Genomic DNA, 113224 nt, shown 5'->3' with positions numbered 1-113224 from the left:
GACACCTACGTGCTGCGTGACGGCGCTTCCGGCCTGTTCCTGGCTGCAAGTCAGTTTCCGAAGAATCGCGAAACCCGCGCGCCGCTGGTGCGTGAGCTGATCCCGCACAAGGACGAGATCGATCCCAAGTACCACTTCCTGCTCGATGCGCCGCAGAAAGATCCGGAAGGTCGCTTCGCGGTCATCCGTTTCAGCCGCAAGACCAAAGAGCAGTACGTGCAGACCGAAGTGGACGGCAAGCCGACCGGCTGGAAGGCGTTCTACGACGGCGGCAAGTGGAAGGTCGAAGACAAGCGCTGATTTCGTTCCGGCCGACCGCCCTGCGGATCGGTCGGTCAGCGTGCGTTCTTCAGATCGGCTGACGCTTCGTCAGCCGATCTGGTGCGGCAACCAGTGAAGGTCCATTCTCTGTTCATCTTCTTTCGGAGAGCACGCCATGGCTCACGAGCTCTACACGCGCACCAACCAGAAGATCTTCTTCGCCGGCCTGTCATTGGAAAGCTGGCGCAAGGCCGAAGAGTCGGCCTCGATGAATTCTCAGGGCTTGATTCAGGCCGAGCGCGAGGCTTGCCTGTTCCACCTTTACGGCGCCGTGCTTGGCCTGTGCCATGAGATCGCCGGTTACTATCGGTCGCCTGGTGCGGGTGCGCCGGTAGTCGAGGCATTTCTGACGCGCAGCGTGCTTGAGGCTGCGCCGAGCCCGGAACTCGCCGAATTGCTGGAATTGTCGGAGCAGCCAAGCACCTGGCTCGGACAGTTGCTTACTGCCTACAAGCAGCTCTTCCTGCCGCCACGCGCTCCTGCCAAGGCCAAGACCGATCCGCGGCAGCCGCTGATCGAGGCAGTCAGTGTCGAGGATGAAGTGCCGCCACTGTCGCGCGTCGAGCTGGAGGCCTGGCGACAGAGCCTCAAAGGCCTGGCGTTACGTTTTCGCGAGTCGCTTACCGAGTGGTGAAAGCGGAGGGCGCGGCATCAGCCACGGCTCCTGATGCTCAGGACCATGGCGATGCCGCCGAGAATCGCCGCGCCTGAGATGATCAGCGTTGCTGTCAGCGCCTCACCCAACAGTACGGCGCCGGCAATGGCGGTCAACAGCGGAACGCTGAGCTGCACGCTCGCCGCCTGTATTGCCGCGAGACCGGGCAGCGCCGCGTACCAGATGGCATAGCCGATTCCCGAGGCCAGCGCCCCGGAAAGCAACGCATAGACGACCCCGGGTGCATCCCATTGCTGCTGGCCAAGCATCACCAGACAAAGCACTGCGGCGAATGGCACGGCTTTGATGAAATTGCCTGCAGTTGCTGCCAGAGGATTGCTCGTGCCCCGTCCGCGCAGCGAATAGACGCCCCAGGCGACCCCGGACAGCAGCATGAGCAGCGCGCCATCCAGTGCTGGCGTGCTGCTTCCCGGCAGTAGCAGGATCAACAAACCACTCAACGCCAGTAGCAGGCCGGCAATCTGCCCGACGCTGAAGCGTTCGCCGCGGAACAATCCCCAGGCAAGCATGCTCAACTGCACTGCGCCGAATAGCAGCAGGGCGCCGGCTCCGGCATCCAGGTTGATATAGGCGTAGGAAAAACTGGCCGCGTAGACGAACAGTGCCAGGGCACTGAACCAATCTCCGCCCGGCGATTGTCTGGCGCCGCCGAAACGCAACAGCAACCAGAGCGTGAGCGCTCCAGCCACGATCCGCAGTCCCGTAAAGCTGGCCGGGTCGATAGCGGTGTCCCGCAAGGCGATGCGGCACAGTATCGAATTACCGGCGAAAGCCAGCATGGCCAGGGCGGTAAGCAGCAAGGTACGGGTGGTCATACGCAGTCCTTATCGCGCACGGGGCGGCGTGCACGTTTTTTTAGCGCATGCTACGTGTCGGACCCCATGAGTGCATCGTTTTTACTGTCAGGCGGCGAGATCGCACTGTGTTGCGATCTGAACGGGGAGAGAGCGCTCGAGGCCAGCAAAGGCTGCCCTGGGGCTGGACGGCTGTTACAATGGACGCCTTTCACGCGGAGCTGGTCCATGCCTACATCATCTTTTCTGGAAATCGTCGAGCTACCTGACGGGCGCATTGTGCTCCGTCGTGCCGAGGACGAAGAGGTGCTGGTCACGCTGGATTTCTCCGACGACGCCAAGCTGTTTCTGCAGGGTCAGCACGTCGAGATTGCCAAGGCGATGTTCAACGTCGGCGTTCAGATGGCCGGGCGCATGTCGGAAGGGGATTTCGAGCATGACCATGATGAGCCGCGAGTTCTGCACTGAGTGAGCTACTGACGAGTGCTGTAGCCTCAGGATCCCATCCGGATTTGGCAGCACGTCCCTGTGCTGTGTAGCTCAACATCCCAGACGAATGTTCAGACTCTGAGCTTCGCCAAGGCTGGCAGCAGCGCGCAGTTTGCTACGTGTTGCGCCCTCGAGCTGGCCGAACCAGCTGACCACGGTATGGCTACAACCTGAGGCCAGCGCTTTGCAGGCGAGCTCCAGCGCACCTTCGGCGTCGCGGGGTTGCAGCAGGATGATGCGCTCGCGATTCAGGCCGCATTTGCGCAGCCAGTTCTGCGAGAGGAAAGCAGGCGGGGCGATCAGCGTTAGCCATCGACTGTCTGCCGCATCGCCGAGCTCACGCAGGATAGGGGCGAGCAGCAAGTGACAGTGTTCGCTGCTGCCGCTCAGGCTCAACTCGCTCAGATATTCCTTGTCCTGCTCGGGTTTGTTATGTGGTTTCAGACTGCCGAACGGTGCCAGGCTGTGCGCTATAACGCCGTCGAACAACGAAAGTTGGGGCCGGGAAGTACTGGTCTGATACTGCATAAACCTTCTCCTTAGCGGCGGATGACGCCGACACTCAAGCCTTCTATCACCAGATCTTGCTGTTCGAGGTCCACCTCGATGGGCGCGAACTCGGGGTTTTCAGCCAGCAGCCAGACCTTCTTGCCGTCACGCTTGAAGCGTTTCACCGTGACTTCGTCACCGACACGAGCAACCACGATCTGGCCGTTGCGTGCTTCGCGGGTGGTGTGCACCGCCAGCAGGTCGCCATCGAAGATGCCGACATCCTTCATGCTCATGCCATGGACGCGCAGCAGATAATCAGCACGCGGATGGAAAAAAGCAGGACTGATCTGGCAGGATTCTTCGACATGTTGCTGCGCCAGAATCGGCGCGCCGGCAGCGACGCGGCCGATGATCGGCAGGCCGTTCTCGGAAGCGGCGGGTTCGAAGTCCGGAATACGTATCCCGCGGGATGCGCCGGGCGTCATCTCGATAGCGCCTTTACGGGCAAGCGCCTTGAGATGTTCCTCGGCCGCGTTGGGCGACTTGAAGCCGAGCTCTTGAGCGATCTCTGCGCGTGTGGGCGGATACCCGTTGTCTTCCAGGCACCGCTTGATGAAGGCGAGGATTTCCGTCTGGCGAGGCGTCAGCTTGATCATGTCGGTCTCTGTTCTTTTATACAGTGACTGGGATTATATACAGTGATCCGACCTTGGCAACGAATGATTGACGGCGGGTGGTGATGGTATGCGGCTCGCCGCATGCGCTGTCTGCGACAATGACGCTAGTGCCACAAGGCGTTTCGTGGTTGACTTGCCGGTCGGTGAAACGTAAGTTTCAAACAGTTGTTTGTCTTTCGGAGGGGGCATGGCGCAGTCGGAAACAGTTGAGCGCATTCTTGATGCAGCGGAACAGCTGTTCGCGGAAAAGGGCTTCGCCGAAACCTCGCTTCGTCTGATCACCAGCAAGGCTGGCGTCAATCTGGCGGCGGTGAACTATCACTTCGGTTCGAAGAAGGCGCTGATCCAGGCGGTTTTTTCGCGTTTTCTCGGGCCCTTCTGCGCTAGCCTGGAGCGTGAGCTGGACCGCCGCGAGGCACTGACCGACAAGAAGGATACGCTCGAAGAGCTGCTGGAGATCCTTGTTGAGCAGGCTTTGGCCGTCAAGCCACGCAGTGGCGATGATCTGTCCATCTTCATGCGCCTGCTGGGCCTTTCTTTCAGTCAGAGCCAGGGCCACCTGCGCCGTTATCTGGAAGACATGTACGGCAAGGTGTTTCGTCGGTACATGCTCAAGGTCCACGACGCGGCGCCAGCTATCCCGCCCATCGAGCTGTTCTGGCGCGTGCACTTCATGCTTGGTGCGGCGGCGTTCAGCATGTCGGGTATCAAAGCGCTACGCGCGATTTCCGAAAACGACTTTGGCGTACGGACCTCGATCGAGCAGGTCATGCGCATGATGGTGCCGTTCCTAGCGGCCGGCATGCGCGCCGACAGCGGCATCGACGACAATACGCTCGCTGCGGCGCAACCAATCGCGCGGCGCAACGCGGTGGCCATTCCGGCTAAGGCTTGAGCTACAAGCCTGCCGGGCGATCGGCTAAGCTAGCCGCCCATGGCACTTCTCGATTTCCTGCATATCTCCATCGCCGATCAGCAGCTCTACGGTTTTGCCGAAGGGCAGCTGCGTCTGCGCTTTCCCGTGTCCACCGCTCGTAATGGAGTCGGTGAGCAGAACGGTTCCGGCTGCACGCCGCGTGGTCTGCACCAGGTGCGTGCGCGTATCGGTGACGGCTTGCCTCAGGGCGCCGTATTGCGAGGGCGGCGTTGGACTGGGGAGATCTGGTCCCCTGATCTACACGAGAGTTTCCCCGGTCGTGACTGGATACTGACCCGGATTCTCTGGCTCAGCGGGTCCGAGCCGGGAGTCAATCGCCGGGGGCAGGTCGATACCTTCCGTCGTTACATCTACATTCACGGGACTCCGGATTGCGAGCCGATGGGTGTGCCGCTTTCTCACGGTTGCGTTCGTATGCGCAACGCCGATCTGCTCCAACTCTTCCCATGGGTGCCGCCCCACTGTGCGGTGCGCATCGACGAGGCGCCCTGTCCCGATTGGGCTGCCGTTGAACTCGAATAAGGATTCCTTCTGCATATGCACGGTTCACTGATGCTGGACATTGCCGGGACCTGGCTGACTGCCGAGGATCGCCAGCTGCTGCGCCAACCCGAGGTTGGCGGACTCATTCTGTTTGCGCGCAACATCGAGGACCCGCGCCAGGTCGACGAGCTGTGTCGTTCGATTCGTGCGCTCCGGCCGGATCTGCTATTGGCGGTGGATCAGGAAGGCGGTCGGGTTCAGCGACTGCGCCAGGGATTCGTGAAGCTTCCGGCGATGCGTGAACTGGCGCGCTGCGCTGATGCGCCGCGGCTGGCGGAAGCCTGTGGTTGGGTGATGGCAAGCGAGGTGCTCGCTGTGGGCCTGGACTTCAGCTTCGCGCCGGTTCTCGACCTTGATCATCAGCGCAGTGCGGTGGTTGGAACGCGTGCATTCGAAGGCGATCCGCAGGCTGCCGTCGTGCTGATCGATGCGTTCATTCGTGGAATGCACGCGGCGGGTATGGCTGCAACCGGCAAGCACTTTCCCGGTCATGGCTGGGCGGAGGCCGATTCCCATGTCGCTATCCCGGTAGATGAGCGAAGTCTTGAGGAACTGCGCAGCCGTGATCTAATTCCTTTCAAGGCGCTTAGCGGCACGCTCGATGCCATCATGCCGGCGCATGTGATCTATCCTCAGGTCGACGATCAGCCCGCAGGCTTTTCGCGGCGATGGCTGCAGGACATCCTGCGCGGCGAATTCGGCTTCCAGGGCGTGATCTTCAGTGACGATCTGTCGATGGCTGGTGCGCATGTCGTCGGCGATGCCGCCGACCGGATCCAGGCGGCAATGACCGCAGGCTGCGACATGGGCCTGGTGTGCAACGACCGAGCTGCAGCAGAGTTGGCATTGGCTGCGCTACAGCGCCTGCAGGTAACGCCTTCGCCTATGCTCGCAGGCATGCGCAGCCGCACTTGCAGCGTCGCCGATTACAAGCAGGACCCTCGTTGGCTAGACGCCATTGGCGCGCTGAAAGCAGCCGATCTGATCGACTGACGTTTCTTCTCTCAAGGAATACCCATGACTGTGCACGCGATCATTGGCGGTACCGGCCTGACCCAGCTGACTGGCTTCAAGCTGCGCCGCGCCCAGCTGGTCGATACGCCTTATGGGCGTCCTTCTGGCGAAATTCTGCGCGGCGAGTATGGCGATCAGGAAGTGCTGTTCCTCGCCAGGCATGGCCATCCGCATCGTATCGCACCGCATCAGGTGAACTATCGGGCCAACCTCTGGGCTTTGAAGCAAGCGGGTGCCGAAGCGATTCTCGCGGTCAACGCTGTGGGAGGCATCCATTCGGCGATGGGCTCCGGGCATTTCTGCGTGCCTCATCAGATCATCGACTACACCTACGGGCGCGAGCACACCTTCTTCGAAGGCGATATCGACCACGTGACCCACATCGACTTCAGCTATCCCTATGACGAATCGCTGCGCGAGCGCTTGATCGGTGCCTTGGCTGCCGAGGGTTATGGGTTTAGCAGCCATGGTGTGTATGGCTGCACGCAGGGACCGCGACTGGAAACTGCAGCGGAGATTGTCCGTATGGAGCGCGACGGCTGCGATATCGTCGGTATGACCGGTATGCCTGAGGCTGCGCTGGCGCGCGAGCTCGACCTGCCTTATGCCTGCCTGGCGCTGGTGGTGAATCCGGCGGCCGGCAAGGTGAGTGGGGTGATTACCATGGCCGAGATCGAGGCGGCACTGGCCGCCGGTATAGGCAAGGCGCGACAGGTGCTCGCAAAAGTGCTGGCGGCCTGATCGATCTGCAGCGCTGAGCTGCGGGTGCGCTTTGTCTGAAACGTCGTTGTCATATTGCGGCCTGAGACTGGTATTTTTGCTGCGGCCCCCCATTGCGGCAAGCAAGCTGCTTGCTACACTTGGCCGTCCTTTGGAGTACCGGAATGTTTTGCCAGGCACGCACAATAAGAATATTTAGAACGGTCGTGTTACTCAGCCTGCTTGGCGGCATGGCCGGATGCTCGACCTGGTTCTCGGGAAATTTCAAGGATCCCGAGGTCGAACTCACCAAGGTCGATATCATCAAGGCGAGGCTGCTGGAACAGCAGTTCATGCTGCGTTTTCGCATAGACAACCCAAATGATCACAGCCTGCCGGTGCGTGGGTTGATCTACACCGTCCATCTCAATGACGTAGAGCTTGCCAGCGGCGAATCCAGTGGCTGGCTGACCATTCCGGCCAATAGCTTCGAATACTACGAGGTGCCGGTTCACACCAATCTGTGGCGGCACATGAAGTACATCGTGCGGTTACTGGAGAAGCCGGACCGCCCAATCAGCTACCGCCTTGCTGGTGAGCTCAAGACCGGGCTTATGGGGGGGCGGCGCGTGCACATTTCCAACAATGGCGAGATAATCCCGGGCAACTTTATTCCGGAGTAGTACCCAGATGAGTCAAGAACCCCACGTGCATGGTCCCGACTGCAACCACGATCATGACCATGATCACCACCATGTTCACGGGCCGCATTGCAATCACAGCCATGAGCCTGTGCGCAATCCGCGGAAGGATGTCGGGCGCAACGACCCGTGCCCTTGCGGTAGCCAGAAAAAGTACAAGAAATGTCATGGCGCCTGAGCCTGTCATGACCTTGGCCATCGGTATGTTCGTTATCGCCGCGCTGCTGATTGCCGCGCTAGGCGGTTATGCGCTGTACCTCTGGCGTCGTGTCTGGCGCAACGAGCGCTTGCAGGTCGAGGCGCGAGCCAGGCAACAGACGGCGCTGGCCGAGGATCTGCGGATTCTCGCCAGCAGCCTGTTGGACGGGCAGTTGCCGCTTATCGAGGGGGCAATCCGCATCAAGGTGCTGCTCGATAACTATGATATTGCGCTGGGCCAGCACCCTCGTTGTCAGGTGTTCCAGCAGCTGTTCGACGCGACCGAGCAAGTGCCGACCCATGCAGCCTGGAAGGCGCTGGACAAGCAGGAGCGGCGCCGACATGAAGCGCAGTTCAGTGCCCTCGAGCTGCAGCACAAGGCCGAGGCTCGGCGTTCGGCCCGTTGGCTGCTCGACGAAGCTCTGCCAAAATCCCGCGACGCGGCCTGATCGACCGATCTTCTTCGCCGCGCGCCCTCTAATCTTTCATGCCGTCCCTTGCCAAGCTCGCACAGGAGTCTTCGATGTCTCTGCGTCTGCCGTTCGCCCTGGTTCGCCTGACGCTGGGGGCCGCGCTCGGCCTGGCCGGCCTCGGCGGTTGTCAGGCCTATCTCGATAACCGCTACAGTGCCAGCCTGCCGCCAGCGCAGGGGATCCAGCCGCTGACCGGGCTGGCGGGCAGCGCGAGCATCCGGCGCAATTCGCTGGGCATGCCGCTGATCGAAACCTCCTCGTTCCACGATGCGCTGTTCTCGATGGGTTACGTGCACGCGACCGATCGGCTGAGCCAGATGGTCAGCTTGCGGCTGATGGCCCAGGGTAGATTGGCAGAGATGGTCGGCCCGGGTGTGCTGGAGACTGACCGCTTCATGCGCGCGGTGAATCTTCGCCAGAGCGCTGAGCTGCTCTACCGCGAATCCTCGCCGCGGATGAAGAAGTTCTTCGAGGTCTATGCCCGCGGCGTGAACGCCTACCTGTATCGCCACCGCGACAAGCTGCCGATGGACCTCGCCGAGTCCGGCTACAAGCCCGAATACTGGAAGCCCGAGGACTCGGTGCTGGTGTTCTGCCTGCTCAACTTCGGCCTGTCACAGAATCTGCAGGAAGAGGTCGCGGCGTTGTTGATGGCGCAGAAGGTGGGGAGCGACAAGCTGGCCTGGCTGTTGCCGATCTATCCGGATGAGGCGTTGCCGTTCGACGAGGTGGGCAAGCTCGAGGGCTTGAAGCTGGGTGGCAGCGTGCCTGGGCTGGCAGCACTCGAACGTGCCATGCAGCCTCTGGTGGCATTGACCCCGACTGGCATGGCAGCTTCGAACAACTGGGCCATTGCCGGCAGCAATACACGCAGCGGCAAGCCAATCCTGGCCAATGACACACACTTGCCGCTGTCGATGCCGTCGTATTGGAATTTCATGCAGATACGCGCACCGAAGTTCCAGGCGGCCGGCGTCACCATCGCCGGCGTGCCTGCGGTGGTGGCCGGTTTCAACGGCAAGCTCGGCTGGGGCATGACCATGGTCATGGGTGACAACCAGGACCTCTATCTAGAGCAGATACGCCGGGAAGGCTCGCGCCTCATGTATCTGGCCGATGGTAAATGGCTGCCAGCCCGCGAGCGCCACGAGACCTACTTCGTCAAAGGTGAGCGGCCGATTCGCGAGACCATCTTTGAGACCCGCAACGGGCCGCTGCTGAATACGGTGCTGGGTGAGCGCAAGCATCCGTTGCAGCCGCTCCAGCTCAGCAGCGGCTATGGCCTTGCGCTGAAGACCACGCAATTGGAACCCGATCGCACACTGGATGCATTCTTCGATCTGTCCCGCGCGCAGTCGGTCGATCAGGCCTTCGAGGCGACCCGCGAGATTCGCGCGGCCGCGCTGAACCTCGTCTTTGCCGACCAGCAGGGAATTGGCTGGCAGGTCACCGGACGTTTTCCCAATCGTCGCGAGGGGCTGGGGCTGGTGCCGTCGCCAGGTTGGGACGGTCGCTATGACTGGGATGGCTACGCCGACCCGATGTTGCATCCCTACGACCAGGACCCGATTCAGGGTTGGCTCGGCACCGCCAATCATCGCAGCGTGCCGCGTGGCTACGGGATGCAGCTATCCAGCTCCTGGTACGGCCCTGAGCGCTACGAGCGACTGGCGGAATTGGCCGGCCGCGGCAAGCACGACACCGGCAGCACCATCGCCATGCAGTACGACCAAGTCACCCCGTTCGCCGCCAAGCTCAGGGCAATGTTCGAGGCGCCGGGTATGGCCGCACCGTTGCGCCAGGCGATCGATGCGCTGCCGGCCGCCGAGCGGAGCAAGGCGCGTGAAGCGCTGGATCGGTTGCTGGCCTTCGATGGCAAGCTGGCTGCGGATTCGGCCAACGCCGCGCTGTATGGTGCCTTCTTGCACGAAAGCGCGCGGCAGATATTCCTCGACGAACTGGGACCAGAGGATTCGCCGGCCTGGCGTGCGCTGGTGCAGGCGGCCAACACGTCCTATTCGGCACAGGCCGATCATCTGCTCGGCCGCGAAGACAGCCCGTTCTGGAACGACCAGCAGACTGCGCAAACCGAAGACAAGCCGGCGATTCTGGCACGCAGTCTTGCCGGTGCAGTGAGTCTGCTCGAAAGCCGCCTGGGCAACGATCGCAGTGCGTGGCAGTGGGGCAAGCTGCACACCGCCAGCTGGACCTCTGGCGCAACGCAGCTGGCGCCGCACATGCCGGCGAGCCAGCGCAGCAAGATCAACGCTATCGGCGGTTACCTGGACCGTGGCCCTTATGCCATGGGTGGCGATCACAGCACGCTGAACGTTTCGGCCTACAGTATGGGGGCGAACTTCGATACCTGGCTGATCCCGGCGATGCGCATCATCGTCGACTTCGGTCGCGACGAGCCGATGATCGGCCTCAATAGTTCCGGTCAGTCCGGCAACCCGGCCAGCCCGCACTATGCTGACGGTATCGATGCGTGGATGAAGGCACAGTACATGAGCTTCCCGTTCAAGACGGAGAATCTCGACAAGGTCTACGGCACGCAGCGCCTGCTGCTGACGCCTGCTGGCAAGTAACGGAGCGCCGCGGCGGCACTAGGCCGGTTGCGGCGCTGCTGGCGCTACTTCGAGAACGCGGATCATGTCCGGAGTCGGGTAGTGCCAGCGCACGTCCACATCCCAGAACTGCGCGCCGTAACGTCGCTCCGGTTCGGGCTTCTGATAGGCCGGGCGTGGGTCCTGCGCCAGGCACTGTTCGATGAGTTCGACCAAGGGTTCGCCCAGGCGCAGTGCTTCGCGGCGGGCTTGCAGCAATCCCGATTCCGACCATTGCACCTCGATCAACCCTGGCGCGTCGGCGGCCATGTCGTTGCGTGCGTCAGGCAGCGCATCGGCGTAGGGCACGTAGGGTTTGATGTCCAGCACCGGCGTGCCGTTCAGCAGATCGATGCCGGAGATGAACAGCCGATCCGCTTCGACGCGATCCAGCCTGACCACCGATTGACCGATACCGTTGGGGCGGTGCGTGGCACGGGTGGCGAACACGCCGACCATGCGATTGCCGCCCAGGCGTGGCGGGCGAACCTTGAGGCGGGGTTTGCTTTCCAGCGCCTGGTGGAAGAGAAACAGCAGCCACACATGGCTGACCTGTTCGAGCCCGGCTACTGCATCACCGCTGTCGAACGGCGGCAGCAACTCCAGCACACCACGTGCGGCCGGCGCCAGGCTGGGCTGGCGCGGAATGGCGAATTTCTCCTTGAAACAGGAGCGGACGTAGCCGATAGGCGAGACGCTGTGATCCATGAAAGCGGGCCTGGAAGCAGTCGGGCGGCTGCGCATCTTACCCGCTATGGCCGCCCGTTGCGCTTCCAGCAGGCCGACACGCACGTGCATCGCCGGCCCGCCGCTGATGTGCTACAGGCCGAGCAGGTTGGCGACGTAATCAGCATCCTTGTCGCCGCGGCCAGATAGATTGACGAGGATATGGCTGTCCTTGCTCAGCGTCGGCGCGGTGCGAATCGCCCATGCCACGGCGTGGGCGCTTTCCAGGGCGGGGATGATGCCTTCCACGCGCGACAGGGTCATAAAGGCGTCGAGGCATTCCTGGTCGGTCGCGGTCTGGTAGTTCACCCGGCCGATGTCCTTCAGGTAGCTGTGCTGCGGGCCGACCCCCGGGTAGTCCAGGCCGGAGGCGATGGAGTGCACCGCAGACGGATTGCCGTCGGCATCCTCCAGCACATAGCAGGCCATGCCATGCAGTTCGCCTGGCTTGCCCTTGGACAGCGTGGCCGAATGGCGGCCGGGCTTGTCCAGGCTTTCGCCGGCCGGCTCGATCCCCACTAGCTCCACCGCAGCATCTTCGAGGAAGGCAGTGAACATGCCCATGGCATTGGAGCCGCCACCGACGCAGGCAACCACGTGGTCGGGCAGGCGACCATGCCGGGCGAGAAACTGCTCACGGGCTTCGGTGCCGATGATCGACTGGAAATCGCGGACCATCTTCGGGAACGGGTGCGGGCCGACCACCGAGCCGATGGCATAGATGTAGTCGTGCGGGTCCTTCAGGTACTCCTCGAAGGCGCTGTCCACCGCTTCCTTGAGGGTGGCGGCGCCGCGGGTGACGGCCACCAGCTTGCAGCCAAGGATCTTCATCTTGGTGACGTTGGGGTGTTCCTTCTCGATGTCCACCTGGCCCATGTGGATCTCGCAGGGAATACCCACCAGCGCGCAGGCGGTGGCCAAGGCGACACCGTGCTGGCCAGCGCCGGTTTCGGCGATCACCTTCTTCTTGCCCATGAATTTGGCCAGCAGGGCCTCGCCGAGGCAGTGGTTGATCTTGTGCGCGCCGGTGTGGTTCAGGTCTTCGCGCTTCAGGTGAATCTGCGCACCGCCGAGCTGCTCGGACAGGCGACGCGCATGGAAGATCGGACTCGGGCGACCGACGTAGTCGGCGAACAGTGCAGCCAGCTCTTGCTGAAAATCTTCGCGTTGGCGGATTTCTTCGTAGGCCAGGTTGATGTCGTCCATGGCCTGCTTAAGGTGCGGCGGCACCAGCTGGCCGCCATAGGGACCGAAGTATCCGTTGGCATCGGGCATGGCAGTGAAGCGGGGATCGGACGACATGAGTTCATCTCTGCGGGTGAAATGGTAGGGCGCCTGCTGCGCGGCGGTGATCATAAGTCAGGACAGGGCTGCTGAAAATGCCGCGGCTGGCACCGGGGCAGACCCTCTTGCGAGCTGCCCAGAAAGGCGGCTGCCGGGTCAAGTCGCAGTCGCTGGAACAGCGGCGATCCTGTGCTGATTCGCGAATTTGACGCTTATCGTGTAGGATGCGCGCCGACTTCAACATTATGGGAGCAGAATTCAACCTTTGTTTTTTTGTCGGCATTGCTTTGCCGACGGGCATGGCTGTCATCAGTACGGCTGCTTTGCTTGCCCATCCCACCATCGGGTCGACGCATTCACCAATGAATTGCGTGTCGCCTGCCGCAATACGTCGCACAGCGATGTCGTAAAAGCCAGAACAAGTTCAGGAGATAGAACTGATGAACGAGGCTGAGCTCTCGCCCAACGATTCCGAAGCGCCCGCCGACCGAATCAATCCCGTAGTCTTCTACGGTTCCGCAATCGCCATCGTGCTGTTTGCCGTATGGACGATGTTCTTCACCGACCGCTCGCTGGCGGTCATCAACACGGTACTCGGCTGGATATCCAACACATTCGGCTGGTTCTACTTCCTAGCCGTACTGCTCTACCTGTTGTTTGTGGTCGTAGTGGCGACCAGTCGCTACGGCAAGATCCGCCTCGGCCCGGATCATTCCAAGCCTGAGTTCAATGTGGTCACCTGGGCGGCGATGCTTTTCTCTGCCGGTATAGGCATCGATCTGCTGTTCTTCTGTATCGCCGAACCCATCACCCAGTTTCTCGAGCCGCCAGTAGGTGAGGGTGGCACCACCCAGGCTGCGCGCCACGCGATGGAGCTGACCTTCCTGCACTGGGGCCTCTCCGGCTGGGGCGTCTACACGCTGGTCGGCATGTCGCTGGCCTACTTCAGCTTCCGTCAGGGCTTGCCGCTGTCGATCCGCTCATCGCTGTACCCTATCTTCGGCAAGCGCATCTACGGCCCCATCGGCCACACCGTCGATACCGCCGCAGTACTCGGCACCATCTTCGGTATCGCCACCAGCCTGGGCATCGGCATCATCCAGCTGAACTTCGGCCTCAACTATATCTTCGGCATACCCGAGGGCACGTTTACCCAGGCGGTGCTGGTGGTGCTGATCGTGGTGTTTTCGGCGATCTCCGCGGCAACCGGGGTGGAGCGGGGGATTCGCCGGCTTTCCGAGTTCAACATGCTGCTGGCGGTATTGCTGCTGCTGTTCGTGCTGGTGGTCGGCGATACGGTGTTCCTGCTCAACGCGTTGGTGATGAACGTCGGTGACTACTTTTCCAACTTCATCAGCCTGTCGCTGGACACTTATGCCTATCGCCGTCCGACCGACTGGCTGAACGCCTGGACAGTGTTCTTCTGGGCATGGTGGATTGCCTGGGGGCCGTTCGTGGGTCTGTTCCTGGCGCGGATTTCCCGCGGCCGCACCATCCGCGAGTTCGTCATCGGCACGCTGCTGCTGCCGCTGGCCTTTATGATGGCCTGGATGTCGATCATGGGTAACAGCGCGATCGAGATGGTCATGGGCGGTGCCCTCGAATTCGGTCAACAGGCAGTGAGCAACCCTGGCTCGTCGATCTATCTGTTCCTGCAGAGCCTGCCATGGGCCGGTCTCACCACCATCGTGGTGACCGTCCTCGCCATCGTGTTCTTTGTCACCTCCGGCGACTCCGGCTCGCTGGTGCTGTCGAACTTCACCTCGATCCTCAAGGATGTGAACAGCGACGCGCCGGTGTGGATGCGCATTCTCTGGGCGGCGATCATCGGCATTCTCACCCTGGCGCTGCTTATCGCCGGCGGGCTGACCGCGCTGCAGGGCACCGTGGTGATCATGGGGCTGCCGTTCTCCATCGTCCTGCTGTTCATGATGTACGGGCTGTTCAAGGCATTGCACGTCGAAGGCGTCATGGCCGACAGCTATCAGAAGAGCCTGTCCGGCTACCTGTCCGGGCGTGCCACGCTGGAGCACACGCAGATGAACTGGAGTCAGCGCCTGTCGCGGGCGATGAGCTTCCCCAGCCGTTCGCAGATCCGTCGCTACCTGAAGGAAGTCTGCAAGCCGGCGATGGAAGAGATCCAGAAAGCTTTGGGCGAGAAGGGCGTGCCGGTGGAGATCGTCGAAGGCGAGCCGGGCAACGAGCACCTGGCGCTGCACGTCAATCTAGGCAGCGAGCAGGACTTCACCTACCAGATCTGGCCGGTGCGCGGCACCATGCCGTCCTTTGCCCTGCGCACGCAGAGCAGCAACGCGGACTATTACCGGCTCGAGGTGCATCTGCGCCAGGGCAGCCTGGGTTACGACCTGATGGGCTACTCCCGGCGCCAGCTGATCGAGGACATCCTCGACCACTACGAGCACCACATGCACTTCCTGCATCTGCAGCGCGAGAACGGCGGTGGTGAAAGCGGCATGCCCAACCCAGGCGCGGCGCCGACACCCTGACCCTGCACGCCTCTGGCAATCCCCGAGGCGTTCCATTCATGTTGCGGCAGCGTCGATCCGCTGCCGCCAAGCATACAAGCGAGGTAGAACATGGCCCGTTTCCCACGGCAGCAACTCTATATCCATGGCGGCTACGTCGATGCCAGCAGCAACCAGACCTTCGAGAGCATCAACCCGGCCAACGGCGAAATCCTGGCCGAAGTGGCGGAGGCCGGCGCGGCGGATCTGGAACGCGCCGTCGAAAGTGCCGAGCAGGGCCAGCGCATCTGGGCGGCGCTGACCGGCATCGAACGGGCGCGAATCATGCGTCGCGCGGTCGATCTGCTGCGCGAGCGCAACGACGAGCTGGCGCTGCTGGAAACCCTGGACACCGGCAAGCCGCTGAGCGAAACCCGCAGTGTCGACATCGTCACCGGCGCCGACGTGCTGGAGTACTACGCCGGTTTGGCACCGGCCATCGAAGGTGAGCAGATTCCGCTGCGCGACAGCAGCTTTGTCTATACCCGCCGCGAACCGCTGGGCGTGGTGGCCGGCATCGGTGCGTGGAACTACCCGATCCAGATCGCCTTGTGGAAAGCCGCGCCGGCGCTGGCCGCGGGCAACGCGATGATCTTCAAACCCAGCGAAGTCACCTCGCTGAGCGCGCTCAAACTGGCGGAAATCTTCAGCGAAGCCGGCCTGCCAGACGGGGTGTTCAACGTGTTGACCGGCACTGGTGCTGGCGTTGGGGCGCTGATCACCGAGCACCCGCGCATCGCCAAGGTGTCGTTCACCGGCGGCGTGGCCACCGGCAAGAAGGTCATGGCCAGTGCGGCGGCATCGTCGCTCAAGGACGTGACCATGGAGCTGGGCGGCAAGTCGCCGCTGATCATCTGCGAGGATGCCGATCTGGACCGCGCGGCCGACATCGCGGTGATGGCCAATTTCTTCAGCTCCGGCCAGGTGTGCACCAACGGCACGCGGGTGTTCGTGCCGGTCGGTCTCAAATCTGCGTTCGAGGCCAAGCTCTTGGAGCGGGTGCAGCGCATTCGTCTGGGCGATCCGCAGCAGGAGGAAACCAACTTCGGTCCGCTGGTCAGCATCGCGCACATGAACAACGTGCTCGACTACATCGCCAAGGGCAAAGCCGCCGGGGCGCGGGTGCTCTGTGGTGGCGGGCGGGTGACTGAAGGCGAATACGCCAAGGGCGCCTTTGTCGCACCGACCATCTTCACCGACTGCAGCGACGACATGACCATCGTGCGCGAAGAGATCTTCGGCCCGGTGCTGAGCCTGCTCGAATATCAGGACGAAGAGGAGGTCATCCGCCGCGCCAATGACACCGAGTACGGCCTGGCCGCGGGCGTGGTCACCGCCGATCTGGCGCGGGCGCACCGCATCATCCATCGCCTGGAAGCCGGCATCTGCTGGATCAATACCTGGGGCGAATCGCCGGCACAGATGCCGGTCGGGGGCTACAAGCAGTCCGGCATCGGTCGCGAGAACGGCATCGCCTCGCTGGCGCACTACACGCGGGTCAAATCGGTACAGGTGGAGCTGGGCGAGTTCGCCTCGGTGTTTTGAGGGAGGTAGAACCATGGAATACGACTACATCATCATCGGCGCCGGTTCGGCCGGTAACGTGCTGGCCGCGCGCCTGACCGAGGACACCGATGTCAGCGTGCTGCTGCTGGAAGCCGGCGGGCCGGACTATCGGCTGGACTTCCGCACCCAGATGCCCGCCGCGCTGGCTTATCCGCTGCAGGGCACTCGCTATAACTGGGCCTATAAGACCGATCCCGAGCCGCACATGAACAACCGCCGTATGGACTGCGGCCGTGGCAAGGGCCTGGGCGGCTCTTCGCTGATCAACGGCATGTGCTACATCCGCGGCAATGCACTGGACTACGACAACTGGGCCAAGACGCCGGGCCTGGAGGACTGGACCTACCTCGACTGCCTGCCGTACTTCCGCAAGGCCGAGTCGCGCGACATTGGTCCCAACGACTACCACGGCGGCGACGGCCCGGTCAGCGTGACCACACCGAAGGCCGACAACAACGAGCTGTTCCACGCCATGGTCGAGGCCGGCGTGCAGGCCGGTTATCCCCGTACCGACGATCTCAATGGCTTCCAGCAGGAAGGCTTCGGCCCGATGGATCGCACGGTGACGCCCCAGGGCCGGCGCGCGAGCACGGCGCGTGGTTATCTGGACCAGGCCAAGGAGCGGCCGAACCTGACCATCCACACCCATGCCGTCACCGACCGCGTGCTGTTCGAGGGCAAGCGTGCCGTCGGCGTTCGTTACCTGCGCGGCCGCGAGCAGCCGCAGGTGGCGCGTGCGCGGCGGGAAGTGCTGCTGTGTGGCGGCGCCATTGCCTCTCCGCAAATCCTGCAGCGCTCCGGGGTTGGCCCTGGCGCGCTGCTGAAGAAGCTCGGCGTCACGTTGGTGCAGGAGCTGCCCGGCGTCGGCCAGAACCTGCAGGACCATCTGGAGATGTACTTGCAGTTCGAGTGCCTGAAGCCGGTGTCGCTGTACCCGGCGCTCAAGTGGTGGAACCAGCCGGCGATCGGCGCCGAATGGCTGTTCCTGGGCTCGGGTATCGGTGCCAGCAACCAGTTCGAGGCCGGTGGTTTCATCCGCAGCAGCGACGAGTTCGAATGGCCGAATATCCAGTTCCACTTCCTGCCGGTGGCGGTCAGCTACAACGGCAGCAACGCCCATGACGGCCACAGCTTCCAGGCCCACGTCGGCTCGATGCGTTCACCCAGTCGCGGGCGCATCGAGATTCGCTCCACCGATCCGCGGGTCGACCCGAGCATCCTGTTCAACTACATGGCCCACGAGCAGGACTGGCGCGAGTTCCGCGATGCCATCCGCCTCACCCGCGAGATCATCGCCCAGCCCGCGCTCGATCCGTACCGTGGTCGCGAACTGAACCCCGGCGTGGAGGCGCAGAGCGATGCCGAGCTGGACGCCTTTGTCCGCGAGCACGCGGAGACGGCCTATCACCCGTCCTGCTCCTGCAAGATGGGCACCGATGACATGGCCGTGGTCGATGGCCAGGGCCGGGTGCATGGGGTGGAAGGGCTGCGCGTGGTGGATGCCTCGATCATGCCGCAGATAATCACCGGCAACCTCAACGCCACCACCATCATGCTGGCCGAGAAGATCGCCGACCGGATTCGCGGTCGCGAGCCGCTGCCGCGCAGCACGGCGAACTACTACGTGGCCAACGGCGCGCCGGTGCGGCAACCACCGCAGCGTTGACGCACCCGCAGCACGGCGGTGGAAAAGGCTTTGCCATTTTCCACCCTGTGGGCTGCCGAAGACTCGTTGCGCAGAAATGAAAACGCCCCGCTAGTGCGGGGCGTTTTCGTGTAGCAGACCAGCTCAGATCACTTCGGCCCAGAGGTCGTACTCGTCGGCGTTGGTGACGCGTACGCGGACCTTGTCGCCGGGCTGCAGCGGTTGTGCGCTGTCGACGTAGACCATGCCGTCGATCTCCGGAGCATCGGCCCACGAGCGGCCAATGGCGCCGTCCTCGTCCACCTCGTCGATCAGCACGTCCAGCTCCTGGCCGACCTTGCGCTGTAGGCGCTCGGCGCTGATGGCCTGCTGGTGCGCCATGAAACGGTCCCAGCGCTCCTGCTTGATCTCGTCCGGCACCGGCTCAAGGTCCATAGCCTCGGCCGGCGCGCCGTCGACCGGCGAATACTGGAAGCAGCCGACGCGGTCGAGCTGGGCTTCGGTCAGCCAGTCGAGCAAATACTGGAAATCTTCTTCGGTCTCGCCGGGGAAGCCGACGATGAAGGTCGAGCGGATGGTCAGCTCCGGGCAGATCTCGCGCCACTTCTTGATGCGCGCCAGGGTCTTGTCTTCGAAGGCCGGGCGCTTCATGGCCTTGAGCACCTTCGGGCTGGCGTGCTGGAAGGGGATGTCCAGGTACGGCAGGATCTTGCCGGCGGCCATCAGTGGGATCACGTCGTCGACGTTGGGGTAGGGGTAGACGTAGTGCAGGCGCACCCAGACGCCCATCTTGCCCAGCTCCTCGCACAGCTCGAGCATGCGCGTCTTGACCGGCTGGCCGTTCCAGAAATCCAGCTTGTACTTGAGGTCGACGCCATAGGCGCTGGTGTCCTGGCTGATCACCAGGACTTCCTTGACGCCTGCCTTGACCAGGCGCTCGGCTTCGCTGAGCACATCGCCCACCGGCCGGCTGACCAGCTTGCCGCGCATCGACGGGATGATGCAGAAGCTGCACGTATGGTTGCAGCCTTCGGAAATCTTCAGATAGGCGTAGTGGCGCGGGGTGAGCTTGATGCCCTGCGGCGGTACCAGATCGACGAAGGGGTCGTGCTCGATGTTCGGCGGCACCACTTCATGTACCGCGTTGACCACCTGCTCGTACTGCTGCGGGCCGGTGACCGCCAGCACGCTGGGGTGCACGCCGCGGATGTTGTTCTCGTCCACGCCCATGCAGCCGGTGACGATCACCTTGCCGTTCTCGGCGATCGCCTCGCCAATGGCGTCCAGCGATTCGGCCTTGGCGCTGTCGATGAAACCGCAGGTGTTGACCACCACCACATCGGCATCCTCGTAGGACGGCACGATCTGGTAACCCTCCATGCGCAGCTGCGTGAGGATGCGTTCAGAGTCGACCGTTGCCTTGGGGCATCCGAGACTAATGAAGCCGACTTTAGGTGTAGCGCCAGACATGATAATCCTCAGAGGCCCCGCCATTTCGGCGGCTGATCAAAAAGTGCGCAATTCTAGCGGCGCCTGAAGGGCATTTCCAGTGGTGTAGATGACTCAGTGTGCCGGCGTGACAGTAAACTTTGCTTGGCCAAGTCGGGGCACCGAACAGATGCAGCTATCGACAGCCATCCTCTGACGGCCGTTTTCGGCCAAAAGCTGCCTGTCGTAATCGGCTCAAATCGCCCCAAAGCAGAAGTTCGATTTGGAAAGTCCGATGGCTGCTACGCAGCGGGAGCGATCAATCGTTAGGGTACTATGAACGCTAGCCACCGACCGGAAGCAGCCCTCCGGGACAGCCAGCTCAAGCCAGCACGGCCACTCTCGCTTGACATCGCCACTGAATCTGCATGGCTTAGATTGAGTAACCGTTCTTCGCCGTCTTCAAGAGAGACTCCCCGTAGCTGCTCGGTTGCTTGATCTGCCTGCTTGCGAACACGCTGATGTCAAGGTCCGGCTTCCCACGGGCAGTGGTGACCTGTTCGATGCCTAATGACGTCAGGACGAGGTAGCAACCCTCTCCCCACAGGGACTCCGCATCGATATCAACCGGGCCAGCATCACGCCACCAGCAGAGCCTTGCGACCACAGCGCCGCTCGGGTCGAGGAAGACGCTGGGCTCCTCGTCATGCGCGCTCCAGCGAAGCCGCTTCACCCAGTTCGGGCACAAAGCGAACGAATAGGCCGCTGCGTCAAAGCCCATGTCCACCGAGCAAACAACTTTCCTTACCAGCGTTGGCGCCAGATCATTGTCAAATGCGAAGTACTGGCCAAGCCAAACAGCGATGGGCAGCCTGGCATAGCAGTCGTCGAAGTCTTCACTGTCAATCTCTGCCGAGGGTGCTCTAAAGCGGTAGAGACGGTGCTCCGACAGCCGTGGCTTGAGAATCTTGAAGCGGGATACTTCGGCCACGACTTGGCCGTGGCTGTCTGCTGGGAAGGGGGCAACATCACCGTCGACTTCGTCAATCCATTTCCGTTCTCGCTCGGACCAACCCGCACTTCGGTTCAACAGCGGCATTCGGATCCACTCGGGGCGCCCTCGTGGGAGCTTCAGCGGTCGAGGCGGAAGCGGGCAGCCCAAACGTTCCAAAAGCGTGAGCATGTCGCTGCCTTTCAATTTGCCGGCCAGCCGCAGTTCTCCTGCGACGTGGCGAAGTGCGGCAAGGGCAATGTAGGCGTGGGGCTTCAGGTAAGTGATCTGCATGTCGAGCACGCGAAGCTGAGTCTCAAGCCTTTTGGTGCCAGAGGGCCCGAATGCCTCAAGTCCACCCCAATCCTGGATGAACATCGCCGCGCGTCGGCGGACTGTCATCTCCTCAATGCCTGCCGCCTTCGCGATGTGACGTGCCGTCGAGCGCAACATCTCGGTCCAGCCAAGCGGCGACTCGACGCGCATTGCACCAGTTCTTTCGTCCGTGAATGCCTGGTCACCCTCTGGCGGGTGCTCGAGTTCAAGGCGATAGAAAAGCGGCAGTGGTATCGCGTCCAAGGGGACAGCCTGCCTCCACCGATGCGACAAGAGCGCGGCTGACTCTGCCACCGCAATGTCACGGTGACTGACCAACGCAGCCACGGCGCTGCCCAACTCGGGGGCAAGGTCCGCGCTGTCAGCAGCCAGCAGAGTTCCGAGCGCATGCAAGGGGGCATCTAATTCGCCGGCTATAAGTCGCCGCATAAGGGACTTGAACAAAGCTTGGCCAAGTCCGGCTTGCCTTGCCAGGCTCAACGTGCAATTGCGTGCGTGTCGCTGAACTTCTGCAACGGGCAGCCGATAGGCAAAGTGCAGCAGATCCTCCAAAAGTTCCGTGTCGCTGAGCGGTAGCTCGCTCGGCTGGAAGGGTCGCCCCAGCTGGAACTCGCGAGTGCAGGCCATCTGCTCCTCAAGTAACGACCAGATGGCCGGCCAATCCGGCGTCGCGCTGATTACCGGCAGTATCGAATCCAGCTCTGTCAGCAGTGACTGGGTGTTCTCCTGGCCCGCCGTTACTGAATCGACAATGTTCTCGAAGGCGGCTGGGCATGTGGATGGTCCCTGCAAGAGCTTCTTCGCCTCAAAGTAGAAGAACTTACCGCCACCCATCCACTGGCTCCAGGAACTCCAGGGGTCCTTGCCTGACTCGTAGCCTTGCATCAGCTTCTTGGCGTACTCGACCTCCCCCGCCGCAGCCAACCTTTTAACCATCAGGAAGCGGCAGCGCGCGTCGTCCTGCAAGACCTGCCAGCGCTCAAATATCCTCCGCGCCATATGAAGCGGGGCCGTCTCGGCCAGATCTCTGAAACGGTACGGGGCGTTGTAGTTCAGTTCGTCGCCATCCGATTCAAACGCGCGCTCAAGCTGCTCGAGAGTGGTCTCCGAGTCGTACTTGCTTGGCGTATACGAGTGTCGAGGTTCCGGCGCTTCTGACGTCCACCGGGCTACGGCGGCGTCGAGCTCGGCAGATGAAAACCCATGTCTTCCGGCAGCGGTGCGAAGGCGCTGGAGCAGTCCGACCCTCTCGTGTGCCCTGCTGGCTACCTCGATCACCGCCAAAAACATCCGCGCGAGCGGTTCAATCTGTATAGGTCCCGCGGCGTCGGCGGCGATGTCGATGAAGTCACCGACGTGGTGCGGGTCCCGGTAGTACGGTTCCATGTAGAACGGCAGACACAGACCGCACCAGACCGTCGCGCAAGCCAAGACGAGTTCAGGGCTTCGCCGCACCATCCCCGTCATGAGCAGGTCAACACGGTTCGGCCAGCCAATCAGATTCCAATCCGCCAGTGTCTTTGACACCTCGAAGCCGAAGCGAGGTCCGACCTGCGTCGCTTCCTCGATTAGCGACATCGTCAAACGATGCGCGGCCGACGACCCTTCCGTTTCGGTCATGCCGCCGACCTGGCGCATTAAGGTCGATACTCGCTTGACACGGTTCTCCGGGTCAGCGGCGTTCGCAAGGACCAGGATGTCTCGCCAGATTGCGTACTGCGGGTCTTTCTTGGGGGCCAACGCGTAGCCAAGGCATTGCTCGGGAACCGTCGCCAGCAACTGTTTGGCCCGCTCTAAGTCCCCGACCGCAGCCAACGCGATGGCCAGATCGGCCAACCCGTTGATCTGCTCGCTCGGCGTGCTCTCCTGAAGCTCCGCCACGAGTGCGTTGAGTCGATCGACGGCCGCCACCCGGTCACCGTCAACCCTATACGCATCGACGGCCAATCTGCGTCGCAGGTACGCAGTGCCCCCCAGCGTCGATGAGGCGATGGCTGCGTCAATTTCCCGAAGTACCGCACGGTACTCAGTCTCGCCGCGCTTGGCGCCGAGCCTCAGCAGCGCTGGCACGAGCATGGGGATCGCTTTGAAGGCCTGCTGGATGCGATATGACTCGCTGCCGCCTTCTGATGTCAGACGTAGGACGTACCCAAGGGCAATGCGGGCTTCGTCCTGGATGCTGCCGGCCGGCACGGACGCGTTGTCGACGGCGGCGCGACCTAGAAGCACGCCTATCGTCGAGGCGTGCTGCTGAAACGGATGAAGGAAGGTGTGCTTCGACGGTATCGCGCTTGGCAGCGGCTTATTGAGCAGCGTGCAAAGCCTCGCGTGATGCATCACCGCACCGACCAGATTACCCAGCCCAGCCAGGTCCGTCTCGTCGTCGCACATAGAGATCATCGGTGCGACCAGCTTGTCGAACAGGGCCTCGGCTAGGTAACGACGGTCAGCTTCGAATGCAATTAGTGCCATCCGGCGTCGGTAGCCGTTGGGTACCTCTACGAAGCCAGGAAGGGCGGCGGCAGCATCAAACAGGGCAAGCGCTTGCGCAACGTCGCCACGCCGACTGGCCACAAGACCTGCGTGAACCATCACCGAAGGTTTGTCTTCGTTGGCTACCCCGAGCTTGCTGCAGAGGTCTTGTGGATCGGCGCCAACCTTCTGAAGGAGCATCGCCTCTGCGGCTTCCCTCCTCAGATGCAGTTGCAGCGCGGCGACAGTTTGCGGATCCACCTTTTCGGGCTGGCGTAGCCCCTCTGCGGCGAGGTGGTCAATCGCTATCTGGATCTGCTCGGTGTCTCGGAAGTGGACGGCGCGCCTTGCCCACCTCTCGAATTCCGTTATGTTGTGGTCGTGCCCGTGGTTCTGGAACTTGGACGTATGGAGCTGCGACAGTGGCTCGAGGCTTTCAAACAGTTCCTTCGCCCGCTCGAAGTCCCCTCGCGCTAACAGGGCGTCGACGATCTCGTAGCCCTGGCTGGGGAAGTACTGCACGAAGGCCAGGGCTGCATCAATGTCCCCAACCGCTAGCATCGCCAGCGGAAGCTGGTTGGCGTACTCAAGGGCAGTTTCCCGCCGCCCCACTTCGTCACGACACAGCAGCAGCCGTGAGAAGGCGGTCGCATCGTGCGTTCCACGCACTGCCAGCAGAGCCAGGCGGATATCGGCGTGGATCTCGGCGATAGAACGCCCGTCAGCCAGTTGCTGCCTGAAGCGAGCGGGCATCGCCAGCGCAAGTACATCGGCACCGTCGCCGGCACGGGCGCGGTAGCGCAACTCAAGCCAGTACTGCGCCGATTCGGGCGGCGCGTTCTTCGCCAACTGGGCGAGGTCGCGGTACACGCGCTGCGAGTATTCGGCATCGACGCTTCCGAGGCGGGTTCGAGGTTGAGCGATGACGAACAGCCGAAAGCTGTTGTGGAAGACGCTCCACCCCTGGGATGAACTACGGAGCAGGTGCCGTGCAACGATCAGAGCGCGTTCAATCGCGGACTCCTTGACCATTGTAGCCAGCAGCCGCAGGTCCACAGGTGCCTCAGCACGAGCGATGTAGCCCAGCACGTCCATGGCATCGACATCGCTTGCGATCTCGCGCCAAGCAGCGGTGTACACGGTCTCAATATCGCCGTCGAACGGCATCCCACCGCTGAGAAGGTGCTTACGGCCGGCTTCGTCCGCGTGCAACAGCGCATGAATTAAGTAGCGCGTTGCCAGCGGGTGGCCATGCGATAGATTGCTTAGATCCAATCTTGGAATCTCGGCAGGCAGGCCAAGCGCCTCTGCCATCCGGGCGACCTCCTCGCGGCCGAGAGGTCCCATGAGAACCTGTCGCTCGCTTTTCTCCGCTTGCTCTCTTACTGCGGGCTTCAGATTCGCGAGATCCAGCCGCTGCGTGCCGAGGATGAACACAACCCCGTTGGGGATGGCAGCGGGAAGAGGCAGCTCGCCCAGAAGCGAATTGGTCGGCCGCTCTTCGCGAGGCACATGGTCGAGCCCGTCGACGACGATGATTGTTCGGATCCCGTCGCGGTCGAAGCGTTCACCAGCCTGCTGTACCAGGACGCCGAACTGCTCTCGGCGCTCATGCAGCGAGTCGTCGCGAAGACGAAGTCCAACCAAACCGCTGTTGCGTAACTGCGTGCCGACGTCAGTCAGGAAGTTGTCGGCCTCCCCGCGACCCACGCCTTGAGCAGCACCTGGCACGTACGCCAAGTAGCGAACGAGCCGGATATTAGCCTCAGTGGCCAGCGCAACCTGCAGGAGAGTGGACTTCCCGGAGCCAGGCGGTCCTATGAGTGAGACGTAGCCCTGGTCGGCGGCATGCAGCGCGGCTAGCAGCTTGGCCTCAGTATCACGGTTGCGCTGAACATAGGCGCCGACTGGGAACCGGTGGATGAGCAGCGTCTTGGAGGGATCGCGCCAGCCAAGCTCACGAAGCAGCTCGTCACGCGTCCACCTGTCTTTGTCGCGGGCATCGGCGACTAGCTTGGGCAGTACGCTTGCAATCTCGGATGCCTGCCGCGCCTGCTCGGCGTTCAATTTGTGCGACTGGATGAAGTCCGCCGCAGCTCCGCACACCACACGGAGGCTGTGCAAAAAAAATTCGAAGTCGTCATCGTCCAGGCCGGCTTCACGGCGCAGGTGGTTGATCAGTCGACTCCATTCCTGCGTGTACCAATCCGCTAGCGGCCGATTTGGATGCTGTTGGAGTTGCTCAAGAAATGCCGCGCTGTGGGGCGGCGTGCCATCGCCTGGCTTGTCAGTAATCGACGGAAAGTCATTAACAACCAGGCGAATCTCGACCCGGCTTCTCGGGTTGTCCTTGCGCAGGCACTGCCAAGCATGAACCAGGGGCCTCAACAGGCCGTTGGCACCAGTAAACAGCGTCTCAACAGTGAAAGTGCCTGGGAACTTGGACGTCTTGAACTGGTGACCGACCACCACCCCATCGAAACCGAGCACCAAGTCGTCGGCAATACCCGCGTTGCGGTCTGCGACGCCGATCCAGAGCAGCTCGTCGCGCTCGAGCGCAGCATAAATGGCAGCGCCCGCCCGCTCGTACTGGCCAATGTATCCACGGAGTGCTCGACGTTCACCTTCCGCCGGCGCAGTTGCAGGAGCTACAGAGGTTGATGGATTCGGTTTCTTGGACATTTTTGGAGCCATGTGAATGGATTAGGTAGTTGACGCCAACTGATACCAAGAAAACTGCTTCAGCATAACCCGAGGCGTCCAGCAACAGACGGTAGATGCGGCTAAGTCATTGAGCGTTGCTCTGAAACGAAGCCTGGCCAGCTCCAATCGAAGCGGTCATTCACGAGATGGGGCGTGAATGACTAACATCGCCTATTCCTGCCGTTCAGTCAGGAAATTCGAGCGACAGGTCGTGGCCGGGGGCGGCCAGTCGCCATAGGCTGGAGTCGGCCGATTCTGTTGAAAAAGTCGGTGTTGGCCAGAGTCGCCAATCCATACGTCCAAAAGCGGCTGATTTGCGCGTTGCTGGGTGAAATCTAGGGCAGCTCTGACCCGAAAATTGATCAGATTTCTGCGTAGGTAATGCACTTTTGTGGGCAGAAATATCAAAGGGACTTTTTCAACAGAATCGGCCAGAAGCGGACATTCACAGTGACTGAGGAATGAGGGGCGGGTCACTTTTGCTCGGATAACCTAACGTTGGAATTCAGCGGATGCCGTAGGCAGTCCGCTGGAATGACTTGTTAGGCAACAACTCCACTGCCTATGGGTTTATAGCGGATTTACTTAGGTTGGTACTCCAATGATGAATGGTGAAGGTTAATGCGCAAATTTCCCGCATCGTCTTTAACGTAACCCCACGTTTTGTCAACGGTAGTCACTTTCCCATTTTTATCTGTGAAGTGAACTTTCCCCATAGTAATTGCGCTATTGCCATCAAGAAAAATAGCAGAAGTGACAGGCTCACATTTTCTCCAGCCTTTTAGAGCAAAACCTGTGTCGGCAGGGAAGGATGGGTCACCGCCAACGAAATAAGATAGCGCACCGGCACGTGTGGGGCGAAATGTTTGAGGGTTCACCGTGAGCGTAGGCTTAAAGAGTACTGCGCCCATTTGGTAGGCGTAAGCGGAATCTATGACTTTCTCGGCCAATGCTCTCGCTGCTACTTTTCCATCCTTTTCGTATGCGGCGTTGATATCAAGAAGAGCAGCACACCATGCTTGCTGAGCTGTTAATGCTTCCTTCTCTGTTACTGCCTGATTTACAACGATGGGCTCGTTTGCGTTCGCAATATTTGAGGTAAGTGCGACTAATGCTGTTAATGCTACAAGTTTGACTTTCATAGTTGGGAGACCCCTGGGTTGAAAGAATTGGATTGTTGCGTGTTTGACTGTGCCTAACGCCGCAATCACCCGCTTGTCGGGTGCATTGCTTTGTTATGCGCTTTCTCTGCAAGTGCGTTGATCGCACATTCATCTAACCGGGCACGCCGTACCTCTTCGAATATCCGAGCGCCCGAGCGCTCGTAGAAGCTCCTTCCTCGATCATTGTCGGTAGCCACGATCCAGTCAATACGCCCGCAGCCAGTATTCTGAGCGAGGATACACAGCTCTGAGAGTAGAGCTTCGCCCACACCGCTTCCCCGGAACTGCGGATAGACAAACAGATCGTCTAGCCAGATGCCAGGCTTGGCAATGAACGTGGAATAGATACTGTAGTACGTCGCGATACCCACGGCCTCGCCTGACTTCATGGCCAAGAGCGCAAACGCCTTGGGTTGTTCGGAGAAGAAAGCTTCCTCAATGTCAGCTTCCGTAGATTGAAGCGAATTCAAACACCCATCGAATTCCGCTTTTCCTCGAACAAGGTCGAGTATCGCAGGAACGTCCGCTTTTTCTGCCTTCCTGATTTCAATAATAAGAGTACCCTCTCTATGGATGCGCATAACGCCGCCAACACGCGCAGCTTTGTAGTGAAGGCGAAGCCGCAACCGAAATGGTGTCGCTATGCTTGGATTGGTTAGTGGCAGACGCCCGTGACGTTGGCTCTTGCCCAAAGCAGGCTCCCATGAAGCGTTGGCCGCCTACATTCTCTGCGGAGTGGTTGCCTCTCTAGTTCAGGCAACCAGCAGGTGACGTCTAACCGCGTGCTGTGCATCAGTCTTTCATATTCTTCCACGCGAATACCGAGGCCAAAATAATGATACCGATGGCAGCACCAAAGTATAACGTAGCGATCGTAGCGCCAATCTCTACCGCCTGCTCAAGGAACAGAACCACCAGTAGCACAACAGCCACTTGGCTTACTGTTATCTTCAAATCATGGAAGCTCTTAATGTCCAGAGGGTTTTGGGATTCTCTGTCATCATCAGACACCGGACGGATGAACAGACGATACAGGTTAACCGCCATGATCTGAAAAGTAATAGCGATCAGCAGGAGATCCAACAGCTTCAGGAGGCGAACCGCGAGGCTCTTGCCGTCGTCAGCAGAGACAGGTATATCACGTACTACATCCAGTGCGGTATTCCAGATTATGTTAACCGAGGCACCATACAAGAGCAAAGATGACACCGCACAGATAACGACTGCCACCCACACCATAAACCGACTACTTCTGAAAACTCTCTCGATCATAATTTCTCCGGGCCGCGTCACAACGTCAGTTACAGACTCACAATTTTCTCTTAGTCGGTTTCACCGGACCATCTACTATCTCGTTAATCAACCTCTAGATTGTGCTTTCTACGGCGTTAGCCGAACACTGGAGCTGTCGGATTACTGCTGGATTACTTCAAACGTTCGTGACCCTGACATGACCTGGAGAAAAGCCACTAACAGTGATTAGACCGAACGCTCGACTAATACGCAGCCTAACATTTCGCTAACAATGTTGACTTTTCTCTTGCGGATCAGTGTTTTATGCATCTTTCACTCCCTTCTGCTGCGACGTTATATCGAACGCGGTATAAGCCAGGGCGGCCGAATGCGGCATAAGCCCGCGCTTCACAGCATGTCGCCAAAGCTAGCAGGAATGAATGCTTGTGTGAGATAAGCAAGGCATCCATGCCGCCGAAGATGGGACTGCGCGTGAGCAGTTGTTTCCATAATGCTTTTTCTGCTGTTGATTGCCAAGAAATTAGTGGCCGCTTCTGGCCGGTTAGCGACCATTGCTCCGGCCAACCATCCTTGTCCTCCCACACCAGGAGGACTTGCCATGAACACCATTGCTACCTACAGCCATCAGCCCTGGAACAAAGGAAAATTAGTCGGACAGAAGGCCCCGCTCCGCCTGAGAGATATCTGGGCAATCCGGGTGAGGCTGCAAATCGCCGAGAGAAGTCGAGATCTAGCGCTCTTCGATTTAGCCATCGACAGCAAGCTGCGAGCCTGCGATTTAACCAAGCTCCGTGTGCGCGACGTTGCCCATGGCGAAAACCTGTCATCACGAGCCATGGTGATGCAGCAGAAAACGCAGCGGCCAGTGCAGTTCGAGATCACTGAGCAAACACGGTCTGCTCTCGCGGCCTGGATACATCAAGCCCAGCTCCGCAGCGAGGACTGCCTTTTTCCGAGCCGGCTGCATACCTCTGACCATCTCTCCACTCGTCAATACGCCCGTATCGTCAAAGGCTGGGTGAAAGCCATTGGCCTTGATCCAGCCATGTATGGCACTCACACAATGAGACGTACGAAGGCATCACTGATCTATCGCAGGACGAAGAACCTGCGTGCGGTTCAATTGCTGCTCGGCCATACGAAGCTTGAGAGCACTGTCCGATACCTCGGGATTGAGGTCGATGACGCCTTGGAAATGGCGGAGCAGACCGAGGTTTGACCATGTATAGCGACGGTCGAAGTCAGACCGTCGCTAACCGGCCAAAAGCGGCCAACTATAATTAGCCGTATCGTAGTCTGCTCCAAATGGTTACAAACCACGCACTCTGCCAGCCAACTAGGTTTCAACTGCCGTTTTGTCGATAGGCTCTCCTGACTCATTAGTTTCAGGCAGACCTTCCTGCAACTCGCCCTCCTGCGTTTCCTTGGACGGCGGCTTGCCTAGCCACTCATTGGTTGACTGCTGTACTTCATTCAGTTGCTTATTGAGTTGTTGCAGGGTCCCATCGACCGTTTCGCGGGCTACGTCTTGCATTGCCTGCTCAGCCTTCTCGGCCAGTTTCTGCGCCGATTGCTCGGCTGCGTCGCAGCCGGCCAAGCCCACCAGTAACAGCCCCATAGCTGTCAATTGCAGCGTTTTTTTCATTACCGCCTCCAGTGTTGAAAGTTGCCAATTCGACAGTAGGCAGCCGACTAGCTACCTCCACCTGTTTTGATTTACACCTGAGGGCCAGCCGGGGCCGGCTGGCCACGGGTTTTCCAAAGGGACAGCAGCACGCCGCCCAGCAGCAGCAGCAGACTCAGGGAGATTACCGATGGAATCTTGCCAATGAACTTTCACGAATGCCAATTTCGCGATGCTCGCGGTGAAGCACCCCTAGGTCGAAGACCAACAGGCCAATCACTATGCTGATAAAAACGAGCCACAACCAAGTGGCAGTGCCGAGAAATTCGGCCAGGAAGAACGGTTCTAGGGCAGTCATGAGCCCCTCCTCTAAGTGTCGAAGTTGTGCAAACTGCAACTCCGACATGGCAGCGGTTAGCTGTCAGAGGGGCCCGGCGTTGCGGAGGCAACTCTAGAGGTGCATTTGTGGCTTCTCAATCGAGGAAAGGTCGCAAGGTGTTTCAAGCGGATTGACTGATACTGTGAGTAGACCTTCTTTTCGTAGACGGCTTCGGGCGGCTGCTTTTGGCCGAAAGCAGCGGCTAGCTCACGTCCATCATTGGTTGGGCCCAGATCGCCTTCAGTAGTGCTGGCAGATTCCTTTACTCAACTGACTGCTATAACAAAAAAGCCCGGCACCCCTCTGAGAGTTAGGGGCTGGGCTTTGTATTGCGCGAGGGAATTCTGTTTAGAGAATGTAGCTTAAGGGCAACCCAAGCTCACGAACCCGACTGTTGGCGTTTTGCTCATCGACTTTGAACCTCGAAAACCGCGCTTGAAAAAGCGCGCGAGTATATAGAGCTGAGCATTTTTTAGCCAGGCTATGAACGGCGCTTGCGCGTCGATCAGACGGCACGCTCCTGAGTGCCGCGGCGGAGGCCAGGCGGCAGCTTGCGAACTCAATCAAGAGTTGCGGCGACGACTGTGGTCGCGACGCGTGGGCGCTGCGGCAGGTAGCGTTTGAGCTTGAGTGCCGGCGACTCGATCAGGTGCCAGGAGAGTACTGCGGCGGCGAGGCTGGCGGCGAAGCTCAGCAGCATGAACGGTAGCAGCGGCAGGCTGCCGTCGCTCCAGTGCATGAGCAGTTGCTGCAGCGGGAAGGCGAAGATGTACAGCCCGTAGGAGAAGTCGCCGGCCTTGCCGAACCCGGCCAGCAGCGGGATGCGCAGCTGGGCGAGGTAGAGCGTGAGATAGGGCAGCGTGAGCACGTGCACCAGCTCCCAGTAGTCGCTGCGCGCACTGAGCAGGTTTGCGGCAACCATTAGCGCGGCGAGCTTCCAGTTCCAGATCAGTTTCTGGCGATACAGATAGAGCACCACACCGGCATAGAAGAACATCCCCAGCCGCGTGGCTTTGCGCAGCAGGTCACTCTGCACCTCGTATACCGGGATCAGGTAGAAGTGCACGCCGACCATCAGAACCAGCCCGAGCAGCGCCATGCTGCGGCCGAACACCTTGAGCAAGCCGAGCGTCAGCACAGTGGCATACATCAGGACTTCGTAGGGCAGCGTCCACAGCGAGCCGTTGACCGTATCCGGGAAGGGGTTGCTGGCGAACACGCCGGGCAGGCGGAACTCCGTGATGAACACCGCGTTACCCAGGTAGGCAAATGTTTCGGGTGCGGCGAAGTACTCGCTCAGTGGCAATCGGGTAGCCAGCGGCCCCACAATCAACACGACAAACAGCACTGAGACGATCAGCGCCGGAAGGATGCGCAACGCCCGTTTGGCGGCAAAATCCAGCACGCTGTGGCTATTCAGCCAGGAACCGGCGATGAGAAAGCCGCTCATGACGAAGAACACGTGCACGGCGATGTCCGCCGAGTCATAGCTGCCGCTGAACAGGCGCAGCGGTTCCTGATGCGCCTGGCCCGAGAGGCCGTAGGCGTGACCGAATATCACCATCGCGGCGGCGAAAAAGCGCAGGAAATCGAAGTTGTTGTCTCTATCCGCCAGAGTGGGCGTGTGCATCGGAACCTCCTGGTCTGAGTAATCAACGCAGCGGAAAAGCCTGGCTCATGCCCAGCGTGTGGCTTTCACCGTCACGGATCGCCTGCTCGATAAGTTGCAGGCGCTCGGGGGCATGCTGGCGTCTGGCGACATATCGCAACAGGCTGAGGAAGATGCGGCGGTTCAGCCGGTACAGCCAGGGCGAGGCAGCCCAGACATAGGTGTCGAACCAGGCCTGGTTGCGGGCGGTGTAGTAGGCGCGGAAATCCGAGTCGCCCAAGAGGAAGGCTTCGTAGATGTTGCGGGTGTGGGACTTGATGTTCCAGGACAGCTCCAGCTCGTCGATGAATGCGTCGGTGACCAGCCGCAGGCGGCCACCCATCGCGGTAATGCGGCGGGTGTATTCGGTGTCATCGGCGTAGAGCACCAGCTCCCGCAGCGGCAGGCCGATCGCCTCATACAGGCTGCGGTGCGCGAGCATGCCGCCGTAGGGCGCGAACGGCAGGTCAATGGCACGTGGCGGCGTCCCTTTTGGTCGGCCCCAGGGCAGACGCCGCCAGAGCTTGTAGGGCAGCTGCGCGATATGGAAGCCGAAATAGCTGGAGCGCGGCTGGATGGCGAAGCGCTGTGGCACGCCGCGGGCGATGTCCTCCTGTTGGGTTGGGCGAAAGCCCAGTACGGCGGCACGCTGCAGCCCGACACCGTCACCCAGCAGGGCCAACTCTTCGTGCAGCAGGCGCACCGCCGCTGCGGTCGGCGCATTGTCGTCGTCCATCATCCATATGTACTGGGCGCCTTCTGCGAGCGCAGCTTCCAGCCCCACTGCATAGCCGTTGGCCGAGCCGGTGTTCTGCGCCAGCGGGATAAGCCGGACCTGACCGGGCCAGCGGCTGGTCAGCTGCTCAAGCGGCGCGCTGGAAGCGTTGCTGACCACTATTACTCGGGTGATCTGCTCAAAGGCGAAAGCCTGCTCGATCAGGCGGCGCAGGTAGATCAGGCGGTCACCATAGGTCACCGTGACGATGGTGGTCTGTCTTCGCGCCTCTGTTTCGCTGGAACTGACGGCAAGGGCCTGGACAGCCCGATCGCAGGTGTCAACACGCGCTGTGTTCGGCACGGCAATTCTCCTTAGTGCTGTTCGGGGATCGCGATCGGCGTGCCGCTGGGTACATCCACCGCCGGTTCTTCGTCAGCGGGGCCGAAGAAAGCGTGGAAGATGCGGATGAACCCACCGGTGGCCGTATCGCCAGGCGCATCCGGTGCAGGAATGAGTTCGGTGTAGGAGTAACCGTCGGCCAGAATCAGTGAGGTTCTGGATGGTCCGTCTGTGCTCATGCTGGAGCTCCTGAATAGTCGTAGCGCTGTGCCGATCAGAATGAGTAACGGCGGCTGTCCGTCGCCGGAAACCACTGCGCACCGGCAGCGGGCTCGGCCGTGCGGTGGCCGCGAATGATTGCGGGTTGATCGGCACGCTGATCGCTGCTGGGCATCGCACAACGCTGCGCCGGATCGATGGTTGACTGGCTGTAGGCAATCACGCTGGGGCTGTTGGCGGCCTCGCAGGCGCTAACGTGACTGTCGTGAAGACTTGAGGTCGGGTCTGCGCTCAGCGACTCGACGATCAACGCGGCGCAGGCCGGATCGGTCGCCAGGACGAGGGCGAAACCGAGAGCGCGGGTGGCTCTCATCCACTGTTTTACTGTGTTCATCCTTGAAACCTCGTAAGTGAATGGGTGGTTAGGCGTGCTTGATCGGCACCACGGCAGCCGGGTAGAGCTGCGTGCTGGAGGAGGCCAGCGAAGGAGCGAGGCCCTGGCCCTCGTAGGCCCTGGCTTCGCGCAGTCGTGCCTCGACGAAGGCGCGTATTTCCTGCTGAAAGCGCTCACCGGAGAAGCGCTCCGCATTTCGACGACAGTTCTCTGGGGTGATCCGTGAGCGCTGGGCCTCGAAGTCGCCAATGGCGGCGATGATCGAGTCGGTGGTCTGCTCCGGATAGAACACGCCGGTGGGCTCGGCATGTTCGAGCCCGCGCACGGTTTCCAGCACACCACCACGACCGTAGGCAACCACCGGTGTACCGCAGGCCTGGGCCTCGATCGGTGCGATGCCAAAGTCTTCCTCCGCGGCGAAGACGAACGCTTTGGCGCGCTGCATGTGTTGCAGCAGTACCTTGAAGCTTTGGTAGCCGAGCAGCGTGACATTGGGCCCGGCCGCTTCGCGGGCCTTTTCCATTTCCGGGCCGCTTCCGATCACGATCAGGCGTTTGTCGGGCATCGACGCGAAGGCCTCGATGATCAGTGGGATCTTCTTGTACGGCACCATGCGCGAAGCGGTCAGATAGAAATCTTCCTTGGCCTTGTGCAGGGTGAACTGGCGGGTATCGACCGGCGGGTAGATCACCGTCGACTGGCGCCGGTAGCTTTTGTTGATGCGCCGGCCGATGAAGTGCGAATTGGCAATGAACTCGTCTACGCCGCTGGCGGTGCGCTGATCCCACATGCGCATGTAGTGCAGCAGCATGCGAGCGAGCTTGGCCTTGATGCCGTGTTCCAGGCTGGCTTCATGCAGGTACTGGTGCTGCAGATCCCAGGCGTAGCGGATCGGCGAGTGCACATAGCTGATGTGCAGCTGATTGGGACCGGTCAGCACACCCTTGGCCACCGCGTGGCTGCTGGAAATGACCAAGTCGTAGGAAGACATGTCCAGCTGCTCGATGGCCAGCGGCATCAGCGGCAGGTACTTCTGGTAATGGCTGCGCGCCTTCGGCAGTTGCTGAATAAAGGTGGTGGTGGCGCGCTTGCCGCCGAGGTGGGCACGGTCTTCATCGGAGAGAAAATCGATGACGGCGAACAAGTCGGCTTCCGGCCAGACGGCGCACAGGCCGGCAAGCACGCGCTCGGCGCCGGCGTACGTCACTAGCCAATCGTGAACGATGGCAACTTTCATGGCATGACATCCTTGATCTGAAAATGATGCGCGGCGACGCCGCGGCAGGCAGAGCGGTGGCGATTAGCGACCGTGCAGACGTATCAGTGGCAGCAGGTCGTGCTGACCAGTGAGGCGTCGGCCGGCGTGGGCCAGGGGCAGCTCCAGCAGGTGGCGGCAGAGCAGGGCGCTGCCGAGCGCAAGTAGCAGCCCGAAAACGGCACCGGCGACAGTCGCGGCCGGGCTGGTCAGGTCGAGTGCCTCGGTCAACCGAGCGCTCAGGCCTTGCATTGCCGGGAGCAACAGGTAAAGCGAGTAGCTGAGGCTGCCGAGCCACACCAGCAGCGGTGCGCGCAATGGCAGGCGGCTGCTAAAAAGCAGAAAGCTCGCGATGGCCAGGGCATAGCTGATCAGCTCGCGCGGCCAGGCCGTTTCGGTAGCAGACCAGCCTGCGATGAATACGACGGGTATTACCAGCAGGTAGACCCGCAAGGTGTAGCGTGCGTACTCACGGGCGCGGCGGCGGGCATAGCTGCTGCTTTCGTGCTGAGCCTCATGCCAGATGGAGGCGAAGAACATCAGCGACAGCACCAGCGGCAGCGTGACCGGCACTGCCACGTCGAGCAGCTGATGCAGCAACGCCAGCAACAGCGCGGCGGCCAACAGCAGGAGCGCGCAACCGGCTCGCAGGCTCACGCTATGCAGCAGGCCGAGCGCGTGCAGTGCCAGACAAAGCCCGTAGAACAACAGAAGCGGTGGCAGGGCGCCGTAACCGCCGATGACTTCGAATGCCACGCCTGTGCTGTGCATCGTCACGCCGGGCAACCAGGCCGGTGCCGCTGGCAGCACGATGGCTGTCAGTAGCACTGCGAGCAGGTAGACCGGCAGCAGACGTAGCAGGCGTCGGACGACGAAGCCTCGCCCGTCGTCGGTTCTGGCGTGCAAGCTGGCCGGCACGATGAAGCCGCAACCGAGCAGGAACCAGAGGCATGCCAGCAGCCCAACATCTACCGCGTGTTGCATCAGCCAGCTTTCCTCCGGCGAGGGCACCAGCACGCTCTGGACCATCAGAAGTACTGCCGCGCCGCCACGAAGCGCGTCGATATGCGCCAACCGTTCCATGGTCTGCCTCGTTTGGGTGATGGGTGAATTGTCGGAACAGCGTCAGGACCGGCCTCAATGGCGATCCGGTGACCAGGCGATGAAGGACGGCGGGCTGGACTTGCCCATCAGAGCCTGGTCGATCAACTGCGATACCTTCTGTGCCGAGCGTTTCCAGGAATAGCGCTCGACATTTGCCAGACCGAGAGTGCGCAGGTCGTCACGCAGCCCGGCGTCCTGCAGTACGTGGCGCATGCAGCGAGCGATGTCCTCGATGTTCAGCGGCTCGAAATAGAGCACGCTGTCGCCGAGCACTTCTGGGATGGATGCAGCCCGGGCGGCGATTACCGGACAGCCGCAGGCCTGTGCCTCCAGCGGCGGAATGCCGAAGCCCTCGTAGAGCGAAGGAAAGATAAAGGCCGTCGCGCCCTGGTATTGGCTTACCAGCTGCTCATCGTCGAGCCGTCCGAGCATGCGTACGCGCGTGTTGCCCGCGACGCTGTAATCGGTGCCGGCGAACACCGAATGTGAGTCGCCGACGATACGCAGCTCCACATCGTCGAAGCCTTCGAGGCTGAGGAAGGCGGCGACCATCCGCGCGAAGTTCTTGTGTGCATTCGGTGAGGACACTGCCAGCAGATACGGGCGCTTGCCGTCGCGGCTGTGCTCAGCTGCCAGCGGGCGGAACGTCGCAGCTACGGCGTTGGGCACCACGCAGATCTTCTCGCTCGGGTAGCCGTAATAGCGGGCGATTTCCTTGCGCGAGAAGTCGCTGACCGTGATCAGTGCCTTGATGCGCTTGAGCAGCAGCGGCGTGAGTCCCTTGTAGAGACCGCGAAAGGTGCGCGAATAGCTTTCCGGATGGCGGACGTAGGTGATGTCGTGATGAGTGGCGATCTGGTTGCGGTAGATCAGCGGCGCGGTGTTGCACAGCGATACCAGCGGCGGATAGCCATGTTTCGCCAGCCACAGCGGCAGGTCCAGCTGCTCCCATAGATGCCCGCGGTTACGACCAATCCGTCGAACCTGAAGGCGCTCGGCACTGGCGTGCATGCGAATGTCATGGGGCGCGACGAAGTTCAGATCCTTGCGCATGGCTCCAAGCTCCAGGCAGACCTGCTCGGCAAAACGTTGCACGCCGCGGGTTTCCTGGGTGAGGAAACGAGCGTTGATGGCAATCATGAGTGGCTCTCCTTGGAAGGTTTTTCGTTTTCGCGAGGCGATAACGTTGACTGTCGTCTGCTGACGGACAGTGGTAATTCAAACGAGGGCCCGTTCGAGGCCGGTCAGAGAGCGGTTCGCTTTGAGAAGGAACCGCTGAAGCCTTCATGGCTTGGTGTGCATCGCCAGCATGGCCGGTTCGATTAGGCGTCGGCACCTGCGATTGCGTCAGCCTTCTTCCTGCACCGCGCGCAGGCTGATGATCTTCGGGAACCCGTCGAGCTTCACCGTGGTGCGGCAGCCGCCGATGGCCGGGCATTTCCACTCGGAGGTGGTGGTTACCCGACCATGCTGCGGCTGCGCGGTATCGATCATGGCGACGCGGCCCTCGTTTCCTGCTCCGCTGCGCAGCTCAACCGTGCGTGGCTTGTCGGCGCTCCAGGCAACCATCAACTGCTCCTCATCGCGGGCGAAGCGGAGCATCACCACGTCGCCTGCGGCGCTTTCGTCGCGCCCGACAAAGCTGTACTCCCTGACGATCTCGCTGATCGCCGCGAGCACCGGGTAGGCCGGTTTAAGCGTGAAGTCCTGCCGAACCAGGCCGAAATTGTGCTCGCGCTCGGTTTTGTCGGTGCCATCGTTGCGGAAGTCGTACCACCACATGCCTTTGATGTTGGGCAGCGTCTTGGCAAGAAAGAACGCGCGCGCCAGATACGCGGCCTGCAGGGTCTCGTCGATGCCACAGACACCCTGATGGGACGGCCAGGCCATCTCGGTCAGATAGAGCGGCACCGGGCGCCCGGCGGCGCGGGTCAGTTGCTTGTCGACCTCGGTCATCCAGTCGATCCAGGCCTCTGGCGTGTTGCGTCGCCAGCCGCGGCAATGCACATATGGATGCAGCGAAAGGCCATCAACCGATTGCATCAGGCCATTCTCCAGCAGACGCAAGGCGAAGCCCGTCTCGATTCCCTGCGTGGTCACGGCGCCGGCAAGTACCTTCGCCTCGGGCGCACGCTGCCGAATGATCCCTGAAGCGTCGGCGATCAGGCGCGCGTAGTCCTGGGTGAACTTCGGATCGCGCGGGTCCTCGACATCCCATTCATTCCAGATTTCGTAGTAGGCCACCTGGCCCTTGAGTTCGTCGGTGATGAATTCGACGTAGCGATTGAACGCGGCCCTGACCGGCTCGCTGCGGGGTTTTTCACCGCCGCCATAGTGGGAGTTGCCGTAGCCGAGGATGAACTGCGTGTTGAGTCCGTGGCGGGCGGTTTCCTTCAGATAGCGGTGCCAGGACGGTTCGATCTTCAGTTGGCCAGGCTGCCGTTCGACATAGGCCCAGTGCGCGTCAGTGCGCACGGAGGTGATCCCAGCATCGCGCATCATCGCGTACGCGCGGCCGCTGGGGTCGCCCTTGTGCAGTTCATGGGCACAGACCCCGACGACAAAGGGCTCTTCGTCGGTCTGCGCCAGACCATGCAATGAGTGGCCCAGCAGGCCCGCGATGAGCAGGGTATGGAGTAGGGTGGAGCGCATCGTCATGTGGATCATCCGTGAAGTTGGGGCTCAGGTGAGATGCTGCAGCTCAGGCAGTCGCTGTGCCGCGAGGCTGTTGGCCCCGGCGCGCGCCGGGGTCAGCACGTGGGATATCGCCAGGCCCAGGAACAGCGTGGCGATGGATACCTCCAGCACATCCGTGGCCCACGCCACCAGGCAGATGCAGAAGACGATCGGCAGCAGCGCGCTGCGCAGTCGCGAGCCCCGCTCATGCAGGCGCAGCATGAGTGGAAAGATCAGCAGGTAGAGCAACACACCGAATACGCCGAGCATTCCCCACAGGTACAGCGCGGTGTTGTCGGCAATGCTCAGCAGCTCCAGGCCCGGGACCGGATAGACCTGCCCAGCGCTGCCCACGGCGCCGAACCCCGCACCCCACCAGCCCCAGCCCTCGCGGGTGATGACTTCGATGAAGTTCGGCCAGCTGTTGATCAGCCGGTCGGCGAACGAAGCCAGGAGTGTGCCGTTGTTGGCCGCATTGGGGTCCAGGCTCAGCACCAGACTGGCCATCGGTAGCATCAGGCCGACCAGCACCGCGACGAGGAAGGCCGTGGCACTGGCGAAGCGGTAGGCCGTGACGATCAGCATCAGCAGCGTCAGCACATAGGCCGCAGCGGTGGACTTGTTGGTGGTCAGCACGATGCCCACCAGCGCCGCCGCATAGAGCGCCAACCGTAGTATTCGGGAATGGATGAAGGCGGCGATGAACAGGCTGTACACCGCGATCATCACCGACAGCGCCGTAGACATGCGGGCGAAGCCACCGATGCGGTCGATGTCGTCGAATGCCCAGGAGCGATTGGCGCTCAGTTCCACCTCGCCGACCATGTAGCTGTAGCCCTTCCACGGCACGCTGGTGAGCATGTCCAAGGCGATACCAACGAAGCAGGCAATCAGGCAGAAGCCGATTATTTGCCGCAACAGCCCGAGGCGCAGTTCCAGATGCCGGCCACAGATCAGCCCGAACAGCAGCGGAATGTAGATGAACAGGCTAAAACCGATATTGGCCAGCTCCGCCCCATGCATCAGCGCGAGTTGGCTGGATGTCACCAGGCCCAGCATGACCAGCCAGAAGGCTGGCCAGCCGCGGTAGCGCAACAGCTCCAGCCCCAGGGCTATGAGACAGGCAATCTTTGGCAGGTACAGCAGCCACGAGATTCCGGCCATGTCGAAGTAATAGCGCAGGGCACCGGAAAAGGTTTCAGTCAGCAGCAGCGAGGCGACGACCAGCGTCAACAATGTCGGCTTGTCTAAGGCCAACGGATTCGAGTCGCGTCGCCGCGGGGTAATCAGCAGGCTCTGGTTCATGTTGAATTCTCGTTCCCTGAAGTGTTTCGCGCAGGATGGTCTGGTACTGATCCAGCATGCGTTCCATGTCCAGCAGAGGCAGCACGCTGGCCCGGGCCTGGCTGGCCAGCCTCTGGCGCAGTGCGCCGTCGATGTAGAGCCAAAGCATGGCGATGCCGAGTGAATCCGGATCATCGGGCGAGCAGAGCAGGCCGTTGCATTCGTCGCGGATGATCTCCGGCAGGCCGCCCATGTTGCTCGCGATTACCGGCAGGTGATTGGCGCAGCCTTCGACGGCGACCAGGCCGAATGGCTCGGCCCATAGCGACGGCACTACCAGTACATCGATGCTGCGCATGAACTCGTCACTATCGCAGTAGCCGAGAAAGCTGACCTTCTTCGGATCGGCCATGGCTTTCAGCTTGGCTTCATAGTCCAGCTTGCCGCGCCCGGCGATATCCAGCCGGGCATCGATGTCCAGTCTCTGGAATTGCTGGATCAGCCAGCCGACGCCCTTGTTCTCCGACAGCGTGCCGATGTAACCGAAGCGCAGCGGGTAGTTGCTGCGTTGTTTGGGCTTGCTGCCCTGGCCGGGGTTGGCCGGCGTACAGTTGTGCACCACATGCTGACGAGCGCGGCTGAAGTAGCCCTGTGCGGTAATGCGTTCGAGCACGAAGCGGCTGACGCCAACCACGGTGGCGACCTGCGCCGAGGCGCTGGCATGACCGAGGCGGAACACCGAGCACAGGCCGCATTGGCGCTGGCAGCTCTTGCCGCGATTGAACATGGTGTCCTTCGGGCAGAGCAGATACAGGTCGTGCAGGACCTGAACGATGGGCACGCCCGCTGCGGTAATCTCGTCCCATGCGGAAATCGACCACCCGGTGAGGTTGTTGCTGACCACGATGTCCGGTTGCTCGCGCTCGATCACCTCACGCACGTAGCGGCGCATGTCGTGGTTGTAGCGATCGCGGTAATGCCAGCCGAGCCGGGCGACACGGCTTGGGCGCTGCTGGGTGTAATGCCAGTAGATGTTCGCCAGGCGGGCGCGATACACGCGTACGCCTTCCTGGATCTGCATGTTCAGGCCGGCATCCGGGCCGGTCGCCAGCACTGCCACCTCGCAACCACGACGTTGCAGCCCCTCGGCCAAGTGCCGGAGGATGACTTCCGCGCCGCCGCCGATATGCGGGGCGTAGAACGCATTGAGGAATAGGATTTTCATCGGTCGGCTCGCTGATTGACTCTGTCAGGCTGCTTGAATGTCCGCAGGGACTCGCCTGGTTCAGGAGTAGCACTGGAGATAACGGGTGGGCACCCGGACCTTCTGCTCACGCTGCAGCAGGTTGAGCAGAATGACCGAGCGCTCCTCGCCGTCGCTGCTGACGAAGATCGCTTCGATGTCGCTGAAGCTGCCGCCGCTGACCTGCACGCGCTCGCCGGGAGTGAAGGTTGCTGCTGGTGCGGCTTCGCTCTGCGCCAGGCGTCGGCGCAACTGCTCGATCAGTTCGTCGCGCACCGGCGTCGGCTGGCCGCCGAAGCTCACCACGCGGCTGACGCCCCGAGTGGAGCGAATCGGGTACCAATTGTCGTGAATGCAATCCAGGCGGATGAACAGGTAGCCGGGGAACAGCGCCTCGCCGGCCTTGGCGCCTTGTGGCCCGCGCGATGGTGGCGGCACCTTGATCGGGCGATAGCATTCGAAGTGTTGGCGTAGCAGGTTTTCCTCGGCGCGGGCCTCCTGGCGTGGCTTGGTCTGGATCAGATACCAGCGTGCGGTGTTGCTCGGTGTCATGAGGATGTCCTTCCCTGAATGGCCTGCCCGAATCCACTGGCAGGCTGAATGTCGTCAAGCCAGCGACAGCGTTGCCCTTTTTTCGTGGCCTTCGACCACGCTGAAGCGCAGTAGCAATTCCTTCATCGCCTCACGACTGTTGAACATCAGCACATCGATGATCGAGAGCGACGGCACGAACGGATGCTTGAACTGCGCATAGGTGAGGTCATCCATGCGCAGGAAACGCAGCAGCAGCCCGTCGGCGCGGAAGCGGGCAGGGCAGTACAACTCCATGCCACCGATAGGGTTCAGGTATAGCTCACCGTCCATGCGATGCACGATCTGGATGACCCGATCCTGCATGTCCATCTTCGCCGGCAGACCGAGGCTGGAGCCGCGGTAGATCGGCGTGTGGATGTTCATGTAGGCGCAGAGCTTGCGCAGGGCGTTCTCGGTGAACAGCGCGAGGTTGCGCTCCGGGTACTCGAGGATGCTACGGATCAACGGCAGCACGGCGTCGCGCTGCGGAGCCTTGGCGTAGCAACGCTCGAGTATCTTCATCAGCGCTTCGGCTTCTCGGTCGAAGTCGTCGCAGAGCCAGCGCTCCCTGATCTGCTCCGTCTGATGGCCTTTACGCAACGGGAAGGTGATCAACTTGGGCTGACCGTTGACCAGGATGCGGTTGCGGTTCATCCAAGAGCCCTTCACGTACTGCAGGTCATCGCCCAGGACAAACACGTCGCTGAGTGCGATCAGTTGGAAATAGCCCAGGTATGGGAAGAGATAGGGCTGCATCATCGAGACGGTTCTGAGCACGGCGCACCTCCTTGTCTGGCGTTCAAGCTTGCTGGGTATAGGTGTAGTAACCGTAGGCCCCGCTGTCGTAGGGCGAAGTGGATGCCTTGCGCTTCACGGCATTGAGGATCACCCCCTTGAGCAGCACGCCATTCTGCGCAAGCCGCCGCTTGGAAGCGTCGATCTGCGAACTGGTGCTGAGCCCGAAGCGAGCCACCAGCAGATTGGTGCCGGCCTGCTGGGCGACCAGCACGGCGTCGGTGACCGCCAGTACGGGCGGCGTATCAATGATGATGAAGTCGTAGAGCTTCTCCGCCTCGCGCAGCAGACGGGTGAAGTTGTCGTGCATCAGCAGCTCGGACGGATTCGGAGCAGAGAATCCGGCGGAGATGAAGTGCAGGTTCTTCAGTTCGGTGCGGTTGGTGATTTCCGCCAGGCTCAGCCCGCTCGCCAGCGCATCCGACAAGCCATGACGCGGCGCCATGCCGAACAGGGTGTGCAGATAGCCGCGGCGCATGTCACCGTCGATCAGCAGCACCCGCTGTCCGGTCTGGGCGATCACCGCAGCCAGGTTGCTGGATACGAACGACTTGCCGACCGAAGGGGTCGGGCTGGTGATCATCAACACCTTGTTGCGTGCCTCGAGCATGGCGAACTTGAGGCTGGTACGCAGGCTGCGCAGCGATTCGACCGCAAGATCGGTCGGCTCGGTGAGGCTCAGCAGGCGGGTCTTGCCGTCGCGGCTCTTGCGGCTGCGGTTCAGCTGATCCTGTGAGGCGCTGTAGGGCAGCCCGGCATAGACCGGTACACCGAGCTTCTCGATCACGTCCGGGCTTTCCACGCCGCGGTAGAAGGCCTGGCGCAGCAGGATCACTGCCGCCGAGACCAGCAGCCCGATGAAGATGGCTAGCGCCACCACCAGCGGCTTAACCGGTTTCGAGGGCTTCTCGGTCATCGAGTAGGCGTTGTCGATGACGCGAACGTTGCCGATGGTGCCGGCACGCAATACATCCTGCTCCTGGGCCTGATTCATCAGCAGGGTATAGGTCTGGGTGGTGACTTCCATGTCACGCTTGAGGCGCAGCAGTTCCTGCTGCGTCATGGGCAGGGCGTCGACCTTCTTCAGCAGCTGCGCCTTTTGCGCCAGCAGTTCGTTCATCTGCGTCATCAGGGTGCGGTAGGTCGGATGCTCGCGGGTGTAGAGGCGGTCATACTCCACGCGCTTGAGCGACAGTTCGGAAATCTGCGTTTCCAGCTGGACGATCTGATCCAGCACCCCCTTGGTCTCGATGCTGATGTCCACCGACTTGGAGCTGGTCTGGTAGTCGTGCAGTGCGGCTTCGGCCTTTTCCAGCTCCTTGCGCACCTGCGGCAGTTGCGAACGGAGGAAATCCAGGCGCTGGGCCGCCTCGGCCGAGCTGCGCTGAATGTTCTGGCTGACGTACAGGCGGCTGATCTCGTCCAGCACGCGGCTGGCCAGCTGCGGATCCGCATCCTCCAGGGACATGTAGATGATCCCCGAGTCCTTGCCGGCCTCGCCGACCTTCAGGCGGTCCTGATAGTTGAGCGCTGTGGTCTGCGGGCGGCTCCTGATCAGCTTGAACTCGGTGCCCGGGCGTGCCTCGAGTTCGGCGATCTGCACCTTGAAGCCCTGGCTTTCCACGGCCTGGTTGACCTGGCCACGGAGGATCAGCTGCTGCTCGTCGTCGTACAGGCTGTAGTTGCCGGCCGTGCCGGCGACCAGAGTGAGGTCCATGCCCAGGTAGGCGTCGGGCACGTCGAGCTGGAACACTTCGAGTTTCTCACCACCCCAGGCGTAGCCGGTCAAGCCGAACAGCGGAGTGGCCAGGGCGCCATCGGTCGCAGGGTCGTGATTGCGCGCCATGAAGGCACCGAATACGGGGAAATAACGAGGCTTGGCGACGATGTAGAGCTTGAGCTCCTCGACGGCCTTGCCCAGCACGGCGCGGGATTTCAGCAGCGAGATTTCCGTGACTGCCTGGGAGACCGAGTCGGGGCGGGGAGATATTTCCGGCACGCCGGTAATCGCGGCTTTTTTCGGTTCGATCTGGATCATCGCGGTCGCTTGGTAGATCGGTGTGGCGATCACGGCGTAGAGCACGCCCAGAGCTGCGAAAAAGCCGGTGATGGCAATGATCAGCGCCTTGTGGTCGTAGGCGGTGCGCATTATTCCGGCGAGGTCGATGCGGTTGTCCGCGTCATATTCCAGCGAAGAGCGGGTCAAGGCAGTCATTGGGAGTCCTTCCTCATGGTGCGTTTTTGCAAAGAAGCGGGAGTCGGGCTGATCAGCTCTTGGCCAGCCGTGGGCTCAACCGGCGCAGCAGGTTGAGGCTGATGTTCTGAGCGATGGTCGAGAGCGCCTGAAGCTTGCTGAACGGCGAGATCAGCGACAGGCACGCGCCGAACACCTGGATCAGGAAGTACTCATAGAGTGCGTTATTGCCGATGCGGTGGTAGTAGCGCGCCAGGGCGTAATGGGCGTGCATGGCCATCTGTATCCGTTGCTTGCTCGGCCGCATTGAGAAGATGCCACCCTCATGGACGCGGTAGGCGGCGGGGCTGATCCCCTCCATGAACTTGCCCTTGCCATAGGCGCCGAGTAGTGACCACCAGCAGATGTCCAGCACTTCCACGCCGAGCAGCTCCGGCGGCAGTTCCTGAATCAGGTTGCGAAAGCACACGGTGAGCGTTGACAGCGGGCGGCCCTGCATCAGTTCCAGGGCGGTGGCGTCCTTGCGCAGCTTTCCGGTCAGCTGCGGGCTCTGGATGATGCCCTGGCTGTTGAACATGAACGCATCGTGATAAGTGATCACGTAGTCACGATGCTGCTCGAGAAAGTCCACCTGCTGCTGCAGTTTGGTCGGGTCGGTCCAGTAGTCGTCGCCTTCGCAATAGGCGATGTACTTTCCCCCAGCTCGGGCGAACAGCCGCGTGCTGAAGGGCACGCCGAGGCTGAACTGATTCTGCGTCTGGTAGATCGGTTTGATGATGCTGGGGTAGCGCGCCGCGTAGTCGGCGATGATCGCGGCGGTGGTATCGGTCGAGGCGTCGTCATGGACGATCACCTCGAAAGGGAAATCCGTTTCCTGCTGGAGGAAGCTCTCCAGCGTCTTCCTAATAAATGAGGCATGGTTGTACGCCAGGCAAACGACGCTCAGCAGCGGTTCAGTCTTGCCGCCCCAGCGTTCAATCAAGGCTTGCTCGCTCTTCAATTCCATTTTTGGGTGCTCGCTTGATGAGTAGGTAAAGCTTGAGGACCAGTGGCTTCGAACTGGCGGCGACCAGCAGCAGGCAGATAGCCCCGCTTACCGCCAGCGCCAGCAGAATGTCGAAACGGTTGTCGCTGGCGATCAGGGCGAACAGCGGCTCGCCGAGGGCCAGGCCTAGTGCGGTCATGGCGCTAATTCGCAACATGTCCCGCGCCCAGATGGCTTGAAGGCCCGGCGCGAAGCGTCGGTGTACCATCGGCGGCCAGACCACGAACGTCGTCAGACGCAGGAAGAACCAGGCCAGTGCGGCACCGTAGGCACCATGCACAAGGGCCGCGTACGCCACGATCGGCACGCTGATCGCGGTGGAAATAACGCTGTACCAGATGTGCAGACGCAGCTGCCCGTAGGCGTACTGCAGGTAGAACTGGAATGCGCCGACGGCCATCAATGCGCTGCCCGGCACATACCAGAACAGTAAGCGCTCGCTCCATTCGGCCGCGGCCAGGTCGCCGGTCCAGGCGAAGATCAGCGACTGTCCGTGCCAGGCGATGACCGCCGCCATGGGAAACAGCACGCTGCAGACAAAGCGGCTGGCATTGAGATACAGCCGCTCCATTTCGCCGATCCGTCCCTCAGCCACGAGCATGGTCATGCGTGGCAGCAGCGTCTGCACCAATGGATTGGTCAGCGTCATGATTCCGGTGGTGATCAGCGCGACCAGGGAAAAGTAGCCGTACTCCTTAAGCAGCAGCACCTTGGAAAGCAGCACCTTGTCCAGCTGGGTCAGTACGATCCACAACAGCGAGGTGAAGAACATGCCGCCGGCGAACGGGAGCACCGGTCTGATCACTCGCCAGTCGATGCCGGTAAATAGGCGTGGACTGGACAGCTGAACATAGGCCTTGCTGGCGAACGCGAGCATTTCGGCAAGGGCCACCGCCGCTTGGAACAGGAAAAAGTCCAGCGGGTCCTGCGAGATGTAGGCGACCAGAAAAAGGCCACCGAAATAGCGCAGGGTAGCGATCAGCATGTTCGCCGCGTTCAGCCAGCCATGCAGCTCCACACCTTGCAGCCCGCTCTTGTACAGCGTTGCGTAGAGCCGCATACCGACCATCAGCCCCATCAGGCTGATGCACTCCGTAATCGTCGTAGTGCTGAGCTCGCGCGCTTGTAGCCAGGTATGGGCGATCCAGCCGCTGCCGAAAAAGATCGAGACGCACGTGATCAGCGCGATCGGCAGCAGTAACAGTTCGAACGAGCGCAGCAAGCGTCCGGCTGGACCATGACCTTCTGCCAGGTCGCCTTGTCCTCGATAGTGCGCCACCTGTCTGACCAGCGCTGGCGACATTCCGGCATCGAGCAGCTGCAGCCAGGCCTGGAGCACGGCGAAGAAGCCGATCAGACCATAGGCCTCCGCCCCCAGGTGTCCCAGATAGAACGGCAGAATCAGAATGCCGATCAGCAGGGCATAAGCCTGGCCGAGGTAGTTCAGGCTGGTATTGCGGATCACCGACAACCGCTTGGGATCGGACATGATCTGTATTCGGCCTCGATGGGTCAGGAAATGCGCTTGCACTCGGAAGCGGGCGACTGATCCCCGCTGAGCAGTCCAAAAGCCTCAACGAGCGGCCGGAACAGAATCCGGTTCGATTGCGTGCTGTGGATCGACTCCTGGATCAGCGTCTGCATGACCTGTTCCTGCACCTTGCGTGGCAGTCCGGGGTAGATCGGCAGGCACAGTACCTTCCGGCTCAGCGCCCGCGAGCGGGGTTGCGGTGCCTGCGGCTGGAGGTAGTCCAGGGTGTCCAGCGATGGATAGAAATAGCGGCGTGGGTTGATGCCTATTTCGTTGAGCTGTGCCCGTGAGCGCAGCAACTGCTGCTCGTCGGCAAGCGCTACCGGGAAATAGCTGAAATTGCCTTGTGATTCGGGTTGCGGCTTCTGCAGGTCGAAGTGCTCGCCAAGTCGGCGCGCGTATCGCTGGCCGATTTCTGCCCGGCACTCGAGGATAAGTTCGATATCGTCGAGCACGCACATCCCCATTGCCGCAGAAAACTCATTGAGTTTGGCGTTAATGCCGATGCCTTCGATCTGGTCGGTATCGACGATGCCGAAGTTGCAGAGCAGGCGAACCCGCTCGGCCAGGTCGTCGTCGTTGGTGACAATGGCACCGCCCTCAATGGTGTGAAACAGCTTGGTAGCGTGAAAGCTCAACGTACTGATGTCGCCCCAGTTGTAGACCGACCGCCCCTGGTAACAAGTGGCGAAGGCATGGGCGCCGTCATAGATGACCTTGAGATTGTGCTGGCGCGCCAGCTGCTCGATTCGCTCGACATCGCAGGGATTGCCGAACACATGTGTGGCCACGATGGCGCTGGTGTCAGGTTCGATATGCCGCTCGATCTGGTTCGGATCAAGATTCCAGGTCTCTGGATCAATGTCAGCGAAGATTGGCCTGATCCCTTCCCACTGCAGCGAGCTGGTCGTCGCGACAAAGCTGAACGGCGTGGTGATTGCGCTGCCGGTAACTCCAAGCGCTCGGTAGGCAATCTGCAGCGCAATCGTTCCGTTGTTGGTGAGAATGATGTTGCGCACCCCGAGATAATCCTTGAGGCGCTGCTCCAGCGCAGTCACAAGTGGCCCGTGGTTGGTAAGCCAGCCGGTGTTGTAGATCCTGTCTACATACGCCTTGAACTTGTTCTTGTTGCCCAGGTAGGCCTTGGTCACGTTGATCATGGGGATTTCCTTATCGACTGGCGCAGCCGTCCAGCTGACGGTCTTCAAGCGCAATAGCGAAACTGGCGACGTGTTCGCTCAGACCGGCTGATGCGTACCGATTGCGCTGGCGCGTCGGGCCCTGCGCTGGTTGTGTCGGAGAATCAGCCGTGTAAGGAGGCTGCCGGCGTGTGGGTCACCGTAATGAAAGATGGCGGTGGCGCGCAGTTTCTTCGGATCGCAAGGCTCGTTGGCATGCAGCGTGCGATAACCCCAGAAAAGGTAGAGGTTGCCTGGCTCCAGTTGCAGGCGCTGAGGCTTGAGTACCCCGACACCTATGGCGAGAACGATCAGCTTTCGGCTCAGTGCATTCTGCAGCAGCGCTTTCTCAAGCACGTTGAGCAACGCGGTGCCCCGTATTTTGCGGAGGTTGGGAAACAGCAACAGGTCGCCTCGTTCGTCGCCGTCCTGAGGAATCTCCACGGGGAGCAGGGCGGTTACCAGTGATGCATCGAAGTGAAAACGGTTGGATTCCTTGCGTCCCGTGTGGCCCTGGACACACCGCATCACCATGTAGATTCGGTTGCTATGGGCGGCCGTGCCTGCGCCGATACGATAGATTTCGGCCAACAAAGCCTTGAATTCCGGTGCGGCACCCACCACCGCAAGTAGCGAGCTGGCTACTTGCTCGCCATCGTGGTGGGCGAAGTACTCCCCGCGATGCCTTAGAGCCTGTTCATTAACTTGCTCGCGCAGCTGATCAAGTTGGTGGCTGTCTAAGTAGCTGGGTACGCAAGCGAAGCCTTTTCGATTCATTTCCCAGGCGAGCAGCGCTTTGTCCTGAGCTTCCAATCGATGAAAGATAGACACGATAGTTCTCCCTGCACATAGGTCAGGTGACGCGATTTTGGGGGCGGCTGCGGCCCAGGGGGCGGGCGTTCACCGCAGACTCAACGGGTGGTGAAGGCAGCAATTAATTAGTTCGCAGGAAATCGCGCGCAGGGCTTCTGGCTCTGACCGAAGACTAACTTCTGTGTTTATAGGTTTTATAATTATTATCGGCAAAGCTACCGCCACCGGCATATATAAGCCGTTCCAGGTAATTTCGCTCATTAATGCTCGCTTTCCAGCACGTCAGCCCTCGACGGCTGGCCAGCCCCTTACGCCTCAGGAATGTTTAGGCAAAGCTACCGCTCCCGGAAAACTTTCCGGTGGCTTTATACAAAACTGATGACGAACAAGCCCGCATCGCTACTATATGGGAGCGCTTTAATCAGGCAGGGGGTTTAACTCTTGCGTCACAAAACTTGACCTGTCCAGTTGGTCTAAACTGCCTTGCAACGTGTTACTCCCTGTTGCGAATAGATATCCGTCATAACGTGAACCAAGTCAAGAAGGCGAGCCAAAAAAATGTTGTGATCGCTGGTTTGTACGTCGGTAGCGAAATTAACGTACTGAAAAATAAAGATTTTTATTTTCAAGAGGTGAGGGGGCAAGCTTATCCTTCTCTGTTATAGCTGGCGCAATAAGCTAGCTTCAAAGTGAATAACTGTTCAGGTTTAAGCTGTCTATTAGTGGCGGGTGAATAAAGCGAGGGCTCGTTATTCCGACTGTATTAGATAACTACTCTGATAAAGAGTTAATTCTAATTGCTGTCTTGCCTGATGTTCGACGGTAGGCGACTGGATGCCGCGAGGCCGACCAGATAGAAAAGAATGCGCAGAAAACGAAAAAGGCCACTCATCTGAGTGGCCTTTTTCGTGATTTGGTTGCGGGAGCCGGATTTGAACCGACGACCTTCGGGTTATGAGCCCGACGAGCTACCAGACTGCTCCATCCCGCGTCTGTGGGGCGCATTCTACAGCCCAGCGATTCGGTGTCAATCTAAAGGGCTAAAAAAAGCGTAATTCATTCAAAAGGTTAGCTGCCGTGTCGATCTCTGGCGTAGCCGCAGCATGCGAGCACAAAATCAGCTCGAAAAAAAAGGCCACTCATTGAGTGGCCTTTGAAATTTGGTTGCGGGAGCCGGATTTGAACCGACGACCTTCGGGTTATGAGCCCGACGAGCTACCAGACTGCTCCATCCCGCGATGCGCATTCTACAGCTTCAAATGCTGCTGTCACGGGTTAATTTCAAAAAAGACGGAAATAGCAGTCAGGCGTGCCAGGAAGGCAAAGCGTTTGGTTCGGCCGAAGCTGCCAACGGGCGCGGTTTGGCTGGTCTCGCCTGTGGCGGATGATGACGCCTCGCGATTCTCATCATGCCCCATAGCATGGCAAGCGCGACTGACAGCCAGCCTAGAATGATCATTGCGAGTATCAGCGCAGGTTCCATCCGGTGCTTCCCTCTGTAGTCCTAATTTCTTCCTTAATGGTTGTGACCCCCGTGACCGGAAGCGGTTCCGATGTGCCATCGGTCGCCAGCCACCGCACTCTGTGGAGCTGGCGCTGCCCAACTTATTGGGTGGACGATGCGGATGTGTCGGATATGCGTATTCAGCTCGGTTTAGTCATCGTAGTGCTGGCCTCGACGGCAAGTGCGCAGAGTCTGGAGTTGCCCTTTGCGGGTGTCCCGCTGGCTCAGAGCACCGGTGAAGCAGATCGTGGCGCTGCCGGCAATGGTTCGATGGGCATCGGTGGTGGCATCGACTACTTGGACGACGATCAGCGCGGCACATCGGCAGATCCGTCACCCGAGGCATCTTCAACAGAGCAGGCCGAGAAGTCTGCGGAGGCCGGCCACGGCGGCAACGAGACCGACATGGAACATCGTCGCCGTCCGAAGCTGGAAAAGCACAGCGACTAGCGCTGCGTTTGATTACCTGGGAGGTAGCCATGCATCGGTTAATCACATCATCACTTGCCGCGTTGCTAATAGCAGGTTCGGCAGGCGCTTTTGCCGAATCCTCGGAGCAGGCACGCGACCGCCACACCGGTGGAGCAGCGGGAGGATCGACGATCGAATCGCAGGCCCCGCAATCTGATCAATCCGATGGAGGATCGGCTGACCGCCAGAAGCGAACGTCAGACGAGCATCCGGAGAGCGACGTGGGCACGATGGGTACCGGCAATACCGGTACCACTGGCGGCATGGGCGCGACTACGGGGACCGATACGATAGGCGGCACGATCGAGGAATAACCGTGCGACGCATGTCAGACCAAGCGTGATTCAGGGATCGGGCATCCGTACAATGCCCGCCTTTCATAATCTACTGGCCTGATATGCAGATTGCTTTGGCACCCATGGAGGGGCTTGTCGACGAAGTTCTCCGCGACATACTCACCCGTATGGGCGGCGTCGATTGGTGCGTAACCGAGTTCATCCGCGTTTCCGACCGTCTGCTGCCGCAAAGCAGTTTTCGCAAGCTTGCACCCGAATTAGCGACTGGCGCAGCGACCCGCGCCGGCACGTCGGTGCGCGTCCAGTTGCTTGGCTCTGATCCGGCTTGCCTTGCCGATAACGCCGCCTACGCCTGCTCATTGGGCGCACCGGCTATCGACCTCAACTTCGGTTGCCCTGCAAAGACGGTGAACAAGTCGCGCGGCGGCGCCGTGCTATTGAAGGAGCCGGAGCTGCTGCATGCCATCCTGTGCGAGGTGCGACGGGCCGTGCCGGCGCATATTCCGGTGACCGCCAAGATGCGCCTGGGGTTCGACACCCCGGACAGCGCCATCGATTGTGCGCGGGCGCTGGTGGACGGCGGGGCAGAGCAGTTGGTGGTACATGCGCGGACGAAAGTCGAAGGCTACAAGCCGCCGGCGCATTGGGAGTGGATTGCGCGGGTGCAGGAAGAAGTGCCGGTGCCTGTCTACGCCAATGGCGATATCTGGTCGCTGGCCGATTGGCGACGTTGCCGGGAGGTCAGCGGCGCTGAGAACATCATGCTGGGTCGCGGGCTGGTTTCGCGCCCAGACCTGGCGCGGCAGATTGCTGCCGCCAGGCAGGGGTTGAGTATTCCGGAGATGAGTTGGGCAGAGCTTCTGCCCACGTTGGTCGACTTCTGGCAGCAGGCGCGGGGCAAGATTGCGCCACGCTACGCACCCGGCAGGCTCAAGCAGTGGCTTGCCTTGCTGACGCGCAATTATCCTGAAGCCGTGGTCCTGTTTGCAGCCTTGCGTCGGGAAAACGATTGCGCCCGGATCGATGCGATGTTGGGTGTCGATACCGCGGGCCTGCGTGTAGCGGCGCTGGCGTGAGCGTGCTCAACGGCCTCCGCTGACGTCCAGCAGCGCGCCGGTGGTGTAACTGGCCTGCTCGCTGGCAAGCCAGAGTATGGCTTCGGCGATCTCCTCCGCCTGGCCGCCACGTCCCATGGGTACGCTGGCCTTGACCCGTTCGATTCGACCCGGCTCGCCACCGCTGGCGTGGATGTCGGTATGGATGACCCCAGGACGTACCGCATTGACCCGTATGCCTTCGCCAGCCACTTCCTTGGCCAGGCCGACAGTCATACTGTCGATGGCGCCCTTGGCCGCCGCATAGTCGATGTACTCGCCCGGTGCGCCCAACCTCGCTGCAATGGAAGAGAGATTGATGATTGAACCACCCTGGCCGCCATGCTGGGTGGACATCCGTCTGATCGCCTCGCGGGCGCAGAGAAAGCTGCCGATCACGTTGGCGCCCAGCACTCTTGTCCAGCGCGCGGCATCCATCTGCTCCAGCCGCATCTGCTGTTCGAGCATGCCGGCGTTGTTGACCAGCACGTCCAGACGGCCGAATTCACGGTCGACGATCTCGAACATGTGCAGTACCTGACCTTCGTCGGCGACGTCAGCCTTGATCGTTATCGCTGAAACGCCTGCAGCGCGGACCTGTTGGAGCACCTGGCTCGCCGCATCCTCGTTCTGGTGATAGTTCAGGCAGAGGGCATAGCCCTGGCGGGCCGCCAGCCGCGCAGTTGCGGCTCCAATACCCCGGCTGGCACCGGTGATCAGCATGACTCTGGACATGGCGTTACCTCTCGTCGGCAGGTTCATTTTCTGCGCCTTGAAATCTGCAGAGCGGTTCCTATCTAGGGCTCAGCGGGATGCCGAAGTCGGGTCCCGCCTGTTTCAACTCGCTGATTTCAGGAGGTTTATCATGAGTTCGTTCCCCATGGCCCCTTTGTTCCGGCAATCCGTGGGTTTCGACCGTTTCAACGATCTGTTCGAGTCCGCTCTGCGCAACGACACCGGCAGCTCGTATCCACCCTATAACATCGAGAAACACGGTGACGACCAGTATCGAATCGTGGTCGCAGCCGCCGGCTTCGAGGAATCCGACCTCGATCTGCAGGTCGAGCGCAGCGTGCTGACCATCAGTGGCGGGCGACGCGAAAGCGAGGCCGAGAACGTCACCTATCTGCATCAGGGTATCGCCCAGCGGGCGTTCAAGCTGTCGTTCCGGCTGGCCGACCACATCGAGGTGAAAGGCGCTGCGCTGAACAGCGGCCTGCTCAACATCGACCTGGTGCGCGTTGTGCCGGAAGAGGCCAAACCCAAGCGCATCCCGATCAACGCCGATCAGCGACCCGCACTGGAGGGTTGATCGAAATTAAACAAGGGCGTCAAACGGCGCCCTTGTTTGTTTCAGGACGCTTAGCTGTCGCGCGCCGCATCCAGCAACGCCATGAAGGCCCTGGCGGCGTTGGATAGGGTGCGTTCCTTGTGCAGGATGTAGCCGAGTTGTCGCGTCAGCTGAATTCCTGGCAAGGGCAGGCTGACTACCTGTTCGTCGAGCATGCTACGCGGCAACACGCTCCAGGCGATGCCGATGGAGACCATCATCTTGATGGTCTCCATATAGTTGGTGCTCATGGTGATATTGGGCGTCAGCCCTTCGCGTTCGAACAATCGCTGGGCAATGTGGTGGGTGAAGGTATTGCCGCCGGGAAAGACGGCCGGATGCCCAGCGATATCGGCGAGCTGGATGTCAGTCTTGCTCGCCAGTGGGTGCTCGGGGGCTACGACGAAATCCAGCGGGTCGTCCCACACCTTCACCGCTCTGACCGGTTCGGCTGTCTGCGGCGCAAGGGTGATCACCGCGAGTTCAGCGCGGCCGTGCAGCACTTCGTCATACGCCACTTCCGAGTCGAGAAAACGGATATCCAGGCTGACCTGCGGATGGGCGCGGGTAAAGGCGCGCAACAGCGGCGGCAGACGATGCAGGCCGATGTGATGACTGGTCGCCAGGCTCAGCCGGCCGCCGATGTCGCCGTTGAGGTTGGTCAGGGCGCGGCGGGTGTCGTCGAGCACGTTGAGAATCTGATAGGCACGCGGCAAAAGGGCTCGGCCGGCCTCGGTGAGCCCGATCTCACGGCCGAGCCGGTCGAAAAGGCGTACATCGAGTTGCGACTCCAGTGCCGCGATGCGCTTGCTGACGGCTGGTTGAGTCAGGTGCAGGCGCTCTGCGGCCAGCGAAAAGCCACCTGTTTCGGCGACAGCAATGAAAGCGTTGACGTTAGCCAGGTCCAAAGCGTTCTTCCGATTCCAAGTGGGAATGTATCGGATGAAAAATATGAATTTGAGTAATTGAATGCAAGCCCCTAGCATCGTCCCCATAAAGCGCAGGGGCTATTCGCCCCGCATAGAAAGCAGATGAGGAAAGTCCGATGGCCGGCAAAACGCTCTACGACAAGCTCTGGGAAATGCACGAGGTGAAACGTCGCGACGATGGTTCGTCGCTGATCTACATCGACCGTCACATCCTTCACGAGGTGACCTCGCCGCAAGCATTCGAAGGCCTGCGTCTGGCCAACCGCAAGCCATGGCGCATCGACGCCAATATCGCCACCCCGGACCACAATGTGCCGACCACCAAGGGCGAGCGCCAGGGCGGTCTGGAAGCCATTGCCGACGAGGTGTCGCGCATCCAGGTGCAGACACTGGACGAGAACTGCGATGACTTCGGCATCCTCGAATTCAAAATGAACGACGTCCGCCAGGGCATCGTTCATGTCATCGGCCCGGAGCAGGGCGCGACGCTGCCGGGCATGACCGTGGTCTGCGGTGACTCGCACACCTCCACCCATGGCGCCTTCGGTGCGCTGGCCCACGGCATCGGCACCTCGGAGGTCGAGCATGTGCTCGCCACGCAGTGTCTGGTCGCCAAGAAAATGAAGAACATGCAGGTGCGTGTCGAAGGCAAGCTGCCATTCGGCGTTACCGCCAAGGACATCGTGCTGGCCGTGATCGGCAAGATCGGCACCGCCGGTGGTAACGGTCATGCCCTGGAGTTCGCCGGCAGCGCGATTCGCGATCTGTCCATGGAAGGGCGCATGACCATCTGCAACATGTCCATCGAGGCTGGTGCACGCGTGGGCATGGTGGCGGTCGACGAAAAGACCATCGCTTATGTAGAGGGCCGCCCGTACGCTCCGAAAGGCGCCGATTGGGACAAGGCCGTCGAGTTGTGGAAGGGCCTGGTCTCCGATGATGACGCAGTGTTCGATACTGTCGTCGAGCTCAAGGCCGAGGACATCAAGCCGCAGGTCAGCTGGGGTACCTCACCGGAAATGGTGCTGGCTGTCGATCAGAACGTACCGGATCCTGCCGTCGAAGCCGACCCGGTCAAGCGCGATTCCATCGTTCGCGCATTGAAGTACATGGGCCTGAATGCCAACCAGCCGATCACCGAGATCAAGCTGGACCGCGTGTTCATTGGTTCTTGCACCAACTCGCGGATCGAGGATCTGCGCGCGGCGGCGGAAGTCGCCAAGGGCCGCAAGGTTGCGGCCAACGTCAAGCAGGCGCTGGTGGTGCCGGGCTCCGGGCTGGTCAAGCAGCAGGCCGAGGCTGAAGGGCTGGACAAAATTTTCGTCGAGGCCGGCTTCGAATGGCGCGAACCGGGCTGCTCCATGTGCCTGGCGATGAACCCGGACAAGCTCGGTAGTGGCGAGCATTGCGCCTCGACCTCCAACCGCAACTTCGAAGGCCGTCAGGGCGCCGGTGGCCGTACGCATCTGGTCAGTCCGGCCATGGCTGCTGCTGCGGCGGTAACCGGTCACTTCATCGATGTACGCGAACTGGTCCAGGCCTGAGGAGAGAACGGATGAAAGCCTTTACCCAACACACCGGCCTGGTCTGCCCGCTCGATCGCGCCAATGTCGACACCGATCAGATCATTCCCAAGCAGTTTCTCAAGTCGATCAAACGCACTGGCTTCGGTCCCAACCTGTTCGACGAGTGGCGCTATCTGGACGTCGGTCAGCCGAACCAGGATTGCTCGCAGCGTCCGGTGAACAAGGACTTCGTGCTGAACTTTCCGCGCTACCAGGGCGCTAGCGTGCTGCTGGCCCGGGAGAACTTTGGTTGCGGCTCGTCCCGCGAGCATGCGCCCTGGGCATTGGAGGAGTACGGCTTCCGTACCATCATTGCGCCGAGCTTTGCTGACATCTTCTTCAACAACAGTTTCAAGAACGGCCTGCTGCCGATCGTGCTGAAGGAACAAGAGGTGGACGAACTGTTCCAGCAGGCCGAGGCGACCGAGGGCTATCAGCTAACAGTCGACCTGGCCGCGCAAACCGTGACGCGTCCGGACGGCAAGCAGTATCGCTTCGAAGTCGACGCCTTCCGCAAGCATTGCCTGCTTAACGGCCTCGACGATATCGGTCTGACCCTGCAGGACGCCGAGGCTATCAAGGCATTCGAAGTCGGCCACCAGCAGAGCCAACCCTGGCTGTTCGGCGCGATCAAATGAGATGAAGGTAGGGTGGGTGACGCTTCATCCATCCTCTGCAGAATTTCGGTGGCTGAATGCTGAATGAAAGCACCAGCCGCCCAACAAGAAATCGAGGAATGCAATGAGCAAACAGATTCTGGTTCTTCCCGGTGATGGTATTGGCCCGGAGATCATGGCCGAGGCGGTCAAGGTGCTGCAGCTTGCCAATGACAAGTTCGAGCTGGGCTTCGAGCTGAGCTACGACGAGCTGGGTGGCGCGGCTGTCGACAAGTACGGCGTACCGCTGGCGGACGAAACCCTTGAGCGTGCACGTGCCGCCGACGCCATTCTGCTAGGCGCCGTGGGCGGTCCGAAGTGGGACAAGATCGATCCGGCCATTCGTCCCGAACGCGGCCTGCTGAAGATCCGCTCCGAGCTGGGGCTGTTTGGCAACCTGCGTCCCGCATTGCTCTATCCGCAGCTGGCTGATGCGTCCTCGCTCAAGCCTGAGATCGTGGCGGGGCTCGATATCCTGATCGTTCGCGAGCTGACCGGCGGCATCTATTTCGGCAAGCCACGCGAAAGCAAGGTGCTGGAGAACGGCGAGCGCATGGCATACGACACGCTGCCGTACAGCGAGAGCGAGATTCGTCGCATCGCCAAGGTCGGTTTCGATATGGCCATGGTGCGCAACAAGAAGCTCTGCTCGGTGGACAAGGCCAATGTGCTGGCCTCCAGCCAGCTATGGCGCGCGGTGGTCGAGGAAGTGGCCAAGGACTATCCCGAGGTCGAGCTCAGCCACATGTACGTCGACAATGCGGCCATGCAGCTGGTGCGCGCGCCGAAGCAGTTCGACGTGATCGTGACCGACAATATGTTCGGCGACATCCTTTCCGATGAGGCATCGATGCTGACCGGCTCCATCGGCATGCTGCCGTCCGCCTCGCTGGACGCGGGCAACAAGGGCATGTACGAGCCGTGCCACGGTTCGGCGCCGGATATCGCTGGCCAGGGCATCGCCAACCCGGTGGCGACCATTCTTTCCGTTTCGATGATGCTGCGTTACAGCTTCAACCAGGTGGCCGCGGCCGATGCCATCGAGCGCGCGGTCAGCGATGTGCTCGATCAGGGGCTGCGTACCGGAGACATCTGGTCCGAAGGTTGTAACAAAGTCGGTACTCAGGCGATGGGCGATGCAGTAGTCGCGGCCCTCGCGAAGTTGTAATCTTCTGGCCCGCCTTAATCTGCGCGGGCCACTTTTTCTATAGGTGTAGTTGCGATGAAACGTGTAGGTCTGATCGGTTGGCGCGGTATGGTCGGTTCCGTGCTCATGCAGCGGATGCTGGAAGAGCGGGATTTCGACCTGATCGAGCCTGTGTTCTTCACCACTTCCAACGTCGGCGGCCAAGGCCCCGATATTGGCAAGGAAACCGCTGCGCTGAAGGACGCCTACAACATCGACGAGTTGAAAGGCCTCGATGTGATCCTGACCTGTCAGGGTGGCGACTACACCAATGAAGTCTTCCCCAAGCTGCGCGAGGCCGGCTGGCAGGGCTACTGGATCGACGCGGCGTCCTCCCTGCGTATGCAGGACGATGCGGTAATCGTGCTCGACCCGGTGAACCGCCGCGTGATCGACCAGCAGCTGGATGCCGGCACCAAGAACTATATCGGTGGCAACTGCACCGTCAGCCTGGCGCTGATGGGGCTCGGCGGCCTGTTCGAGGCCGGCCTGGTCGAGTGGATGAGCGCCATGACCTATCAGGCGGCGTCCGGTGCCGGCGCGCAGAACATGCGCGAGCTGATCAAGCAGATGGGAGCGATCAACGCGGCCGTGGCCGATGACTTGGCCAATCCTGCCAGCGCCATTCTCGACATCGACCGCAAGGTCGCCGAAACCCAGCGCAGCGAGGCCTTCCCGGTCGACAATTTCGGTGTGCCGCTGGCGGGCAGCCTGATCCCGTACATCGACAAGGAGCTGCCCAACGGGCAGAGCCGCGAAGAGTGGAAGGCGCAGGCCGAAACCAACAAAATCCTTGGTCGGTTCAAGAGTCCGATTCCGGTCGATGGCATTTGCGTGCGGGTTGGAGCTATGCGCTGTCACAGCCAGGCGCTGACCATCAAGCTGAACAAAGATGTGCCGATCTCGGATATCGAAGGGCTGATCAGTCAGCACAACCCCTGGGTCAAGCTGGTGCCGAATCACCGCGATGCCAGCATGCAGGAGCTTAGCCCCGCAGCAGTCACCGGCACCCTGGCAGTGCCGGTCGGGCGTCTACGCAAGCTCAACATGGGGTCGCACTATCTGGGCGCGTTCACCGTAGGCGATCAGTTGCTGTGGGGGGCCGCAGAACCGCTGCGTCGCATGCTGCGAATCCTGCTGGAGCGTTGATGCGCATTGCATGAAGTACCCAACGCCGCGACTTGTTCGCGGCGTTTTCGTTTGCGCGGCCTGCCGCTCGGCGGCGCTGCTTGCAGCGAGCTGTCATTTCGTTACAGTGCCGGTCCTTAATGCATGGAGGTGGCGATGCCCACAGATGTTGGTGTTGCGGTTGTAGGAGCGGTCAGCCTGGTAGGCGAAGCATTGGTCGAGGTGCTTGAGGAGCGAGCGTTTCCGCTAAGCGAGCTGCACCTGCTGGACGACGATGAGGGCGTTGGGCATACGGTTGTTTTCAATGGTCGCAATCTGCGCGTCGGCGGCGCGGATCGCTTCGATTTCACTCGCGTGCAATTGGTGTTTCTCGTCGGTGCCTCGACATTGGTGAGTGAGTGCCACGTCAGGGCGATCACTGCAGGCTGCCGGGTCATTGATCTTTCAGGCTCGATTCCCGTAGAGCAGCAACCGTGTCTGGTGCCTGAGGTGAATGGCGCGCTGCTTGATTCCGAAACGGGCCGCCGCGCCGTTGCCAGTCCTCTGCCGGAATCGGTCGCACTGGCTATCGCACTGGCGCCCATCCGGCATCAGCTTGGTTTGCATGGCATTACGGTGACGGCGTGTTTGCCAGTTTCCAGTCGCGGCGCGGCAGGAGTGAAAGAGCTTGCACGGCAAACGACCGAGCTACTGAACGCTCGCCCATTGGAGCCCCGCCTATTTGGCCGGCAAGTGGCGTTCAACATGCTTGCGCAGACGGAGGGGGTCGATGCGCAAGGTCATGCGGCACAGGAACGACGCTTGGTCGATGAGCTTCGCCAGCTTCTAGACAGTCCTCAGCTTGAGGTTTCCGTGACGTTCATCCAGGCGCCGGTATTTTTTGGTGAAAGTCTTGTAGTCTCGTTGCGCGGTAGTCGTGACGCCGATGCGCAGTTGTTATCCGCGACCCTCGAAGCGGCTCCGGGGATCGAAGTCGTGGCGTCGGATGACTACCCTACGGCTGTCAGTGATGCGATCGGACAGGATGTCATCTACATCGGTAGAGTCCGCTGCGGTATCTGCGATCCGCGCCAAGTCAATTTGTGGATTGTGTCTGATAACGTGCGAAAAGGCGCGGCACTGAATGCTGTGCAGTCCGGTGAGTTGTTGATAAAAGACTATCTGTAAAAGATACTTACTGGTAATTCGAAGAATATTTCTAGCCGATGCGCTGAACGGCTTATCGCTGATGGGGAGCCACCTCTAGGTGGCGCGGGCAGTGAAATAAGACCCTCTCGTAGTTCGAGAAAAAGATAAACAAGGGATTAAATAATGGTTCGGGTTCGCAATCTGGTGCTGGCAATCGCGGCTGCTACCGCGCTGACTACAGAAATGGCCCACGCGCTTGGGTTGGGAGAGGTCACGCTTCAGTCGTCATTGAATCAACCTCTGATAGCGGAAATCGAGCTGCTGGATGCCAAAAGCCTGGCTCCGGGAGAGGTTATCCCAGTCCTCGCATCGCTTGAGGAATTCAACCGCGCCGGTATTGATCGTCAATATTTTCTGACCGATCTGAAGTTCACTCCTGTACTTCGGCCTAACGGAAAAAGCGTCATTCAGGTCTCCTCAAGCAAGCCGGTACGCGAACCGTATCTCAATTTCCTCGTAGAGGTTCTTTGGCCCAACGGTCGCTTGCTGCGCGAATACACCTTGCTGCTGGACCCGCCGCTATATTCGCCTGAAACCGCCGCCGCGGCTGCACCCCAGCTGCCTATTTCTGCTCCGGCACGCGCCGTCGAACCGGCGCGCTCTGCACCTGTCCGTCCGTCCGTCGCGCCCGCAGCCAGCGTGGCAACGGCCGCACAGCAGGATGGCAGCGAATACAAGACGTCTGCCCGCGATACGCTCTGGGATATAGCTGAGCGCAATCGCCATAGCGGCACGGTACATCAGACAATGCTGGCGATTCAGGACCTCAATCCGGACGCCTTCATTGGCGGCAATATCAATCGCATGAAGAGCGGCCAGGTGCTTCGCCTGCCAGACGCTCAGCAGATCTCCAAGCGTTCCCAGGGTGAAGCAATAGCTCAGGTTGCAGAGCAAAATGCGGCCTGGCGCCAGGGCCGGACCGGTGCAGTCGCAGGCGCTCGTCAGATCGATGCGACTCGTCGCACGGAGGCGGGCGCTGCCCCATCACGTAGCGATAGTGGGGACAGCCTGCGACTGGTGGCTGCCGATGCTGGCAAGTCCACTGCGGGTTCCGACACCGGCTCTGCCGATGGTGGCAAGGCCTTGCGTGACAAACTTGCCGTGACGCAGGAAAGCCTCGATTCCAGTCGCCGTGAAAACGATGAGCTGAAAGACCGTTTGAATGATCTGCAAGGGCAGCTGGAAAAACTGCAGCGCCTGATGCAGCTCAAGGATGATCAGCTTGCCAAGCTTCAGGTACAGCTAAGTGCCGACGGCCAGGTGCCTTCTGCGAGTGACTCGGCCGGTCAGCCAGCTGCTACCGTGGGCGAGTCTCAGTCAGCGCAAGACGTAGCGAACAGTGCGGGTACAGATGGCGCCGACTCCCAGGCCGACTTGGCGGCAGGCAGTCAGCAAGAGCCGGCAGCGGCCGCCGCTCCTGCACCGGTCGAGCGTCCCGCTGCTGCAAAGCCTGCAGCGAAACCCGCTCCGGTGAAGCCTGCAGCGCCGGTAGTCGAGCCAGAGCCCAAGGGCCTGATAGACGATCTGATGTCCAATACCTTGCTGCTCGGTGCAGTGGGTGGCGGCGCGCTGCTGTTGCTGCTGGTTGGATTGATGGCGCTATCGCGGCGCAATGCAATGAAAGAGGCCGAGCTACAGGAAAGCCTGATGGCGGCCGACGCAGTCGACGATTTGCGAGTCGGCGCGCCTGAATTTGTTGATATCGGTCAGGAGCAGCCTGAACCTGCTCCATTTCAAGCCACCAGTGCGTCGGCATCTGACGATCTGACCACCGCGACTGGGGATGCCTTGGCTGAGGCGGACATCTATATTGCCTATGGCCGCTTCAACCAGGCTGCAGAATTGCTGCAGAACGCACTCAATGACGAGCCGCAGCGCAGCGACCTACGTTTGAAGCTCATGGAGGTCTACGCCGAGCTGGGCAACCGTGAGGGGTTCGCTCGTCAGGAAACCGAGCTGCGCGAAATTGGCGGTGCAGCGTTCGAAGTGGAGCAGCTGAAGCATAAATATCCCGCGATGATCACAGCCTCTGCTGCGTCTGCAGTTGCCGCCACGGCCACTGCCACTCAGCTGGACGTGGATAGCTTCGATCTTGACGACCTTCAGTTGGATGATCCCGCTTCTCCGGCCGCAGGTCAGGATCTGGATGATGCGTTCGATCTCAGTTTGGACGATCTCGACATCGACCTGAACGACAAGCGTCCTGTCGCTGCATCGGACGACGAAGCATTTAACTTCGATGATCTGGGGCTGGATGAGCCCGAAGCTGGGCGCGATGTGCAGTCCACAGTGAGCGATTTCTCTTTCGATGAAGAGGAGAAGAGTCTTCCGGAAGCGAAGCAGGACGATTTGTCTGACTTCTCTTTCGATCTGGATAGTGAGAAGGGTCCCGAGTCTGCTAGCAATGAGTTTTCGCTGAGCCTCGATGAAGACTCAACCGCCGCTGTTGAAAGTGATGAGCTCGATTTCGAGCTGGCTGAGCCTGCCGCCACTTCAGATGACGAACTCCTCGATGGCTTCGATATTTCGCTTGATGAGCCACAGCTCGAGGCGCAGCCGAACGATTTTGCCGAGCAGCTGAACGAAGTGGAAGCCGATCTGGAGAATCTGTCTAAAGACTTGCAAGAGCCCCACGACGTTTCCGCTAGCAATATGGCTGCCGTCGGTACGGATGGCGGAGTGGATGACGATTTCGACTTCTTCTCCGATACCGACGAAACCACCACCAAGTTGGATCTCGCCCGAGCCTATATCGATATGGGCGACGCCGAAGGTGCACGCGATATCCTCGATGAAGTGATTTCCGAGGGGAGCGATGTCCAACAGCAAGAGGCGCGGGATATGCTCGCCAAACTAGCCTGATCATGACCCAAGCAGTACCCGAAACGGCAGCCGAAATGGCTGCCGTCGGCGTTTCCAGGATCGTTCTGGGCGTCGAATACAAGGGATCCCGCTACCGCGGATTCCAGCGCCAGCGCGCAGGTGTGCCGTCGATTCAAGAGTCACTCGAAACCGCACTGAGCAAAGTCGCGGGTGGTCAGCCTGTGACCCTGAGCTGTGCCGGACGCACCGATGCGCTGGTGCACGCCAGCGGTCAGGTGGTTCATTTTGATACGCCTGTCTCGCGCAGCATGCATGCATGGGTCATGGGCGCGAACATGAACTTACCGTCTGATATCAGCGTTACCTGGGCGAAAGAGATGCCGCGCCATTTCGATGCCCGCTTCAGTGCCATGGCTCGCCGATACCGTTATGTGATCTACAACGATCAGATCCGTCCGGCGCATATGGCTGAAGAGGTAACCTGGAACCATCGCCCGCTCGATATCGAGCGTATGCGCGCTGCCGCCGCGGCATTTGTCGGCACTCACGATTTCAGTGCTTTCCGAGCCAGGCAATGTCAGGCCAAGTCGCCGATCAAAACCATCCATCATCTGGAACTTCTCGAGCATGGCCGGCTGATCGTCATTGATGTGCGAGCCAATGCCTTTCTGCACCATATGGTGCGCAACTTCGCCGGAGTGCTCATGACGATTGGTGCTGGCGAGCGACCGGTAGAGTGGGCGGCAGAAGTGCTGCAGTCGCGGGTACGCCGAACGGGCGGAGTGACGGCGCACCCGTACGGGCTTTATCTCATCGAGGTCGATTATCCCGAAGAGTTCGACCTGCCTAAGCGCTATCTCGGTCCGCACTTCCTCTCGGGTTTGCCGGACGTTCGCCGCTGATGGGGCTAGCGCAAGCGGCGTGGCCTATTCGCTTGCAGGTCGCAGGTCTTTTGTTACCATCCGGTTTCCCTTTTGATAGGTAAGCAACCATTGTCCGTCGTTCGCAGCAAGATATGCGGGATCACTCGCGTCGAAGACGCTTTGGTTGCCGCTCATGCAGGGGCTGATGCCATCGGTTTGGTTTTCTACCCCAAGAGTCCTCGCGCTGTGACCGTGCAACAGGCCCGCGAAATTGTTGCGGCCCTGCCTCCTTTCGTTACTACCGTCGGCCTGTTCGTTAACGCCAGTCGGGGCGAAGTCAATGAGATTCTCGACGCTGTTCCGCTGGATGTTCTGCAATTCCATGGCGATGAGACACCAGTGGATTGCGAAGGCTTCCGTCGCCCCTGGTTCAAGGCGCTACGAGTTGGCGGCGATGAGGACATTGCAGCCCAAATTGCTCGCTACGCCAATGCCAGCGGTATTCTCCTGGATACATTTGTCGCTGGCGTGCCGGGCGGGACGGGCGAACGATTCGATTGGTCGCTGATTCCGCCTACGCTGGCCAAGCCGTTGATTCTTGCGGGAGGTCTGACAATAGATAATGTCCAGCAGGCCATTGCCCAGGTTAGGCCGTACGCCGTAGATGTCAGCGGTGGCGTGGAAGCGAGCAAGGGTATCAAGGATGCGAGCAAGGTCCAGGCTTTCGTTCGGAGCGTTCGCTCGGCCATGTGACGCCCGGCCTGCCGTGGCCGTCCAGTAACGAGTCGCTGGTGAGACCAGCACAGTGTTTGTGGATTTCCCCATGTGGTGGAAATCGGAGTTTTGCGGCTGCGCCTGGTATAGGCGCATCGCTCACGCGACCTAAAGTGCCCGCGTACATCGGTCGCAACGATGAATCTGCCCGCAGCGCGAGTGCGCTCGGGACTGAAGCTTTGGAGAACAAGAGCATGAGCAACTGGCTGGTAGACAAACTGATCCCTTCGATCATGCGCTCGGAGACGCAGAAGAGTTCGGTCCCGGAAGGCCTCTGGCACAAGTGCCCGTCCTGTGAGGCGGTTCTGTATCGTCCCGAGCTGGAAAAGACCCTCGATGTCTGTCCGAAATGCCAGCACCACATGCGTATCGATGCCCGTACCCGGCTCGATATCTTCCTGGATGCCGAAGGCCGCGAGGAAATCGCCGCGGAACTGGAGCCGGTTGACCGCCTCAAGTTCCGTGACAGCAAGAAGTACAAAGATCGTTTGTCTGCGGCGCAGAAGCAGACCGGCGAAAAGGATGCTCTCGTCGCGATGAGCGGTAAGGTAGTCAACGTTCCCGTTGTGGCCTGCGCTTTTGAGTTTTCCTTCATGGGCGGCTCTATGGGGGCGATCGTCGGTGAGCGCTTCGTTCGTGCTGCCAACGTGGCTCTGGAAAAGCGTTGCCCGCTGATCTGTTTCTCCGCTTCCGGCGGCGCGCGGATGCAAGAGGCCTTGATTTCGCTGATGCAGATGGCCAAGACCTCCGCTGTGCTGGCACGGATGCGTGAAGAGGGGCTGCCGTTCATCTCCGTGCTTACCGACCCGGTCTACGGCGGCGTCTCCGCCAGTCTGGCCATGCTGGGTGATGTGATCGTCGCAGAGCCGAAGGCCCTGATCGGCTTCGCTGGTCCTCGCGTGATCGAGCAGACGGTACGGGAAAAACTGCCGGAAGGTTTCCAGCGTAGCGAGTTCCTGTTGGATCACGGCGCTATCGACTTGATCATCCCTCGCTCGGAGCTGCGCGCACGCCTGTCGCGTCTTTTGGCGCAGATGCAGAAATTGCCAAGCCCTGTCGAACCCGCTCAGGTAACGGCCACTGCATGACCGACCGGAGCCTCGCCGACTGGCTTGCCTACCTGGAGCAACTGCATCCGTCTGCCATTGATATGGGGCTGGATCGGGTTCGGGCGGTGTCGGCTCGGCTTGGCCTGACGCGGCCGGCGCCGTTGGTTGTCACTGTTACCGGAACCAATGGCAAGGGTTCCACCTGCGCCTTCATCGTCTCGCTGTTGAGAAGTCAGGGGCTGAAGGTCGGCAGCTACAGTTCCCCGCACTTACTGCGCTACAACGAGCGGGTTCAGCTCAGCGGCTGTCAGGCGAGTGATCGGGAGCTGTGCGAGGCATTTGCCGCAGTCGAGGCGGCTCGTGGTGACATTTCTCTGACCTATTTCGAGATGGGTACGCTCGCGGCCTTTTGGTTGTTCGAGCGTGCCCAACTCGACGCTGCGGTGCTAGAAGTTGGCCTTGGTGGTCGTCTCGATGCGGTCAACATTGTCGATGCCGACCTGGCCGTGATTACCAATATCGGCCTTGATCATGCCGACTGGCTGGGAGATACCCGCGAAAGCGTTGCGTACGAAAAAGCCGGAATCCTGCGTGCAGGTAAGTCGGCACTCTGTGGTGATCTGGATGCTCCTGCACCGTTGCTCGAACAGGCGAAATCGCTGAGGGTGCCGCTGTTGCTGCGCGGGCGCGATTTTGATCTTGCGGTCGATCCCCTCGCTTGGCATTGGCGGGGAATCGGCCCAGCGGGCGAGCCTTTGGAGTTGCACGGGCTGCCGTTGTTGTCCCTGCCGGTAGAGAACGCTGCATTGGCCCTGCAGGCTTATGCTTCGCTGGGTTTGCCGTGGGACTCGGTGATTTTGTCAACTGCGCTCCAGCAGACCCGCGTGACGGGCCGTCTCGATAGTCGGCAGATCAGCTGGCGTGGCCGCAAGGTGTCGCTGCTGCTGGACGTCGGCCACAACCCGCATGCGGCCAGTTATCTCGCTCGACGCATCGAGCAGCGACCGATCGGCGGTCGGCGACTGGCCGTATTCGGATTGCTGGCAGACAAGGATCTCGATGGCGTGCTTGACGCGTTGCGGACCTCTATCGCTGACTGGGCGGTTGCCCCGCTGCCTACACCCCGTACGCAATCAGCTACACAGTTGTCCGCCGCGCTGCTTGAGCGAGGAGCGCCGGTCAGCGAGTATGCGAGCATCGAGCAGGCGCTCGACGCTCAGTGCGCCAAGGCTGAACCCGATGACGAAGTATTGGTGTTCGGATCGTTCTATTGCGTGGCTGCAGCGCTTGAATGGCTGGAACAACAGGCGGAGGAAAGTGGCGATGGCGATGCTCGATAAGGGACTGCTGCAACGCATGGTTGGCGCATTGGTGCTGATCGCGCTGGCGGTGATTTTTGTTCCGATGCTGTTCAATCGGGAAGACGACCTGCGCCACGTCACCGTCGATGCGCCCACCATTCCCGCAGCACCGGTGGTTGCCGAAATCGAGATGCAGTCGGTCGATGTGCCCGAACCGGAGCAGGAGCCAGGCTCCGTGCCGGAAGGGTTTGAGATCATTGAAGAGGGCGCTGAGCCAGCTACGGCTCCTGCGGTCGCCGAGCGAGATCCCGCACCGAGCGAGCCTGTAGCTCCGATCGAGCCAGCTCCTGCCCCTACAGCGCCTGCTGCGCAACCGCAGTCACCGACAGCTGAGACACGCTTGGATAACAACAATTTGCCAGTCAGTTGGGCCGTCCAGCTGGCCAGCCTGTCCAATCGTGCCAGCGCCGAGAGTCTCCAGCAGACGCTGCGCTCCCAGGGTTACAACGCCTACATCCGCACCGCAGACGGCATGAATCGGGTTTTCGTTGGACCGCTGGTGGAGCGCAGTGAAGCAAACAGGCTTCGCGACGTGTTGCAGCGCCAGCAGAAGCTCGATGGCTTCGTCGTGCGCTTCAAGCCGGAAGGCAGCTGATTCGCTGAGCGGCTGGTCAGGTAGCGGACCACCAGCCGCGGTTGTCCTCCCATCGCCGGGTAACCGGCGCGTACCCCTGGCGCTCGCGCTCTGCTAAAATGCGCCGCCTTTTCCCCTTTGCAGAAGACATCGTGGCATTCACCTGGGTCGATTGGGCCATCATCGCCGTTATTGCAGTATCGAGCCTGATCAGCTTGAAGCGCGGCTTCGTCAAGGAAGCGCTTTCGCTGGTTACCTGGATCATCGCCGGCGTGGTCGCATGGATGTTTGGTGGTGCGCTGTCCCACCATCTCGCGGAATACATCAGCACGCCGTCGGCGCAAGTCATCGCCGCCTGCGCATTGCTGTTCGTGGCCACCTTGCTAGTTGGGGCCCTGGTGAATTTTCTGATCGGTGAACTGATCAGAGTGACGGGTTTGTCCGGTACCGACCGGTTCCTCGGTATGGTCTTCGGTGCGGCGCGTGGCGGGCTGTTGGTAGTGGTTTTGGCAGGCTTGCTGAGCCTGGCGCCGGTCGAGCAGGACCTCTGGTGGCGCGAGTCTGAACTATTGCCGCACTTTCTATTGATCGCTGACTGGTCGAAGAATCTCATTCTCGGGTTCAGTGGCCAGTGGTTTGCCGGTTAGCTCAACCCGCCCGGTTGACTCTTTTTTCACGGATGCCCGGCCTGCCGTCGTATCCGGTCTGCCTGTAATAACTGAGAGGTTCCTTGCATGTGTGGCATTGTCGGCATCGTCGGTAAGTCGAACGTCAATCAGGCGCTGTATGACGCGCTTACCGTACTGCAGCACCGCGGCCAGGATGCAGCCGGTATCGTGACCAGTCACGACGGGCGCCTGTTTTTGCGCAAGGACAACGGGCTGGTTCGTGATGTCTTCCAGCAGCGCCACATGCAGCGCCTGGTTGGCAATATGGGCATCGGCCATATCCGTTATCCCACTGCCGGCAGTTCCAGCTCTGCCGAGGCTCAGCCGTTCTACGTTAACTCGCCTTATGGCATCACGTTGGCGCACAACGGCAATCTGACTAACGTCGATCAGCTGACCAAGGAAATCTACGAGTCGGATCTGCGTCACGTGAACACCAATTCCGACTCGGAAGTGCTGCTCAACGTGTTCGCCCATGAGTTGGCGGTACGTGGCAAGTTGCAGCCGACCGAAGAAGACGTCTTCGCTGCGGTGAGCAAGGTTCACGAGCGCTGCCGCGGCGGTTATGCGGTGGTGGCTATGGTCACTGGCTACGGCATCGTCGGATTCCGTGATCCCAACGCAATCCGCCCCATCGTCTTCGGTCAGCGTCACACCGACGAGGGTGTCGAGTACATGATCGCTTCCGAAAGCGTCTCGCTCGATGTGCTCGGGTTTACCCTGATTCGCGACCTGGCGCCGGGCGAAGCAGTGTACATAACCACCGACGGCAAGCTGTTCACCCGTCAGTGCGCAGACGCGCCAAAGCTCGCCCCGTGCATCTTCGAGTATGTCTACCTGGCACGCTCTGATTCCCTGATGGACGGCGTTTCGGTGTACAAGGCACGCCTGCGCATGGGTGAGAAGCTGGCCGACAAGATTCTGCGCGAGCGACCCGAGCACGATATCGACGTGGTTATTCCGATCCCCGACACCAGCCGTACCGCTGCGCTTGAGCTGGCCAACCGCCTTGGTGTGAAGTTTCGCGAAGGCTTCGTGAAGAATCGCTACATCGGCCGGACTTTCATCATGCCGGGGCAGGCGGCGCGGAAGAAGTCGGTACGGCAAAAGCTCAATGCCATCGATCTCGAGTTTCGCGGCAAGAACGTGATGCTGGTGGACGACTCCATCGTGCGCGGCACCACCTGCAAGCAGATCATTCAGATGGCACGTGAAGCCGGGGCGAAGAATGTCTACTTCTGCTCGGCCGCGCCGGCGGTGCGTTACCCGAACGTTTACGGGATTGATATGCCCAGCGCGCACGAGCTGATCGCACACAACCGCAGCACCGAAGAGGTTGCCGAGCTGATCGGCGCCGACTGGCTGGTCTACCAGGATCTGGAGGACCTCATCGACGCGGTAGGCGGCGGTAAGGTCAAGATCGACAACTTCGATTGCGCCGTTTTTGATGGCAATTACATAACTGGCGACATCGACGAAGCCTATCTGCACAAGATTGAGCAGGCGCGCAATGACCTAAGCAAGGTCAAAACCAACGCGGTCAGCGCCATCATCGACCTCTACAACAACTGATTCATGCCAGTGGCGGCCTCGGCTGCCCGGGCTGAGGTATAGCTATGACGACTGAATGGCAAGCTGGCCGTCTGGACAGCGATCTACAGGGTGTCGGGCTCGACACTCTGGCGGTGCGCGCCGGGCAACGACGCACGCCGGAGGGCGAGCACGGTGAGCCGCTGTTCTTCACCTCCAGTTATGTGTTCCGCAGTGCTGCCGATGCTGCGGCCCGCTTTGCGGGTGATGTACCGGGTAATGTCTATTCGCGTTACACCAACCCGACCGTGCGGGCTTTCGAAGAGCGTATGGCGGCGCTGGAAGGCGCTGAACAGGCGGTTGCTACGGCGTCCGGCATGGCGGCCATTCTCGCTACCGTCATGAGTCTCTGTTCGGCCGGTGATCATGTGCTGGTGTCGCGCAGTGTATTCGGCGCCACCGTTTCGCTGTTCGAGAAGTACTTCAAGCGCTTCGGGGTGCAGGTTGACTACGTCCCGCTGACCGATCTTTCCGCCTGGGAATCGGTGTTCAAGGAGAACACCAAGCTGGTGTTCGTCGAGTCGCCATCCAACCCGCTGGCCGAGTTGGTGGATATCGCCGCGCTGGCGCAACTCTGTCATGCCAAGGGGGCGATGCTGGCGGTCGATAACTGCTTCTGCACGCCGGTGTTGCAGCAACCGCTGGCACTGGGTGCCGATATCGTCATTCATTCCGCGACGAAGTACATCGACGGTCAGGGCCGCTGTTTGGGTGGTGTCGTTGCCGGTCGTAGCGAACAAATGAAGGAGGTGGTCGGGTTCCTGCGTACTGCCGGGCCGACGCTCAGTCCGTTCAACGCCTGGGTATTCCTCAAGGGGCTGGAAACGCTGCGGCTGCGCATGCAAGCGCACTGCACCAGCGCTCAGGAACTTGCTGCATGGCTTGAGCAGCAGCCCGGTATCGAGCGCGTCTACTATGCGGGTTTGTCCAGCCATCCACAGCACGAGCTGGCGAAGCGTCAGCAGAAGGGGTTTGGTGCGGTGGTGAGCTTCGAGGTTGCCGGAGGCAAGGAGGCCGCATGGCGCTTCATCGATGCGACTCGACTGATCTCGATCACGGCCAATTTGGGCGACAGTAAGACCACCATCACCCATCCTGGCTCGACCACACATGGTCGGTTGTCGGCCGAGGATCGTGCGACCGCAGGCATCTCGGACAGCCTGATTCGGGTAGCGGTCGGTCTGGAAGACGTCGTTGACCTCAAGGCCGATCTAGCTCGCGGTCTCGCCGCGCTCTAAGTTGCGTATACAGCATTCCGTGGCCCAGCCTGCGTAAGCAGGTCTGGGCGCGAAGCGGTTTGGTCCTGATCTTTACTGACGCAGATCGATCGCCGGTGCGGGTTCGCCCCGTCCGTCGAACAGTTGCGCAGGATTCGCCGGCAGGATGCTGGGGCTGGCTGAGTCCGTTTCGATAACCCGTATATCGCTATATTTCTTCCCGGAAAGAGCCGCCAGACCGGCCCGGTCGCGAATGACCGTGGGTCGCAGAAATACCATCAGGTTGCGTTTGATGTGGGTCTCCTGCGTCGAGCGGAACAGTGCGCCCAGGAATGGAATGTCTCCGAGCAGCGGCACCTTGGCGTTGGTGCGGGTGACGTCGTCCTGAATCAGGCCGCCGAGCACGATGACCTGGCCATCCTCGGCAAGGATGGTGCTCTTGATGGCGCGCTTGTTGGTCACCAGATCCACTGCCTGCGCCGTCAGGCTGGCGCTGGGTGCAATTGAGGAGATTTCCTGCTCGATCTGCAGGCGCAGTGTCGCGCCCTCGTTGATATGCGGGGTTACCTTGAGCGTGACGCCGATGTCCTGGCGCTCGATGGTGGTGAACGGGTTGTTCGCTCCGGCTGCATCGGTGGTGTAGGAGCCGGTCTGGAACGGCACGTTCTGCCCGACGAGAATTTCCGCTTCCTGATTGTCCAGCGTCAGCAAGCTTGGCGTGGACAACAGATTGCTCTTGCTGTTGGAGGACAGTGCGGTAATCAGCGCGCCAAAGCTGCGGGTGCCGACGCCGATGATCGCGCCATCGGGCAGGTTATCGGGGATTTCGTTCTCGTTGATCGCGTTGAGCACGCTGCCTACCGAAATACCGGTGTTGCCGAAGCTGATGCCGCCGGCGCCGCCAGTGCTGCCGCGTGCGTCCACCGCCCACTGCACGCCGAGAGCGTCAGTGATGTCGCCTGATACCTCGACGATTGCGGCCTCGACCATCACCTGGGCCCGAGGTACATCCAGCTGCCGGACGATGCTTTCCATGGTGCCGATCAGCTCCGGGTCGGCGAGCAGTACCAGGGCATTCAGGCTTTCGTCGGCACGGATCAGGATGTTTTGTGGTCGGGTTGTCGCGGTTTCGCCGCTTTCGGGATTCTTCAGCCCTTCGGAAATGTCGCCGAGGGTTTCGGCTAGCGATTTCGCATCGTTGTGTCGTAGGCGGATGACGCGTGTGTTGGCCGAGCGCGTGGTCGGCGTGTCGAGGGTCTGCGCCAGCGAGGCCAGCTTGCCACGGGCTTCGCTGGGACCGATGAAGATCAGTCGGTTGGTGCGCGAGTCGGCGATGATCTGTACGCCGGCAGTGGTTTTCGCTTCACCGCGCATCAGTGAGTTGCGTAGCACCTCGGCGATATCCACAGCCCAGCCATGTTGCAGGTTGAGCACAGCGTAATCGTTGCTTTCGGCTCGATCGAGTTGGCGCACCAGATCCTGAATGCGGGCGATGTTGGCGCTGCGGTCGCTGATGATCAGTGCGTTGGCAGACGAGACGGCGGCGAGATGACCGAACTGCGGCACCAGCGGACGGATCAGCGGTATCAGTTCCGCGGCGGACGTGTGCTGTACCTGAATCACTCGAGTTTCCAGCTGGTCACCGCCGGACGGGCCGCCGCCTGCCTCGGCTTTGGCTTCGGCGTTCGGCACAACGCGAGCCACGTCGCCCTGGGTTAGTACGCTGAAGCCATGCGTGGCCATGACCGAAAGAAACAGCTGATACACCTCGCTCAGCGACAGCGTGGCGTTAGAAACCACGCTGACTTGACCCTTCACACGCGGGTCGACGATAAAAGTCTGGCCGCTAAGTTGGCTAACCTGATCGATGAAGGCGCGGATATCCGCATCCTTCAGGTTGATGGTCCAGCCATCCTGTCGGGTATTGCTTGGCTCGATACCAGGCTCGGCGGCAAGCAATGGGAGGGGGGCGGCCAGCAGGCTGGTGGCGAGTAGGGCAAGCAACGGGCGCGAAAAAGGCTTCGGCATCGGTCAATCGTCTTCCATGGGCTGGTCGTTGGCGGGAGTGGCATCGGGCTGGTTGACGGCGTCTTCCAGCTGCTGGCGCAAGGTGTCCATCTGTTGCTGCATCAGCTGCGTTTCGTCGTTCGGTGGCTCGGCATAGGGTGCTTCGTCCTGATAGGACGTGTCGCTCAGTTCGTCGGGAATGTAGCTTGGTGAGCGGGTCTGCGGGAAATGCAGGACCTCAACGGTGCCGTTACGCGACAGTTCGACTCGATCAGGGTAGACCTTGTGCAGGCTGACACCACTGGCCAGCTCCTCACCCTGCCAGTAAAGCCTAGGTGGCTGTCCGTCGACCTGGACGATGGCGCTGGAGCGCTGCGGTTCTGCATGCACGAAGCTGCCACGCAGGGTGAACCCGCTGGCGGCTGCGGAGGGGGCGACCGTATCGGATGGGGCGGGCGAGCCGAAAAGTATCTCCAACCGCTGCATGTCCGGTCCGCCCGGGGTCCCGCCGCCTTGCTCATAAATATCCGCCGGAGCAGGGGGGCGGGACAGCGTCATCCATTGCTCGATCTGCGTCGCGAGATAGAACGCGAACAGGCAGAGAAGCACGGTGCTGATTATCAGTGGGGTGTAGCGGCGGTAATTGCGCAGTTTTCCCGGCAGTGGCAAGCGAAATACTCCGTGGCGCTTTTGTTGTTCGGTTCCCTGTTCGCGGGCAGCCTCTGTCAGGCGATACAGCACTTTTAGAACACTTTCGAAGATGCCGCAGCTAATTTGCAGCCAGCCTTGGCAGACCGAGAGTGCGCCGGCAAGGTTACAAAGCGACGTGGCAGCACCAGTTGACCACAGTTTCTTAAAAAAAATTCAATGCTGTTGTTGACTTAGCATAGGGGGGTGAGTAAATTGCGCGCCTCGCAAGGCGATCGGCTGATTAGCTCAGCTGGGAGAGCACCTGCATCACACGCAGGGGGTCGGCGGTTCGATCCCGTCATCAGCCACCAACCTTTGTGAGATTTCGGACGAAAGTCCGGCCGACGCGCAGCGGTAGTTCAGTCGGTTAGAATACCGGCCTGTCACGCCGGGGGTCGCGGGTTCGAGTCCCGTCCGCTGCGCCATATAACTCCGCTCACTTCCTTTGGAAGTGATGAGACAAGAGAAGCTGCCCAAGGGCAGCTTTTTTTGTGCCTGTCGAAAAACGCTGCCCACCGCTCAGCCTCTAACGGCCGGGCAATTGGCACATCGACAAACGCCGCAACTCAGTAATCAAACGCAGCCCGACCATGGCAACCCTGATTGCCCGGTGCTAACGATCGGCATGAAAAACAAGGTGGTGCCGCGCTGCACGCCCACGAGGCTGGCGTGGTCGTTGCCGACTTCCGCCTCGATCGGCTCGGCCTGACCGGCCACCTTGAGCGTGACCCGGGTCAGCGCACCAAGCGGGCGGATATCGCGTACCTCGCCGGCCAGGTGCTCGGCCACCGCTTCGCGACTCAGGGCAACCTCGTGCGGGCGGAACAGCACACTGCGCTGATCGTCCAGCTGCAGACGATTGGCGTCGCCGAGAAAGTGATAGACGAACTCGCTGGCGGGGTTGGCGTAGACCTCCGCCGGCGTGCCGATCTGCTCGATCACGCCCTTGTTCATCACCACGATGCGGTCGGCGACTTCCATCGCTTCTTCCTGATCATGGGTGACGAACACGCTGGTCAGATGCACGTCCTCGTGCAGGCGGGCCAGCCAGCGGCGCAGTTCCTTGCGCACCTTGGCGTCCAGCGCACCGAAGGGTTCGTCGAGCAGCAGCACCTTGGGCTCGACCGCCAGCGCACGGGCCAGGGCGATGCGCTGGCGCTGGCCGCCGGAGAGCTGCTCGGGGTAGCGGTCGGCGAGCCAGTCGAGTTGCACCAGGCCGAGCAGTTCATGCACCTTCTCGGCGATCACCGCATCGCTCGGCCGCTGCTTTTTCGGCTTCATGCGCAGGCCGAAAGCGACGTTTTCGAATACCGTCATGTGGCGGAACAGTGCGTAGTGCTGGAAGACGAAGCCGACATTGCGGTCGCGCACATCGCGGCTGGAGACATCTTCGCCATGGAAGACGATGCTGCCGCTGTCCGGCGTTTCCAGCCCGGCGATGATGCGCAGCAGGCTGGTCTTGCCGCAGCCGGACGGGCCGAGCAGGGCGACAAGTTCGCCGCTCTGGATATGCAGGTTGATCGCCTTCAATGCCTGGAACTGGCCGAAGCGCTTGTTGATGTGGCTGATCTCGATCGACATGGTCATTCCTCGGCGTTGGCGTGCAGGCGGGCGATACGCGACTCGCTCCACTGCTTGAGCAGCAGGATCACCAGCGCCAGGCCCAGCAGCAGGCTGGCCACGCTGAACGCGGCGACATGGTTGTATTCGTTGTAGAGAATCTCGACGTGCAGCGGCAGGGTGTTGGTCAGCCCGCGGATATGTCCGGAGACCACCGACACCGCGCCGAACTCGCCCATGGCCCGCGCCGTGCAGAGCACCACGCCGTAGATCAGCCCCCATTTGATGTTCGGCAGGGTGATATGCCAGAACATCTGCCAGCCGCTGGCGCCGAGAAGCCGCGCGGCTTCCTCCTCGGTGCTGCCCTGTTCCTGCATCAGCGGGATCAGCTCGCGGGCGACGAAGGGCACGGTGACGAACAGCGTCGCCAGGACGATGCCCGGCACGGCGAAGACGATCTGGATATCGCGATCACTCAGCCACTCGCCGAAATAGCCCTGGGCGCCGAACAGCAGCACGTAGATCAGCCCGGCGATCACCGGGGAGACCGAGAACGGCAGGTCGATCAGGGTGACCAGCAGGCTCTTGCCGCGGAACTCGTACTTGCTCACGCACCAGGCGGCGGCGACGCCGAACACCAGGTTCAGCGGCACCGAGATGCCCACGGCGAGCAGGGTCAGCTTCAGCGCGGCGAGGGCGTCGGGCTCGAAGATCGCGCTGAAAAAAGTGCCGAAGCCCTGCTTCAGTGCCTCGCTGACGACGATCAGCAGCGGCAGCAGCAAGAACAGCGCGAAGACCAGCCAGGCAGCGGCGATCAATAGCCGACGGCCGAGGGCGTTGCCGCGTCGTGTGGCATTGGCGGTGCTGTTTGCGGTCCCCGATAGGGAAGCGGTAGTCATGTCGGTGGCCTCTTCAGGAATGCGCGATGCGGCGCTGCAGCAGGTTGATGAGCAGCAGCAGGACGAACGACACCACCAGCATCAGCACGCCGATGGCCGTGGCACCGGCGTAGTCGTACTGATCCAGCTTGACCATGATCAGCAGCGGCAGGATCTCGGTCTTCATTGGCATGTTGCCGGCGATGAAGATCACCGAGCCGTACTCGCCGACCCCGCGAGCAAAGGCCAGCGCGAAGCCGGTGAGCCAGGCGGGAAGCAACGCCGGTAGCAGCACGTGACGAACCACCTGTAGCGGACGCGCGCCGAGGCAGGCTGCGGCTTCCTCGACTTCACGCGGGATGTCGGCCAGCACTGGCTGAATGGTGCGCACCACGAAGGGCAGGGTGACAAAGGTCAGCGCGAGGGTGATGCCCAGCGGGCTGTAGGCAATCTTGAAGCCCAGGTCGGTAGCGAACTGACCGATCGGCCCGTTCGGTGCGTACAGCGCGGTCAGCGCAATGCCGGCCACCGCTGTCGGCAGGGCGAAGGGCAGGTCGATCATCGCCTCGATGATCTTGCGGCCGGGAAAGCGATAGCGCACCAGCACCCAGGCCAGCAGCGTGCCGATGATGCCGTTGAGTACAGCGGCGACGAAGGCGGTGCCGAAGCTGAGTTTCAGTGCCGCCAGTACACGCGGCGCACTGACGATGGCGATGAACTGCGCCCACGAGAGCTCGGTGGTCTTGAGAAACAGCGCACCCAGGGGAATCAGCACCAACAGGCTGAGGTACACCAGGGTGTAGCCCAGCGTCAGCCCGAAGCCGGGTATGACGGAGGTAGATCGGGACATGGACGTTGCCTTTATTCGAGCGACTGGCGTGACGAGCGCAGCCTGCAGGGTGCAAGTCGCCTTTCACTTCCACCATCGCCCTCCGGGTGGGAGCGATGGTGGATCGGTGAAGCGCGATCCACCCTACGAACTGCCGAGCAAGGTGTCAGCTGAAGCGAAGCGTGTAGGGTGGAAGTCGCTTTTTACTTCCACCGGCGGCCCTCTCCGGGGGCGATGGTGGATCGATGAAGCGCGATCCACCCTACGAAGCCACGGCCTACTGCGTCTGGTAGATCTGGTCGAAGATGCCGCCATCATTGAAGAACTTCGGCTGCGCGGTCTTCCAGCCGCCGAAGTCCCCGTCGATGGTGACCAGCTTCAGCGCCGGGAACTGGTCCCTGAACTCGGCGGCCACGCTCGCGTTGCGCGGCCGGTAGAAATTCTTCGCCGCGATGCGCTGGCCTTCCTCGCTGTACAGGTAGTTCAGATAGGCCTCGGCCAGCGCCCGCGTGCCCTTGCGCTCGACGTTCTTGTCCACTACTGCCACCGGTGGCTCGGCAAGGATCGACAGCGAAGGCGCGATGATCTCGAAATCATCACCGCCCTGTTCCTTCAGGGCCAGGAAGGCCTCGTTCTCCCAGGCCAGCAGCACGTCGCCGATGCCGTTGTTGACGAAGGTGACAGTCGAGCCGCGGGCGCCGGTATCGAGCACCGGCACATTCTTGTAGAGCTTCTCGACAAAGGCCTGGGCCTGCTGCTCGTCGCCGAATTTCTGCTGGGCGTAGGCCCAGGCGGCGAGGAAATTCCAGCGCGCACCGCCAGAGGTCTTCGGGTTCGGCGTGATCACCTCGACGCCCGGCTTGACCAAGTCGTCCCAGTCCTTGATGCCCTTCGGATTGCCCTTGCGAACGAGGAACACGATGGTCGAGGTATAGGGCGTGCTGGCGTCCGGCAGGCGGGTCTGCCAATCCTCGGGGATCAGTTTGCCGAGGCGGTGCAGTTCATCGATGTCGCCGGCCAGCGCCAGCGTCACCACGTCGGCACGCAGCCCATCGATTACCGCACGGGCCTGCTTGCCCGAGCCGCCGTGGGACTGTTGAACCTTGATCGGCTCATGGCCCTGGGCCTGCCAGTGCTTGTTGAAGGCATCGTTGAATTCCAAGTAAAGCTCGCGGGTCGGGTCGTAGGACACGTTGAGCAGGGTGTCGGCGGCCAGCGCGTGGCTGCCGATCAGCGCGCTCGCCAGGGCGGCGAGGGCGAAGCGACGAATGGACATGGTGCAGCTCCTGAAAAAACTAAATTTGGTATGTGTTGGCGCTTCAGGTGCGGTCGCGTGAATCCCGCTGGGAGACAGGCAGAGCGAGGCAGAAGCCAGCCTGAGCTGGTTGCTACGTAGATTGCCTGTGTCAGGTGGTTTTCATCGATCCGATTAGCTCCGCATTCGCGGACGACAGCTGCAGTACCGGTGCGTGTTCATGGTCTCGGCTCGTTTCATGGTCACGCCCTCCGGTGGTCCAGTCGGGCTGATGGATGGGGTAGGTAGAGTCAGGCGTTCTTGGTGGTCGGCTGCAGGCGAAACTTCTCCTTGCGCTCGATCTGCACCACCTGGCCGTTGTGCACGGTGATTTCCACCGAGCCGAACTTGAGGCCGTGCAAGGCACTGTGGATCTCGCGCAGGATGCTGGCTTCGTCCTGCCCCTCGAGGTTGCGAATGGTCGCGGTCATTTCGGTTCTCCGTGAAAGCCTTTCGTGACGGCCGAAACGGCCGTAGCCAGCAAGGCGTGGAGCGGATAATAGGGATAGCCGAAATATTCTTAAAAATATTGTTTAAGAACATTTATAGATCTTTAAGGAATAAAGCGGGTGCAGCCGAGAGGTGTGCTCTATATGCTGATATAGAATAATTAAAGAATTTCTTATTCTTTTTCAGTTGGCTCTGCGTCTGCCTAGACTGGCCACCATGAATCACAGGAGGCGCCGATATGCGCAGCATCCGTTATCTGATCGTGCCGGGCTGGCACGGCTCGCCCGATGAGCACTGGCAGAGCCATTGGCATCGAACCCTGCCGGGCAGCGCACGGGTGGAGCAGCAGGACTGGCTCCTACCGCGCCGCGAAGACTGGGTCGCCGAACTGCAGCGCAGCATCGCTGCCAGTGCCGAGCCGATCATCCTGGTGGCGCACAGCCTTGGCTGCATCACGGTTGCGCACTGGGCGGCGCAGGCGCCTGCGCTGCTGCTGCAACGGGTGCGCGGTGCCTTGCTGGTGGCACCCGCGGATGTCGAACGCAGCGGCTGCCCGGAAGCGTTGCGCAACTTCGCGCCGATCCCTCGCCAGCCTTTGCCATTCGCCAGCCTGCTGATCGGCTCGGACAACGACACTGCCGCCAGTGCCGCGCGTGCCGTCGAGATGGGCCACGCCTGGGGCAGCGAGACCACGATCCTGGCCGGCGCCGGGCATATCAATGTGGCCTCCGGACATCGGCGCTGGGAGCAGGGCTTCGCCAGCCTGTACCGCTTGCAGAGCCGGATCGAGCGACAGGCGCAACGGCGCGCCTGAATCGCTATCAACCAATGCCGCAACCCACGCAAGAAAGGAGAACGAAGATGAGCATCCGCCTCGGCGACATCGCCCCCGATTTCGAACAGGATTCCAGCGAAGGCCGCATCCGCTTCCACGAGTGGCTGGGTGACAGCTGGGGTGTGCTGTTCTCGCACCCGGCCGACTTCACCCCGGTGTGCACCACCGAACTGGGCTTCACCGCCAAGCTGAAGGACGAGTTCGCCAAGCGCAACGTCAAGGCCATCGCCCTGTCCGTGGACCCGGTGGATTCGCACATCAAGTGGATCGACGACATCAACGAGACGCAGAACACCCGCGTCAACTTCCCGATCCTGGCTGATGCCGACCGCAAGGTCTCCGAGCTGTACGACCTGATTCATCCCAATGCCAACGACACCCTGACGGTGCGCTCATTGTTCGTCATCGACCCGAACAAGAAGGTGCGTCTGACCATCACCTACCCGGCGAGCACCGGGCGCAACTTCCACGAGATCCTGCGGGTGATCGATTCGCTGCAGCTCACCGACAACCACAAGGTCGCCACCCCGGCCAACTGGCAGGACGGCGATGAGGTGGTGATCGTGCCCTCGCTCCAGGACGAGGAAGAGATCAAGCAGCGTTTCCCGAAAGGCTATCGCGCGGTGAAGCCGTACCTGCGATTGACCCCGCAGCCCAACCGGTGACCGAATTCAGTCCGAAGACGCCTTCGGCCGCAGCCTGCTCCGCGAGTGCTGCGGCCGTCTGGTAAACCCAAGCGGTGCGGCCCCTTGAATAACCCGAAAGCTGGTGAGAAACAGCTGGTTGCCTTGGGCTGTCAATTCAGTTTTCTACGTTGCAATGTCAGCAGCCGAGCGCCCGCACTACGTTCCGGCGTGAACGGGGCATCACTGACCTTCATGCCCGGTCGCGTTTTCCAAATAGCGCGTCGAGCTCGGCTCCGGAGGCCGCGTTAGCAAAGCCATCGAACCGTCCATGCTCGGCGATAGACCGTGCCGCATGCAGAAAGCCGGCCCATGCCGCCCGCGCCAAGGCCCCGCCGACGCTGATGCGCCGGACGCCGAGGTCGGCGAGGTCCTGAACGGTCAGGTCGCTATTCCAGCCGATCAGTACATTGACCGGCTTCGGCGCGACCGCCGCGACGACGGCGCTGATCTGTGCGCGGGTCTTCAGGCCTGGCGCGTACAGGCAGTCGGCCCCTGCGTCGGAGTAGGCTTTCAGGCGTGCGATGGTGTCGTCGAGATCAGGGCGATCCACGAAGAAGTTCTCGGCGCGCCCGATCAGCAATGTTTCGCCTCCGCTGGCGTCGATCGCCTCACGCGCCGCGCACATCCGCTCGGCTGCCTCGGCAAGCTCGCGTAATGGCTCGCGCGGGTCGCCTGTGGAGTCCTCGATGGAAACACCCGCCACGCCGGTCCCGACTGCCATTTGCACGCTTTCGGCCACACCTTCAGGCGTTTCGGCATAGCCACTCTCGAAATCGGCGTTTACGGGCAGGTCGGTGACTTGGGCCATATAGCGCATATGGGCAAGGACTTCGTCGCGCGGCATCTTTCCATCGGCACGGGCACATGACCAGGCGTAGCCAGAACTGGTGGTCGCCAGCGCCTTGAAACCGAGACCTGCGAGAACGCTCGCGCTACCGGCATCCCAAGGGTTGGGCAGCACGAAGCAGCCCGACTGGTGCAGCGCACGAAAGGCGGCACGTTTTTGAGAGACAGTGGGATGATCCATGAAAGCTCCTGGTTGGTCATGTGGGCGGGGCGCAATGCTTTTCGATTTGCCGCAGCGCGTCGTCAAAGACTAGATGGGATATCGCGCGCTGTGATTTCTGGTGATCAGGACGGTCCAGCGGGAAACACTCATCCGTACTCTGAAGTAAGTGCTGAAGGCGCGGTTGTTATGACCCGCGAAAGTATCCACCCCATGCGTGGCCGTCCGGCACTCCCGTTTGCGCTCGCATGGCCTGAGTTCTAAAACGTACTGTGCAGCGACCAACTGCCCGGCATCGCCAATACGACGAGGACTTGATGACGACCGACAAACAGCAATTTGCCAGCGACAATTATTCCGGCATCTGCCCTGAAGCCTGGGAGGCCATGGCGAGGGCGAACCAGGGCCACGACAGAGCATACGGCGACGACCAATGGACCGCCCGCGCGGCTGACCAATTCCGCGCGTTGTTCGATACCGACTGCGAAGTGTTTTTCGCCTTCAACGGTACGGCGGCCAATTCCCTGGCATTGTCGTCACTTTGCCAGAGCTACCACAGCGTGATCTGCGCCGACATCGCGCACGTCGAGACGGATGAATGCGGTGCACCGGAGTTCTTCTCCAACGGCTCCAAGTTGCTAATCGGCAGGACCGAGCAAGGCAAGCTGACGCCCGCTGCCATTCGCGAGATCGCCCTGAAGCGCAAGGACATCCATTACCCCAAGCCGCGCGTGGTCAGCCTGACCCAGGCCACGGAGGTCGGGACCGTCTACCAGCCCGAAGAACTGCGGGCCATCAGCGACACCTGCAGGGAGCTCGGTCTTCATCTGCACATGGATGGCGCGCGCTTCGCCAATGCCTGCGCTCACCTGGGCATGTCGCCCGCCGAGCTGAGCTGGAAAGCCGGCGTCGACGTGCTCTGTTTCGGCGGCACCAAGAACGGCATGGCGGTGGGCGAGGCCATCCTGTTCTTCAATCGCGAACTGGCCACCGATTTCGAGTACCGCTGCAAGCAGGCCGGGCAGCTCGCCTCCAAGATGAGATTTCTTTCGGCACCGTGGGTCGGACTGCTGGAAAACGGCGCGTGGCTGAGATACGCCGAACACGCCAACCGTTGTGCCCAGCTGCTTGCCGAGTTGATTCAACCGTTGCCTGGCGTCGAGTTGATGTTTCCGGTGCAGGCCAATGGCGTCTTCGTCAGCCTGCCGCCATCGGCACTGGAGGCGCTTAGGAACCGCGGCTGGATGTTCTACACCTTCATCGGCGTTGGCGGTGCTCGCTTCATGTGCTCGTGGGATACCACCGAAGCGCGGGTGCGGCAGCTGGCCGATGACATACGCGCGGTTGTAACCGCCGCTCAATAGGTGTGGGCAACCCGGTGGCGCCGTTTCGAGGTGGTCTCGGCAATGCGCGGCAGCGCCCGTTTGAAACTGTGCGCGGTTGGAGAGGGCCGGCGGAGCGATGTCGCGATACTAGGGCCTGGTTTGCTCTAGCAGTGCACGGCGGAACGCCTGAGCCACAGGCCCAAGCGGTTCGTCCAAGCGATGTGCCAGATAGGCTTCGGACTGCACCTCGCTGTTTCTGCCAAGATCGGGGATGGCGACACGCGCCAGCCGCCCTGAATCCAGATCATCCTGAACCTGCCACGCCGGCAGCCTTCCCCAGCCGAGCCCGGCGCGAATCAGCGCGGCCTTCGCCTCCTGGGTGTTCACTCGGCAGGTGAAGGGTGACAGAACGCCGAATGAGCGGCCCTCGGAGAGTGGCGTGGGGTCAGCCAGCACGATTTGCAGGTGGCCGGCGAGATCCGGCAAACCAAGTGGCGCACGGCTGCCAAGTTCGGCGAGCGGATGATCGTTGCGCACCACCGCAATCTGCCGAATCGAGCCGATTGCCTCCAGCACCAGCCGGGGGTTTCGGAAATCCTCCCCGACGACGATTGCGAGCGTGCAGCGCTTTTCATCGAGCGCTGCGATGGGTCCACCCAGGGCCTGTGACTCCAGACGAAAGCTGGTGGAAGGAAATTCGATGCTGGTCTGGGTGAGTGCCTGCGCCACCGATTCGAGCGAAAACAGGGTATCCACCACCAAGGCCAGCTCCAGTTCCACACCGGCACCAAGCGCTCGAGCACGAGCGCGCATGGCATCGGCGCGCAGCAGGATGTCACGCGCATGGGCCAGCAAGGCCTCGCCCTGCGGTGTAAGCACAGGACGATAGCCGCTGCGATCGAAAAGCTGCAGGCCGAGCTCCGATTCCAGATTCGCGATTGCATGGCTGATGGCCGACTGCACGCGCAGCAGCCGTGCGGCGCCGGCTCTGAAGCTGCCGCTGTCGGCCACGGTTACGAACGTACGAATCTGATCCAGCGTCAATCCGTCGAGCATGATCTTCTCCGCAGATCGAGTTGATCAGAATTTAATCACTATTTGTGAGCGTTTTTAATGGTTAGCCTTGCTGTCGTCAACGTCACAGAGGATCGCAGTGATGACGAAGGTACTGGTGCTCTATTACTCCTCCTACGGTCACGTCGAGGCGCTCGCGCAGGCTGTCGCCGAGGGTGCCCGTGAGGCAGGTGCGCTTGCAGACGTCAAACGGGTGCCCGAGCTGGTACCCGAGCATGTCGCTCGCAAGGCCGGCTACAAGACGCTCCAACCCGCAGGCGCAGCTAGTGTGTCGGAGCTACCGAACTACGACGCTATCGTGATCGGCACGCCGACCCGCTTCGGCAACATGGCAGCGCAGATGAAGAACTTCCTAGACCAATGTGGCGGCCTATGGGCTGAAGACAAGCTGGTCGGCAAAGTGGGCAGCGTCTTCACCTCGACAGGTAGTCAGCACGGCGGCCAGGAGAGCACGCTCCTGGCAACGCACACGGTACTGCTTCACCTCGGCATGGTCGTGGTCGGGCTGCCGTACAGCTTCAAGGGCCAGCTGCGGATGGACGCCATCACCGGCGGGACACCCTATGGCGCTTCGACACTCGCCGATGATGGCAGTGGCGGTGACCGCCAGCCGAGCGAGAACGAGCTGCAGGGCGCGCGCTTCCAGGGTGCGCATGTCGCGCGTTTGGCCGCTGCCCTGGCGGGGCATCCGGTTGGGCGGTCGCTGTGAGCGCGGCGCCCCTTGTGCCGCGCCAGCGCTTAATCGTCTGGACCATTCTGGGTAGCGGCGTCGTTGCGGCCTTGCATCTGGGCAAGGCGGCAATCGCCACACCGTTGCTGCAGACGGACTTGGGGGTGAGTCTCGGCCAAGCTGGCTGGCTCACCGGCATCTTTGCGGTGCTCGGTCTGCTCGGCGGCGCACCTGCCGGTGCGGTGGCGGCGGCAGCCGGCGGCCGGAGAACCATGCTGCTGGGGCTGGGCATCACGGCACTCGCCGGAGCTGCGGGCGGCGTGGCACCTTCGTTCGGCCTTCTGCTGGTTTCCAGATTGCTGGAGGGGCTGGGGTTCCTGCTGATCATCGTCGCCGGTCCGGCGATACTCGAGCGCCTGCTGAGCGGTGTGGCGCGGGACAAGGCGTTCGCGCTTTGGAGCTGTTTCATGCCATGCGGGATGGCGCTTGTGATGGTTGCCGGGCCGCTTTTCCCAGGATGGCGCTGGCTCTGGTGGGCGAGTGCTGCACTGGCCATACTCGCCGCTGCGCTCGTTCTGTACTGCATACCCCATGATGATTCGCTCGGTATGCCGAGACGGATACTCGGGGACATCCGGCAGGTGCTGCGTTCCAGAGCGGCCGCGTTGCTGACAATCGTTTTTGCGCTGTACAGCCTGATGTTCTTCGCACTGTTCAGCTTTCTGCCGGTTCTGCTGATGGAGCGCATGGACATCAGCTACCGCGGCGCAGGCCTGTTGAGCGCTCTGGCGAGCGTGGTCAATGCTGGCGGGAACCTTGCCGCGGGGTATCTGATGGCCCGCGGCTTCGGGCGAAGCGCCGTGCTGCTATTCGCCAGCGGTGTCATGGGCGCCTCAGGGCTTGGCATCTTCCTCGGTTTGTTCGACGCACCGGCGACGTTCCTGTTGTGCTTGCTGTTCTCCATGATCGGTGGATTGATCCCGGCGACGTTGCTGGCTACTGCGACGCTGGCGGTGCGTGACGCCATGCTCGTACCCATCGCGGTCGGCCTGATCATGCAGGGAAGCAATTTCGGCCAGCTCTTCGGCCCGGCCGTGGTCGGCAGCGTGACTGCTGCGTTTGGCTGGAGCGCTGCCGGCGTGATCGTATTGCTCGCTGCGACAGCCGCCTGCTTAACCGCACTACTTTTGCGCACTGCGCTTGAGCACAGCGACCCTGCGCAAGTGAAACGTGTCGCCATGGGGTCGGCAACGACATCCGGGAAGCGCTGACCCGAGGACTCTGCGAGCGTGGCTGCATACGGCGGGAACCTGTCTGGGCACCAAAGTGGCGCACGTGGATGGCACGCTGACCTTCGAATGCGCATTCGTGGGGCGTCACGAGCATCAAGGCTGGTCGCAGCCCACGAAAATGCGGGCAGTCCGGCTGGAGCGCTTCTTGCTCGGTACTGGCTTTCTGCCTTTTCTGCTCTTTCATCTGCGTTGATACGAATGAGCTAGAACATCACTGCAAGCCTGACCCAATGACTCTTGATCCTTCTGCCAACGGTCCGAGCAGCCTGCTCTCCTGTGAAGTGCTAGACCGCCCTCGGGTGCTCGACACCTTGGTCAATAACCTCGAAGGCATGGCCTACCGCTGCCGCAACGATGCGTCGTGGACGATGATCTTCGTCAGCCAGGGCGCGCTGGGGGTGTGCGGCTACAGTGCTGCGGAGCTGGTTGACGATACGAACGTCTCTTGGGAACAGATCACCCATGCGAATGATCGGCTGCGTGTGCGCCGCTGCATCGAGCAGGCCATTGCCAAAGTGGGGCGTTTCTCCGTGCATTACCGGATACGTACCGCCTCGGGAATCCTCAAGTGGGTCATCGAGCGTGGCGTCGCGGTGCCGGACGAGCAGGGGGAGATCGTCGTCGAAGGTTTCATCGAGGACATCACCGCGCAGCGCGCCGTCCTCGATGCACTGGAGCAGGCCGAACTGCGTTATCGCAGCATCTTCGAGAATGCCTCCGAGGGCATTTTCCAGTCGACCCGTGACGGTCGATACCTGGCCGCCAATCCTGCTCTTGCACGCATATACGGGTACGACAGCGCCGCCGAACTGGTGGCCGATTTGGCTGACATAGAGCGTCGTCTGTATGTCGAGGCCGGACGTCGTGAGGTGTTCTGCCAGCTCATGGAGCGCCAGGGCGAGGTGCTCAATTTCGAGTCCGAGGTGTACCGCCGGGATGGCGCGCGTATCTGGATATCCGAAAACGCCCACGTGGTGCGCGGCGCCAATGACGAATTCATCTGCTATGAAGGCACCGTGCAGGATATTTCCGAACGCAAGCATTATCAGCAGCAGCTCGAGCGCCAGGCCAACCATGATCTGCTCACCGGGCTGCCCAATCGCATCCTGCTCAATGACCGTATCGAGCAGGGGCTCGCACGTGCGGCACGTTTGGGTTACTACCTGACTCTGGTGTTCATCGATCTGGACAACTTCAAGTTCATCAACGATGGCCTCGGTCATGTCGCCGGTGATGAGCTGCTCAAATGCATCGCTGCCCGGCTTGCCGCCAGCCTGCGTGGTTCCGATACCATTGCGCGGGTCGGTGGTGACGAGTTCGTGCTGGTGCTCAGCGATCACTACCGCATCAGCACGGTCATTTCGCTGCTGGAGCGTGTGTTGAACGAGATCTGGCGGCCGGTCACGCTGGCCGGGCGCGAATTTCAGGTCGGCGCGAGCCTCGGCGTGGCGATGTTTCCGGATGACGGCGAGGATGCGCAAACGTTGCTCAAGCATGCCGACATCGCCATGTATGCCGCCAAGAAGCGCGGTCGCAACAATTTCCAGTTCTTCACCCACGACCTTAACAGGATCGCCGACGAGCGCCTGAACCTCGAGGCGGCGATGCGCGTTGCGCTTGAGCGGGATGAGTTCACGGTGCATTACCAGGCGAAGGTCGATGCCTCGCGACGGATCGTCGGGGTCGAGGCGCTGGCACGTTGGACCCATGCAGAGTTGGGCGTGATCGGGCCGGATCGCTTCATTCCGGTAGCGGAGGAGAGCGGGCTGATCATGCCGCTGACGCTGGCCGTGTTGCGCCGTGCCTTCCGCGATGCCCGGCAGTGGAACCTGGGGCGGGCTATTCCGCTAATGGTCGCGGTAAACCTGTCGCCGCTGTTGTTTCTCGGTGACGATGTGGTGGATCGCGTCTGTACAGCGCTGGATGACGAAGGTCTGCCAGCGAATCAGGTCGAGCTGGAAATCACCGAAACGGTGTTTCTCGGTGACGACACCCGCGCCGTCTCGATTCTTGCCGAGTTCAAGGCACGTGGCTTCCGTCTGGCGATGGATGACTTCGGCACGGGCTACTCCGCGCTCAGCTATCTGCGACGTTTTCCGCTGGACATCATCAAGATCGACCGTTCGCTGGTGACCGGGCTCGAGCAGGAGGAGGAGGTGGCGATGATCGCCAGCGCCGCCATTTCGCTGGGCAAGAGTTTGCGCAAGACCGTCGTCGCGGAGGGTGTCGAGAACGCCGCGCAGTTCGACTTTCTTCGCCGTAACGGTTGTGATGAGTTTCAGGGGTACCTGCTCTCCCGGCCGCTGCCGGCTGCGCAGTTCACTGCTTTGCTCGCGGCAGGCGGTGTTATCCATTTCTAACCTTTAGGTCGAGCCGCCAGGGATAGCGCCGTCTTGCCAGAGTTGCCGCAGCGCCTGCGGGGCGCGTTCCTCGGCGATCTGCAGGATCAGCTCGGCATCGCTGTTCTCGCGACGATAGTGAAGTTCCACCCTGAAAAAGCGCTGGTCGCCATGGCCGACATTCTTGCTGGCAACCGGCAGGCACTGCTCGAGGACCGAGCAGAGACCCTGACGCTGGTCCGCGCTGCAGTCGGCGAATTCGATCTGTCGCGTTCGCGCCAAGCCAGGCGCGGCGGCGAAACCACCCTGGCGCGATACGCGCAATGAGGCGTCCTGACCGATCGCTGGCATCTTCATACTGCCTCCTTAGCGTGTCGTAACGCCCACCGAGAACCACGCCTCATGCAGCGCCTGAACCTGCGGTGATTGCCGGCCGAACAGCTTCGTGGCATGGGCAAGGGTTGCGCTGGCGAACGTCACGAAATCGGCATCGTTCGGCAGTTGCGGATCGCAGATCGTGGCGTACCAGATTCGCCCGGCCTGCTCCCAGGCATAGCCGCCCAGCGCGCTGGCGAAGAGATAGAACGCGCGGTTGGGGATGCCCGAGTTGAGATGCACGCCGCCGTTGTCCTCACGGGTATCGATGAAGTCGCGCATGTGCGCCGGCTGCGGATCGCGACCGAGCAGCGGGTCGTCATAGGCAGTACCGGGATTGGCCATGGAGCGCAGCGCCACACCCTGGACCTTCTCGGTGAGCAGCTCGGCGCCGACTAGCCAGTCCGCCTCGGCGGCGGTCTGCCCAAGTGCGTGCTGTTTGGTGAGGACGCCGAACACATCCGAGATGGATTCGTTGAGCGCTCCGGGCTGGTTGAAATAGACCAGCCCGGCTTCACTTTCGATCACGCCGTGTGCCAGTTCGTGGGCCACCACATCCAGCGAGCGGGTAAAGCGCTGGAACAGCTCACCGTCGCCGTCGCCGAAGACCATCTGCTCGCCGTTCCAGAAGGCGTTCTCGTAGCCTTGGCCGTAGTGCACGGTGCCAATCAACGGCATGCCCAGGTCATCGATCGAGTCCCGTTGCAGGACCTGCCAGAAGAACGCATAGGTTGCGCCAAGGGCGTCATAGGCCTCGTCTACGGCCGCATCACCGCTGGCTGGCTGGCCTTCGCGGCGTCGCGGCGTACCAGGCAGTTGCATGCGCTGTTCGGCGTCATGGATTCGCCGCTGTGGATGGCCCGGCGTGCGCTGTTCGCCAAGCTCGGCGATTGCCGTGGGGCGAGGCGGGCCGGGGTTAGGCAGCAGGCTGTGAACGTGATCGAGGGTTTGCCGGGCGCACCCGCGCTGATAGGGCGAGCCGTGGTCGATGATGCGGTCGAGTATGTACGGCGGGATGAAGGAACGAATCTGCACCTACAGTACTCCTGGGCTGACGCGGCTATGACCAGCATAGACCTGGGGCGTGCTGTCGGTTCGACCGTCGATCCAGGCGCGACGACTCGGCGCGTCGATTACCCTGCACCCTTGGCGCGATCTGCTGTCATTTGTGCTGGACCCCGTATTCGCCGTCATAGACGAAGCGGGTAGTCATCTGACGAGGAGTTGCCCCATGTTCGGATTGGAAGCACTTGAGCTTGCGCGAATCCAGTTCGCTTTCACGATTACCTTTCACATCATCTTTCCAGCCATCACCATCGGTCTGGCCAGCTTTCTAGCGGTACTCGAAGCGCTATGGCTGAAGACCCGGCAGGAGGTTTACCGCGACCTGTACCACTTCTGGCTGAAGATATTCGCGGTCAATTTCGGCATGGGCGTGGTTTCGGGAATCGTCATGGCGTACCAGTTCGGAACCAACTGGAGCGCCTATTCCGAATTCGCCGGCAGCGTCACGGGGCCGCTGCTCACCTATGAGGTACTGACCGCATTCTTCCTGGAGGCCGGCTTCCTCGGTGTGATGCTGTTCGGCTGGAACCGCGTCGGTGAGCGGCTGCACTTCTTCTCGACGCTCATGGTGGCGATAGGCACGCTGATCTCGACCTTCTGGATCCTGGCGTCCAATAGCTGGATGCATACTCCGCAGGGGCACGAGATCATCGATGGCATCGTGGTGCCGGTGGACTGGTTCGCGATCATCTTCAATCCCTCGTTCCCTTACCGCCTTGCGCACATGGCCGTCGCGGCATTCCTCGCCACGGCATTCTTTGTCGGCGCCTCGGCAGCCTGGCATCTGCTGCGCGGCAAGGACACCCCGGCGATCCGCAAGATGCTTTCGATGGCGATGTGGATGGCGCTTCTGGTGGCGCCGGTGCAGGCCGTGATCGGCGATTTCCACGGGCTGAACACTCTCGAATACCAGCCGGCGAAAATCGCTGCGATGGAAGGCCATTGGGACAATTCCGAAGGCGGGCCGACGCCGCTGCTGCTGTTCGGTTGGCCGGACATGGAGGCCGAGGAGACTCGTTACAAGATCGAGATTCCCTACCTTGCCAGCATCATCCTCAAGCACAGCCTGACCGAGCCGATTCCGGCGCTGAAGGACTTCCCCCCGGAGGATCGGCCGAACTCCACGATCGTGTTCTGGACGTTCCGCATCATGGTCGCCCTTGGTCTGCTGATGATCGTCACGGGGATCTGGAGCCTGCTGCTGCGGCGCGGCGAACGCCTTTACAGTTCGCGGCCGTTCCTGCGGCTGGTCCTGTGGATGGGGCCGTCCGGGCTGATTGCAATTCTTGCCGGCTGGTACACCACCGAAATTGGCCGCCAGCCGTGGGTGATCTACGGCCTGATGCGCACCGCCGATGCGGTATCCAATCATGGCGCCGGGCAGCTGGGGCTGACGTTGGCGATGTTCGTGCTTGTCTACTTCGCCGTGTTCGGGGTGGGCATGGTCTACGTCCTGCGTCTGGTGAAGAAGGGCCCGGTGGCCAGCGAGGGTCGCGAAAAGGGGGCTGGCGGTCCTGGCGAGGCGCGCACGCCGATGCGGCCCATTTCTGCTGCTGACGAGGCCATCTCTCACGAACAAGGTGATCAACTGGGCGAGAGGAACTGAGCCATGGGTATCGATCTTTCACTGATCTGGGCGGTGATCATCATCTTCGGCATCATGATGTATGTGGTGATGGACGGCTTCGATCTCGGCGTCGGCATTCTTTTCCCGTTCGTGCAGGACAGCTCCGATCGAGACGTGATGATGAATACCGTGGCGCCGGTCTGGGACGGTAACGAAACCTGGCTGGTGCTCGGCGGAGCGGGACTGTTCGCCGCCTTCCCGCTGGCGTACTCGGTGGTGCTGTCTGCGCTCTATCTGCCGATCATCTTCATGCTGATGGGGCTGATTTTTCGCGGTGTGGCCTTCGAGTTCCGCTTCAAGGCCAGCAAGCGGCGACAGCATGTCTGGGACAAGGCATTCATAGGCGGCTCGCTGGCGGCGACCTTCTTTCAGGGTGTAGTGCTCGGCGCGTTCATCAGCGGGTTGCCAGTCGAGGATCGGGCCTACGCCGGCGGAGCACTGGACTGGCTGACGCCATTCTCGCTGTTCTGCGGCCTGGCGCTGATCGTCGCCTATGCGCTGCTGGGCTGCACCTGGCTGATGATGCGTACTGCCGGCGACCTGCAGCGGCGTATGCACGACATCGGCATACCGCTGGTTTGGGCGGTATTGGTGGTCACCGGTATTGTCAGTCTGTGGACGCCGTTGACCCATCCGGACATCGCCGAACGCTGGTTCAGCATGCCCAATTTGCTCTATTTCATGCCGGTTCCGGTGCTGGTGTTGCTCTGTGCATTCGGGCTGCTGCGCTCCATTCAGCGCTACGCCAACTACACGCCTTTCCTACTCACGCTGGCGCTGATCTTTCTCGGCTATAGCGGGCTGGGCATCAGCCTGTGGCCGAACATCATCCCGCCTTCGGTGACCATCTGGGAGGCGGCGGCGCCGCCGCAGAGCCAGGGCTTCACCCTGGTCGGGGCATTGCTCATCCTGCCGTTGATCCTGATGTACACGGCATGGAGCTACTACGTGTTTCGCGGCAAGGTCAGTGCCGAGGATGGGTATCACTGATGGCGCGGCAGGAAAAAGCATCCCGCGGCGAGCCGAAGCCGCTCTGGCAGCGCATGAGCTGGCTGGTGCTGATCTGGAGCGGCAGTGTGCTGGCGCTGGGTGTCGTGGCCTGGCTGTTACGCCTGGCGATGAACGCTGCCGGCCTGTCGTCGCCTTGAGGCGTGCCCCTGTATGGGGCGCCTCCTTTGGTGTGGCGCTGTTTTGTGGCTGCCGGCGCGTGTGAGCCACGTCACTATTCCTTCATCTGTGGGCTGTAGCCTTTCTGGCATGAACCTTGATTAGCCCTTGGGCGTAGCGCCGAGCAAATCAGACAGCGAGGAATCTGGCGATGGATGACTACCAAGACGAACTTCTCGAGTGGCACGCAGCCGAGCAGGACCATCCGGACTGCGCAGAGGATGCGGTCGAACTCTAACCGGTGATCGGTGGGGCGGGTCAGACTCCGCGCCGCTGGGTGCGCCGGTAATCTCCCGGTGTCTGTCCGCTCCAACGTTTGAAGGCGCGCTGGAACGCCTCTGCCGACGAGAAGCCGAGCAGCCAGGCGATCTCGCCAAAAGCGGATTCCGTGTCGCGAATATAGGCCATCGCCAGGTCGCGGCGGGTGTCGTTGAGGATCGCGCGATAGCTACTGCCTTCCTCGGCCAGCTTGCGACGCAACGTCCAGGCCGGCATCTGTAGCCGAGCGGCTATCTGCTGCAGATCTGGCTCCTGCCCCTTGAGCATCGGGCCGAGTATCTGCGCGACGCGTTCGCGCAGGCTGCGCGTGCGGGTGCGTCGTTCAAGCTCGGCTTCGCACAACTCGAGCAGATGCCGCCAGGTGCCAGGGCAGTGGTCCGGGTTGCGCAGGGCCAGGGTGCGCTGGTCCAGTTGCAACTGGTTCGCTTCGGCATCGAAGCATACCGGCCGCCCGAAAAGCAGGTCGTAGCGTGGCGCGTAATCGGGCGCAGAGAACTCGATGTGAATGGCCGACGGCACTATCGCCTGATCGCTCAACCGGCTGAGCTGCGCGATCCAGCTGGCCAAGACGGTGTCTACCACGAAGCGGTTGTAGGCGTTGTACGGGCTGATGGAGTAGAAGCGCAGCCAGGCGCCCGCCGCATCCTCGTGAAAGCTCGAACTGCCGCGATAATTGGAGGCATACAGCGCTTCGTAGCGAATCAGCGCGCGGGCTGCTTCACGCACGGTAGGTGCCTGAGCTGCGGTCAGCCCGGCCAAGCCCAGGTGGCCGGGTTTGCGCAGGCGGCCCATCTCCAGACCCAGCGCGGGATCGCCGGCCAGCTGAATCGCCGCATGGCCGAGGCGCATGTAACGAGGGATCGACAGCCGTGCATGGGGCTCGGCCAGGCGCTCGGCATCCAGTCCATAGGCCTGTAGTAGCGGCTTCGGATCATGTCCGTAGAACTGCAGCGCGTCGCTCAGGCTGTGCAGGAAGCCGACCGACAGATCACCCAGTCGCACGCGCTGCGTATTCATGGATTGTTGCCGAGCCAGTGGTTGCGTATCTGAACCGGGACGCCATGCCCGGGCGGCGCCGGGCGGCGTGGCGAGCCAAGCAGGTTCCAGGGCAGCGCGAGGGTCCGTACGGGCATGAGTGCCCGGTCGGTGAAGGCTTCTGGTAGCGTGCTGCCGCAGCTCGACTGCGGGTCCGCCAAGGCGCCGGGTATCGCGAGTAGCTTCGCTTCGGCTGGCGGCCGTTCAAGGTAGGCATCGCAGCCGATCAGCACCGCCAACGACCCTGCCGGCGTTTCGATCAGGCGTCGTGGTTCGGGGATGGGGGCGACGCTGTAGCGCCGCTCATACCGGCTCAGCGCATGCTTGTATTGCAGTGTGCCCAGCGGCTTGCCGCGGCCATCGAAAGTCAGGCTGATCTGACGCAACGGGCCATCGCTAATCTTGAGTTGGTCGTTCTCCAGGTACGGCTCCGGCAGCACGATCGATCCGGCCACCAGCGTGATGCCGAACTCACGGGCCAAACCACCAAAAATCGTTTGGTACTCCTCGGCCATCTGCCGTGCTTTTAGTCGCAGCACGGCGCCGGTGCGTCGATCATCGACCTGGTTGCCGGTCAGCGCACGCAGGTAGCTGCCCGGGTTGCTGAGAGCCATCCACTGCATGGCGTCGCGCAGGGTACGGGCCTGCTGGACTTCCGGCTTTTCGCCCAGCGCGAACAGGCCGGTACCGACGTGTTCCGGCAACACCACTATGGTTCGCTCGCTGAGCATGCCTGCGTCGGCGGCTTGTTGTAGGTAAGTTCGAAACTTCAGCTGAAGCCTCTCGCGGCTCTGGAAGTCGGCCGGTTGCAGCCGCGTCTCGATACCCAGCAGATTGCCCGCGGTCCCGGCTTGGCCGCGGCTTTCGATAGGCAGTATGCGCAGGTCGGACAGCAAAGGGCCGCTGCGCCGGTCGTGGGTCCAGTCGAAGTAGACCGCGAGCGAGACGCCGGCAAGAACTGCCAGCAGTGCGATATTCAGATAAGTGCGCATTGGAAACGGGCCATGGTGAACGCCGCCAGACTAGGTAAAGCGGCATGGCTTGCCAAGCATTTTGCGCGAAATGATCAGAAAGTTGTCATTTGTGATCATTGAGCGTGACGTTTGGGCTGTTTATCGTCGCTGCATATCCGACCGCAGCCCCAAGAGGCTCGGCACCGACAATGATGAGGACACACTGATGACCGCCTTCCCGCATCTGCTGGCCCCGCTCGATCTGGGCTTCACTACTCTGCGCAACCGCACCCTGATGGGCTCCATGCATACCGGGTTGGAGGAAATGCCCAACGGCTTCGAGCGCATGGCGGCCTTCTTCGCCGAGCGCGCTCGCGGTGGCGTCGGCCTGATCGTCACCGGCGGGGTTGGGCCCAATGAGGAAGGTTCGGTGCGCGCCGGTGCCGCCAAACTGTCAACGCCGGAAGAGGCCGAAGAGCACAAGATCGTCACCCAAGCCGTGCACGAGGCCGGCGGAAAGATCTGCATGCAGATCCTGCACGCTGGTCGCTACGCCTACAGTCCTCATCTGGTGGCACCGAGCGCGATCCAGGCACCGATCAACCCGTTCACACCGCGCGAACTGGACGAGGAAGGCATCGAGAAGCAGATCCGCGACTTCGTCAACTGCGCCAGCCTTGCCCAGCAAGCGGGCTATGACGGCGTAGAGATCATGGGGTCGGAAGGCTATTTCATCAATCAGTTCCTGGTGGCCCATACCAACCACCGCACTGATCGCTGGGGTGGCAGCTACGAGAATCGCATGCGTCTGCCGGTGGAAATCGTGCGCCGTGTACGCGAAGCGGTAGGACCGGACTTCATCATCATCTACCGTCTGTCGATGCTCGACCTCATCGAAGGCGGCAGCGTCTGGGAAGAGGTGGTGCAGCTGGCCAAGGCCATCGAGCAGGCCGGTGCCACGCTGATCAATACCGGCATCGGCTGGCACGAGGCGCGCATTCCGACCATCGCCACCAAGGTGCCGCGCGCTGCCTTCACCAAGGTCACCGCCAAACTGCGTGGCGAAGTGAACATTCCGCTGATCACTACCAACCGTATCAACACGCCAGAGGTGGCCGAGCAGGTGCTGGCAGAAGGTGATGCCGACATGGTGTCGATGGCGCGACCGTTTCTGGCCGACCCAGAATTCGTCAACAAGGCGGCTGCCGGTCACAGCGAGCGCATCAACACCTGTATCGGCTGCAACCAGGCCTGTCTGGACCACACCTTCAGCGGCAAGCTGACCACCTGCCTGGTCAATCCGCGCGCCTGCTACGAAACCGAGCTGAACTACATCCCCACCACCGCGGTGAAGAAGATCGCCGTCGTCGGTGCTGGCCCGGCCGGCCTGGCCGCTGCCACGATTGCCGCCGAGCGCGGTCATCAGGTGACGCTGATCGATTCGGCCAGTGAAATTGGCGGCCAGTTCAACGTCGCCAAGCGCGTGCCGGGCAAGGAAGAGTTCTACGAAACGCTGCGCTACTTCCAGAACCGCCTGCAGGAAACCGGCGTCGAGGTACAGCTGAATACACGTGCGACAGTGGAAATGCTGCTGGCTGGCGGCTTCGACGAAATCATCCTGGCTACCGGCATTGCGCCACGGATCCCGGCAATTCCTGGCGTCGATCATCCGAAGGTGATCGGTTATCTGGATGCCATTCTGGAGCGCAAGCCAGTCGGTCAGCGGGTGGCGGTAATCGGCGCCGGCGGCATCGGCTTCGACGTGTCGGAATACATCACCCACGATGGTGAATCCACCAGTTTGGATCGTGAGGCTTTCTGGAAAGAGTGGGGCATCGACCTCGATTTGTCGGTACGCGGCGGCATCGCCGGCATTCAGCCAGCTCCCCACGCGCCGAAGCGTCAGGTCTATCTGCTGCAGCGCAAGAAATCCAAGGTGGGCAACGGTCTGGGCAAGACCACCGGTTGGATTCACCGTACCGGGCTGAAGAACAAGCACGTGCAGATGCTCAATTCGGTCGAATATCTGCAGGTCGACGACGCCGGGCTGCATATCCGTGTGGGCGAGGGCGAGCCGCAGGTACTGCCGGTGGATACGGTAATCCTCTGCGCCGGCCAGGAGCCGCTGCGTGAGCTGCAGGAAGGCCTGGAAGCGGCAGGCGCGCACGTACACCTGATCGGCGGTGCCGACGTGGCCGCCGAACTCGACGCCAAGCGCGCCATCAATCAGGGCTGCCGTCTGGCCGCAGCGCTCTAGTTCCGAGCCTTTCGTCAATTTCGAAAAGAGGGATCACGCATGGAACGTGCAATCGCGCTGCAACCGAACACGGCGAGCAGTCTGCAAGCCTGGCATCGCATGATCGCCGAGCGTGATCTCAGCCGGCTGCCCGAGCTGCTGCACCCGCACGCGGTGTTTCGCTCGCCAATGGCCTACAAACCGTACGAAGGAGCGGCGGCAGTCAATCTGATCCTCAATACCGTGCTTCAGGTCTTCGAGGATTTCCGCTACCAGCGTGAGCTGGCGAGCTCAGAAGGCACGGACGTGGTGCTCGAATTCAGCGCTCGCGTGGGCGATCGCGAGCTCAAGGGTATCGACATGATTCGGTTTGACGAGGCGGGCAAAATCGTCGAGTTCGAGGTCATGATTCGACCCATGAGCGGATTGCAGGCGCTCGGCGACGAGATGAAGCGCCGCCTTGCCGCCTACAGCGCAGGCTGATTTAGCAAAGCCCATCGCAAATTCCGCAGGGTGCTGCATCGCGCAGGGCCCAATGCCGGGATTCGCTGCCAACCCAGTCACATTGCCTGTTTGAACATTTCCCCTAAACTTGCGGCACTAACGGGGCGACGGCATCGGAAGGCCATATCGCTCCGGACAATGCTGGCTCGCTGCTGCGGGCAATAAAGGAAGTCGAGCATGCAGAACAAACCGCAGATGGTCGAAGCCGTACTGTTCTTCAATGAAGGCGCCATCTGCAAGGAAATGCTGTATCCAGAATTCGAGGCGGTGCTCGACGGAGTCGTTGCATTGCCCGAGTTCGCGGATCGTCAGATGCACGCTGTATACGTGATGATCAATCCGCGGCTGCAGGTGCGTGCCGCAGTATTTTTTTGTCTCGACTTCAATGATGACGGCTCCGCCGACGCAGGCTGGAACATTCCGTTGCGCCAGTTGGCCGAGCGCACTGGCCGTGGCCCGGACATGGGCGCCGGGCCGATTCGCCTGGCTTGCCGCAGTCAGTGCCCGGTGTCCTGGCATCAGATGCACATGTGGGACCCCAAGGTCAGTCCGGAACGCAATGATCTGGTGGTACTGCGCGAAACCATCAAGCGCAACCAGCTCGGCCTGCTGGTAGAAGACGAGGGGCCGCAAACGGTACCGGCGGAGCGGCTGCAGATGGTCGCTGAAGACGCCTGGTATGCAGCCGAAGTGAGCAAGGACGCCGCTGCCAAACGATCCGAAAGCCATGAGCGTGAGCAGCGGCAGAAGGCTGCGCTGCTGATCAAACAGCAACGTCAACGTATCGCCAACCTCGAGCGCCTGCGCGAAGAGGACGCGCTCAAGCTTGCGGCTGCCGCGGAAAAGGAGCGCAGGGCGCTGCAGGAGGAAATTCGTGCGCTGCAGCAGCAGTTGCAGCAGCAGACGGAGATCAACGCGAATCTGCATGCGCAGATGACCGCTCAGGGTGAGAGCTTCCAAAAAGCACGCGAGGAGATGAGCAAGCAGCTGCGTACTCTGGAGGTCAGCGGCAGGGTCGAGATTGGCGCTGCCCGAGAACAGTTCGAACTTGAAGCCCAGGCACGCATTGCGGCGGCGGTGGCTGAGTACAAGGAGCAGGTTTCGATTCGCGACGTCGAACTGGCCTACCGCAACGAGCTGGACGCGCAGCTGGAGGAGGAAATCCAGCGGCTGAAGGCTGAGTGCGAGAAGTTGAGCAATAGCGGTGACCGGGTGCTGGAGGAGCTGTCTCGTCAGGGGGTCGTATTCATGGCCTACCATCCGGGTGCGGGGCATCTGACCATTGCATTGCAGGATCTTGCCCGCTATCGCGCCAATCCCTTGGCTTATGCCGCTGCCAAGTGCTTCGTCTCCGAGGAGCAATATCGGCAGTGGCTTGAGCATTATCAGAAGCCAGCCTGCGTCGCGACGCTCTCCAGCGGTGAGCGCTGTGCAATGCCGCTGGATAAGATCGACACGCCAAGCCGCTTTGTCATCGGCGAATCCAACTGCTGCACTCGGCACCGCAAGGAAGACCGGCAGCGCACCGGTAGCTGAGCGGTTTGTCTCTGCCCCATCCATTCGATGCCCCGTTGATCCTGCAGCCACTGTCCTTGGACTGGTTGCAGCGCAGCGGGGTCGAGGTCGCGGTGCTGCGGCTGGATCTGGTGGATCCCGAGCTATCTGGAAACAAGTGGTTCAAGCTGGTGGAGCATCTTGAGGCAGCCCGTCGTGCCGGTGCATCGGGCCTGATCAGCCTCGGCGGTGCCCATTCCAATCATCTGCATGCAGTGGCAGCGGCGGGGCGGCGCTTCGGTCTGGCAACAGTGGGCTTGCTACGCGGACACCAGCAGCAAACGCCGACGGTGGCCGATCTACGTGCCTGGGGCATGGAGCTGCACTGGCTTGGCTACGGCGGTTACCGGGAGCGTAACCTGCCTACGTTCTGGCAGCCGTGGCAAGCGCGATATCCGGACTTTTACCCGATACCTGAAGGGGGCGGTGGTTTGCGCGGCGCTCTGGGCTGCGCCGCGCTGATCCCGCGCTTGCGCGCGGCGCTTGAATCCGTCGGTTGGAGCGACTACGACGCCATCTGGCTGGCTGCCGGCACCGGAACGACGCTTGCTGGTCTGGTCATCGGCGAGGCCGGTCAACACCGGGTGTTCGGCGCGCTGGCTGGTCCGCCATCGCATGCGGTAAGGGCGGGCGTGGCGACGCTGCTTGCGCAGGCCGGCGTCGTCGATGACGGCTATGAGTTACTGGATGCCAGCCGCGTCGGGTTCGGGCGCCTCGACAAGGAGCTGGCCCGCTTCATCCTCGCCACTGAACGCGATGCTGGCGTGCCGCTAGATCCGATATACACTGCAAAGACCATGATGGCATTGCGCCTTTATGTTGAGCGCGGTTATGTTCCATCTGGCACGCGGCTGGTGCTCGTCCACACCGGTGGTCTGCAAGGACGCCGCGCGGCCCAGGACCAGCTGCAGAGGCTGATTGATGGATAGACGTTTGGATTTTCCCGGATGAACAAACCGCTGCACCCCGATCAGCTGCGCAACCTGGTCCCGCTCGATGGTCTGTCGCCGCGTCAGTTGTGGGAGCTCCGCGTGCAGATCGCACCGCTCGCGCTCGCTGCCGGCCAGATTCTCCAGCTCGGAAGCACCTCTGCAACACGTCACTATTTGATGTCCGGTAGTGTTCTGTTCATCGACAGCGATGGGCAGCAGAGGCGCCTCGTTGCCGGCACGCCGGCCGCCTTGCATAGTCTCTCACCTAGCCAGCTGGGCGAGGTGCGCGCGCTGGAGGATTGCCAGCTGCTGACCGTGGACGGTATGGAGCTTGAGCGGCTGCTTTCCTGGCGACAGGCCCTTCAGGATGTATTGCTGCAGCTGTCGATGGATGGCGAGGACAGCGAGTGGCTCGAGCGCCTACTGGAAAATCCGTTGTTCGCTCAGGTGCCGCCAGCAAACATACGCAGTATGTTGAGCCGTCTCGTCGAGATCGAGGCGCCAGCCGAGCGAGCCCTGATCCGGGAGGGCGATGGCGGCGATTGCTGCTACCTCCTGAAGAGCGGGCGCGCACAGGTGCTGAAGGCCGCTGGTAGCGGTGAGCAACTGCTGGCGGAGCTCGAGCCTGGCGCCTGTTTCGGTGAGGAAGCGCTGCTCGAGGAGCGTCCGCGTAACGCCAGTGTGGTCATGATCGAGGATGGTTCCGTGCTACGGCTTGCCCGCGCGGACTTTCTTGAGTTGCTCAAGGCCCCGGTGGTGGGTGACGTCAGTCTGGACGATGTAGCCGATCTGCTCGGCTGCGGTGCGCAGTGGCTCGACGTCCGACTGCTCGATGACTACGAGCAGGGTCATGCCATGCAAGCGCTGCACATGCCGTTGCACCTGCTTCGGTTGAAGACCCGCTTGTTGAACCCACAGCGTCCCTATCTCTGCTATTGCGAAAGCGGCAAGCGTAGCGCCAATGCCGTGTTCCTGCTGACGCAACTTGGCTTTACGGCCTATGCGTTGCGCGGTGGTCTCGACGCGCTAAGCGCGGAGGACCGGGCGGCGTTACTCTGGGAGCGTGGTTCCGGCTACCTGGCTCGCTCCGACGGCAGGGTCGAGCGCAGTCTCTGATCGGTATGCAGCGGGCTCAGACCACCGTCTTGCGAAGTGCGGTGTGCCGACGAATCTCGCGGCGGGCGCTGCGGGCCAGGCGCACGCTGAGCAGCAGTGCCGCGCAGCTCAGCCCGGCGATCAATCCCTGCCATAGGCCGGCTGGTCCGGTAGCGGCGCCAAGGTGGTCAGTCAGTCCGAGCAGATACCCCACCGGCAGACCGATACCCCAGTAGGCGAAGAGCGTATAGACCATCGTCATACGGGTGTCCTGATAGCCGCGAAGTGCGCCGGCCGCAGTGACCTGAACCACATCCGAGAACTGAAAGAGTGCGGCATAGAAGAACAGGCTGGCGGCGACTGCGATCACCGCCGGGTCGGGGGTATAGATTCGCGCGATCTGCTCGCTGAACAGCAACATGACGCTGGCCGAAAAACAGGCGTATACCAACGCCGCGGCGATCCCCACGCCGGCGACGAAGCGCGCGTCCCTCGGGGCATTACGGCCCAGCTCCTGGCCGATTCGCACGGTCACGGCCATACCCAGCGACAGCGGAATCATGAAGATCAGTGAGGTGAAATTCAGCGCGATCTGGTGACCGGCGACAACCGTTGCGCCGAGTGCGCCGATCAGCAGCGCGATCACGGAAAAGATGCTGGCTTCGGCGAACACCGCGACCCCAATCGGCACGCCAACTGACAGCAGATGCCGAAGCATCGGCCAGCGCGGCCATTCGAAGTGGGAAAACAGCTGGCTGGGTTGGTAGGCCGGCGCACGTTTCACCCAGATGCTCATCGCCACCAACATGAACAGCATCACCAGAGCGGTAGACACGCCACAGCCGACGCCCCCCATTGCCGGCATGCCGAACTTGCCGTAGATGAATACGTAGTTCAGTGGGATGTTCAGCAGCAGACCGATGATGCCGATCACCATGCTCGGCCGGGGATGGCCAAGGCCGTCGCTGAAGCAGCGCAATACCTGATAGAGCGCCACCGCCGGGAAACCGCAGGCGACGGCGCGCAGGTAGGCCATGGTTGGCTCGATCAGGGCCGGTTCGACGCGCATCAAGTGCAGCACCGGCTCCGCGTTCCACATCAGCAGGGCACTGGCCGCGCCGATGCCTGCGCCCATCCACAGAGCCTGACGGACAAGTGGCCCGATTTCGCCATGGGCTCCGGCGCCGTAACGTTGTGCCACGTTCGGCGTCGTCGCTAGCGTGATACCGCTCAGCAGCAGGTACACCGGTACCCAGATCGAGTTGCCCAGCGCGACCGCAGCCAGATCATGTGGGCTGACGCGCCCGGCCATCACGGTGTCGACAAAGCCCATGGCCGTGCTGGCCAGCTGGGCGATCATCATGGGCAGGGCGAGAGCGAAGAGGGTGCGCAATTCAAGGCGGACCCGTCTGAGTCTGAGCTCAGTGGGCATTACGAGGCATTCCGGTTGTATACAAGAGGCGCGCTAGTCTACGCCGCGCAGTGGCGCTCAGGAAGGCGGCAAAGCAGTGGCAAGCTGTCTAGAATGTGCTTCCCCTCACCGGAGCCGTGTCATGCATATCCTCGCCGATGAAAACATTCCGCTGGTCGATGAGTTCTTTGCCGGGCTTGGCGAGATTCGGCGCATGCCTGGTCGCAGCATCAACCGCGCAGCGCTGGAAAAGGTCGATGTACTGCTGGTGCGCTCGGTTACGCGGGTCGATCGCGATCTACTGGACGGTACCGCGGTGCGCTTCGTAGGGACCTGTACCATCGGCACGGATCATCTGGATCTCGATTACTTCGAAAAGGCCGGAATCGACTGGGCCAGTGCCCCGGGTTGCAACGCGCGGGGCGTGGTCGACTATGTGCTCGGTAGCCTGCTCGCATTGGCGGAGGTGCAGGGCGAGGCGCTGGCGCAGCGCCGCTTCGGTATCGTTGGTGCAGGAGAAGTAGGCGGGCGGCTGGTAGAGGTGCTGCGAGGACTTGGCTGGGACGTCCGCGTCTGCGATCCGCCGCGGCAGGTCAGCGAGGCGGGCGGCTTTGTCTCGCTGGACGAGGTGCTCGCCGCGTGCGACGTAATCAGCCTGCATACCCCGCTGAGCATGGGTGGCGACTGGCCAACCTTTCACCTGCTCGATCAGCAGCGGCTGTCCAGGCTGCGGCAAGGGGCCTGGCTGATCAACGCCAGTCGCGGCGCAGTGGTGGACAATGCAGCGCTGCGCGACGTGCTACTGCAGCGGCAAGACCTGGAAGCCGTGCTGGACGTCTGGGAAGGCGAGCCTCAGGTGGATGTCGCACTGGCCGGTTTGTGCCGAATTGCCACGCCACACATTGCCGGCTACAGCCTGGACGGCAAGCTGCGCGGCACGGCACAGATCTACACCGCGCTCTGCGTGGCGCGGGGGCTGGAACCAGTCGTCGAACTGGCGCAGTTGATGCCCGGCGCGCCACTGGTCGAGCTGGCCTTCGCCGCCTGCGCAGAACCGGCCGAGATGCTGGCGACGCTATGTCGGGCGGTTTATGACCCGCGCCGCGACGATGCGGACTTCCGCCGCAGTTTGCTTGGCGACGAGGCCCAGCGGCGCGCCGGGTTCGATCTGCTGCGCAAGCAGTATCCGGTACGGCGCGAGATCGATGGCCTGGCGGTGCGGATCGTCGGGCACAACCCGGCGCTGGATGCGGTAGTTGAGGCGCTCGGTGCCCGATTGCTCGGCTAGCCGGCAGTTCGCGTGCAGCTCGGATGCAATTTCCATCCTGCTCCGCTAGCATTACCCGTTCTCTGCCTTGTCCCCCGCGATGGTGTTATGAGTTATCAGGTTCTTGCACGTAAATGGCGTCCGCGCTCGTTCCGCGAAATGGTCGGCCAGACGCATGTGCTCAAGGCCCTGATCAACGCGTTGGACAACCAGCGCCTACACCATGCCTACCTGTTTACCGGCACGCGCGGCGTCGGCAAGACCACCATCGCGCGGATCATCGCCAAATGCCTGAACTGCGAGACCGGTGTCAGCTCGACGCCCTGCGGTCAGTGCTCGGTATGCCGGGAAATCGATGAGGGGCGCTTCGTCGATCTGATCGAGGTCGACGCCGCAAGCCGCACAAAGGTCGAAGACACCCGCGAGCTGCTGGACAACGTGCAATACGCGCCGAGCCGCGGGCGCTACAAGGTCTACCTGATCGACGAAGTGCACATGCTCTCGTCGCATTCATTCAACGCGCTGCTCAAGACCCTTGAGGAGCCGCCGCCACACGTCAAGTTCCTGCTGGCGACCACCGATCCGCAGAAGCTGCCGGTCACGATCCTGTCGCGTTGTCTGCAGTTTTCGCTGAAGAACATGCCTCCGGAGCGCGTGGTCGAGCACCTGACCCATGTGCTGAGCGTCGAGAACGTGCCCTTCGAAGACGATGCGCTGTGGCTGCTGGGCCGTGCGGCGGATGGCTCGATGCGCGATGCGATGAGCCTGACCGATCAGGCGATCGCTTTTGGTGAAGGCAAGGTGCTGGCTGCCGACGTGCGGGCGATGCTTGGCACGCTCGATCACGGCCAGGTCTACGGAGTGTTGCAGGCATTGCTTGAAGGCGATGCCAGGGCGTTGCTCGAAGCGGTGCGTCATCTTGCCGAGCAAGGACCAGACTGGGCGGGTGTACTGGCCGAGATTCTCAATGTGCTGCACCGCGTCGCCATCGCCCAGGCGCTGCCGGAGGCGGTGGACAATGGCCAGGGCGATCGCGATCGCGTTCTGGCCTTGGCCCAGGCGCTGCCGGCCGAAGACGTGCAGTTCTATTACCAGATGGGGCTGATCGGTCGGCGCGACCTGCCGCTGGCGCCAGACCCGCGCAGTGGCTTCGAAATGGTGCTGCTGCGGATGCTGGCGTTTCGTCCGGCCGGCAGTGATGACGCGCCGCGAACGCCGCTAAAGACCCTGGGAATCAGCCCGGCCACAGCTGATTCCAAGCCTGCAGCGGTGGCCGATACGGCCCCGATTGGCGTGTCGTCTGCTCCATCTCCAGTAGTTGCGGAAGCAGCGGCTGCGCCATTGCAGGTACCTGCAGCGCCTGCCGTTCCTGCGCCAGCTCCTGCTCCATCAGCTATGCCTTCGGTAGCCACTCAGGTGACGGAAGAACCTCAGGCCGCGCCTGTCATCGACGTACCCTGGAACGAGCCTCCGAATGTGCCGCCGGTTGCGGTCGAGGCTGCTGCCGTTTTACCAGAGCCTGCACCATTGGATGCGGCTGCCGATCACGTAGCTTCCGTGGTGCAGGTCGAAGAGCCGGACGATGACGAGCCTCCGCTGACGGATGAGGACTACTTCGAAGTCGAGAATCAGGCCGAAGCCTATCTGGATGAACTGAGCCATGCCGGCGAGGAACCTGAGGCTGTCGAACCGCTACCGGCGGTAGAGCCTGCCACCGGACTCGCCGCGGAATGGCTGGAGCTTTATCTCAAGCTCGGTTTGTCCGGTCTGACCGGTAGCATCGCGGCCAACTGCACGTTGATCGCGGTAGAAGGTGACCGTTGGCTGATGCATCTCGATCCGGCGCAGAGCGCGCTGTTCAACCCCACGCAACAGCGACGGCTGAACGATGCGCTGAATCAGTACCATGGGCGCACTTTGCAGCTGGATATCGTGCTGCAAAAGCCCGAGCAGGAAACGCCGGCCCAGGCTGCACAGCGCCGTAGGGCCGAGCGACAGCGCGCAGCGGAGCAGTCGATTCACGCGGATCCTCTAGTCCAGCAGCTCATGCAACAGTTCGCTGCGGTGATCCGCGAAGGCACCATCGAACCCGTAGAACACTCAGAACCCTGATCGAATTGAGGTGATACCCATGATGAAAGGTGGAATGGCCGGCCTGATGAAGCAGGCGCAGCAGATGCAGGAAAAGATGCAGAAGATGCAGGAGGAGCTGGCGAACGCCGAGGTTACGGGCCAGTCGGGTGCTGGTCTGGTCAGCGTCGTGATGAACGGCCGCCACGACGTCAAGCGCGTCACTCTGGATGAAAGCCTGATGCAGGAAGATAAGGAAATCCTGGAGGATCTGATCGCCGCCGCCGTCAACGATGCGGTGCGCAAGATCGAGCAGAACAGCCAGGACAAGATGGCAGGCATGACCGCCGGAATGCAGCTGCCGCCTGGCTTCAAAATGCCGTTCTAAACCAGTCGGTCACCTCGGAAGCTGCCCAACGCCGATACCAGAGCATTGGTATCAGGCGTGGCAGCTTCTTGCGTTGTTCAGCATCCGTTTCGAGATATCCATGAGCTTCAGCCCTCTGATCCGCCAACTCATCGACGCCCTGCGCATTCTTCCCGGTGTGGGCCAGAAAACTGCTCAGCGCATGGCGCTGCAACTACTGGAACGCGATCGCAGCGGCGGTTTGCGCCTGGCACAGTCGCTGGCAAAGGCGATGGAGGGGGTCGGCTATTGCCGTCAATGCCGTACGCTGACCGAGGACGATCTGTGCCCGCAGTGCGCTGATCCGCGGCGTGACGACTCGCTGTTATGTGTGGTGCAGAGCCCGGTGGACGTTTTCGCCGTCGAGCAGACCGGCTTTCGCGGTCGTTATTTCGTGTTAAAGGGACATCTGTCGCCGCTCGACGGGCTAGGGCCGGAAGCCATCGGGATTCCTGAGCTGCTTTCACGGGTCGCAGACGGCGCATTCACCGAGGTCATTCTTGCAACCAACCCGACGGTCGAAGGCGAGGCAACCGCGCACTACATCGCGCAAATGCTGATTCCAAAGGGGCTGACCATCAGCCGTATCGCTCATGGCGTACCCCTTGGCGGCGAGCTCGATCTGGTCGACGGCGGCACCCTGGCTCACGCGCTGGCAGGCCGCAAGCCGATCAGTCTATAACCTGACGTACTGATGTTATGCCACCTCGGTAGTGCCGTTTCTCGGTTGGTTCAGGTAAAGTTCTAAGCCATAAAAGTTAGATAACCAAATCGAATAAATACCTTCGATTTGGTTATATGAATTGGCTACCTGAATCGAGGTCGAGATGAAAGCGAGGCATTGGCTGGTCCCAGCTCTTCTGCTGCTGAGCGCATTCGCGCAAGCACAAGAGAAGTTCAAGGTCGGGTACATCCGAGTGATGGATGATGCCCAGGCAATGGTCGCGCACGAAGCCGGGCTGTACAAAAAGCATGGCCTGGATGTCGAGCTGATCGAGTTCAGCTCAGGGACAGACTTGATCAAAGCGATTGTCGGGGGGCAGCTGGATACCGGTGTGCTTGGCTTCACCAACGCTGTCGCCTGGGCCTCCAAAGGGGCTGATCTGAAGGTGGTGGGCGGTGCCCAGCAAGGCTATCACTCTATTCTTGTGCGCGAAGATACCGACATCAACGATGTTGCGGGCCTCAAGGATCGTACCCTGGCGTCCCAACGCGAAGGCAGTACGGCCGATGCGGTCCTGCGTGGAGTGACGTTGAAGAGCGCCGGCCTCAAGCCGAGTGACGTCAATATCATGGGCGTCAGTCCTGCCGTCGCCGTGCAGTCACTGGTATCCGGTCGGGTCGATGCGGCTTTCCTGTTCGAGCCTTACGATCGTATCGCGCAACTGGTTGCACCGGTCCGCCAGGTGTATGAGATTGGTGAGGTGTGGCCGTTCCCGTGCATGGTAGTCATAACTTCCGGCGACACCCTGGCCAAGCGCAAGGACGCTGTCTGGAAGTCATTGGACGCCCAGCGCGACGCCATCGAAATGCTCGACAAGCAGCCGGCCGAAGCGGCCAAGCTGATTGCCAACTACTTCATTGCCGAACCGACACTCAAGACGCTTAAGCGCGGCGAACTCGCCCGTGAAGTGGTGATCGAGGAGGCAATCGGTACCCAGACCTTCAGCGCCAAGCTAGGCGAAGACGATCAGGCGCGCATTCAGGAGCTCGCGGACATTCTGCAGGAGCTGGGCTCGCTGAAGACCCGCGACGGCAAGCCGTTCGATACCAGCGCCATTCTCGATTTGTCCTGGCAGGAAGCTCGCGAACTCTGATCGCTTCCTGTCGTTTCACCATTACATCGGCCCGGCTTCCCGTCGGGCCATTCACATCGCCCGCATAGCCGGGCAGTTTCGTTTCTAGATTTGCGGATTTTTATGCAGCTCAGGTTTGAAGAAGTAGACAAGCGCTTCGGGCAGCTCGAAGTCATCAAGGGCTTCAGCGGTGAATTCGCCCAGGGTGAGTTGGTAGCTCTGGTCGGACCCTCCGGTTGCGGTAAATCGACGTTGTTGCACCTGGTGGCGGGGCTGGAGAAGCCCAGCGCCGGTCGTGTGCTTGCAGACGGCAAGCCGATCACCGAGCCGAGCCCTCGACGCACGCTGGTGTTCCAGGAGCACGCGCTGTATCCCTGGCTGAGCCTGCAGGGCAATGTCGCCATGGCGCTCGAATTGCAGGGAGTGGCCAAGACCAGCGCATTCGATCAGGCCCAGGCCTGGCTCGAGCGCGTCGGGCTGAATGGCTTTGAGCACTACTATCCGCATCAGGTGTCTGGCGGCATGCGCCAGCGCACGGCATTGGCCCGGGCCTTCATCGCCAAGCCCGAGGTGCTCCTGCTAGACGAGCCGTTCGGCGCGCTCGATGCCCTGACCCGCATGGCATTGCAGGATGTGCTGCGCGAGTTGATCGAGGAACATCAGCCGACCGTGCTGCTGGTTACCCACGATGTCGACGAGGCGCTGTACCTGGCCGATCACGTGCTGGTGTTCAGTGCGCGGCCGACGCGGGTTCTGAAAACATTCAACTTCACGCATTGCGAGAAGAGCCACGATCTGTCGGACTTCGCTGCCGAGCGTAAGGAAATTCTCAGCCTGCTGGGCATCAAGACTGAGGTGGCGCACTCATGAGCCAGGCACGTCGTCTTACCGGTCCGAAGAAGTATCTCGCTGTCGTTCTGGCAATTCTGTTCATCCTTTTGATCTGGCAGGCTGCAGCATGGAGCTTGCCGGCGTTTCTGATGCCGGGTATTCCAACCGTCTTCGAACGGCTGTTGGCGACCATCCAGCAACCGGAGTTCCGTGAGGGGCTTTACGGCAGCATGAGCCGCCTTGGCAGTGGCTACAGCTTTGCGCTGTTGTTCGGTATCGGATTCGGCCTAGTGGGCGGGGTGCTGTTCTTCTTCCGCGAAATCCTGCGCTCGGCCATCGTCATTCTGCAGTCGATTCCATCGATCGCCTGGGTGCCGCTGTTCCTGATCGTGATGGGGTTCGGCAACCTGCCGATCATCGTGGTAGTGGCCTTGGCGGCATTCTTTCCGATGGCGCTTTCGGTAATGAATGCCACCGAGAGTGTGCAGCCAGTGCATGTCGCCGCCGCGCGGGTGATGGGGGCGTCACGCTGGCAGCTGCTGCGCCGTGTCTACCTGCCGGCAGTAATGCCCGAGCTGATCACGGGTGCACAGCTGGCGTTCGGCAACGCGTGGCGTGCTCTGATTTCGGCTGAAATGCTGATCGGCTTCGGACAGGGACTCGGTCGTTCGCTCGCTTACTCCGGTGAAATTGCCGATATGGTTGGTGTGATGATGAACATTCTGGTCATCGCCATTCTCGCCACGCTGATCGATCAGGTGGTACTGGAGAAATTCAAGCAGCGGATGCTGCGTTACCAGTACGTCTGAGGCTGCTGACGTGTCCACGCCCTTGCGCATCATTCTTTGTCTGGCCTTGCTGACGCCTGCCGCGCTGCTGGCAGAGCCTTTGCTCGTGCAGCTGCCTCAGCATCGAGTGCTCTCCAGCAGCGAAACGGAGAGCTTCGAGCAGGCGTTGGTCGAGCGATTGGCTGAAGGGCTTGGGCGGTCTGCTACTGCAGCCCTGGAAAAGGACGCTGATCTGCGCATGGTTGCCGACGATCAGCCTGGCGCTGCGGTCTACTATCGCGCTGCGCCTGCCGCGCTCAGCGCTACGGAAGGGGGGCTCGGTGCCTGGTCCGATCTTCAAGGCCAGCCGGTCTGCGTCAGTGATGCCAGTCCGTATGTGTCGTTGTTGCGTACGCGCTTTGCCGCAGAGCCACGAGAGTATCCGAGCGCAGCGCATGCCCTTATCGGGCTCAAGCTCGGTGAATGCCGTGCGGTAGTCGATGACGATGTGCTGTTGCGGGATATCGCCAGCTTGCCGGAGTGGCGACGCTACAAGCACCTGTTTCCCGCGCTTTCGGATGCCGAGCGACAGCTGAGCCTGGTTGCGCACGACTCAAGCCAGCAGCAGCGGATCAATGGGCTGTTGGCACAATGGGCTGCCGAAGGGCAGCTGGCCGAGCTGACCCAAGAATGGGTCGATGAAGTGGCGTTCCAAGCCTATGTGCTGGCCGATACGCTGGATTGTCACTGACCCCAGGGTTGATAGATTCAGCGCTCGCTTTCCAGCACCTGCGGCAGCATTTCCTTAAGCCCGTCGAGTTTCAACGGGGCGCGAATGTGGCCGCGCAGGCTGCCATCCGGTGCCAGCAATGCCAGGTTGCCGCTATGGCTGACGCTGTAATCGCCGTGCGTCTCGCTAGCTGGGATGAAGGGAAGGCCAAGCGCCTTGGACAGGTTTTGCAGCTGGTCCATGTTTCCGGTCAGGCCGATGAAACCTGCACGGTAATAGCTCAGGTAGGTCTTCAATTGTTGCGGCGTATCGCGCGCAGGGTCGGCGCTGAGCAAAACCAGCTGCAACTGCTCGCGGACTCCGGCTGGCAGCTGACTGAACAGTCGGCGCATGTCGCTCAAGGTCGTGGGGCAGATATCGGGGCAGGCGGTGAAGCCGAAGAACAGGATATGCCAGCGTCCCTGAAGTGACAGGTTGCTGAACGGCTGGCCATCCTGATCGAACAGTTCGAACTGAGGGATGGCGCGCTCACGGGGCAGCAGCAGGATGTTCGCCTGGTCCAGCAGTGCGTCGCGATCCAGTGCAAATGAGGGTGTCACGTACGCCAGCGCGAGAATCAGCAGGCTGCGGCGAAGCATCGTAAGCACGGGCGGCTTCCTTCTGGGTGCAGCGAAACAGCGACGCATCGGCTGGCCCGCCCTTAGCGGTCGCTCAAGGCAAAGGCTGTCAGGGTAAAGGTCGGAATACCGATGTCCTGGAGCTTCTGCGACCCGCCCAGCTCCGGCAAGTCGATGATTGCAGCTGCTTCATGGATGTTTGCACGCATGCGGCGAACCAGCTGTGCGGCGGCGAGAAGGGTGCCGCCGGTGGCGATCAGGTCATCGAACAGTAGCACCGAATCGCCCTCGCAGAGGCTGTCGGCATGGATCTCAAGGTGAGCTTCGCCGTATTCGGTGCAATAGGCTTGTGACAAGACGTCAGCCGGCAACTTGCCCTGCTTACGGAAGAGTACCAATGGCTTGTTCAGCTCGTAAGCGAGAATCGAGCCGACTAGAAAACCACGGGCATCGAGGGCGCCGATGTGGGTGAAATCGGCTTCAACATAGCGCTGAATGAAGCTGTCAGCCACCATGCGCAGGGCTTTTGGTGATTGAAAAAGCGGGGTGATATCGCGGAATACCACGCCTGGTTGGGGGAAATTCTGCACCGGGCGTATCAAGGTTTTGATGCTGAATTCATCGAAGATCATCGTACTGCTCCAAACTCCATGAACTCAGACGTCCATAGCCCCGCCCGCAAGGGCACACAGACCGATGGAGTCGAGGATGCGTACTTCCTTGCCCTCGGCTTCAAGCAAGCCGCTCTGCTGGAAGCGGGTAAATACGCGGGAAACCGTCTCGACTGCCAAGCCGAGGTAGTTGCCGATCTCATTGCGCGACATGGGCAGTCGGAACTGGTTGGCCGAGAAGCCTCGTGCGCTGAAGCGTGCTGAAAGGTTGATCAGAAAGGTCGCGATGCGCTCATCGGCGGTCTTCTTAGACAGCAGCAACATCATCTGCTGATCGTCGCGGATCTCGCGGCTCATGATGCGCATCAGTTGGCGGCGCAACTGCGGCAGCAGAACGCTCAGCTCATCGAGCCGTTCGAACGGAATTTCGCAAACCGACGTGGTTTCCAGCGCCTGGGCCGTGACTGGATAGCTTTCGGTGTCCATGCCGGACAGACCTACCAGTTCGCTGGGCAGGTGGAAGCCCGTGATCTGTTCCTCGCCGCCATCGGTCACGCTAAAGGTACGCAACGCGCCTGAGCGTACAGCGAACACGGAGCTGAACACGTCGCCCTGACGGAACAGGGTTTCGCCTTTCTTCAGCGGGCGGCCGCGCTTGACGATATCGTCCAAAGCGTCCATGTCCTGCATGTTCAGCGACAGGGGCAGACAGAGCCCGGAAAGGCTGCAATCCTTGCAATGGGCTTGCCGCTGCGCACGGACCTTGATCGATTCGGACATAGAGCGCTTCCTAGAAAACCTGGTTTATAGCGCGCAAGGTTAACTCAGGACGTTCCCTATGGCCAATCGGCTAGAGCGTCGCAGTACTGGAAGAGCGAAAAGTTCCCTAGATGACGTGGGAAAAGCCGTTATTGATGTGTTCGGGCAGATAGTGATCGAACAGCATGCAGATCGAGCGCACTAAAAGACG

The 113224-nt window shown here is 61.3% G+C and carries 103 protein-coding genes, 4 tRNA genes and 1 pseudogene (2 of these 108 cut by a window edge); 57 read left to right on the top strand and 51 right to left on the bottom strand.

Annotated elements, in window-relative coordinates; genetic code table 11:
- Positions 1-300: the 3' end of a type I DNA topoisomerase gene (gene topA / locus UIB01_RS13140; protein WP_038661211.1), read on the top strand. The gene continues 2304 nt to the left of window position 1, outside the view; 300 of the gene's 2604 nt are visible here — the last part of the coding sequence; the start codon falls outside the window, past its left edge; the stop codon is at positions 298-300.
- Between the two features lie 136 nt (positions 301-436).
- Positions 437-955, top strand: a complete 519-nt coding sequence (locus tag UIB01_RS13135; RefSeq protein ID WP_038661208.1) for a DUF6586 family protein — start codon at positions 437-439, stop codon at positions 953-955.
- A 17-nt stretch (positions 956-972) separates the two neighbouring features.
- Here the strand turns inward: UIB01_RS13135 and UIB01_RS13130 are convergent, their stop codons facing one another.
- Positions 973-1812: a DMT family transporter gene (locus UIB01_RS13130; RefSeq protein ID WP_038661205.1), complete on the bottom strand. Its 840-nt coding sequence runs from the start codon at positions 1810-1812 to the stop codon at positions 973-975.
- A 207-nt stretch (positions 1813-2019) separates the two neighbouring features.
- Between UIB01_RS13130 and UIB01_RS13125 the strand changes: the two genes are divergently transcribed.
- Positions 2020-2259 carry a hypothetical protein gene (locus UIB01_RS13125; RefSeq protein WP_038661202.1) on the top strand — a complete coding sequence of 80 codons (240 nt, stop codon included), beginning with the start codon at positions 2020-2022 and terminating at the stop codon, positions 2257-2259.
- 72 nt (positions 2260-2331) lie between these two features.
- Here the strand turns inward: UIB01_RS13125 and sulA are convergent, their stop codons facing one another.
- The gene (gene sulA, locus UIB01_RS13120; RefSeq protein ID WP_038661199.1) at positions 2332-2808 is read right to left on the bottom strand and encodes an SOS-induced cell division inhibitor SulA; all 477 of its coding nucleotides are present in this window, start codon (positions 2806-2808) and stop codon (positions 2332-2334) included.
- Positions 2809-2819: 11 nt separating this feature from the next.
- Positions 2820-3428 (bottom strand): transcriptional repressor LexA, encoded by a 609-nt coding sequence (gene lexA, locus UIB01_RS13115; protein WP_038661196.1) that lies wholly within the window; start codon positions 3426-3428, stop codon positions 2820-2822.
- 208 nt (positions 3429-3636) lie between these two features.
- Here lexA and UIB01_RS13110 point away from each other — a divergent pair, with 208 nt between their 5' ends.
- The 8 genes from UIB01_RS13110 (at position 3637) to UIB01_RS13075 (ending at position 10602) form a co-directional block, all read left to right on the top strand.
- On the top strand, positions 3637-4344 hold the full coding sequence (locus UIB01_RS13110) for a TetR/AcrR family transcriptional regulator (RefSeq protein WP_011912890.1): 708 nt from the start codon (positions 3637-3639) through the stop codon (positions 4342-4344).
- A gap of 39 nt (positions 4345-4383) precedes the next feature.
- Positions 4384-4908, top strand: a complete 525-nt coding sequence (locus tag UIB01_RS13105) for a L,D-transpeptidase (protein ID WP_038661192.1) — start codon at positions 4384-4386, stop codon at positions 4906-4908.
- Between the two features lie 15 nt (positions 4909-4923).
- Complete coding sequence (gene nagZ / locus UIB01_RS13100) at positions 4924-5922, top strand: beta-N-acetylhexosaminidase (RefSeq protein ID WP_038661189.1); 999 nt, start codon at positions 4924-4926, stop codon at positions 5920-5922.
- A gap of 24 nt (positions 5923-5946) precedes the next feature.
- Positions 5947-6684, top strand: coding sequence for an S-methyl-5'-thioinosine phosphorylase (locus tag UIB01_RS13095; protein ID WP_038661186.1), 738 nt, complete (start codon positions 5947-5949; stop codon positions 6682-6684).
- A 143-nt stretch (positions 6685-6827) separates the two neighbouring features.
- On the top strand, positions 6828-7325 hold the full coding sequence (locus UIB01_RS13090; RefSeq protein WP_038661183.1) for an LEA/WHy family protein: 498 nt from the start codon (positions 6828-6830) through the stop codon (positions 7323-7325).
- A gap of 7 nt (positions 7326-7332) precedes the next feature.
- Entirely contained in the window at positions 7333-7521 is a 189-nt protein-coding gene (locus UIB01_RS22810; protein ID WP_038661180.1) for an SEC-C metal-binding domain-containing protein, read from the top strand.
- A gap of 7 nt (positions 7522-7528) precedes the next feature.
- Positions 7529-7990 (top strand): DUF2489 domain-containing protein, encoded by a 462-nt coding sequence (locus UIB01_RS13080; protein WP_038665749.1) that lies wholly within the window; start codon positions 7529-7531, stop codon positions 7988-7990.
- Between the two features lie 74 nt (positions 7991-8064).
- A complete protein-coding gene (locus UIB01_RS13075; protein ID WP_038661177.1) occupies positions 8065-10602 on the top strand; it encodes a penicillin acylase family protein in 2538 nt (845 codons plus the stop codon).
- Between the two features lie 18 nt (positions 10603-10620).
- Here the strand turns inward: UIB01_RS13075 and tsaA are convergent, their stop codons facing one another.
- Together tsaA and trpB are read right to left on the bottom strand one after the other, a co-directional pair.
- Positions 10621-11328 (bottom strand): tRNA (N6-threonylcarbamoyladenosine(37)-N6)-methyltransferase TrmO, encoded by a 708-nt coding sequence (tsaA, locus tag UIB01_RS13070; RefSeq protein ID WP_038665746.1) that lies wholly within the window; start codon positions 11326-11328, stop codon positions 10621-10623.
- A 111-nt stretch (positions 11329-11439) separates the two neighbouring features.
- Positions 11440-12648 (bottom strand): tryptophan synthase subunit beta, encoded by a 1209-nt coding sequence (gene trpB / locus UIB01_RS13065; RefSeq protein ID WP_038665743.1) that lies wholly within the window; start codon positions 12646-12648, stop codon positions 11440-11442.
- 422 nt (positions 12649-13070) lie between these two features.
- Here trpB and UIB01_RS13060 point away from each other — a divergent pair, with 422 nt between their 5' ends.
- The 3 genes from UIB01_RS13060 to betA all read left to right on the top strand — a co-directional run bounded on the left by UIB01_RS13060 (position 13071) and on the right by betA (position 18387).
- On the top strand, positions 13071-15137 hold the full coding sequence (locus tag UIB01_RS13060) for a choline transporter (RefSeq protein ID WP_038661174.1): 2067 nt from the start codon (positions 13071-13073) through the stop codon (positions 15135-15137).
- Between the two features lie 90 nt (positions 15138-15227).
- A complete protein-coding gene (gene betB, locus UIB01_RS13055; protein WP_038661171.1) occupies positions 15228-16700 on the top strand; it encodes a betaine-aldehyde dehydrogenase in 1473 nt (490 codons plus the stop codon).
- A gap of 13 nt (positions 16701-16713) precedes the next feature.
- Complete coding sequence (gene betA / locus UIB01_RS13050; RefSeq protein WP_038661168.1) at positions 16714-18387, top strand: choline dehydrogenase; 1674 nt, start codon at positions 16714-16716, stop codon at positions 18385-18387.
- A 123-nt stretch (positions 18388-18510) separates the two neighbouring features.
- Here the strand turns inward: betA and rimO are convergent, their stop codons facing one another.
- From rimO to UIB01_RS13030, 5 genes are all read right to left on the bottom strand, one after another.
- The gene (rimO, locus tag UIB01_RS13045) at positions 18511-19836 is read right to left on the bottom strand and encodes a 30S ribosomal protein S12 methylthiotransferase RimO (RefSeq protein ID WP_038661166.1); all 1326 of its coding nucleotides are present in this window, start codon (positions 19834-19836) and stop codon (positions 18511-18513) included.
- Positions 19837-20227: 391 nt separating this feature from the next.
- Positions 20228-26275, bottom strand: coding sequence for an ATP-binding protein (locus UIB01_RS13040; protein WP_038661162.1), 6048 nt, complete (start codon positions 26273-26275; stop codon positions 20228-20230).
- A 602-nt stretch (positions 26276-26877) separates the two neighbouring features.
- Complete coding sequence (locus UIB01_RS22805; RefSeq protein WP_080585066.1) at positions 26878-27438, bottom strand: metal-independent carbonic anhydrase family protein; 561 nt, start codon at positions 27436-27438, stop codon at positions 26878-26880.
- Positions 27439-27503: 65 nt separating this feature from the next.
- Entirely contained in the window at positions 27504-28151 is a 648-nt protein-coding gene (locus UIB01_RS13035) for a GNAT family N-acetyltransferase (protein WP_015278138.1), read from the bottom strand.
- Between the two features lie 100 nt (positions 28152-28251).
- Positions 28252-28731: a YqhA family protein gene (locus UIB01_RS13030; RefSeq protein WP_015278137.1), complete on the bottom strand. Its 480-nt coding sequence runs from the start codon at positions 28729-28731 to the stop codon at positions 28252-28254.
- 580 nt (positions 28732-29311) lie between these two features.
- On the opposite strand from UIB01_RS13030, the gene UIB01_RS13025 reads away from it, so the two are divergent.
- On the top strand, positions 29312-29932 hold the full coding sequence (locus UIB01_RS13025) for a tyrosine-type recombinase/integrase (protein ID WP_015278136.1): 621 nt from the start codon (positions 29312-29314) through the stop codon (positions 29930-29932).
- Positions 29933-30049: 117 nt separating this feature from the next.
- Here UIB01_RS13025 and UIB01_RS13020 read toward each other — a convergent pair whose 3' ends face one another.
- The 21 genes and pseudogenes from UIB01_RS13020 to UIB01_RS12920 all read right to left on the bottom strand — a co-directional run bounded on the left by UIB01_RS13020 (position 30050) and on the right by UIB01_RS12920 (position 50963).
- Positions 30050-30358 (bottom strand): hypothetical protein, encoded by a 309-nt coding sequence (locus UIB01_RS13020; protein ID WP_015278135.1) that lies wholly within the window; start codon positions 30356-30358, stop codon positions 30050-30052.
- A gap of 181 nt (positions 30359-30539) precedes the next feature.
- Positions 30540-30695: pseudogene (locus UIB01_RS13015) on the bottom strand (TerC family protein); the annotation flags it as partial.
- 580 nt (positions 30696-31275) lie between these two features.
- On the bottom strand, positions 31276-32346 hold the full coding sequence (locus tag UIB01_RS13010) for an acyltransferase family protein (protein WP_038661154.1): 1071 nt from the start codon (positions 32344-32346) through the stop codon (positions 31276-31278).
- Between the two features lie 22 nt (positions 32347-32368).
- Positions 32369-33442, bottom strand: a complete 1074-nt coding sequence (locus UIB01_RS13005; protein ID WP_038661151.1) for a glycosyltransferase — start codon at positions 33440-33442, stop codon at positions 32369-32371.
- A gap of 11 nt (positions 33443-33453) precedes the next feature.
- Positions 33454-33660: a hypothetical protein gene (locus UIB01_RS13000; protein ID WP_038661148.1), complete on the bottom strand. Its 207-nt coding sequence runs from the start codon at positions 33658-33660 to the stop codon at positions 33454-33456.
- Positions 33661-33695: 35 nt separating this feature from the next.
- Positions 33696-34034 (bottom strand): hypothetical protein, encoded by a 339-nt coding sequence (locus tag UIB01_RS12995; protein ID WP_038661145.1) that lies wholly within the window; start codon positions 34032-34034, stop codon positions 33696-33698.
- Between the two features lie 28 nt (positions 34035-34062).
- Entirely contained in the window at positions 34063-35271 is a 1209-nt protein-coding gene (locus UIB01_RS12990) for a glycosyltransferase family 4 protein (RefSeq protein ID WP_038661142.1), read from the bottom strand.
- Positions 35272-35334: 63 nt separating this feature from the next.
- Positions 35335-36372, bottom strand: coding sequence for an acyltransferase family protein (locus tag UIB01_RS12985; protein ID WP_038661139.1), 1038 nt, complete (start codon positions 36370-36372; stop codon positions 35335-35337).
- A 54-nt stretch (positions 36373-36426) separates the two neighbouring features.
- On the bottom strand, positions 36427-37533 hold the full coding sequence (locus tag UIB01_RS12980; protein WP_038661136.1) for a glycosyltransferase family 4 protein: 1107 nt from the start codon (positions 37531-37533) through the stop codon (positions 36427-36429).
- 207 nt (positions 37534-37740) lie between these two features.
- Positions 37741-39051 carry a hypothetical protein gene (locus tag UIB01_RS12975; RefSeq protein WP_196247240.1) on the bottom strand — a complete coding sequence of 437 codons (1311 nt, stop codon included), beginning with the start codon at positions 39049-39051 and terminating at the stop codon, positions 37741-37743.
- Positions 39052-39075: 24 nt separating this feature from the next.
- Positions 39076-40374 carry a membrane protein gene (locus UIB01_RS12970; protein ID WP_038661129.1) on the bottom strand — a complete coding sequence of 433 codons (1299 nt, stop codon included), beginning with the start codon at positions 40372-40374 and terminating at the stop codon, positions 39076-39078.
- Positions 40268-41578, bottom strand: coding sequence for a glycosyltransferase family 4 protein (locus UIB01_RS12965; RefSeq protein ID WP_038661127.1), 1311 nt, complete (start codon positions 41576-41578; stop codon positions 40268-40270). The genes UIB01_RS12970 and UIB01_RS12965 overlap by 107 nt, the downstream gene beginning before the upstream one ends.
- A 60-nt stretch (positions 41579-41638) precedes the next feature.
- Positions 41639-42148 carry a transcription/translation regulatory transformer protein RfaH gene (rfaH, locus tag UIB01_RS12960; RefSeq protein ID WP_038661124.1) on the bottom strand — a complete coding sequence of 170 codons (510 nt, stop codon included), beginning with the start codon at positions 42146-42148 and terminating at the stop codon, positions 41639-41641.
- Between the two features lie 54 nt (positions 42149-42202).
- Positions 42203-42946: a WbqC family protein gene (locus UIB01_RS12955; RefSeq protein WP_038661121.1), complete on the bottom strand. Its 744-nt coding sequence runs from the start codon at positions 42944-42946 to the stop codon at positions 42203-42205.
- 22 nt (positions 42947-42968) lie between these two features.
- Positions 42969-45179, bottom strand: a complete 2211-nt coding sequence (locus UIB01_RS12950) for a polysaccharide biosynthesis tyrosine autokinase (protein ID WP_038661118.1) — start codon at positions 45177-45179, stop codon at positions 42969-42971.
- A gap of 52 nt (positions 45180-45231) precedes the next feature.
- Positions 45232-46164: a glycosyltransferase family 2 protein gene (locus UIB01_RS12945; RefSeq protein WP_038661116.1), complete on the bottom strand. Its 933-nt coding sequence runs from the start codon at positions 46162-46164 to the stop codon at positions 45232-45234.
- Complete coding sequence (locus UIB01_RS12940) at positions 46133-47692, bottom strand: lipopolysaccharide biosynthesis protein (protein WP_038661113.1); 1560 nt, start codon at positions 47690-47692, stop codon at positions 46133-46135. The genes UIB01_RS12945 and UIB01_RS12940 overlap by 32 nt, the downstream gene beginning before the upstream one ends.
- Before the next feature lie 23 nt (positions 47693-47715).
- Positions 47716-48894: a DegT/DnrJ/EryC1/StrS family aminotransferase gene (locus tag UIB01_RS12935; RefSeq protein WP_038661110.1), complete on the bottom strand. Its 1179-nt coding sequence runs from the start codon at positions 48892-48894 to the stop codon at positions 47716-47718.
- Positions 48895-48972: 78 nt separating this feature from the next.
- Positions 48973-49689 (bottom strand): hypothetical protein, encoded by a 717-nt coding sequence (locus UIB01_RS12930; RefSeq protein ID WP_080695135.1) that lies wholly within the window; start codon positions 49687-49689, stop codon positions 48973-48975.
- 950 nt (positions 49690-50639) lie between these two features.
- A tRNA-Met gene (locus UIB01_RS12925) sits at positions 50640-50716 on the bottom strand.
- Between the two features lie 170 nt (positions 50717-50886).
- Positions 50887-50963 (bottom strand) — tRNA-Met (locus UIB01_RS12920).
- 398 nt (positions 50964-51361) lie between these two features.
- Here UIB01_RS12920 and UIB01_RS12915 point away from each other — a divergent pair.
- The 3 genes from UIB01_RS12915 to UIB01_RS12910 all read left to right on the top strand — a co-directional run bounded on the left by UIB01_RS12915 (position 51362) and on the right by UIB01_RS12910 (position 53072).
- A complete protein-coding gene (locus UIB01_RS12915) occupies positions 51362-51679 on the top strand; it encodes a hypothetical protein (RefSeq protein WP_038665740.1) in 318 nt (105 codons plus the stop codon).
- A 29-nt stretch (positions 51680-51708) separates the two neighbouring features.
- Positions 51709-52014: a hypothetical protein gene (locus UIB01_RS22795; protein ID WP_080695085.1), complete on the top strand. Its 306-nt coding sequence runs from the start codon at positions 51709-51711 to the stop codon at positions 52012-52014.
- Positions 52015-52097: 83 nt separating this feature from the next.
- Entirely contained in the window at positions 52098-53072 is a 975-nt protein-coding gene (locus UIB01_RS12910) for a tRNA dihydrouridine synthase (protein WP_038661103.1), read from the top strand.
- A 6-nt stretch (positions 53073-53078) separates the two neighbouring features.
- On the opposite strand, the gene UIB01_RS12905 is transcribed toward UIB01_RS12910, so the two are convergent.
- Positions 53079-53825 (bottom strand): SDR family oxidoreductase, encoded by a 747-nt coding sequence (locus UIB01_RS12905; RefSeq protein WP_038661101.1) that lies wholly within the window; start codon positions 53823-53825, stop codon positions 53079-53081.
- 130 nt (positions 53826-53955) lie between these two features.
- On the opposite strand from UIB01_RS12905, the gene UIB01_RS12900 reads away from it, so the two are divergent.
- Positions 53956-54402, top strand: coding sequence for an Hsp20 family protein (locus UIB01_RS12900; RefSeq protein WP_013982514.1), 447 nt, complete (start codon positions 53956-53958; stop codon positions 54400-54402).
- Positions 54403-54452: 50 nt separating this feature from the next.
- On the opposite strand, the gene UIB01_RS12895 is transcribed toward UIB01_RS12900, so the two are convergent.
- Positions 54453-55328 (bottom strand): LysR family transcriptional regulator, encoded by an 876-nt coding sequence (locus UIB01_RS12895; protein WP_038661096.1) that lies wholly within the window; start codon positions 55326-55328, stop codon positions 54453-54455.
- A gap of 137 nt (positions 55329-55465) precedes the next feature.
- Between UIB01_RS12895 and leuC the strand changes: the two genes are divergently transcribed.
- The 14 genes from leuC (at position 55466) to UIB01_RS12825 (ending at position 72012) form a co-directional block, all read left to right on the top strand.
- Positions 55466-56893 carry a 3-isopropylmalate dehydratase large subunit gene (leuC, locus tag UIB01_RS12890; protein WP_038661093.1) on the top strand — a complete coding sequence of 476 codons (1428 nt, stop codon included), beginning with the start codon at positions 55466-55468 and terminating at the stop codon, positions 56891-56893.
- An 11-nt stretch (positions 56894-56904) separates the two neighbouring features.
- On the top strand, positions 56905-57552 hold the full coding sequence (gene leuD, locus UIB01_RS12885) for a 3-isopropylmalate dehydratase small subunit (RefSeq protein WP_038661090.1): 648 nt from the start codon (positions 56905-56907) through the stop codon (positions 57550-57552).
- Positions 57553-57655: 103 nt separating this feature from the next.
- Entirely contained in the window at positions 57656-58738 is a 1083-nt protein-coding gene (gene leuB, locus UIB01_RS12880) for a 3-isopropylmalate dehydrogenase (RefSeq protein WP_038661087.1), read from the top strand.
- A 54-nt stretch (positions 58739-58792) separates the two neighbouring features.
- A complete protein-coding gene (asd, locus tag UIB01_RS12875) occupies positions 58793-59905 on the top strand; it encodes an aspartate-semialdehyde dehydrogenase (RefSeq protein WP_038661085.1) in 1113 nt (370 codons plus the stop codon).
- A 135-nt stretch (positions 59906-60040) separates the two neighbouring features.
- A complete protein-coding gene (locus UIB01_RS12870; protein ID WP_038661082.1) occupies positions 60041-61051 on the top strand; it encodes an aspartate-semialdehyde dehydrogenase in 1011 nt (336 codons plus the stop codon).
- 144 nt (positions 61052-61195) lie between these two features.
- Entirely contained in the window at positions 61196-63934 is a 2739-nt protein-coding gene (locus tag UIB01_RS12865) for a motility hub landmark protein FimV (RefSeq protein ID WP_038661079.1), read from the top strand.
- Between the two features lie 2 nt (positions 63935-63936).
- A complete protein-coding gene (truA, locus tag UIB01_RS12860; protein ID WP_038661076.1) occupies positions 63937-64797 on the top strand; it encodes a tRNA pseudouridine(38-40) synthase TruA in 861 nt (286 codons plus the stop codon).
- Positions 64798-64887: 90 nt separating this feature from the next.
- Positions 64888-65511 (top strand): phosphoribosylanthranilate isomerase, encoded by a 624-nt coding sequence (locus UIB01_RS12855; protein ID WP_038661073.1) that lies wholly within the window; start codon positions 64888-64890, stop codon positions 65509-65511.
- Positions 65512-65726: 215 nt separating this feature from the next.
- Positions 65727-66620: an acetyl-CoA carboxylase, carboxyltransferase subunit beta gene (gene accD, locus UIB01_RS12850; protein WP_015277357.1), complete on the top strand. Its 894-nt coding sequence runs from the start codon at positions 65727-65729 to the stop codon at positions 66618-66620.
- Positions 66617-67921: a bifunctional tetrahydrofolate synthase/dihydrofolate synthase gene (gene folC, locus UIB01_RS12845; RefSeq protein ID WP_038661069.1), complete on the top strand. Its 1305-nt coding sequence runs from the start codon at positions 66617-66619 to the stop codon at positions 67919-67921. Before accD ends, folC begins: the two co-directional genes overlap by 4 nt.
- Positions 67905-68537 (top strand): SPOR domain-containing protein, encoded by a 633-nt coding sequence (locus UIB01_RS12840; RefSeq protein WP_038661066.1) that lies wholly within the window; start codon positions 67905-67907, stop codon positions 68535-68537. Before folC ends, UIB01_RS12840 begins: the two co-directional genes overlap by 17 nt.
- Before the next feature lie 98 nt (positions 68538-68635).
- Positions 68636-69163, top strand: a complete 528-nt coding sequence (locus tag UIB01_RS12835) for a CvpA family protein (protein WP_256380637.1) — start codon at positions 68636-68638, stop codon at positions 69161-69163.
- Between the two features lie 87 nt (positions 69164-69250).
- On the top strand, positions 69251-70756 hold the full coding sequence (gene purF, locus UIB01_RS12830) for an amidophosphoribosyltransferase (RefSeq protein ID WP_038661063.1): 1506 nt from the start codon (positions 69251-69253) through the stop codon (positions 70754-70756).
- A 44-nt stretch (positions 70757-70800) separates the two neighbouring features.
- The gene (locus UIB01_RS12825) at positions 70801-72012 is read left to right on the top strand and encodes an O-succinylhomoserine sulfhydrylase (protein ID WP_038661060.1); all 1212 of its coding nucleotides are present in this window, start codon (positions 70801-70803) and stop codon (positions 72010-72012) included.
- 72 nt (positions 72013-72084) lie between these two features.
- Here the strand turns inward: UIB01_RS12825 and gspD are convergent, their stop codons facing one another.
- Both gspD and UIB01_RS12815 read right to left on the bottom strand, forming a co-directional pair.
- Complete coding sequence (gene gspD, locus UIB01_RS12820) at positions 72085-74019, bottom strand: type II secretion system secretin GspD (RefSeq protein ID WP_038661057.1); 1935 nt, start codon at positions 74017-74019, stop codon at positions 72085-72087.
- A gap of 3 nt (positions 74020-74022) precedes the next feature.
- Entirely contained in the window at positions 74023-74667 is a 645-nt protein-coding gene (locus UIB01_RS12815; protein WP_038661054.1) for a type II secretion system protein N, read from the bottom strand.
- 256 nt (positions 74668-74923) lie between these two features.
- Between UIB01_RS12815 and UIB01_RS12810 the strand changes: the two genes are divergently transcribed.
- Together UIB01_RS12810 and UIB01_RS12805 are read left to right on the top strand one after the other, a co-directional pair.
- Positions 74924-74999, top strand: a tRNA-Val gene (locus UIB01_RS12810).
- Positions 75000-75036: 37 nt separating this feature from the next.
- Positions 75037-75113 (top strand) — tRNA-Asp (locus UIB01_RS12805).
- A 148-nt stretch (positions 75114-75261) separates the two neighbouring features.
- Here UIB01_RS12805 and UIB01_RS12800 read toward each other — a convergent pair.
- From UIB01_RS12800 to oscA, 5 genes are all read right to left on the bottom strand, one after another.
- On the bottom strand, positions 75262-76269 hold the full coding sequence (locus tag UIB01_RS12800; protein ID WP_038661051.1) for a sulfate/molybdate ABC transporter ATP-binding protein: 1008 nt from the start codon (positions 76267-76269) through the stop codon (positions 75262-75264).
- A 2-nt stretch (positions 76270-76271) separates the two neighbouring features.
- A complete protein-coding gene (gene cysW / locus UIB01_RS12795; RefSeq protein WP_038661048.1) occupies positions 76272-77147 on the bottom strand; it encodes a sulfate ABC transporter permease subunit CysW in 876 nt (291 codons plus the stop codon).
- A gap of 13 nt (positions 77148-77160) precedes the next feature.
- On the bottom strand, positions 77161-77976 hold the full coding sequence (gene cysT / locus UIB01_RS12790; RefSeq protein ID WP_038661045.1) for a sulfate ABC transporter permease subunit CysT: 816 nt from the start codon (positions 77974-77976) through the stop codon (positions 77161-77163).
- A 256-nt stretch (positions 77977-78232) separates the two neighbouring features.
- Positions 78233-79231: a sulfate ABC transporter substrate-binding protein gene (locus tag UIB01_RS12785; protein WP_038661042.1), complete on the bottom strand. Its 999-nt coding sequence runs from the start codon at positions 79229-79231 to the stop codon at positions 78233-78235.
- A gap of 269 nt (positions 79232-79500) precedes the next feature.
- Positions 79501-79680: a sulfur starvation response protein OscA gene (gene oscA, locus UIB01_RS12780; RefSeq protein WP_015278694.1), complete on the bottom strand. Its 180-nt coding sequence runs from the start codon at positions 79678-79680 to the stop codon at positions 79501-79503.
- Positions 79681-79937: 257 nt separating this feature from the next.
- Between oscA and UIB01_RS12775 the strand changes: the two genes are divergently transcribed.
- Both UIB01_RS12775 and UIB01_RS12770 read left to right on the top strand, forming a co-directional pair.
- The gene (locus UIB01_RS12775) at positions 79938-80513 is read left to right on the top strand and encodes an RBBP9/YdeN family alpha/beta hydrolase (protein WP_038661037.1); all 576 of its coding nucleotides are present in this window, start codon (positions 79938-79940) and stop codon (positions 80511-80513) included.
- 47 nt (positions 80514-80560) lie between these two features.
- Positions 80561-81199 (top strand): peroxiredoxin, encoded by a 639-nt coding sequence (locus UIB01_RS12770; protein WP_038661034.1) that lies wholly within the window; start codon positions 80561-80563, stop codon positions 81197-81199.
- A gap of 211 nt (positions 81200-81410) precedes the next feature.
- Here UIB01_RS12770 and UIB01_RS12765 read toward each other — a convergent pair whose 3' ends face one another.
- A complete protein-coding gene (locus UIB01_RS12765) occupies positions 81411-82247 on the bottom strand; it encodes an isocitrate lyase/PEP mutase family protein (protein WP_038661031.1) in 837 nt (278 codons plus the stop codon).
- Positions 82248-82543: 296 nt separating this feature from the next.
- Here UIB01_RS12765 and UIB01_RS12760 point away from each other — a divergent pair, with 296 nt between their 5' ends.
- The gene (locus UIB01_RS12760; protein WP_038661028.1) at positions 82544-83590 is read left to right on the top strand and encodes a threonine aldolase family protein; all 1047 of its coding nucleotides are present in this window, start codon (positions 82544-82546) and stop codon (positions 83588-83590) included.
- Positions 83591-83698: 108 nt separating this feature from the next.
- Here the strand turns inward: UIB01_RS12760 and UIB01_RS12755 are convergent, their stop codons facing one another.
- Entirely contained in the window at positions 83699-84607 is a 909-nt protein-coding gene (locus tag UIB01_RS12755) for a LysR family transcriptional regulator (protein WP_038661025.1), read from the bottom strand.
- 100 nt (positions 84608-84707) lie between these two features.
- Between UIB01_RS12755 and wrbA the strand changes: the two genes are divergently transcribed.
- The 3 genes from wrbA to UIB01_RS12740 all read left to right on the top strand — a co-directional run bounded on the left by wrbA (position 84708) and on the right by UIB01_RS12740 (position 88947).
- Positions 84708-85334, top strand: a complete 627-nt coding sequence (gene wrbA / locus UIB01_RS12750) for an NAD(P)H:quinone oxidoreductase (RefSeq protein ID WP_038661022.1) — start codon at positions 84708-84710, stop codon at positions 85332-85334.
- Positions 85331-86566 carry an MFS transporter gene (locus tag UIB01_RS12745; RefSeq protein ID WP_038661019.1) on the top strand — a complete coding sequence of 412 codons (1236 nt, stop codon included), beginning with the start codon at positions 85331-85333 and terminating at the stop codon, positions 86564-86566. Before wrbA ends, UIB01_RS12745 begins: the two co-directional genes overlap by 4 nt.
- Positions 86567-86817: 251 nt before the next feature.
- The gene (locus UIB01_RS12740) at positions 86818-88947 is read left to right on the top strand and encodes a putative bifunctional diguanylate cyclase/phosphodiesterase (RefSeq protein WP_038661017.1); all 2130 of its coding nucleotides are present in this window, start codon (positions 86818-86820) and stop codon (positions 88945-88947) included.
- Between the two features lie 3 nt (positions 88948-88950).
- On the opposite strand, the gene UIB01_RS12735 is transcribed toward UIB01_RS12740, so the two are convergent.
- Positions 88951-89283, bottom strand: coding sequence for a protealysin inhibitor emfourin (locus UIB01_RS12735; RefSeq protein ID WP_038661014.1), 333 nt, complete (start codon positions 89281-89283; stop codon positions 88951-88953).
- 9 nt (positions 89284-89292) lie between these two features.
- Positions 89293-90336, bottom strand: a complete 1044-nt coding sequence (locus UIB01_RS12730; RefSeq protein WP_038661012.1) for a M4 family metallopeptidase — start codon at positions 90334-90336, stop codon at positions 89293-89295.
- Between the two features lie 196 nt (positions 90337-90532).
- Here UIB01_RS12730 and UIB01_RS12725 point away from each other — a divergent pair, with 196 nt between their 5' ends.
- The 3 genes from UIB01_RS12725 to UIB01_RS12715 are packed head-to-tail and all read left to right on the top strand — an operon-like array spanning position 90533 to position 93141.
- Positions 90533-91972, top strand: a complete 1440-nt coding sequence (locus UIB01_RS12725; RefSeq protein WP_038661009.1) for a cytochrome ubiquinol oxidase subunit I — start codon at positions 90533-90535, stop codon at positions 91970-91972.
- Positions 91973-91975: 3 nt separating this feature from the next.
- Entirely contained in the window at positions 91976-92983 is a 1008-nt protein-coding gene (cydB, locus tag UIB01_RS12720; RefSeq protein WP_038661007.1) for a cytochrome d ubiquinol oxidase subunit II, read from the top strand.
- On the top strand, positions 92983-93141 hold the full coding sequence (locus UIB01_RS12715; protein WP_038661004.1) for a DUF2474 domain-containing protein: 159 nt from the start codon (positions 92983-92985) through the stop codon (positions 93139-93141). Before cydB ends, UIB01_RS12715 begins: the two co-directional genes overlap by 1 nt.
- A 277-nt stretch (positions 93142-93418) precedes the next feature.
- Here the strand turns inward: UIB01_RS12715 and UIB01_RS12710 are convergent, their stop codons facing one another.
- Together UIB01_RS12710 and UIB01_RS12705 are read right to left on the bottom strand one after the other, a co-directional pair.
- Positions 93419-94456 (bottom strand): AraC family transcriptional regulator, encoded by a 1038-nt coding sequence (locus tag UIB01_RS12710; RefSeq protein ID WP_038661001.1) that lies wholly within the window; start codon positions 94454-94456, stop codon positions 93419-93421.
- On the bottom strand, positions 94453-95466 hold the full coding sequence (locus UIB01_RS12705; RefSeq protein WP_038660999.1) for a carbon-nitrogen hydrolase family protein: 1014 nt from the start codon (positions 95464-95466) through the stop codon (positions 94453-94455). The genes UIB01_RS12710 and UIB01_RS12705 overlap by 4 nt, the downstream gene beginning before the upstream one ends.
- Positions 95467-95653: 187 nt before the next feature.
- On the opposite strand from UIB01_RS12705, the gene UIB01_RS12700 reads away from it, so the two are divergent.
- The 5 genes from UIB01_RS12700 (at position 95654) to UIB01_RS12680 (ending at position 101769) form a co-directional block, all read left to right on the top strand.
- A complete protein-coding gene (locus UIB01_RS12700) occupies positions 95654-97684 on the top strand; it encodes an NADPH-dependent 2,4-dienoyl-CoA reductase (RefSeq protein ID WP_038660997.1) in 2031 nt (676 codons plus the stop codon).
- Between the two features lie 39 nt (positions 97685-97723).
- On the top strand, positions 97724-98146 hold the full coding sequence (locus UIB01_RS12695) for a nuclear transport factor 2 family protein (protein ID WP_038660994.1): 423 nt from the start codon (positions 97724-97726) through the stop codon (positions 98144-98146).
- Between the two features lie 198 nt (positions 98147-98344).
- On the top strand, positions 98345-99703 hold the full coding sequence (locus UIB01_RS12690) for a hypothetical protein (protein WP_038660990.1): 1359 nt from the start codon (positions 98345-98347) through the stop codon (positions 99701-99703).
- 5 nt (positions 99704-99708) lie between these two features.
- On the top strand, positions 99709-100650 hold the full coding sequence (locus UIB01_RS12685) for a 1-aminocyclopropane-1-carboxylate deaminase/D-cysteine desulfhydrase (protein ID WP_038660988.1): 942 nt from the start codon (positions 99709-99711) through the stop codon (positions 100648-100650).
- Between the two features lie 18 nt (positions 100651-100668).
- The gene (locus UIB01_RS12680; protein WP_038660985.1) at positions 100669-101769 is read left to right on the top strand and encodes a cyclic nucleotide-binding domain-containing protein; all 1101 of its coding nucleotides are present in this window, start codon (positions 100669-100671) and stop codon (positions 101767-101769) included.
- A gap of 16 nt (positions 101770-101785) precedes the next feature.
- On the opposite strand, the gene UIB01_RS12675 is transcribed toward UIB01_RS12680, so the two are convergent.
- Positions 101786-103180, bottom strand: a complete 1395-nt coding sequence (locus UIB01_RS12675) for an MATE family efflux transporter (RefSeq protein ID WP_038660983.1) — start codon at positions 103178-103180, stop codon at positions 101786-101788.
- Between the two features lie 121 nt (positions 103181-103301).
- Between UIB01_RS12675 and pdxB the strand changes: the two genes are divergently transcribed.
- The 8 genes from pdxB to UIB01_RS12635 all read left to right on the top strand — a co-directional run bounded on the left by pdxB (position 103302) and on the right by UIB01_RS12635 (position 111047).
- Complete coding sequence (pdxB, locus tag UIB01_RS12670; RefSeq protein WP_038660981.1) at positions 103302-104447, top strand: 4-phosphoerythronate dehydrogenase PdxB; 1146 nt, start codon at positions 103302-103304, stop codon at positions 104445-104447.
- Positions 104448-104534: 87 nt separating this feature from the next.
- Positions 104535-106538 (top strand): DNA polymerase III subunit gamma/tau, encoded by a 2004-nt coding sequence (dnaX, locus tag UIB01_RS12665; RefSeq protein WP_038660979.1) that lies wholly within the window; start codon positions 104535-104537, stop codon positions 106536-106538.
- A gap of 19 nt (positions 106539-106557) precedes the next feature.
- A complete protein-coding gene (locus tag UIB01_RS12660) occupies positions 106558-106884 on the top strand; it encodes a YbaB/EbfC family nucleoid-associated protein (RefSeq protein WP_038660976.1) in 327 nt (108 codons plus the stop codon).
- Between the two features lie 100 nt (positions 106885-106984).
- Positions 106985-107584 carry a recombination mediator RecR gene (gene recR / locus UIB01_RS12655; protein WP_038660973.1) on the top strand — a complete coding sequence of 200 codons (600 nt, stop codon included), beginning with the start codon at positions 106985-106987 and terminating at the stop codon, positions 107582-107584.
- 145 nt (positions 107585-107729) lie between these two features.
- Positions 107730-108719: an ABC transporter substrate-binding protein gene (locus tag UIB01_RS12650; protein WP_038660970.1), complete on the top strand. Its 990-nt coding sequence runs from the start codon at positions 107730-107732 to the stop codon at positions 108717-108719.
- 102 nt (positions 108720-108821) lie between these two features.
- Entirely contained in the window at positions 108822-109568 is a 747-nt protein-coding gene (locus tag UIB01_RS12645; RefSeq protein WP_038660967.1) for an ABC transporter ATP-binding protein, read from the top strand.
- Positions 109565-110338, top strand: coding sequence for an ABC transporter permease (locus UIB01_RS12640; protein ID WP_038660965.1), 774 nt, complete (start codon positions 109565-109567; stop codon positions 110336-110338). Before UIB01_RS12645 ends, UIB01_RS12640 begins: the two co-directional genes overlap by 4 nt.
- Before the next feature lie 10 nt (positions 110339-110348).
- Positions 110349-111047 carry a type 2 periplasmic-binding domain-containing protein gene (locus tag UIB01_RS12635; protein ID WP_038660962.1) on the top strand — a complete coding sequence of 233 codons (699 nt, stop codon included), beginning with the start codon at positions 110349-110351 and terminating at the stop codon, positions 111045-111047.
- A 17-nt stretch (positions 111048-111064) separates the two neighbouring features.
- On the opposite strand, the gene UIB01_RS12630 is transcribed toward UIB01_RS12635, so the two are convergent.
- The 4 genes from UIB01_RS12630 to hemN form a co-directional block, all read right to left on the bottom strand.
- Complete coding sequence (locus tag UIB01_RS12630; RefSeq protein ID WP_038660959.1) at positions 111065-111673, bottom strand: SCO family protein; 609 nt, start codon at positions 111671-111673, stop codon at positions 111065-111067.
- A gap of 53 nt (positions 111674-111726) precedes the next feature.
- Positions 111727-112275 (bottom strand): adenine phosphoribosyltransferase, encoded by a 549-nt coding sequence (locus tag UIB01_RS12625; protein WP_038660956.1) that lies wholly within the window; start codon positions 112273-112275, stop codon positions 111727-111729.
- A gap of 24 nt (positions 112276-112299) precedes the next feature.
- Complete coding sequence (gene fnr, locus UIB01_RS12620; protein WP_014820517.1) at positions 112300-113034, bottom strand: fumarate/nitrate reduction transcriptional regulator Fnr; 735 nt, start codon at positions 113032-113034, stop codon at positions 112300-112302.
- Between the two features lie 106 nt (positions 113035-113140).
- Positions 113141-113224: the final stretch of an oxygen-independent coproporphyrinogen III oxidase gene (hemN, locus tag UIB01_RS12615; protein WP_038660953.1), read on the bottom strand. It continues 1299 nt past the right edge of the window; 84 of the gene's 1383 nt are visible here — the last part of the coding sequence; its start codon lies off the right edge, out of view — the gene reads right to left on this strand; its stop codon occupies positions 113141-113143.

The sequence above is a fragment of the Stutzerimonas decontaminans genome, from assembly GCF_000661915.1.
Taxonomy (GTDB): Bacteria; Pseudomonadota; Gammaproteobacteria; order Pseudomonadales; family Pseudomonadaceae; genus Stutzerimonas; species Stutzerimonas decontaminans.
Note: the sequence above shows the minus strand (reverse complement) of the source record. Positions and strands in the feature narration are given on the sequence as shown.

What these genes read in the sequence shown, in the direction of transcription:
- UIB01_RS13135 (WP_038661208.1), top strand. Translation starts at nt 437, where the DNA reads ATGGCTCACGAGCTCTACACGCGCACCAACCAGAAGATCTTCTTCGCC.
- UIB01_RS13130 (WP_038661205.1), bottom strand. Translation starts at nt 1,812, where the DNA reads ATGACCACCCGTACCTTGCTGCTTACCGCCCTGGCCATGCTGGCTTTC.
- UIB01_RS13125 (WP_038661202.1), top strand. Translation starts at nt 2,020, where the DNA reads ATGCCTACATCATCTTTTCTGGAAATCGTCGAGCTACCTGACGGGCGC.
- sulA (WP_038661199.1), bottom strand. Translation starts at nt 2,808, where the DNA reads ATGCAGTATCAGACCAGTACTTCCCGGCCCCAACTTTCGTTGTTCGAC.
- lexA (WP_038661196.1), bottom strand. Translation starts at nt 3,428, where the DNA reads ATGATCAAGCTGACGCCTCGCCAGACGGAAATCCTCGCCTTCATCAAG.
- UIB01_RS13110 (WP_011912890.1), top strand. Translation starts at nt 3,637, where the DNA reads ATGGCGCAGTCGGAAACAGTTGAGCGCATTCTTGATGCAGCGGAACAG.
- UIB01_RS13105 (WP_038661192.1), top strand. Translation starts at nt 4,384, where the DNA reads ATGGCACTTCTCGATTTCCTGCATATCTCCATCGCCGATCAGCAGCTC.
- nagZ (WP_038661189.1), top strand. Translation starts at nt 4,924, where the DNA reads ATGCACGGTTCACTGATGCTGGACATTGCCGGGACCTGGCTGACTGCC.
- UIB01_RS13095 (WP_038661186.1), top strand. Translation starts at nt 5,947, where the DNA reads ATGACTGTGCACGCGATCATTGGCGGTACCGGCCTGACCCAGCTGACT.
- UIB01_RS13090 (WP_038661183.1), top strand. Translation starts at nt 6,828, where the DNA reads ATGTTTTGCCAGGCACGCACAATAAGAATATTTAGAACGGTCGTGTTA.
- UIB01_RS22810 (WP_038661180.1), top strand. Translation starts at nt 7,333, where the DNA reads ATGAGTCAAGAACCCCACGTGCATGGTCCCGACTGCAACCACGATCAT.
- UIB01_RS13080 (WP_038665749.1), top strand. Translation starts at nt 7,529, where the DNA reads ATGACCTTGGCCATCGGTATGTTCGTTATCGCCGCGCTGCTGATTGCC.
- UIB01_RS13075 (WP_038661177.1), top strand. Translation starts at nt 8,065, where the DNA reads ATGTCTCTGCGTCTGCCGTTCGCCCTGGTTCGCCTGACGCTGGGGGCC.
- tsaA (WP_038665746.1), bottom strand. Translation starts at nt 11,328, where the DNA reads ATGGATCACAGCGTCTCGCCTATCGGCTACGTCCGCTCCTGTTTCAAG.
- trpB (WP_038665743.1), bottom strand. Translation starts at nt 12,648, where the DNA reads ATGTCGTCCGATCCCCGCTTCACTGCCATGCCCGATGCCAACGGATAC.
- UIB01_RS13060 (WP_038661174.1), top strand. Translation starts at nt 13,071, where the DNA reads ATGAACGAGGCTGAGCTCTCGCCCAACGATTCCGAAGCGCCCGCCGAC.
- betB (WP_038661171.1), top strand. Translation starts at nt 15,228, where the DNA reads ATGGCCCGTTTCCCACGGCAGCAACTCTATATCCATGGCGGCTACGTC.
- betA (WP_038661168.1), top strand. Translation starts at nt 16,714, where the DNA reads ATGGAATACGACTACATCATCATCGGCGCCGGTTCGGCCGGTAACGTG.
- rimO (WP_038661166.1), bottom strand. Translation starts at nt 19,836, where the DNA reads ATGTCTGGCGCTACACCTAAAGTCGGCTTCATTAGTCTCGGATGCCCC.
- UIB01_RS13040 (WP_038661162.1), bottom strand. Translation starts at nt 26,275, where the DNA reads ATGTCCAAGAAACCGAATCCATCAACCTCTGTAGCTCCTGCAACTGCG.
- UIB01_RS22805 (WP_080585066.1), bottom strand. Translation starts at nt 27,438, where the DNA reads ATGAAAGTCAAACTTGTAGCATTAACAGCATTAGTCGCACTTACCTCA.
- UIB01_RS13030 (WP_015278137.1), bottom strand. Translation starts at nt 28,731, where the DNA reads ATGATCGAGAGAGTTTTCAGAAGTAGTCGGTTTATGGTGTGGGTGGCA.
- UIB01_RS13025 (WP_015278136.1), top strand. Translation starts at nt 29,312, where the DNA reads ATGAACACCATTGCTACCTACAGCCATCAGCCCTGGAACAAAGGAAAA.
- UIB01_RS13020 (WP_015278135.1), bottom strand. Translation starts at nt 30,358, where the DNA reads ATGAAAAAAACGCTGCAATTGACAGCTATGGGGCTGTTACTGGTGGGC.
- UIB01_RS13010 (WP_038661154.1), bottom strand. Translation starts at nt 32,346, where the DNA reads ATGCACACGCCCACTCTGGCGGATAGAGACAACAACTTCGATTTCCTG.
- UIB01_RS13000 (WP_038661148.1), bottom strand. Translation starts at nt 33,660, where the DNA reads ATGAGCACAGACGGACCATCCAGAACCTCACTGATTCTGGCCGACGGT.
- UIB01_RS12995 (WP_038661145.1), bottom strand. Translation starts at nt 34,034, where the DNA reads ATGAACACAGTAAAACAGTGGATGAGAGCCACCCGCGCTCTCGGTTTC.
- UIB01_RS12990 (WP_038661142.1), bottom strand. Translation starts at nt 35,271, where the DNA reads ATGAAAGTTGCCATCGTTCACGATTGGCTAGTGACGTACGCCGGCGCC.
- UIB01_RS12985 (WP_038661139.1), bottom strand. Translation starts at nt 36,372, where the DNA reads ATGGAACGGTTGGCGCATATCGACGCGCTTCGTGGCGGCGCGGCAGTA.
- UIB01_RS12980 (WP_038661136.1), bottom strand. Translation starts at nt 37,533, where the DNA reads ATGATTGCCATCAACGCTCGTTTCCTCACCCAGGAAACCCGCGGCGTG.
- UIB01_RS12975 (WP_196247240.1), bottom strand. Translation starts at nt 39,051, where the DNA reads ATGACGATGCGCTCCACCCTACTCCATACCCTGCTCATCGCGGGCCTG.
- UIB01_RS12970 (WP_038661129.1), bottom strand. Translation starts at nt 40,374, where the DNA reads ATGAACCAGAGCCTGCTGATTACCCCGCGGCGACGCGACTCGAATCCG.
- UIB01_RS12965 (WP_038661127.1), bottom strand. Translation starts at nt 41,578, where the DNA reads ATGAAAATCCTATTCCTCAATGCGTTCTACGCCCCGCATATCGGCGGC.
- rfaH (WP_038661124.1), bottom strand. Translation starts at nt 42,148, where the DNA reads ATGACACCGAGCAACACCGCACGCTGGTATCTGATCCAGACCAAGCCA.
- UIB01_RS12950 (WP_038661118.1), bottom strand. Translation starts at nt 45,179, where the DNA reads ATGACTGCCTTGACCCGCTCTTCGCTGGAATATGACGCGGACAACCGC.
- UIB01_RS12945 (WP_038661116.1), bottom strand. Translation starts at nt 46,164, where the DNA reads ATGGAATTGAAGAGCGAGCAAGCCTTGATTGAACGCTGGGGCGGCAAG.
- UIB01_RS12940 (WP_038661113.1), bottom strand. Translation starts at nt 47,692, where the DNA reads ATGTCCGATCCCAAGCGGTTGTCGGTGATCCGCAATACCAGCCTGAAC.
- UIB01_RS12935 (WP_038661110.1), bottom strand. Translation starts at nt 48,894, where the DNA reads ATGATCAACGTGACCAAGGCCTACCTGGGCAACAAGAACAAGTTCAAG.
- UIB01_RS12930 (WP_080695135.1), bottom strand. Translation starts at nt 49,689, where the DNA reads ATGAATCGAAAAGGCTTCGCTTGCGTACCCAGCTACTTAGACAGCCAC.
- UIB01_RS12915 (WP_038665740.1), top strand. Translation starts at nt 51,362, where the DNA reads ATGCGTATTCAGCTCGGTTTAGTCATCGTAGTGCTGGCCTCGACGGCA.
- UIB01_RS22795 (WP_080695085.1), top strand. Translation starts at nt 51,709, where the DNA reads ATGCATCGGTTAATCACATCATCACTTGCCGCGTTGCTAATAGCAGGT.
- UIB01_RS12910 (WP_038661103.1), top strand. Translation starts at nt 52,098, where the DNA reads ATGCAGATTGCTTTGGCACCCATGGAGGGGCTTGTCGACGAAGTTCTC.
- UIB01_RS12905 (WP_038661101.1), bottom strand. Translation starts at nt 53,825, where the DNA reads ATGTCCAGAGTCATGCTGATCACCGGTGCCAGCCGGGGTATTGGAGCC.
- UIB01_RS12900 (WP_013982514.1), top strand. Translation starts at nt 53,956, where the DNA reads ATGAGTTCGTTCCCCATGGCCCCTTTGTTCCGGCAATCCGTGGGTTTC.
- leuC (WP_038661093.1), top strand. Translation starts at nt 55,466, where the DNA reads ATGGCCGGCAAAACGCTCTACGACAAGCTCTGGGAAATGCACGAGGTG.
- leuD (WP_038661090.1), top strand. Translation starts at nt 56,905, where the DNA reads ATGAAAGCCTTTACCCAACACACCGGCCTGGTCTGCCCGCTCGATCGC.
- leuB (WP_038661087.1), top strand. Translation starts at nt 57,656, where the DNA reads ATGAGCAAACAGATTCTGGTTCTTCCCGGTGATGGTATTGGCCCGGAG.
- asd (WP_038661085.1), top strand. Translation starts at nt 58,793, where the DNA reads ATGAAACGTGTAGGTCTGATCGGTTGGCGCGGTATGGTCGGTTCCGTG.
- UIB01_RS12870 (WP_038661082.1), top strand. Translation starts at nt 60,041, where the DNA reads ATGCCCACAGATGTTGGTGTTGCGGTTGTAGGAGCGGTCAGCCTGGTA.
- UIB01_RS12865 (WP_038661079.1), top strand. Translation starts at nt 61,196, where the DNA reads ATGGTTCGGGTTCGCAATCTGGTGCTGGCAATCGCGGCTGCTACCGCG.
- truA (WP_038661076.1), top strand. Translation starts at nt 63,937, where the DNA reads ATGACCCAAGCAGTACCCGAAACGGCAGCCGAAATGGCTGCCGTCGGC.
- accD (WP_015277357.1), top strand. Translation starts at nt 65,727, where the DNA reads ATGAGCAACTGGCTGGTAGACAAACTGATCCCTTCGATCATGCGCTCG.
- folC (WP_038661069.1), top strand. Translation starts at nt 66,617, where the DNA reads ATGACCGACCGGAGCCTCGCCGACTGGCTTGCCTACCTGGAGCAACTG.
- UIB01_RS12840 (WP_038661066.1), top strand. Translation starts at nt 67,905, where the DNA reads ATGGCGATGCTCGATAAGGGACTGCTGCAACGCATGGTTGGCGCATTG.
- UIB01_RS12835 (WP_256380637.1), top strand. Translation starts at nt 68,636, where the DNA reads ATGCGCCGCCTTTTCCCCTTTGCAGAAGACATCGTGGCATTCACCTGG.
- purF (WP_038661063.1), top strand. Translation starts at nt 69,251, where the DNA reads ATGTGTGGCATTGTCGGCATCGTCGGTAAGTCGAACGTCAATCAGGCG.
- UIB01_RS12825 (WP_038661060.1), top strand. Translation starts at nt 70,801, where the DNA reads ATGACGACTGAATGGCAAGCTGGCCGTCTGGACAGCGATCTACAGGGT.
- gspD (WP_038661057.1), bottom strand. Translation starts at nt 74,019, where the DNA reads ATGCCGAAGCCTTTTTCGCGCCCGTTGCTTGCCCTACTCGCCACCAGC.
- UIB01_RS12800 (WP_038661051.1), bottom strand. Translation starts at nt 76,269, where the DNA reads ATGTCGATCGAGATCAGCCACATCAACAAGCGCTTCGGCCAGTTCCAG.
- cysW (WP_038661048.1), bottom strand. Translation starts at nt 77,147, where the DNA reads ATGACTACCGCTTCCCTATCGGGGACCGCAAACAGCACCGCCAATGCC.
- cysT (WP_038661045.1), bottom strand. Translation starts at nt 77,976, where the DNA reads ATGTCCCGATCTACCTCCGTCATACCCGGCTTCGGGCTGACGCTGGGC.
- UIB01_RS12785 (WP_038661042.1), bottom strand. Translation starts at nt 79,231, where the DNA reads ATGTCCATTCGTCGCTTCGCCCTCGCCGCCCTGGCGAGCGCGCTGATC.
- oscA (WP_015278694.1), bottom strand. Translation starts at nt 79,680, where the DNA reads ATGACCGCGACCATTCGCAACCTCGAGGGGCAGGACGAAGCCAGCATC.
- UIB01_RS12775 (WP_038661037.1), top strand. Translation starts at nt 79,938, where the DNA reads ATGCGCAGCATCCGTTATCTGATCGTGCCGGGCTGGCACGGCTCGCCC.
- UIB01_RS12770 (WP_038661034.1), top strand. Translation starts at nt 80,561, where the DNA reads ATGAGCATCCGCCTCGGCGACATCGCCCCCGATTTCGAACAGGATTCC.
- UIB01_RS12765 (WP_038661031.1), bottom strand. Translation starts at nt 82,247, where the DNA reads ATGGATCATCCCACTGTCTCTCAAAAACGTGCCGCCTTTCGTGCGCTG.
- UIB01_RS12760 (WP_038661028.1), top strand. Translation starts at nt 82,544, where the DNA reads ATGACGACCGACAAACAGCAATTTGCCAGCGACAATTATTCCGGCATC.
- UIB01_RS12755 (WP_038661025.1), bottom strand. Translation starts at nt 84,607, where the DNA reads ATGCTCGACGGATTGACGCTGGATCAGATTCGTACGTTCGTAACCGTG.
- wrbA (WP_038661022.1), top strand. Translation starts at nt 84,708, where the DNA reads ATGACGAAGGTACTGGTGCTCTATTACTCCTCCTACGGTCACGTCGAG.
- UIB01_RS12740 (WP_038661017.1), top strand. Translation starts at nt 86,818, where the DNA reads ATGACTCTTGATCCTTCTGCCAACGGTCCGAGCAGCCTGCTCTCCTGT.
- UIB01_RS12735 (WP_038661014.1), bottom strand. Translation starts at nt 89,283, where the DNA reads ATGAAGATGCCAGCGATCGGTCAGGACGCCTCATTGCGCGTATCGCGC.
- UIB01_RS12725 (WP_038661009.1), top strand. Translation starts at nt 90,533, where the DNA reads ATGTTCGGATTGGAAGCACTTGAGCTTGCGCGAATCCAGTTCGCTTTC.
- cydB (WP_038661007.1), top strand. Translation starts at nt 91,976, where the DNA reads ATGGGTATCGATCTTTCACTGATCTGGGCGGTGATCATCATCTTCGGC.
- UIB01_RS12715 (WP_038661004.1), top strand. Translation starts at nt 92,983, where the DNA reads ATGGCGCGGCAGGAAAAAGCATCCCGCGGCGAGCCGAAGCCGCTCTGG.
- UIB01_RS12710 (WP_038661001.1), bottom strand. Translation starts at nt 94,456, where the DNA reads ATGAATACGCAGCGCGTGCGACTGGGTGATCTGTCGGTCGGCTTCCTG.
- UIB01_RS12705 (WP_038660999.1), bottom strand. Translation starts at nt 95,466, where the DNA reads ATGCGCACTTATCTGAATATCGCACTGCTGGCAGTTCTTGCCGGCGTC.
- UIB01_RS12700 (WP_038660997.1), top strand. Translation starts at nt 95,654, where the DNA reads ATGACCGCCTTCCCGCATCTGCTGGCCCCGCTCGATCTGGGCTTCACT.
- UIB01_RS12695 (WP_038660994.1), top strand. Translation starts at nt 97,724, where the DNA reads ATGGAACGTGCAATCGCGCTGCAACCGAACACGGCGAGCAGTCTGCAA.
- UIB01_RS12690 (WP_038660990.1), top strand. Translation starts at nt 98,345, where the DNA reads ATGCAGAACAAACCGCAGATGGTCGAAGCCGTACTGTTCTTCAATGAA.
- UIB01_RS12680 (WP_038660985.1), top strand. Translation starts at nt 100,669, where the DNA reads ATGAACAAACCGCTGCACCCCGATCAGCTGCGCAACCTGGTCCCGCTC.
- UIB01_RS12675 (WP_038660983.1), bottom strand. Translation starts at nt 103,180, where the DNA reads ATGCCCACTGAGCTCAGACTCAGACGGGTCCGCCTTGAATTGCGCACC.
- pdxB (WP_038660981.1), top strand. Translation starts at nt 103,302, where the DNA reads ATGCATATCCTCGCCGATGAAAACATTCCGCTGGTCGATGAGTTCTTT.
- dnaX (WP_038660979.1), top strand. Translation starts at nt 104,535, where the DNA reads ATGAGTTATCAGGTTCTTGCACGTAAATGGCGTCCGCGCTCGTTCCGC.
- UIB01_RS12660 (WP_038660976.1), top strand. Translation starts at nt 106,558, where the DNA reads ATGATGAAAGGTGGAATGGCCGGCCTGATGAAGCAGGCGCAGCAGATG.
- recR (WP_038660973.1), top strand. Translation starts at nt 106,985, where the DNA reads ATGAGCTTCAGCCCTCTGATCCGCCAACTCATCGACGCCCTGCGCATT.
- UIB01_RS12650 (WP_038660970.1), top strand. Translation starts at nt 107,730, where the DNA reads ATGAAAGCGAGGCATTGGCTGGTCCCAGCTCTTCTGCTGCTGAGCGCA.
- UIB01_RS12645 (WP_038660967.1), top strand. Translation starts at nt 108,822, where the DNA reads ATGCAGCTCAGGTTTGAAGAAGTAGACAAGCGCTTCGGGCAGCTCGAA.
- UIB01_RS12640 (WP_038660965.1), top strand. Translation starts at nt 109,565, where the DNA reads ATGAGCCAGGCACGTCGTCTTACCGGTCCGAAGAAGTATCTCGCTGTC.
- UIB01_RS12625 (WP_038660956.1), bottom strand. Translation starts at nt 112,275, where the DNA reads ATGATCTTCGATGAATTCAGCATCAAAACCTTGATACGCCCGGTGCAG.
- fnr (WP_014820517.1), bottom strand. Translation starts at nt 113,034, where the DNA reads ATGTCCGAATCGATCAAGGTCCGTGCGCAGCGGCAAGCCCATTGCAAG.